At 40.4% G+C, this 115,343-nt stretch carries 116 protein-coding genes, 9 tRNA genes, 3 rRNA genes and 1 pseudogene (2 of these 129 running past the window's edge); 97 read left to right on the top strand and 32 right to left on the bottom strand.

Features of this window, described 5'->3' with window-relative positions; all coding sequences use genetic code 11:
* Positions 1-476, top strand: the 3' end of a protein-coding gene (locus I858_RS02415; protein ID WP_049695217.1) for a heavy metal translocating P-type ATPase. Its footprint begins 1,594 nt before the window's first position; the window shows 476 of its 2,070 coding nt (coding positions 1,595-2,070); its start codon lies off the left edge, out of view; its stop codon occupies positions 474-476.
* Between the two features lie 21 nt (positions 477-497).
* Positions 498-1,616 carry a GNAT family N-acetyltransferase gene (locus tag I858_RS02420; RefSeq protein ID WP_049695218.1) on the top strand — a complete coding sequence of 373 codons (1,119 nt, stop codon included), beginning with the start codon at positions 498-500 and terminating at the stop codon, positions 1,614-1,616.
* A 155-nt stretch (positions 1,617-1,771) separates the two neighbouring features.
* Here the strand turns inward: I858_RS02420 and I858_RS16880 are convergent, their stop codons facing one another.
* Positions 1,772-1,927 (bottom strand): lmo0937 family membrane protein, encoded by a 156-nt coding sequence (locus tag I858_RS16880; protein ID WP_157886464.1) that lies wholly within the window; start codon positions 1,925-1,927, stop codon positions 1,772-1,774.
* Between the two features lie 177 nt (positions 1,928-2,104).
* Between I858_RS16880 and mntR the strand changes: the two genes are divergently transcribed.
* From mntR to I858_RS02445, 5 genes are all read left to right on the top strand, one after another.
* Positions 2,105-2,527 carry a transcriptional regulator MntR gene (gene mntR / locus I858_RS02425; RefSeq protein ID WP_049695219.1) on the top strand — a complete coding sequence of 141 codons (423 nt, stop codon included), beginning with the start codon at positions 2,105-2,107 and terminating at the stop codon, positions 2,525-2,527.
* Between the two features lie 21 nt (positions 2,528-2,548).
* On the top strand, positions 2,549-3,409 hold the full coding sequence (locus tag I858_RS02430; RefSeq protein WP_049695220.1) for a CvfB family protein: 861 nt from the start codon (positions 2,549-2,551) through the stop codon (positions 3,407-3,409).
* A gap of 142 nt (positions 3,410-3,551) precedes the next feature.
* Positions 3,552-4,439 (top strand): DUF1002 domain-containing protein, encoded by an 888-nt coding sequence (locus I858_RS02435; RefSeq protein WP_049695221.1) that lies wholly within the window; start codon positions 3,552-3,554, stop codon positions 4,437-4,439.
* Positions 4,440-4,711: 272 nt separating this feature from the next.
* A complete protein-coding gene (locus tag I858_RS02440) occupies positions 4,712-4,993 on the top strand; it encodes a GNAT family N-acetyltransferase (RefSeq protein ID WP_049695222.1) in 282 nt (93 codons plus the stop codon).
* A 387-nt stretch (positions 4,994-5,380) separates the two neighbouring features.
* Positions 5,381-5,935 (top strand): DUF4064 domain-containing protein, encoded by a 555-nt coding sequence (locus I858_RS02445; RefSeq protein WP_049695223.1) that lies wholly within the window; start codon positions 5,381-5,383, stop codon positions 5,933-5,935.
* Positions 5,936-6,012: 77 nt separating this feature from the next.
* Here the strand turns inward: I858_RS02445 and I858_RS02450 are convergent, their stop codons facing one another.
* Positions 6,013-6,504 (bottom strand): GNAT family N-acetyltransferase, encoded by a 492-nt coding sequence (locus tag I858_RS02450; RefSeq protein WP_049695224.1) that lies wholly within the window; start codon positions 6,502-6,504, stop codon positions 6,013-6,015.
* Positions 6,505-6,599: 95 nt separating this feature from the next.
* Here I858_RS02450 and I858_RS02455 point away from each other — a divergent pair, with 95 nt between their 5' ends.
* Together I858_RS02455 and I858_RS02460 are read left to right on the top strand one after the other, a co-directional pair.
* Positions 6,600-7,052: a GNAT family N-acetyltransferase gene (locus I858_RS02455; protein ID WP_049695225.1), complete on the top strand. Its 453-nt coding sequence runs from the start codon at positions 6,600-6,602 to the stop codon at positions 7,050-7,052.
* An 86-nt stretch (positions 7,053-7,138) separates the two neighbouring features.
* Entirely contained in the window at positions 7,139-7,531 is a 393-nt protein-coding gene (locus tag I858_RS02460; protein WP_065524416.1) for a hypothetical protein, read from the top strand.
* Between the two features lie 40 nt (positions 7,532-7,571).
* Here the strand turns inward: I858_RS02460 and I858_RS02465 are convergent, their stop codons facing one another.
* A complete protein-coding gene (locus I858_RS02465) occupies positions 7,572-8,699 on the bottom strand; it encodes an MFS transporter (protein ID WP_049695020.1) in 1,128 nt (375 codons plus the stop codon).
* A gap of 104 nt (positions 8,700-8,803) precedes the next feature.
* Here I858_RS02465 and I858_RS02470 point away from each other — a divergent pair, with 104 nt between their 5' ends.
* The 5 genes from I858_RS02470 (at position 8,804) to I858_RS02490 (ending at position 13,080) form a co-directional block, all read left to right on the top strand.
* On the top strand, positions 8,804-9,697 hold the full coding sequence (locus tag I858_RS02470; protein ID WP_049695021.1) for a diacylglycerol/lipid kinase family protein: 894 nt from the start codon (positions 8,804-8,806) through the stop codon (positions 9,695-9,697).
* Between the two features lie 320 nt (positions 9,698-10,017).
* Positions 10,018-10,803 (top strand): AraC family transcriptional regulator, encoded by a 786-nt coding sequence (locus I858_RS02475; RefSeq protein WP_049695056.1) that lies wholly within the window; start codon positions 10,018-10,020, stop codon positions 10,801-10,803.
* Positions 10,804-10,977: 174 nt separating this feature from the next.
* Positions 10,978-11,760, top strand: coding sequence for a membrane protein insertase YidC (yidC, locus tag I858_RS02480; RefSeq protein WP_049695022.1), 783 nt, complete (start codon positions 10,978-10,980; stop codon positions 11,758-11,760).
* Between the two features lie 50 nt (positions 11,761-11,810).
* Entirely contained in the window at positions 11,811-12,056 is a 246-nt protein-coding gene (locus I858_RS02485) for a hypothetical protein (RefSeq protein ID WP_049695057.1), read from the top strand.
* A gap of 193 nt (positions 12,057-12,249) precedes the next feature.
* Complete coding sequence (locus I858_RS02490) at positions 12,250-13,080, top strand: M15 family metallopeptidase (RefSeq protein WP_049695023.1); 831 nt, start codon at positions 12,250-12,252, stop codon at positions 13,078-13,080.
* Positions 13,081-13,167: 87 nt separating this feature from the next.
* Here the strand turns inward: I858_RS02490 and cls are convergent, their stop codons facing one another.
* The 5 genes from cls to I858_RS02515 form a co-directional block, all read right to left on the bottom strand.
* A complete protein-coding gene (cls, locus tag I858_RS02495) occupies positions 13,168-14,622 on the bottom strand; it encodes a cardiolipin synthase (protein WP_049695024.1) in 1,455 nt (484 codons plus the stop codon).
* 148 nt (positions 14,623-14,770) lie between these two features.
* Positions 14,771-15,601: a squalene/phytoene synthase family protein gene (locus I858_RS02500; RefSeq protein ID WP_049695025.1), complete on the bottom strand. Its 831-nt coding sequence runs from the start codon at positions 15,599-15,601 to the stop codon at positions 14,771-14,773.
* A gap of 184 nt (positions 15,602-15,785) precedes the next feature.
* Positions 15,786-16,505: an HAD-IIB family hydrolase gene (locus tag I858_RS02505; RefSeq protein WP_049695026.1), complete on the bottom strand. Its 720-nt coding sequence runs from the start codon at positions 16,503-16,505 to the stop codon at positions 15,786-15,788.
* Positions 16,447-17,712 carry a glycosyltransferase gene (locus I858_RS02510; RefSeq protein ID WP_049695027.1) on the bottom strand — a complete coding sequence of 422 codons (1,266 nt, stop codon included), beginning with the start codon at positions 17,710-17,712 and terminating at the stop codon, positions 16,447-16,449. Before I858_RS02510 ends, I858_RS02505 begins: the two co-directional genes overlap by 59 nt.
* Positions 17,713-17,880: 168 nt before the next feature.
* A complete protein-coding gene (locus I858_RS02515; protein WP_049695028.1) occupies positions 17,881-18,726 on the bottom strand; it encodes an MBL fold metallo-hydrolase in 846 nt (281 codons plus the stop codon).
* A 168-nt stretch (positions 18,727-18,894) separates the two neighbouring features.
* Here I858_RS02515 and I858_RS02520 point away from each other — a divergent pair, with 168 nt between their 5' ends.
* From I858_RS02520 to I858_RS02530, 3 genes are all read left to right on the top strand, one after another.
* Complete coding sequence (locus I858_RS02520; RefSeq protein WP_049695029.1) at positions 18,895-20,010, top strand: NAD(P)/FAD-dependent oxidoreductase; 1,116 nt, start codon at positions 18,895-18,897, stop codon at positions 20,008-20,010.
* A 17-nt stretch (positions 20,011-20,027) separates the two neighbouring features.
* Positions 20,028-21,584 carry a GNAT family N-acetyltransferase gene (locus tag I858_RS02525; RefSeq protein WP_049695030.1) on the top strand — a complete coding sequence of 519 codons (1,557 nt, stop codon included), beginning with the start codon at positions 20,028-20,030 and terminating at the stop codon, positions 21,582-21,584.
* A gap of 341 nt (positions 21,585-21,925) precedes the next feature.
* A complete protein-coding gene (locus I858_RS02530) occupies positions 21,926-22,246 on the top strand; it encodes a DUF5658 family protein (protein ID WP_049695031.1) in 321 nt (106 codons plus the stop codon).
* 41 nt (positions 22,247-22,287) lie between these two features.
* Here the strand turns inward: I858_RS02530 and I858_RS02535 are convergent, their stop codons facing one another.
* From I858_RS02535 to I858_RS02550, 4 genes are all read right to left on the bottom strand, one after another.
* Positions 22,288-23,469 (bottom strand): MFS transporter, encoded by a 1,182-nt coding sequence (locus I858_RS02535; RefSeq protein WP_049695032.1) that lies wholly within the window; start codon positions 23,467-23,469, stop codon positions 22,288-22,290.
* A gap of 112 nt (positions 23,470-23,581) precedes the next feature.
* On the bottom strand, positions 23,582-25,969 hold the full coding sequence (locus I858_RS02540) for a heavy metal translocating P-type ATPase (RefSeq protein WP_049695033.1): 2,388 nt from the start codon (positions 25,967-25,969) through the stop codon (positions 23,582-23,584).
* A 77-nt stretch (positions 25,970-26,046) separates the two neighbouring features.
* Positions 26,047-26,268 carry a copper chaperone CopZ gene (gene copZ / locus I858_RS02545; RefSeq protein WP_049695034.1) on the bottom strand — a complete coding sequence of 74 codons (222 nt, stop codon included), beginning with the start codon at positions 26,266-26,268 and terminating at the stop codon, positions 26,047-26,049.
* 16 nt (positions 26,269-26,284) lie between these two features.
* On the bottom strand, positions 26,285-26,608 hold the full coding sequence (locus I858_RS02550) for a metal-sensing transcriptional repressor (protein ID WP_049695035.1): 324 nt from the start codon (positions 26,606-26,608) through the stop codon (positions 26,285-26,287).
* Between the two features lie 232 nt (positions 26,609-26,840).
* Here I858_RS02550 and I858_RS17155 point away from each other — a divergent pair, with 232 nt between their 5' ends.
* The gene (locus tag I858_RS17155; protein WP_204249436.1) at positions 26,841-26,981 is read left to right on the top strand and encodes an Lmo0850 family protein; all 141 of its coding nucleotides are present in this window, start codon (positions 26,841-26,843) and stop codon (positions 26,979-26,981) included.
* Positions 26,982-27,009: 28 nt separating this feature from the next.
* Here I858_RS17155 and I858_RS02555 read toward each other — a convergent pair whose 3' ends face one another.
* On the bottom strand, positions 27,010-28,191 hold the full coding sequence (locus I858_RS02555; protein ID WP_049695036.1) for an FtsW/RodA/SpoVE family cell cycle protein: 1,182 nt from the start codon (positions 28,189-28,191) through the stop codon (positions 27,010-27,012).
* A 151-nt stretch (positions 28,192-28,342) separates the two neighbouring features.
* On the opposite strand from I858_RS02555, the gene I858_RS02560 reads away from it, so the two are divergent.
* The 9 genes from I858_RS02560 to I858_RS02600 all read left to right on the top strand — a co-directional run bounded on the left by I858_RS02560 (position 28,343) and on the right by I858_RS02600 (position 37,105).
* Positions 28,343-29,122 carry a hypothetical protein gene (locus I858_RS02560; RefSeq protein ID WP_239457210.1) on the top strand — a complete coding sequence of 260 codons (780 nt, stop codon included), beginning with the start codon at positions 28,343-28,345 and terminating at the stop codon, positions 29,120-29,122.
* Positions 29,123-29,208: 86 nt separating this feature from the next.
* Positions 29,209-29,556: a DMT family transporter gene (locus tag I858_RS02565; RefSeq protein ID WP_049695038.1), complete on the top strand. Its 348-nt coding sequence runs from the start codon at positions 29,209-29,211 to the stop codon at positions 29,554-29,556.
* Complete coding sequence (locus I858_RS02570; RefSeq protein ID WP_049695058.1) at positions 29,556-29,873, top strand: DMT family transporter; 318 nt, start codon at positions 29,556-29,558, stop codon at positions 29,871-29,873. The genes I858_RS02565 and I858_RS02570 overlap by 1 nt, the downstream gene beginning before the upstream one ends.
* A 73-nt stretch (positions 29,874-29,946) precedes the next feature.
* The gene (locus I858_RS02575; protein ID WP_049695039.1) at positions 29,947-31,017 is read left to right on the top strand and encodes a D-alanine--D-alanine ligase; all 1,071 of its coding nucleotides are present in this window, start codon (positions 29,947-29,949) and stop codon (positions 31,015-31,017) included.
* 13 nt (positions 31,018-31,030) lie between these two features.
* Positions 31,031-32,392, top strand: coding sequence for a UDP-N-acetylmuramoyl-tripeptide--D-alanyl-D-alanine ligase (locus I858_RS02580; protein WP_049695040.1), 1,362 nt, complete (start codon positions 31,031-31,033; stop codon positions 32,390-32,392).
* 31 nt (positions 32,393-32,423) lie between these two features.
* Positions 32,424-33,122, top strand: a complete 699-nt coding sequence (locus I858_RS02585) for an alpha/beta hydrolase (RefSeq protein WP_049695041.1) — start codon at positions 32,424-32,426, stop codon at positions 33,120-33,122.
* A 334-nt stretch (positions 33,123-33,456) separates the two neighbouring features.
* Complete coding sequence (cshA, locus tag I858_RS02590; protein WP_157886466.1) at positions 33,457-34,980, top strand: degradosome RNA helicase CshA; 1,524 nt, start codon at positions 33,457-33,459, stop codon at positions 34,978-34,980.
* Between the two features lie 150 nt (positions 34,981-35,130).
* On the top strand, positions 35,131-35,610 hold the full coding sequence (locus I858_RS02595; protein ID WP_049695060.1) for a PH domain-containing protein: 480 nt from the start codon (positions 35,131-35,133) through the stop codon (positions 35,608-35,610).
* On the top strand, positions 35,603-37,105 hold the full coding sequence (locus tag I858_RS02600) for a PH domain-containing protein (RefSeq protein ID WP_049695061.1): 1,503 nt from the start codon (positions 35,603-35,605) through the stop codon (positions 37,103-37,105). The genes I858_RS02595 and I858_RS02600 overlap by 8 nt, the downstream gene beginning before the upstream one ends.
* Positions 37,106-37,164: 59 nt before the next feature.
* Here I858_RS02600 and I858_RS02605 read toward each other — a convergent pair whose 3' ends face one another.
* The gene (locus I858_RS02605; protein ID WP_049695042.1) at positions 37,165-37,773 is read right to left on the bottom strand and encodes a rhomboid family intramembrane serine protease; all 609 of its coding nucleotides are present in this window, start codon (positions 37,771-37,773) and stop codon (positions 37,165-37,167) included.
* A gap of 68 nt (positions 37,774-37,841) precedes the next feature.
* Here I858_RS02605 and acpS point away from each other — a divergent pair, with 68 nt between their 5' ends.
* From acpS to tsaD, 30 genes are all read left to right on the top strand, one after another.
* The gene (acpS, locus tag I858_RS02610) at positions 37,842-38,195 is read left to right on the top strand and encodes a holo-ACP synthase (protein WP_049695043.1); all 354 of its coding nucleotides are present in this window, start codon (positions 37,842-37,844) and stop codon (positions 38,193-38,195) included.
* Between the two features lie 15 nt (positions 38,196-38,210).
* Positions 38,211-39,368: an alanine racemase gene (gene alr, locus I858_RS02615; RefSeq protein ID WP_049695044.1), complete on the top strand. Its 1,158-nt coding sequence runs from the start codon at positions 38,211-38,213 to the stop codon at positions 39,366-39,368.
* Between the two features lie 43 nt (positions 39,369-39,411).
* Positions 39,412-39,696, top strand: coding sequence for a hypothetical protein (locus I858_RS02620; protein WP_049695045.1), 285 nt, complete (start codon positions 39,412-39,414; stop codon positions 39,694-39,696).
* A gap of 4 nt (positions 39,697-39,700) precedes the next feature.
* Positions 39,701-40,051, top strand: a complete 351-nt coding sequence (locus tag I858_RS02625) for a type II toxin-antitoxin system PemK/MazF family toxin (protein WP_008432415.1) — start codon at positions 39,701-39,703, stop codon at positions 40,049-40,051.
* A 162-nt stretch (positions 40,052-40,213) separates the two neighbouring features.
* Positions 40,214-41,044 (top strand): RsbT co-antagonist protein RsbRA, encoded by an 831-nt coding sequence (locus I858_RS02630; protein ID WP_049695046.1) that lies wholly within the window; start codon positions 40,214-40,216, stop codon positions 41,042-41,044.
* Complete coding sequence (locus I858_RS02635) at positions 41,041-41,403, top strand: STAS domain-containing protein (protein ID WP_006830185.1); 363 nt, start codon at positions 41,041-41,043, stop codon at positions 41,401-41,403. Before I858_RS02630 ends, I858_RS02635 begins: the two co-directional genes overlap by 4 nt.
* A 2-nt stretch (positions 41,404-41,405) precedes the next feature.
* Positions 41,406-41,807, top strand: a complete 402-nt coding sequence (locus I858_RS02640; RefSeq protein ID WP_049695047.1) for an anti-sigma regulatory factor — start codon at positions 41,406-41,408, stop codon at positions 41,805-41,807.
* Positions 41,808-41,819: 12 nt separating this feature from the next.
* Positions 41,820-42,821 carry a PP2C family protein-serine/threonine phosphatase gene (locus tag I858_RS02645; RefSeq protein ID WP_049695048.1) on the top strand — a complete coding sequence of 334 codons (1,002 nt, stop codon included), beginning with the start codon at positions 41,820-41,822 and terminating at the stop codon, positions 42,819-42,821.
* A gap of 95 nt (positions 42,822-42,916) precedes the next feature.
* A complete protein-coding gene (locus tag I858_RS02650; protein ID WP_049695049.1) occupies positions 42,917-43,246 on the top strand; it encodes an anti-sigma factor antagonist in 330 nt (109 codons plus the stop codon).
* A gap of 1 nt (position 43,247) precedes the next feature.
* On the top strand, positions 43,248-43,718 hold the full coding sequence (gene rsbW / locus I858_RS02655; protein ID WP_049695050.1) for an anti-sigma B factor RsbW: 471 nt from the start codon (positions 43,248-43,250) through the stop codon (positions 43,716-43,718).
* Positions 43,696-44,478, top strand: coding sequence for an RNA polymerase sigma factor SigB (gene sigB / locus I858_RS02660; protein WP_049695051.1), 783 nt, complete (start codon positions 43,696-43,698; stop codon positions 44,476-44,478). Before rsbW ends, sigB begins: the two co-directional genes overlap by 23 nt.
* Positions 44,478-45,077, top strand: coding sequence for a PP2C family serine/threonine-protein phosphatase (locus tag I858_RS02665; RefSeq protein WP_049695052.1), 600 nt, complete (start codon positions 44,478-44,480; stop codon positions 45,075-45,077). The genes sigB and I858_RS02665 overlap by 1 nt, the downstream gene beginning before the upstream one ends.
* Positions 45,078-45,165: 88 nt before the next feature.
* Positions 45,166-47,331 (top strand): Tex family protein, encoded by a 2,166-nt coding sequence (locus I858_RS02670; protein ID WP_049695053.1) that lies wholly within the window; start codon positions 45,166-45,168, stop codon positions 47,329-47,331.
* 18 nt (positions 47,332-47,349) lie between these two features.
* Positions 47,350-47,802 carry a SprT family protein gene (locus I858_RS02675; RefSeq protein ID WP_049695054.1) on the top strand — a complete coding sequence of 151 codons (453 nt, stop codon included), beginning with the start codon at positions 47,350-47,352 and terminating at the stop codon, positions 47,800-47,802.
* A gap of 161 nt (positions 47,803-47,963) precedes the next feature.
* Positions 47,964-48,038: transfer RNA gene (locus I858_RS02680), tRNA-Asn, on the top strand.
* A gap of 6 nt (positions 48,039-48,044) precedes the next feature.
* Positions 48,045-48,119, top strand: a tRNA-Glu gene (locus I858_RS02685).
* 137 nt (positions 48,120-48,256) lie between these two features.
* Positions 48,257-48,332, top strand: a tRNA-Met gene (locus tag I858_RS02690).
* Positions 48,333-48,335: 3 nt separating this feature from the next.
* Positions 48,336-48,411 (top strand) — tRNA-Asp (locus tag I858_RS02695).
* A gap of 5 nt (positions 48,412-48,416) precedes the next feature.
* Positions 48,417-48,491 (top strand) — tRNA-Gln (locus tag I858_RS02700).
* Positions 48,492-48,595: 104 nt separating this feature from the next.
* Positions 48,596-48,681: transfer RNA gene (locus I858_RS02705), tRNA-Leu, on the top strand.
* 14 nt (positions 48,682-48,695) lie between these two features.
* Positions 48,696-48,772, top strand: a tRNA-Arg gene (locus I858_RS02710).
* Positions 48,773-48,793: 21 nt separating this feature from the next.
* Positions 48,794-48,866, top strand: a tRNA-Gly gene (locus I858_RS02715).
* 221 nt (positions 48,867-49,087) lie between these two features.
* Positions 49,088-50,637, top strand: a 16S ribosomal RNA gene (locus I858_RS02720).
* 209 nt (positions 50,638-50,846) lie between these two features.
* Positions 50,847-53,776: ribosomal RNA gene (locus I858_RS02725) — 23S ribosomal RNA — on the top strand.
* Positions 53,777-53,857: 81 nt separating this feature from the next.
* Positions 53,858-53,973 (top strand): 5S ribosomal RNA (gene rrf, locus I858_RS02730).
* The 16S, 23S and 5S rRNA genes sit together here with 9 tRNA genes alongside, the layout of an rRNA operon.
* Positions 53,974-53,983: 10 nt before the next feature.
* Positions 53,984-54,056: transfer RNA gene (locus I858_RS02735), tRNA-Asp, on the top strand.
* 138 nt (positions 54,057-54,194) lie between these two features.
* Complete coding sequence (gene tsaE / locus I858_RS02740) at positions 54,195-54,647, top strand: tRNA (adenosine(37)-N6)-threonylcarbamoyltransferase complex ATPase subunit type 1 TsaE (protein ID WP_049694399.1); 453 nt, start codon at positions 54,195-54,197, stop codon at positions 54,645-54,647.
* Positions 54,644-55,339 (top strand): tRNA (adenosine(37)-N6)-threonylcarbamoyltransferase complex dimerization subunit type 1 TsaB, encoded by a 696-nt coding sequence (gene tsaB / locus I858_RS02745; RefSeq protein ID WP_049694400.1) that lies wholly within the window; start codon positions 54,644-54,646, stop codon positions 55,337-55,339. The genes tsaE and tsaB overlap by 4 nt, the downstream gene beginning before the upstream one ends.
* Positions 55,336-55,791, top strand: a complete 456-nt coding sequence (rimI, locus tag I858_RS02750; RefSeq protein ID WP_049694401.1) for a ribosomal protein S18-alanine N-acetyltransferase — start codon at positions 55,336-55,338, stop codon at positions 55,789-55,791. Before tsaB ends, rimI begins: the two co-directional genes overlap by 4 nt.
* Positions 55,784-56,803, top strand: a complete 1,020-nt coding sequence (gene tsaD, locus I858_RS02755; RefSeq protein WP_049694402.1) for a tRNA (adenosine(37)-N6)-threonylcarbamoyltransferase complex transferase subunit TsaD — start codon at positions 55,784-55,786, stop codon at positions 56,801-56,803. Before rimI ends, tsaD begins: the two co-directional genes overlap by 8 nt.
* 377 nt (positions 56,804-57,180) lie before the next feature.
* On the opposite strand, the gene I858_RS02760 is transcribed toward tsaD, so the two are convergent.
* Complete coding sequence (locus I858_RS02760; protein ID WP_049694403.1) at positions 57,181-59,115, bottom strand: ABC-F family ATP-binding cassette domain-containing protein; 1,935 nt, start codon at positions 59,113-59,115, stop codon at positions 57,181-57,183.
* A gap of 131 nt (positions 59,116-59,246) precedes the next feature.
* Here I858_RS02760 and I858_RS02765 point away from each other — a divergent pair, with 131 nt between their 5' ends.
* From I858_RS02765 to tatC, 3 genes are all read left to right on the top strand, one after another.
* Positions 59,247-59,879, top strand: coding sequence for a redox-sensing transcriptional repressor Rex (locus I858_RS02765; RefSeq protein WP_049694404.1), 633 nt, complete (start codon positions 59,247-59,249; stop codon positions 59,877-59,879).
* 90 nt (positions 59,880-59,969) lie between these two features.
* The gene (locus I858_RS02770; RefSeq protein WP_049694405.1) at positions 59,970-60,164 is read left to right on the top strand and encodes a twin-arginine translocase TatA/TatE family subunit; all 195 of its coding nucleotides are present in this window, start codon (positions 59,970-59,972) and stop codon (positions 60,162-60,164) included.
* A 12-nt stretch (positions 60,165-60,176) separates the two neighbouring features.
* Positions 60,177-60,947 (top strand): twin-arginine translocase subunit TatC, encoded by a 771-nt coding sequence (gene tatC, locus I858_RS02775; RefSeq protein WP_049694406.1) that lies wholly within the window; start codon positions 60,177-60,179, stop codon positions 60,945-60,947.
* A gap of 17 nt (positions 60,948-60,964) precedes the next feature.
* Here tatC and I858_RS02780 read toward each other — a convergent pair whose 3' ends face one another.
* On the bottom strand, positions 60,965-61,783 hold the full coding sequence (locus I858_RS02780; RefSeq protein ID WP_083553645.1) for a CPBP family intramembrane glutamic endopeptidase: 819 nt from the start codon (positions 61,781-61,783) through the stop codon (positions 60,965-60,967).
* A gap of 191 nt (positions 61,784-61,974) precedes the next feature.
* On the opposite strand from I858_RS02780, the gene groES reads away from it, so the two are divergent.
* The 5 genes from groES to I858_RS02805 all read left to right on the top strand — a co-directional run bounded on the left by groES (position 61,975) and on the right by I858_RS02805 (position 68,851).
* Entirely contained in the window at positions 61,975-62,259 is a 285-nt protein-coding gene (groES, locus tag I858_RS02785; protein WP_006831533.1) for a co-chaperone GroES, read from the top strand.
* A 31-nt stretch (positions 62,260-62,290) separates the two neighbouring features.
* Complete coding sequence (gene groL / locus I858_RS02790) at positions 62,291-63,925, top strand: chaperonin GroEL (protein ID WP_049694407.1); 1,635 nt, start codon at positions 62,291-62,293, stop codon at positions 63,923-63,925.
* Positions 63,926-64,155: 230 nt separating this feature from the next.
* Complete coding sequence (locus tag I858_RS02795; protein WP_049694408.1) at positions 64,156-66,183, top strand: glycosyltransferase family 4 protein; 2,028 nt, start codon at positions 64,156-64,158, stop codon at positions 66,181-66,183.
* Positions 66,173-67,474, top strand: a complete 1,302-nt coding sequence (locus I858_RS02800) for a glycosyltransferase (RefSeq protein ID WP_049694409.1) — start codon at positions 66,173-66,175, stop codon at positions 67,472-67,474. Before I858_RS02795 ends, I858_RS02800 begins: the two co-directional genes overlap by 11 nt.
* Before the next feature lie 30 nt (positions 67,475-67,504).
* The gene (locus I858_RS02805) at positions 67,505-68,851 is read left to right on the top strand and encodes a uracil-xanthine permease family protein (RefSeq protein ID WP_049694410.1); all 1,347 of its coding nucleotides are present in this window, start codon (positions 67,505-67,507) and stop codon (positions 68,849-68,851) included.
* 44 nt (positions 68,852-68,895) lie between these two features.
* On the opposite strand, the gene I858_RS02810 is transcribed toward I858_RS02805, so the two are convergent.
* Positions 68,896-70,242 carry an LLM class flavin-dependent oxidoreductase gene (locus I858_RS02810; RefSeq protein ID WP_049694411.1) on the bottom strand — a complete coding sequence of 449 codons (1,347 nt, stop codon included), beginning with the start codon at positions 70,240-70,242 and terminating at the stop codon, positions 68,896-68,898.
* Between the two features lie 323 nt (positions 70,243-70,565).
* Here I858_RS02810 and I858_RS02815 point away from each other — a divergent pair, with 323 nt between their 5' ends.
* Positions 70,566-71,465 (top strand): mechanosensitive ion channel family protein, encoded by a 900-nt coding sequence (locus I858_RS02815; protein WP_049694412.1) that lies wholly within the window; start codon positions 70,566-70,568, stop codon positions 71,463-71,465.
* Positions 71,466-71,776: 311 nt separating this feature from the next.
* Here I858_RS02815 and I858_RS02820 read toward each other — a convergent pair whose 3' ends face one another.
* On the bottom strand, positions 71,777-73,183 hold the full coding sequence (locus I858_RS02820; protein WP_049694413.1) for a DHA2 family efflux MFS transporter permease subunit: 1,407 nt from the start codon (positions 73,181-73,183) through the stop codon (positions 71,777-71,779).
* A 341-nt stretch (positions 73,184-73,524) separates the two neighbouring features.
* On the opposite strand from I858_RS02820, the gene I858_RS02825 reads away from it, so the two are divergent.
* The 4 genes and pseudogenes from I858_RS02825 to I858_RS02840 all read left to right on the top strand — a co-directional run bounded on the left by I858_RS02825 (position 73,525) and on the right by I858_RS02840 (position 78,086).
* Positions 73,525-74,286, top strand: coding sequence for an SDR family NAD(P)-dependent oxidoreductase (locus I858_RS02825; RefSeq protein ID WP_049694414.1), 762 nt, complete (start codon positions 73,525-73,527; stop codon positions 74,284-74,286).
* 272 nt (positions 74,287-74,558) lie between these two features.
* On the top strand, positions 74,559-75,044 hold the full coding sequence (locus I858_RS02830; RefSeq protein ID WP_157886467.1) for a GNAT family N-acetyltransferase: 486 nt from the start codon (positions 74,559-74,561) through the stop codon (positions 75,042-75,044).
* Between the two features lie 393 nt (positions 75,045-75,437).
* Positions 75,438-77,032: pseudogene (locus I858_RS02835) on the top strand (BCCT family transporter).
* 208 nt (positions 77,033-77,240) lie between these two features.
* Positions 77,241-78,086, top strand: coding sequence for a DegV family protein (locus I858_RS02840; protein WP_049694416.1), 846 nt, complete (start codon positions 77,241-77,243; stop codon positions 78,084-78,086).
* Positions 78,087-78,147: 61 nt separating this feature from the next.
* On the opposite strand, the gene I858_RS02845 is transcribed toward I858_RS02840, so the two are convergent.
* Complete coding sequence (locus I858_RS02845) at positions 78,148-78,495, bottom strand: DUF6568 family protein (protein WP_049694417.1); 348 nt, start codon at positions 78,493-78,495, stop codon at positions 78,148-78,150.
* A 296-nt stretch (positions 78,496-78,791) separates the two neighbouring features.
* Between I858_RS02845 and I858_RS02850 the strand changes: the two genes are divergently transcribed.
* The 3 genes from I858_RS02850 to I858_RS02860 all read left to right on the top strand — a co-directional run bounded on the left by I858_RS02850 (position 78,792) and on the right by I858_RS02860 (position 81,627).
* Complete coding sequence (locus I858_RS02850) at positions 78,792-79,736, top strand: sensor domain-containing diguanylate cyclase (RefSeq protein WP_338046070.1); 945 nt, start codon at positions 78,792-78,794, stop codon at positions 79,734-79,736.
* 292 nt (positions 79,737-80,028) lie between these two features.
* Positions 80,029-81,024 carry a tRNA dihydrouridine synthase gene (locus tag I858_RS02855; protein ID WP_049694418.1) on the top strand — a complete coding sequence of 332 codons (996 nt, stop codon included), beginning with the start codon at positions 80,029-80,031 and terminating at the stop codon, positions 81,022-81,024.
* A gap of 138 nt (positions 81,025-81,162) precedes the next feature.
* Positions 81,163-81,627, top strand: a complete 465-nt coding sequence (locus I858_RS02860; RefSeq protein WP_049694419.1) for a MarR family winged helix-turn-helix transcriptional regulator — start codon at positions 81,163-81,165, stop codon at positions 81,625-81,627.
* Positions 81,628-81,696: 69 nt separating this feature from the next.
* Here the strand turns inward: I858_RS02860 and I858_RS02865 are convergent, their stop codons facing one another.
* Complete coding sequence (locus I858_RS02865; protein WP_049694420.1) at positions 81,697-82,206, bottom strand: CarD family transcriptional regulator; 510 nt, start codon at positions 82,204-82,206, stop codon at positions 81,697-81,699.
* A 196-nt stretch (positions 82,207-82,402) separates the two neighbouring features.
* On the opposite strand from I858_RS02865, the gene I858_RS02870 reads away from it, so the two are divergent.
* The 3 genes from I858_RS02870 (at position 82,403) to I858_RS02880 (ending at position 83,992) form a co-directional block, all read left to right on the top strand.
* Complete coding sequence (locus I858_RS02870; RefSeq protein ID WP_049694421.1) at positions 82,403-82,615, top strand: hypothetical protein; 213 nt, start codon at positions 82,403-82,405, stop codon at positions 82,613-82,615.
* Between the two features lie 106 nt (positions 82,616-82,721).
* Positions 82,722-83,240, top strand: a complete 519-nt coding sequence (locus I858_RS02875; protein WP_049694422.1) for a YehS family protein — start codon at positions 82,722-82,724, stop codon at positions 83,238-83,240.
* Positions 83,241-83,404: 164 nt separating this feature from the next.
* Positions 83,405-83,992 carry a hypothetical protein gene (locus I858_RS02880; protein WP_049694423.1) on the top strand — a complete coding sequence of 196 codons (588 nt, stop codon included), beginning with the start codon at positions 83,405-83,407 and terminating at the stop codon, positions 83,990-83,992.
* Between the two features lie 80 nt (positions 83,993-84,072).
* Here I858_RS02880 and msrB read toward each other — a convergent pair whose 3' ends face one another.
* Positions 84,073-85,212, bottom strand: a complete 1,140-nt coding sequence (msrB, locus tag I858_RS02885) for a peptide-methionine (R)-S-oxide reductase MsrB (RefSeq protein WP_049694424.1) — start codon at positions 85,210-85,212, stop codon at positions 84,073-84,075.
* Positions 85,213-85,593: 381 nt separating this feature from the next.
* On the opposite strand from msrB, the gene I858_RS17470 reads away from it, so the two are divergent.
* Positions 85,594-85,725, top strand: coding sequence for a hypothetical protein (locus tag I858_RS17470; RefSeq protein ID WP_275425616.1), 132 nt, complete (start codon positions 85,594-85,596; stop codon positions 85,723-85,725).
* Between the two features lie 163 nt (positions 85,726-85,888).
* Here I858_RS17470 and I858_RS02890 read toward each other — a convergent pair whose 3' ends face one another.
* Positions 85,889-86,917, bottom strand: coding sequence for an NADP-dependent oxidoreductase (locus I858_RS02890; RefSeq protein ID WP_049694425.1), 1,029 nt, complete (start codon positions 86,915-86,917; stop codon positions 85,889-85,891).
* Between the two features lie 182 nt (positions 86,918-87,099).
* Here I858_RS02890 and I858_RS02895 point away from each other — a divergent pair, with 182 nt between their 5' ends.
* Positions 87,100-88,221, top strand: coding sequence for an NADH-dependent flavin oxidoreductase (locus I858_RS02895; protein ID WP_049694426.1), 1,122 nt, complete (start codon positions 87,100-87,102; stop codon positions 88,219-88,221).
* 56 nt (positions 88,222-88,277) lie between these two features.
* Here the strand turns inward: I858_RS02895 and I858_RS02900 are convergent, their stop codons facing one another.
* Positions 88,278-89,606, bottom strand: coding sequence for a TrkH family potassium uptake protein (locus tag I858_RS02900; RefSeq protein WP_049694427.1), 1,329 nt, complete (start codon positions 89,604-89,606; stop codon positions 88,278-88,280).
* A gap of 198 nt (positions 89,607-89,804) precedes the next feature.
* On the opposite strand from I858_RS02900, the gene nagE reads away from it, so the two are divergent.
* From nagE to I858_RS02930, 6 genes are all read left to right on the top strand, one after another.
* Positions 89,805-91,721 (top strand): N-acetylglucosamine-specific PTS transporter subunit IIBC, encoded by a 1,917-nt coding sequence (nagE, locus tag I858_RS02905; protein WP_049694428.1) that lies wholly within the window; start codon positions 89,805-89,807, stop codon positions 91,719-91,721.
* A 63-nt stretch (positions 91,722-91,784) separates the two neighbouring features.
* On the top strand, positions 91,785-92,954 hold the full coding sequence (gene nagA, locus I858_RS02910) for an N-acetylglucosamine-6-phosphate deacetylase (RefSeq protein ID WP_049694429.1): 1,170 nt from the start codon (positions 91,785-91,787) through the stop codon (positions 92,952-92,954).
* Positions 92,951-93,691, top strand: coding sequence for a glucosamine-6-phosphate deaminase (nagB, locus tag I858_RS02915; protein ID WP_049694430.1), 741 nt, complete (start codon positions 92,951-92,953; stop codon positions 93,689-93,691). Before nagA ends, nagB begins: the two co-directional genes overlap by 4 nt.
* A 5-nt stretch (positions 93,692-93,696) precedes the next feature.
* On the top strand, positions 93,697-94,419 hold the full coding sequence (locus I858_RS02920) for a GntR family transcriptional regulator (protein WP_049694431.1): 723 nt from the start codon (positions 93,697-93,699) through the stop codon (positions 94,417-94,419).
* Positions 94,420-94,438: 19 nt separating this feature from the next.
* Positions 94,439-94,717: an HPr family phosphocarrier protein gene (locus I858_RS02925; protein WP_049694432.1), complete on the top strand. Its 279-nt coding sequence runs from the start codon at positions 94,439-94,441 to the stop codon at positions 94,715-94,717.
* Positions 94,718-94,734: 17 nt separating this feature from the next.
* The gene (locus I858_RS02930; protein ID WP_049694433.1) at positions 94,735-95,469 is read left to right on the top strand and encodes an SIS domain-containing protein; all 735 of its coding nucleotides are present in this window, start codon (positions 94,735-94,737) and stop codon (positions 95,467-95,469) included.
* Between the two features lie 265 nt (positions 95,470-95,734).
* Here I858_RS02930 and I858_RS02935 read toward each other — a convergent pair whose 3' ends face one another.
* On the bottom strand, positions 95,735-96,337 hold the full coding sequence (locus I858_RS02935) for a YdhK family protein (RefSeq protein ID WP_049694434.1): 603 nt from the start codon (positions 96,335-96,337) through the stop codon (positions 95,735-95,737).
* A 149-nt stretch (positions 96,338-96,486) separates the two neighbouring features.
* On the opposite strand from I858_RS02935, the gene I858_RS02940 reads away from it, so the two are divergent.
* Both I858_RS02940 and I858_RS02945 read left to right on the top strand, forming a co-directional pair.
* The gene (locus I858_RS02940) at positions 96,487-97,875 is read left to right on the top strand and encodes a sensor histidine kinase (RefSeq protein WP_049694435.1); all 1,389 of its coding nucleotides are present in this window, start codon (positions 96,487-96,489) and stop codon (positions 97,873-97,875) included.
* Positions 97,868-98,536 (top strand): response regulator transcription factor, encoded by a 669-nt coding sequence (locus tag I858_RS02945; protein WP_204249462.1) that lies wholly within the window; start codon positions 97,868-97,870, stop codon positions 98,534-98,536. The genes I858_RS02940 and I858_RS02945 overlap by 8 nt, the downstream gene beginning before the upstream one ends.
* Before the next feature lie 32 nt (positions 98,537-98,568).
* Here I858_RS02945 and I858_RS02950 read toward each other — a convergent pair whose 3' ends face one another.
* The 3 genes from I858_RS02950 to I858_RS02960 all read right to left on the bottom strand — a co-directional run bounded on the left by I858_RS02950 (position 98,569) and on the right by I858_RS02960 (position 100,837).
* Positions 98,569-100,047: a phytoene desaturase family protein gene (locus tag I858_RS02950; RefSeq protein WP_049694436.1), complete on the bottom strand. Its 1,479-nt coding sequence runs from the start codon at positions 100,045-100,047 to the stop codon at positions 98,569-98,571.
* 107 nt (positions 100,048-100,154) lie between these two features.
* Positions 100,155-100,481 (bottom strand): four-helix bundle copper-binding protein, encoded by a 327-nt coding sequence (locus tag I858_RS02955; protein ID WP_049694437.1) that lies wholly within the window; start codon positions 100,479-100,481, stop codon positions 100,155-100,157.
* Positions 100,482-100,582: 101 nt separating this feature from the next.
* Positions 100,583-100,837, bottom strand: coding sequence for an SHOCT domain-containing protein (locus I858_RS02960; protein WP_049694438.1), 255 nt, complete (start codon positions 100,835-100,837; stop codon positions 100,583-100,585).
* Between the two features lie 288 nt (positions 100,838-101,125).
* Between I858_RS02960 and I858_RS02965 the strand changes: the two genes are divergently transcribed.
* From I858_RS02965 to I858_RS02975, 3 genes are all read left to right on the top strand, one after another.
* Positions 101,126-101,665, top strand: coding sequence for a GNAT family N-acetyltransferase (locus I858_RS02965; protein ID WP_049694439.1), 540 nt, complete (start codon positions 101,126-101,128; stop codon positions 101,663-101,665).
* A 182-nt stretch (positions 101,666-101,847) separates the two neighbouring features.
* Positions 101,848-102,132: a DUF5316 domain-containing protein gene (locus I858_RS02970; RefSeq protein ID WP_049694440.1), complete on the top strand. Its 285-nt coding sequence runs from the start codon at positions 101,848-101,850 to the stop codon at positions 102,130-102,132.
* 18 nt (positions 102,133-102,150) lie between these two features.
* A complete protein-coding gene (locus I858_RS02975) occupies positions 102,151-102,903 on the top strand; it encodes a class I SAM-dependent methyltransferase (protein ID WP_049694441.1) in 753 nt (250 codons plus the stop codon).
* 66 nt (positions 102,904-102,969) lie between these two features.
* On the opposite strand, the gene I858_RS02980 is transcribed toward I858_RS02975, so the two are convergent.
* Both I858_RS02980 and I858_RS02985 read right to left on the bottom strand, forming a co-directional pair.
* On the bottom strand, positions 102,970-103,326 hold the full coding sequence (locus I858_RS02980) for a DUF1801 domain-containing protein (RefSeq protein WP_049694442.1): 357 nt from the start codon (positions 103,324-103,326) through the stop codon (positions 102,970-102,972).
* Positions 103,327-103,339: 13 nt separating this feature from the next.
* Positions 103,340-103,858: a helix-turn-helix domain-containing protein gene (locus tag I858_RS02985; protein WP_049694443.1), complete on the bottom strand. Its 519-nt coding sequence runs from the start codon at positions 103,856-103,858 to the stop codon at positions 103,340-103,342.
* Between the two features lie 159 nt (positions 103,859-104,017).
* Here I858_RS02985 and I858_RS02990 point away from each other — a divergent pair, with 159 nt between their 5' ends.
* Both I858_RS02990 and I858_RS02995 read left to right on the top strand, forming a co-directional pair.
* On the top strand, positions 104,018-105,331 hold the full coding sequence (locus tag I858_RS02990) for an MFS transporter (RefSeq protein WP_049694444.1): 1,314 nt from the start codon (positions 104,018-104,020) through the stop codon (positions 105,329-105,331).
* Between the two features lie 24 nt (positions 105,332-105,355).
* Complete coding sequence (locus I858_RS02995; protein ID WP_049694445.1) at positions 105,356-106,339, top strand: ornithine cyclodeaminase family protein; 984 nt, start codon at positions 105,356-105,358, stop codon at positions 106,337-106,339.
* Positions 106,340-106,913: 574 nt separating this feature from the next.
* On the opposite strand, the gene I858_RS03000 is transcribed toward I858_RS02995, so the two are convergent.
* A complete protein-coding gene (locus I858_RS03000) occupies positions 106,914-107,474 on the bottom strand; it encodes a maltose acetyltransferase domain-containing protein (protein ID WP_049694446.1) in 561 nt (186 codons plus the stop codon).
* Between the two features lie 92 nt (positions 107,475-107,566).
* Between I858_RS03000 and I858_RS03005 the strand changes: the two genes are divergently transcribed.
* From I858_RS03005 to I858_RS17585, 3 genes are all read left to right on the top strand, one after another.
* A complete protein-coding gene (locus tag I858_RS03005; RefSeq protein ID WP_239457211.1) occupies positions 107,567-108,229 on the top strand; it encodes an alpha/beta fold hydrolase in 663 nt (220 codons plus the stop codon).
* Positions 108,230-108,403: 174 nt separating this feature from the next.
* The gene (locus tag I858_RS17580) at positions 108,404-108,880 is read left to right on the top strand and encodes an ROK family protein (RefSeq protein ID WP_338046071.1); all 477 of its coding nucleotides are present in this window, start codon (positions 108,404-108,406) and stop codon (positions 108,878-108,880) included.
* The gene (locus I858_RS17585) at positions 108,877-109,275 is read left to right on the top strand and encodes an ROK family protein (protein ID WP_338046087.1); all 399 of its coding nucleotides are present in this window, start codon (positions 108,877-108,879) and stop codon (positions 109,273-109,275) included. Before I858_RS17580 ends, I858_RS17585 begins: the two co-directional genes overlap by 4 nt.
* A 211-nt stretch (positions 109,276-109,486) precedes the next feature.
* Here the strand turns inward: I858_RS17585 and I858_RS03015 are convergent, their stop codons facing one another.
* Entirely contained in the window at positions 109,487-110,584 is a 1,098-nt protein-coding gene (locus tag I858_RS03015; RefSeq protein WP_049694449.1) for an ABC transporter ATP-binding protein, read from the bottom strand.
* Positions 110,585-110,691: 107 nt separating this feature from the next.
* The gene (locus tag I858_RS03020; protein WP_049694450.1) at positions 110,692-111,582 is read right to left on the bottom strand and encodes a PucR family transcriptional regulator; all 891 of its coding nucleotides are present in this window, start codon (positions 111,580-111,582) and stop codon (positions 110,692-110,694) included.
* A gap of 273 nt (positions 111,583-111,855) precedes the next feature.
* On the opposite strand from I858_RS03020, the gene I858_RS03025 reads away from it, so the two are divergent.
* From I858_RS03025 to I858_RS03035, 3 genes are all read left to right on the top strand, one after another.
* Positions 111,856-113,442 (top strand): glycoside hydrolase family 13 protein, encoded by a 1,587-nt coding sequence (locus I858_RS03025; RefSeq protein ID WP_049694451.1) that lies wholly within the window; start codon positions 111,856-111,858, stop codon positions 113,440-113,442.
* 24 nt (positions 113,443-113,466) lie between these two features.
* On the top strand, positions 113,467-114,339 hold the full coding sequence (locus I858_RS03030) for an ROK family protein (protein WP_049694452.1): 873 nt from the start codon (positions 113,467-113,469) through the stop codon (positions 114,337-114,339).
* A gap of 226 nt (positions 114,340-114,565) precedes the next feature.
* Positions 114,566-115,343, top strand: the 5' portion of a protein-coding gene (locus tag I858_RS03035; protein WP_049694453.1) for an ABC transporter substrate-binding protein. Its footprint extends 527 nt past the window's final position; 778 of the gene's 1,305 nt are visible here — the first part of the coding sequence; its start codon is at positions 114,566-114,568; the stop codon falls past the right edge of the window.

Below are 115,343 nucleotides of genomic sequence, written 5' to 3' on the forward strand. Positions count from 1 at the left end.
CGATTATGCTGACAGGAGATCATCCATCAACTGCAACAGCTATAGCTGAAGAAATTGGTATCACAGATGTTCGAGCTGGATTGATGCCACAAGACAAACTAACTGCTATTAAAGAATTGAAAAAACAATATGGCCACGTAGCAATGATTGGAGATGGGATTAACGATGCACCAGCTTTAGCTGCCTCAAGTATTGGGATTGCGATGGGCGGAGCAGGAACAGACGCGGCGCTCGAAACTGCGGATATTGCGCTAATGGCAGATGATTTGGAAAAACTTCCTTATACTATTCGACTTAGTCGGAAGACATTGCGTATAATAAAGGAAAATATTATCTTTGCACTCGGGCTCAAGATACTAGCTTTGCTTTTAATTATTCCGGGTTGGTTAACCTTGTGGATTGCGATTTTTGCAGACATGGGTGCTACATTGTTGGTGATTTTAAATGCGCTACGTCTAATGAAAGTTCAAAAGTAAGGTAGGTTTGGAGGTTTTTTAGTGAAATTAACAGAGTGGACGATGGAAGAGCAAGAACAGCTAATTCATTTTATGACAACAAACTCATGGCCTTTTCACGGTCACGAACACCCAGTTAGAGCTTTAATCAAGAAGACTATCGAAGAAGGTGGGTATAAATCAGACCAAGTCACAACTTTCTGGATTGAAAATGATGCAAAAGAACAAGTGGGCTTAGTGAAAATATTCGATTTGCGAGATGACATTCCACTGTTTGACTTACGAATTGCAGATCCTTATCGAAACAAAGGCTATGGCCCAAAAGCGCTGAAAATGGTTGCGGATTTTGTGTTTTCCTTGCCGGAGAAAAAAATTCGTCTAGAAGGCAATACACGACACGATAATTTTGCGATGCGCAAAGCGTTTGAACGGACGGGATTCGTGAAGGAAGCTCATTTACGGCAAGCGTGGTTTTCTCCACGAGAAAATCGCTATTACGATGCGGTGATTTATGGCATGACACGGGAAGACTGGCAGGCAGGAAGTTCAACACCGGTGTTATGGGATGATGCTATAGTAGAAGCAAAAGAATCACCTTTTAATCCGATATTACTCGATTTTCCTGAGCAATTTGAGTCTGAACGATTAGTAATTCGCGCACCTAGAAGAGAAGATGCAGAAGCAAGTTACGAAGCGGTCATGCGCTCATTAGAAGCTTTCCGACCTTGGTTGCCGTTCGCACAGCAAAAGCCAGACCTTGCCCAAACAGAAGCAGCACTAATTGAAGCGGCTGCAGATTTTAAGTTACGCAAAGATTTGCGTCTGCACTTCTTTTTGAAAGACACAGGTCAGTTTATTGGATCTACAGGGCTTCATCGCATCGACTGGGAAGTGCGCAAGTTTGAAATTGGCTACTGGGTAGATAGCCAATTTGAAGGCAAAGGATTTGTTTCAGAAGCTGTGGAGCGTATTACACGTTTTGCTTTTGACGAGCTAGGTGCTAACCGCGTTGAAATTCGCTGTGACCCAGACAATGTCCGAAGTCGCGCAGTAGCAAACCGATTAAATTTTGAGTTAGAAGGAATTTTACGGAACGATACCGTTTCGCGCGTAGACAATAAACTTCATGATACATGTGTATATGCTAAAATACGCCAATAACCGAATTTTGACTTGACCTAAAAAGCAGGAAAGGAAAATAATTTATTTTCCTTTCCTGCTTTTGCTATGTATAAACGAAAAAACAAAAAAGACTGCCACCAAAAGCCAGTTAACGTGGCTTTTGGTGGCAAGTCTTTTGTTTTAGGAAATTATGGCTATACGCCTTTACGACCTGTAACTAGATTGATAACTAAAATGATTGCAGCAATAATTAGAAGAACGTGTATTAGTCCACCTGCAACGTCCATTAAGAATCCGACAAGCCAAATAACAAGAATAACTGCAAGAATAATCCAAAGAATGCGTCCCATGCTTTTTCACCTAACCTTTCTATAATAACAATTTCGATTCTAATAATAAATTACCCTAGTAATACTCACGTTAAACCTTTCTGAAAAAACGGACTGTTCTGTGGTGGGGAGAGTCGAGTTGTTTCAGAAGTGGCGGTATAGTAAACTAAGTATAGCTACGTGAGGGAGGAAAGAATTTTGCCTACTCCAAGTATGGAAGACCACATTGAGATCATTTATTCTTTAATTGAGCAAAAAGGCTATGCGCGGGTATCCGATATCGCGGAAGCCTTATCTGTGTTGCCTTCTTCTGTCACTAAAATGGTGCAAAAGCTTGATAAAGACGGATACTTGATATATGAACGTTATAGAGGGCTTGTGTTGACGCCAAGAGGCCAAAAATTAGGGAAACGGCTATTGGAACGACATAGCTTGCTTGAGCAGTTTTTGCAGTTGATTGGTGTAGACGAAAAACAGATTTATGAAGATGTTGAAGGCATCGAACATCATTTGAGCTGGAATTCAATCGATCGCATTGCTGATTTGGTACAACTATTGGAAGAAAGCCCGGATTTTAAGGAAAAACTCAACCAACTGAAAACGATAGGAAAAGAAAGCTAAAGAAAACAGGAGGAACTATTTATGGCTTTACACCCAGGATTAAAGGCAGTGCTACAAGTAAAGGATCGTTCAACGTCCCAATGGATTTTATCAGATGGATCAGGGGATGAAGTCATGATGAACGCATCAGAAATTGAAGAAGGGCAAGAAATTGGAGAAGAAATTGAAGTGTTTCTGTACCGCAATCGACAAGGCGGCGTGTCAGCAACTCCAATGATTCCACATATTTTGCCAAGCGAATACGGCTGGGCGAAAGTTTTAAAAGTGTCACAACGTGAAGGAGCCGTTGTAGATATTGGTACAACACGCGAAGTCTATTTGTTACCTGCAGATCTTCCGCAAATTTTAGAACTGTGGCCAAAGCAAGGTGACCATATATTTATGACGCTTCGTACAGATCGTCACGGTGATTTATACGGCCGTTTGGCAACAGAAGAAAAAGTATTGGAAATGATGGAGCCGGCTCCAGAAACACTATTCAATCAAAACGTACAAGCACGCGCTTATCGGTTGTTGCCGGTAGGTACATTTATGTTGTCAGTACCCGAAATGTACCGAATTTTTATCCACGAAACGGAACGTCAAGAAGAACCACGTTTAGGTGAAGAAAAGACAGTACGTATTATTGGTGTAAAAGACGATGGTACATTGAATGGTTCTTTACTTCCGAGAAAGCAAGAACGCTTGCTAGATGATTCGGAACAAATCATGCGTTATTTAGAAGAGTCAGGTGGAAAAATGCCATTTACCGATAAATCTTCTCCAGATGAAATTTTAGAAATTTTTGGGATGAGCAAGGCTGCATTCAAACGTGCGATCGGAAAACTATATAAAAATCGTCAAATTGTTCAAGAAGAAGGATGGACTAAGTCAACAAAGTAAGGAACCTTTTCAACTACATTTCGTATTGATAGAAGTTGAACTTCTCTTGATCTAAGAGAAGTTTTCTAATTGACTTTTCCAACCGTGGAAAAAGCCGAAAAGTTCAATTTGTATGAATTCGAAGAAAGGGGCACCATAAAAAATGAAAAAATTATTAACTGTAATAGCTTTGTTGTTCGCTTTATCTACGATACTTCCGTCTTATAGCTCAGCAAATGTAGGCATTAACGAAAAATTTGGATTGCCAATAATTGTGTATGGAGGAAATCTATCAGCTGATGAAAAAGCATCGGTTGCTAAAAGCCTAGATGTTGCAGAAGAAGTAGATGTAGAAGAAATTGAAGTAACAGGCCAAGATTTGATTAAATACATCAAAGATGGGGATTCTCGCGCGAATATGTATTCATCTGCTAAAATCACACGCAAAGATGAAGGTGCTGGACTGGTCATTAAAATCGTTACACCTGAAAATATCACACAAGTAACGACTGATATGTACGCCAATGCCATGCTCACTGCGGGTATTGAAAATGCTACGGTAGAAGTTGCTGCACCAAAAGCAGTAACGGGTCACTCGGCACTTGTGGGAATCTACAAAGCATACGAAGTAAACGGCGAAACACTGGATCCAGAACGTACGGATGTAGCAAATGATGAATTATCTGTTGCGACTGAACTTGCGGATAGCGGCGTAGAAGATGCTAAAGTGAGTGAGTTGTTAACGGAGATTAAAAAACAAATTGCTGAACAAAATCCTGCTTCTCGTGAAGAAGTAGAAACAATCGTTCAAGACCAATTAGACAAGCTTCAAATCGAATTGAGTCCAGAAGACCGTCAGTTACTGGTGGATTTGATGGATCGTATTCGTCAATTGGATATCGATTTTTCAAAATGGTCAACGCAATTAGAAGACTTAAGCAAATCGCTTGAAGATAAAATCACTACAATTGTCAACGATGAAGGATTTTGGGAAAGTGTTAAAAAGTTTTTTAGAAACTTAGCGGATACCGTACGTGGGTGGTTTAATTAATGTCAAACAGGCAATCCTTTAAAATAAGGTTTGCCTGTTTTTGTCTAAGCTGAATGGCTTGAGCTAGAGAAAAGCCAGTGATAGTATAAAGTTATTATCTTGAAGGAGTTTACTGACTTCAAGAAAAGCCAATCTTGATGATGTAACAGGCATTAAATGTGTATGTCTACGCTCTGAACTATCAACAGACGAACGAGAAGCTAGAGGAGCAACTGGTATTACCGTAACGTAGCAAAAGTGGGCAATATCAATATAGAGGAGGAGAATAAAAGATGGATTTTAACTTAACTGAATTAGGTAGTGATGAATTTGCATACCGACTTGAAGAAGAAGGTGTGATGAAAGCTGAAATAACCTGGACGATGCTAGCCGACGTGATGATTATTGAACATACCTTTGTGGATGAAACAATGCGTGGGCAAGGAATGGCTAAAAAATTACTAGATCAAGCAGCAAATTATGCGCGTGATAATAATTATAAAATGGAACCTGTTTGTTCTTATGCTGTTACAGCATTTGATCGCTATAAAGAATATGACGACGTCAAAGTTTAAAAATGGGTATAAAAGTGATTAAGGTGCTAAAACTAGCACGCAATTAAACATACAAAAGCAATCCGCTATTTTTTACAGTGGATTGCTTTTGCTAAGTAGTAATTATGTAGTTTTCCATCGTTACCTCCGTTTTAGATAGTAGTTAAAAAGAAAACAAGAGCTGTTAAAATTGAAGCTCCACCAACACCATACATAAAATCTGATTGACTAAAAATTAGGTTTTTTTCCATTTTCTAGAACCCCTTTCAAATGTTTGTTATTAATAATCTACCCGGGTGACAAAGTTCTAAACAGGTTTTATTAATTTTGTTAAGGGAAAAGGAATAAGTAAGTAAATCCTTATTTGCACTTAGTACTCATAAGAAACTAAGAAAAGAGGTGGTAAGAGTGAACCAAGATACAGTGAATAGAGCAGGAGAAAAAGTACTCGGTATCATTGGAATTGTTTTTAATATTTTAGTAATGGCTTTAATTGGTGTTGTGATGGCAGGTTACTCGACTATGCCGGAAATGCAGCAGTTTATGGAAGATGAAATTTTGGCGGATCCGACCATAACAAATCCTGAAGACGTGCAAGTAATGCTAGACATGATGTCTTCAGGCTTTAACGTTATGGGATGGGTGATGATAGCATTATTAGGATTGAGTACGATCCTGGCGATTGTCGCAGTAGCCAATCTTCGTAAAAAAGGAAATGCATCCGCTGCTGGAGTTTTCTTTATCATTGGAGGATTGTTTGCAGGACTTTTGTCTTTAACTTCCATTCTTTTCTACATTGCAGCGATTATGTGCTTTGTTCGCAAACCAGGTAGACAAAATAACCAAAAATTACGTGATGATGATTTTAAGTATCAAGAAGATCAGTACCGCAGTAAAGAAGATTCATTGACTAGTGATCCAACAACACGCACTGAAAACGATACCCCTTATCGTCCGCTTTAAAAAATTTCATACCAAAAGACGCACATAGTTTTCAATATGTGCGTCTTTTAATTGAAATGGAAGAAAGAACACCTTTCCTATATGGCTGTCGTTTTAAACGTATAAACGTATTTAGCTGTCTGCAAAGGGTGTCCTTCAAATAATTCTTCAAACTCTTCTAACAGTTCAAAGCCATTTGCTTCGTAAAAATTGCGACCTTTTCTATTTTCACTTTCAACATAAACAAATAATTGATTGCCATTAGGTAAATAACTCAATCCTTGAGATAACAATTGTTTGCCATATCCTGATCGTTGAAATTCAGGCTTCATGTAGATAGCAATCAGCTCAGCATCACCATCTTCATCCACTTTAGTGAAATTTGCGAAGCCGACAGGCCGACCCTCATGTTCTGCAAGCAATATAATCGTCTTTTTTAAACGCATTTCCATCATTGGGATCGAATACGATTTATCTAAAAAACTTTCCTGTATGGTTAAGGGAATAATTCCAGCATAAGTATCATTCCAACTAACTTTAGCGATTTCTTGGACAGATGGAATATCTGCAGATGTACCAGTACGAATCATGTAATCACCTCTAAATTCTTTCTGCAATCATACCAAAAAAAAAGGGGAATAGCCACTAATGTAGAATAGGTAGAACGATAGGGAGGCTACAACATATGACCTGGAAAGTATATCGATTCGGCGAGCTTACAACGAAAAAACTATATGAAGTATTAAAATTACGTGTGGATGTATTTGTCGTAGAACAAAACTGTGCATATCCAGAAATAGACGGATTGGATTCACAATGTATTCATTTAGTATACAGTGAAAATGAGACAATATTAGCTTATGCACGTTTGGTTCCAGCAGGCACAAAATACGAGGTGCCTTCTATTGGAAGAGTTGTTGTTCGTGAAGAAGCTAGAGGCAGAGGCTTGGCATCACAGTTGCTAAAACGGTGTATCGCTTATATTTCAGAAGAATGGAAAGCAGACGCCATTAAATTGCAAGGGCAAGTATATTTAGAAGAATTTTATCAATCTTTTGGTTTCCAATCCATCTCTGATTATTATGATGAAGACGGGATTCCTCATGTAGACATGGAATGGATACGCGACTATCTGTAATAGAATTGACATATGATAAATGATTAATCCGACATATAACGGGTAAACAAAGAGTAATTATAATTAGATTAAGAGGAGTGTTGCACATGGCAAAAAGAAGAGGCTTATTAGTGGCAGGATTGGCTGCAGGAGCATACGCATACTTTAAAAATCCAGAAAATCGAGAAAAAGCTACAAAAGCTTTTAATAATGCGAAAGTGAAGGTGAACTCTTATATGGAATCTCAAAACTTAGATCAAGAAAAAAACCAAGATTCAGAAGCAAACGATGCAGTAGATAATACAGAAAAACGTGAAGAAAAAATGGTTGGAGAAGGCGGAGCTACAACGAGCATCCAATACTACAACGAACAACAACAAAAGAAAAAGGATCAAGAAGCTAGTGATACAAAACTATCGTCAAATGACGTTAGCGAAGAAAAAGCTGAAAATACGAGTTCTGTTTCTTCTGTAAACAAAGTCAACACAGATAATCTATAAGTAAAAAGGATGGTCTTTGACCATCCTTTTTACTACCAATTTATTTTTTGTGCGTTAGCGTATTAACTAACGCTGCAGTGAGTAGCAAACAAGCGCTAAAGACAAATCCTTGATCAGGGTTCAAGGCTAAGGCACCCGTAATACTTGAACCAACAACTACGCCAGCAGAGAAAAAAGCGTAAAAATAACCATAAGATCGTCCTCGAGACAAAGTGTCTGTAGAATCAATTAAAATAGAATTGATGGATGGGAACAATAACGCAAACCCAATTCCATAAATACACATGCTGAGATAAAGTAACGGTTCAGTTAAAACTGCACTTAAAAAGAACAGCGATGCACTCATAACAGCAAAACCTGCGATTAATGTATAAATAGGTTTTGCCATATCGAAAATGCGATTAACAGGCAATAAAAAGACCAGAATTGCCGAAACTCCGAACGTACTTAATAATAAACCACTAAGTTGCGAATCAAAACCAAGTTCTTCAACTTTTAAAGGAAGCATATAAGCAAGTACACCTTGAGAGAACATAAGAAAAAACGCACCTGAAAAAGAGCGTAACAAGCCTTTGTTTTTTAAAATATCAATTAAAGAAACAGTGTTTTTAGCCACTTGCTCTTTTGTAATAGTGGTTTGGCGCAATGCTATAAAAGCTGCAAAACCAACGATGAAAATCAATATGCCAGTTAAAAGCATTGTTTCAGAAACGCTATTGCGACTCGTATAGATAGCTCCATAAGCTGGACCAATAATGGCCGCCAAGCCAATAAAGGCACCCGATAGTGCGGACCCTCTACCTCGTTTTTCTATTTTTGTCCGATTAGCCAAATAAGTAAACGCGGCGGGAACGATGAGTCCAGCTGTCAGACCGTGAAGAAATCGAACAACTAGCAAACTATAGGGACCATCAATCAATGAATAAGAGAACAAAGCAGTACTTGTTGATAAAAGACCAATTACTAAAATTGCAAAAGGACCTTTTCGATCGGAGAAAATTCCTGAGATGATGTTTCCAAATGTATTAGATAACGAATACATGCCTACGGCTAATCCAGCAATAAAAGGACCAGCGCCTAATGATACAGCATATGTACTCATAATCGGGAGTTGGGCAAACAAATCGAAAAAAGAAAAAAAGATAATGATGTAAATGAAAATGCGCAAGACGCTTCCTACTTTCCTTAACAAATTGTAGTTTTCCAGGTTTGTTTACTCTGTGACAGGGGGAAAGACAGCTATAGTTAGATTATACCATCGGAGGTTTAGAGATGAAAAAAGCAATGTTTATATTAAATCCATCTGCTGGAAAAGAACAAGCAGCTGACTACCGAGAACAAGTAGAAAAAACGCTATCTTCTATGGGTTATGAAGTGGATACAAGAGAAACACAAAAACAAAAAGATGCCACTCATTTTGCAGAAGAAGCATGCGAAAAAGAATACGATTTTGTTGTAGCTATGGGTGGAGATGGCACAATTAATGAGGCGGTCTCTGGATTGGCTGAAAAAAAGCACCAGCCTCTATTCTCACTGATTCCACTAGGCACAGTCAACGATTTTGCTCGTGCGTTGGGAATTTCCTTAGATCCTCCAGAAGCAATTGAAGCATTAAAAACCGGTTATGAAAAGCGAGTAGATATAGCTAAGGTTGATAAACATTATTTCATGAATATATTGGCCATTGGTGATATTGCGGAGTCCACTTATGAAGTGGATTCCGAACAAAAAACTAAATTAGGAGCTTTAGCTTATTTTATTGAAGGTGTAAAAGCAATTGCTGCAGAGTCTGAAACTTATTTTGAAGTTGAACATGATCACGGTACGTGGTCTGGAGAAGCCAAGTTGATATTAGCCGCTTTAACCAATTCAGTTGGAGGATTTGAAAAACTAGCACCACAAGCTTTGACAGATGATGGATTGCTCCATCTTTACATTGTGAAAAATGCTGCTTTACCCGCTTTTTTGCGTATTGCGACTTCGGCAATTCGAGGGAAACTAGAAGAAGATCCAGCAGTAGAAGTCGTTCATACCACGAAAGTATCCATTAAAACAAGTGAACCTCTATCTAGTAACATTGATGGCGATGAGGGGTGTACAACACCATTCGTTATAGAAGTATTACCAAAACATATTCGTGCACTAATTCCACCGGAAAAAGCATAATTGCTTCTTTTTTCTATAAAAAGGTGTTTCTAATTGAATAACGAGAAAGACAAAGCAATCCATTTTCCATGACTTGCTTTGTCTTTCTGTTAATATTAAGTTTTATAAAATAAAAATGAAACTTTTATCAAACTAATCGCGTCTAATCTAGTATAATATTGTATTAAAGCACTACTGAAGTCTTAGGGAAATTGAAAACCTTATAGAGCAAATTACATAAAAAAAATACCGAAATAAGAGCTTTACTCTGTTATTCGAAGTTATTTCAGTATATAGTGGAAATAAAGTCGCAAAACTTGTAGAAGAAAGACGGGGAAATGATGAATATTATTACAGCACCTTCCATTCAAGAAACTATTTCTAAAATTTTTATGAATGAAACCGAGAATTTAAACCAAATTGATGGGTTAGACAGATTTTTTGAAGTTGAAACACAGTTAATGTACGAAATTCACCATCTTGAAAAAGAGCGTGCAAAAGAAACACTGAGAGAGTTAATTGACATGCTCTCACTTCGTTCAGAAAAAGACATTATACGATCTATTCGTAATTATTACATCATCCTGTCTTCAGTTATGGCACGTAAACTTTACGAAATGCGCGTACCACCTAAAAAAGCATTCGCGTTCAATTCTGCATGCGTAGAATTGGTCGATAAACATATGAGTGATTCAGAGTTTATGTTTGTAGCAGATGAATTGATTGAGTTTTTCGTCTCGATTATTTCTGAACGTAAGCAACCTTCTTTTGGCCATCAAACTGTAAACAAAGTGGTTATTTACATTAACGATGAAGTTGAACGTGATTTATCAGTTGAAGAAATCGCGAAGCATTTTAGTATTTCAACAAGTCATTTGTCACGAATTTTTAGAGAACATGCAGGAATTACACTTGTCGAATACTTAAACGTTCGTCGAGTAGAAGAGTCGCAATACTATCTTCGTCATTCCGATAAAGGGATTTCGGAAATTTCTAAACAATTCCATTTCTGCAATCAAAGCTATTTCACACGAATCTTTAAAAAATATACAGAAGTTACACCAAAACAATTTCGCGATAGCCAACACATTCCGTATTTCCGGTATACATTACCAAATGCTAAGTAAGAAGAAGAAATTCTTCTTTTTTTCTTTGGGTTTTTTAATAAGACGTTAGCCTACTAAAATGCCGTAATTTCGCCACAAAAATTAAAAATTCCAACAGTGTCTCTTCCATGGATTGAATTTTGTTCAGCTTATCGTTATACTTCAAAGTAGTTAAAAAAGGTGAAGGTGACTAATTTGAAAAAGAAAATTACATTATTGACGATGATGGTACTAGCAGCTATCCTCTTAAGTGGCTGTTCGGCTATAGAAAACCAAGAAGGGTTCTTTTATAACTTCTTTGTGAAGCCATTTGACTTCTCGCTGAATTATTTAGGCGACTTGTTTGGCGGTAGTTATGGTCTTGCTATTGTGGTCATCACTATTATTATTCGTTTGGTCTTAATGCCATTTATGCTGCGGACATATAAACGCCAGCAGGGAATGAAAGTCAAAATGGATGTGATGCGTCCTGAAATGGAAGACATCCAGAAACGTATAAAAGAAACAAAAGACAAAGAAGAACAAATGAAATTGCAACAGGAAATGATGGGACTTTATAAAAAGCATGAAGTAAATCCGTTGAATATGGGCTGTTTACCTGTCGTAATCCAAATGCCAATCATTATGGGTCTTTATTTTGCTATTCTGCACTCACCAGATGTTCAAGCGCATGAATTTTTATGGTTTAGTCTGGGTTCACCAGATGTTATTATGACGTTGATCGCCGGTGCCGTTTATTTCTTCCAAGCCAAAGTATCGCTATGGACAATGCCTGAACAACAACAAAAACAAATGAAACTGTTTGTTTACATTTCACCAATCATGATTATGTTTATTTCGTTTACATCAATGGCGGCTTTACCAGTTTACTGGACAGTCGGAGGGATTCTGTTAATTACCCAAACGTTTATTGGGCGTAAATTCTATTCAAATCATCCAGAAAAAGCACTCGAAGCTGTAGAAGAGAAAAAAGAATAATGGAGAGTGCCGGCAACCAATGCCGGCTTTCTTTTTGGGGAGATTTTAATATGAACTTGAAATTTATACAAGGAGTGGCAATTGCACTTCTGAGTATCACCGCATTGACATTTTTACTATTTGGCTATTTAGAAGTGGCTGTTTTGTTTATGACTTTACTATTCATGCTGACAAATAGCTTTCGCTATCGTCACATGAAAGAAAAAGGAATGCACCGTGAAGCTAAATGGATGCTCGGAATGTCTATTACGTTTGGCGTATTATTCTTTGTTGTTTTAGCAGTTATCCTAGTATGAAATTTAAAAGCGCAATCTCTTTACTGAGATCGTGCTTTTTTTGTATGCGCCTATTTGTCTTTTATACACATATTACTTCACGGTTCGTTAAGGTTATTAAATGCATAAATTCTAGAAGTAGAAATTGTTAACGGAGAATTTCAGTAATAAAAATGGTAGAATAAAAAGGAAATCAATAGAAGGAAGGCATTGTATGAAGTCAGTAGATCGCGCAAAACAAAAAAATAAAAAAATTTATATAAAATGGGTGGGGATTGGTCTGTCAGTAATAATAGCTGCTGTAGCCGCAATGTGGTTTTACATAAATAATTGGGACGTTGAAAAAAGTATGAAATCTTTAGCAGAAGCCATTACAACTGAAGAGTCAATAACAGAAATGCCAAAAGAAGATGCAGAAAAACCAACTGAAAAAAAACCAGTAGAAAAACCAGCAGAAAAACCAGTAGAAAAACCAGTGGAAAAATCGGCGGATGCTACTATTTATTCGGAAAGTGAACTGCCAAAAGAGCCTACTATTATCAAAGGTGTGCTATTGGCTAATAAACAACATCCACTGCCTGCGACTTATGCACCTGGTGAAATACCAGAAGCACGAGCAGCTTTTGAAACGATGAAAGCAGCAGCAGCTAAAGAAGGCATCCATTTAAATGCTTTTAGTACGTATCGTGATTTTGCACGGCAAAAGCAATTATACGAAAATTATGTAGCGAAAGATGGTCAGCAAGCAGCCGATCGATACAGTGCGCGTCCTGGATATTCCGAACATCAAACAGGGCTGACTTTTGATATTGGTGAAGCTGGAAAAGAACAGCATTGGGCATCTTCATCGTTTGGGGATACAGAAGGTGGCAAATGGCTCGCAGCCAACAGTCAAGAGTATGGATTTATTTTGCGTTATCCTAAAGAGAAAGAAAAGATTACCGGTTATATGCATGAATCCTGGCATTTTCGTTATGTTGGAAAAGATATTGCTCTAGAAATTTATAAAAAAGAGATAACACTTGAAGAATATTTGGGTATTTAATTATAAAAAAGCGCCTCCTAAAAAGGGAGACGCTTTTTTATATAGGTTTTGATTAATCAAAAGCAGCTTGTTAAACGATCAAATAGTTTATAAGATAGGTGCGATTAAACGAGCGAGCGATTCTTTTGTTTTAATCATACGTGTACGGTTTAAATACATTTCGTACGTTAACTCAGTTGAAAGTTTCATATCTTGATGGAAAAGTTCTGCAAGATCTGTAGACACCTTTTCATCGTAAATAAATGCATTTACTTCGAAATTCAACTTAAAACTTCTTACGTCAATATTGGCAGTGCCAACAGTAGAGGCTTTATTATCCGTTACAATCATTTTTGTATGTAAAAAGCCGTTATCGTAAATAAAGATACGTGCACCGGCTCTTAGCATTTGGCCCACATAAGAGTAAGTGGCCCAGTAAACAAGGGGATGATCGGGCTTATTTGGAATCATGATTCGCACATCGATGCCTGATAAAGCGGCGATGCGAATAGCATCGTAAAAGGTCGCATCTGGTATAAAGTAAGGGGTTTGAACATAAACGTAATCTTTTGCTAAGTTAATCATTTTCACGTATCCATCTTTAATTTGTTCCCAATCTTCATCAGGGCCGCTAGAAACGATTTGCATAGAGGTATTTCCTTTTGTGGTTCGGGTAGGGAAAAAAGTTTCTTTATACTCAATGTCTTGACTGACAGATGCTTGGTTCCAGTCTCGAATAAAACGTGTCTGTAATGGATTAAGTGCACTACCTTCAACACGCAAGTGAGTGTCGCGCCAGTAGCCAAACTTTCGACTTAACCCAATGTATTCATTGCCCACATTAAATCCACCGATATAGCCAACTTGTCCGTCAATTACAACGAGCTTGCGATGATTGCGGTAATTTAGACGTGGATTAATAATAGGTAAAATAGAAGGGAAAAAAGTTTCCACTTCTCCTCCAGCATCAATTAACTCTTTAAAATGCCGTTTTCTCAAACGTCGAGAACCCATATCGTCGTAAAGTAAACGGACCTTAACGCCTTCTTTTGCTTTTGCAGTTAATGCATTAACAATTTCTGTTCCTAATTCATCTAATCGGAAAATATAATATTGCACATGAATATGATCAGTGGCATTTTGAATGTCTTTAATCAGTGATGCAAATTTTTTCCTTCCATCATTAAAGATTTCGATACTGTTGTCTTCTGTTAGTAAAGCACCGTTATTCCGCAAGTGAAGATAGACCAAATCCGCATAGTTTTTTGTATTAGGATCTACAAATTCAAAATTCTCATCAAGTAGCTCGTTCATTTGATGAGCAATCAAGCTCTCAATCCCAATTTTTTTATTATCTTCCCATTTGAATAATGTCTTTTTTCGTAACTGTCTTCCTAAAAGTAAGTAAATAAAGAAACCAAAGATAGGAATAAAAAATAAGACCAATAGCCATGCCCATGTAGTAGGAGCATCTCGTCTTTCTAAAAATACGAGAGCGGCTGCAAGAAGAATGTTCAATATAAAAATCAACGCAGTAAAGATACTGAGAATGGTTACAGTCATTGGAAGTCTCCTAACTTGAAAATCGAATATATACAAATGATAAAACGTAACTCGTCACAAGTAATAGCGCACTGGAAAATTTTATACTAATTAATCATTGAATGATTTAAAAAATCCAGCCTTATTAAAAAGATAAGGCTGGAGATAGTTAACTTAATCGCTCTTCTTGTTTTAACTGTTCTACAATACCTTCTACTTCAACGCGACTCATTTTTTCTTTTCCGGATTTTAACGCTTTGAGCGTGCTGTGGGCTAATGCCAATGGAACTTTACAGAACATCAAGATGCGTTTGTTTTTAATTGGTTTTACATAAAGGTCAGCTTTTGCTAGATTAGCTTTTGCATAATTGAACATATCTTCACGCGTCCAACCGTCAGGAACAAATGTCACGCCACGCTCAAAATCTTCATCGTAATTTCTGAGCATATTAACGGCTTGCAAACCACGCCCGAAAGCTATCGCGTGTTCTGAATCTGTTTCTGTTCCATCAAACCAACGCCAAATGTCTGACAACATTGTGCCGACAAGACCAGCTACATAATAAGTGTATTCGTCTAAGTCTTCTTTAGTTTGAATTACCCAGTTTTTTTCTACCCATTTGGACATGCCACCAGCCATAATAGCAGTAGATTCCATGACTTTCTCTCTAATGTCTGCAGGGCAAACACTAATCCAATCAGCTAAACGCATCGTGACAGGTGGTAGGAAATCTCGATAAGGTGTGACCAACTCCAAATAGGTCAACTCATTAAAATCGGTTTCTAGCATGTGCTGAATGGTACTTAATAATTTGATTTTGGCTTGGTCTTCTAATTCCGGGTGATCTTCAATTTCATCGATAGCGCGCATGCATAAGTAAGCAGAGCCGACCGTCTTTTTTAAAGTAGGTTCTAAAAAGCTGATTGGGATGAAAAAGGTCCGGCTAGTTTCTTTTAGCATGACCAAGGATTCTTTTTGTAGATTCGAAACTTTGCTCATCTCAATTTCCTCCTGTTGTGATTTGACATTAATTAAAATATGTATGAAAAATCATTTAATTATAAATAGCTTCCTACTAAATATAAACCATCTAGATAAAAAAACAAACGATTACCTTGTAAGCCAATTATTTGAGCAAGAAATAACCCTTTTGAACAGGTGTTACTTGTTCAAAAGGGAAGAGTTATTCTTTATAAAAATGTTGCCAAGCTTCGTGAATGCCGGCAGCATATTCTTTTGTAGCACGATAAACAAATGAATGTTCAGCTTGTTCAAGAAGTTCAGCTTGTGCATTTCCCACGATAACGGATGGAAAACCCATTGTCAGCATTTCGATATCGTTTCCAGAATCACCAGCTACTAATAATTTGGCGTTATTTAATTGGTACTTGTCAAGAATGTATTGAAGCGCTTGTCCTTTGCCGCTTTCCATAGGCAGAATGTCGACATCGCGTCCTCCACTATAAATTAGTTTATGTGGAATCTCTGCTTTCTCGAGCGTTTCACGTAATGTTTCTACTACAGCGGCATCGGTAGCGTAATAAGAGCAGCGGTTTGTAACAGGAAGGTTTTGAGAAGTTAAACCTTGTAGACCATTAGCGATAACTTCTATGTGTTTAGGTACCCATGATTGCTCTAGCCGCTGCTTCCACTCTAAATCTTCTTGTAGTGAATGACCGCTATAAATTGCGGTTCCAACATCTGTAATAAGCACGTCAGGAACCGGTAAGTTTTCTTCTTTAATAAGAGACAAAGCAGATTTGTAATGTCTGCCTGTAATATAAATCAACGACACCTTGTATGTCTGCTCTTTATAAAAATCTAGTAACATCAACAAACTCTCTTTATTGCCGACGAGTGTTCCGTCTAAATCTGTTGCCAATAAGTGAGTTGCTTTTTGCATCGATAATCACCTCATATAATGAACTTATGCGAGAAGAAATCGCATCCCAGTCAAAGTCTTTTTTAGCAATTTTAACAGCTTGTCGACTCAAACGCTCTGCTAACAGCGTATTTGCTGATAAGACGTCCATTGCGATAGCTAAATCAACTTCGCTTTTCGTTTCGACAAGAAGTCCAGAGATGCCGTCTTGTACCACATTTTTTAATCCGCCGACATCTGAAGCGATGACAGGACTCCCGCAAGCTTGTGCTTCGGCGGCAACCATTCCGAACGATTCATAGAAGCTTGGTACAATCGTAGCTGTGGCTGCATTAAATAATAGTGCTAGCTCATCTTGCGTTTGTGGTCCTAAAAATTCGACGCGATCTTCAATGCCTTTAATCGCATCACGCAACTTTTGATCTTTTGGTAATTTTGTTTCCAGATCGATATTTTCAGCATCTCCGCCTGCAATAATCAAACGTGGTGTATGAGTACCATTATTTTTGTTTGTTAACAACTGAAAGGCTTCTAACAAAGTGAAAATACCTTTTGTTACTTCCAATCTTCCAGCAAAGACAAAGAGGGGATGGCCATAACCTAATTTTTTGCGTAAATGCGCTCGATTGCCACGTACTTTAAAGGCTTGGTCTACTCCGATGGGGATAACTTGGATGGGTGAAGGTGAGTCAACAAAAGACTTGATCAATTGTTTTTCGTTTTTAGTAGTAGCCAGTATTTGATTTGTGTCTTTCAAAATGACTCCTTCTGCACTAATCCGGCGCTGATCATGAACGCCTGTTGCGCGCTCTTTTGCCCAAGCAAGTGAATGTGCAGTATGAACATACGGCAGTCCAAATTCTTTTTTTAATTTTTTACCGATTAAACCCGATAGCCAATAGTGAGTATGAACAATATCATAAGAAGCTAGATTTACTGTCTCTTTCAATTCTTGATAAAAAGCAGGAAGCATGGAATACATATCGTCTTTAGAAACAAATCCTTTATGCCCAGCTTCGAGTCTAATGACCCTGCAAGCAACTCCTAATGTTTCGATTTGTGGTTCTGAAGAATCAGACCAGTGAGTGGCGATATCAATTTGCCAACCTTTATTTTCTAGCGCTAGAGCTAATTGCTTTACGTAGTTGTTTTGGCCACCAGCTTGCTGGCCACCGAGCTTCGCTAAAGGATCACCATGATCGGAAATAAATAATGCTTTCTTACTCATTAAAGCTCAACTCCTTTGATGTTACTTTTAGTTTAGAAGACATAGGTCATAACGACTGTTTACCCTTTTTTATCGATTTAGAAACCTTTTACATTCTCTAGCTTCTTTTTTAAAAAAATAAAGAAAAAACAAGACAACTATATTGTCCTGTTTTTATACTACTCAACTTTACTTTGTGTGAACGTATTTTCCGTGATTAGGTACAGCGGTTTGTTGGAAATTTTCTGCTAAGTCAACCAACCCTCTTGCAAGCGCAGCACCCGTCATTGGCTTGCCGTGACCAGTTGCTGCAATAGACGGTTCAAGGTCAGCAAGTTTGCAGATAGACTCCCAAGCTGCACGCCAATCGGTTGTTAAATAAACCGGCGGTCCGTGAATTTCTTTTTTCTGACGCAGAACTTTATAAAGTGAATCTTGCTTTACCGTTACAAAAGCATCCCCAGCAAGTAACAGTCGATCTTGTGATCGAAATAGCGAAATATGTCCTTCTGAATGACCCGGCGTGTGAATCCAATGCCATCCTGGCATGTGTGGAATGCTACCGTCTGATGGTAGTTCATGAATATGAGTAGAAATATCAATAGCTTTAACTGGGAAAACACTCGACATTTTAGCTACTAATCCACCTTCGACAGTATTGTCGGGGTGTGGGTAATCCGTTATGCCTTTTAAATAAGAAAATTCAAGCGGATGTGCATAAACAGGTACTTTACGTTCCGATAAGATATCAATCAAGCTTCCGACATGATCAAAATGACCATGTGTTAATATAACGGACTTTAGCTGATGTTCTGGTCCAAAACGTTTTTCAGCTGCTTTCAGAATTTTAGTTGCAGAATGCGGCATACCGGCATCGATTAAAATCCACTCATTGCTAACAGTGGGATTACCAATAAAAAAAACATTTGCGACTTGTGTGGTATAGCAATACACATCAGGAGCTATTTCACTTCCAAAACCACTCCGAATTGATGTCATAGGTAAAATGCTTTCAGTTGATGAACTCTTTTCCATAAGTCTGACTCCTCCTCTAAATAACTTCGGTTAACTTCTACTATATAACTTTACCCCAAAAATAAAATCTAAATCCAATCTTGTAAGGGAATTCGAGATATGCGTTTGAGTCTCTTCGTGCACTACATTAGAATGAAGATACAAGACTTGTGGAAACTAGGTGGATAAATGAAATCATTATTAATTATTGGTTCGGGAATTTTAGGAGCTTCTGCAGCTTATCATGCAGCAAAGACGGGAGCATCTGTGATCTTAGTAGACCGTGGAGATAAAGGGCAAGCAACGGGAGCGGCAGCAGGCATCGTTTGCCCGTGGATTTCGCAACGGAGAAATAAAGCATGGTATGGACTAGCGAAAAATGGTGCGAAATATTATCCGGAATTGATTTGTGAGCTTGAAGCTTTAGGAGAAACTGATACTGGTTATAAACAAGTAGGCATTGTCAGCATCCATGAAGACAGTAAATTGGACAAAATGGAACAAAAAGCATATGAGCGAAAAGTAGATGCACCCGAAATGGGAGATGTCAAAAGACTATCATCCGAAGAAACACGAAAGTTGTTTCCTTATGCGACAGAACAGTACGGTGCGCTTTGGGTGAGTGGCGCTGCCCGAGTAGATGGCAAAGCCATGCGAGATGCGCTAATTTCAGCGGCTGAAAAATTAGGAGCTAGGCGGATAACAGGCGATGCCCAATTAGTAATTGAAGGTTCTCACGTAGTTGGAGTGAGGGTAAATGAACGGGAAGTAGTTGCAGACCGCATTGTCTCGGCAGGAGGCGCGTGGGCAGCTGAGCTGTTCAAGCCACTGGGGCTAGATTTAGATATTGTGCCTCAAAAAGCACAAATTTTACAGTTGCAAGCGGAAGATCCAGCAACAAGCGATTGGCCGGTTGCGATGGTTCCATATGGTCAATACATCGTACCTTTTGCAAATGGTCGGATTGTTGCTGGAGCTACACATGAAAATGGGGCAGGGTTTGATGAAAAACTAACAGCAGCGGGAATTCATCACATTCTCGATAAAACATTAGAGGCCGCACCCGGGCTTGGCCAAACCGAATTAGTTCAAGCTGTAACAGGATTTCGCCCTGCGACGACAAGTGCGCTACCTTTTATTGGTCAAGTTCCTAATTATCCAAACCTATTTGCAGCAAATGGCTTGGGGGCTTCTGGCCTGACAGCGGGACCTTATTTAGGAAAACAACTAGCCAAATTAGCACTTGGGGAACCTGTGGATATTGATTTGAGTCTTTATCAAGTAGCAGATGCATTCAAGAGCTGAAGAAAGGCGGGAGAATTATGTATTGGTGTAAAATCGCCCGATCAGAAGAAGAGTTCGACGAAATTTCACGCTTAAACTATGAAACCTTTGTAGAAGAAATTCCGCAACACAAGGTAAATAGCAGTGGCATGCGGATTGATCCTTTTCATGAACAAAACACGTATTTGATTGTGTTGGCTGATACACAAGTAGTCGGAATGATTGCGTTGCGTTCTGAACGACCATTTTCTTTAGATCTCAAAATCGGATCGATTGAAGCGTTTTTACCGAATGCTGGAAAGGTTTGCGAGATTCGCTTGCTTGCTGTTCGAAAAGAACATCGCAATGGACGGGTCTTTTTCCTTTTAGCACGAGCCTTGTCTGATTACTGTCTCGAACAAGGTTTTGACTCTGCTGTGATTTCTGGAACAGTCCGCCAGTTAAAACTGTACAAACAACTTGGTTTTCAAGCATTTGCAGAACCAATGGGGACTGGAGAAGCTATATTTGTTCCAATGGTCACGACGCGTCGCCAGTACAATGACTCTGTTGCAGCTAGACTACAAGCAAAACGCCGCTTGTTTTTACCCGGTCCTGTTGCGCTGACGCCAGAATTGGCCAGTCCTTTTCAACAAGCTCCTATATCTCATAGGTCCGCTGCTTTTAACGAAATTCGTCAAGAAGTAGATGGTATGTTAGAAGAAATGACAGGAATGACACCTCTCCTGCTTTCTGGTAGCGGCACACTAGCAAACGAAGCCATGCTCGCACAAATTAAACGACTGCGTGCAAAAGGGCTTATTTTAGTAAATGGAGAGTTTGGCAAACGTTTAGTCGATCAAGCAAAGCGTTTAAACTTGGATTTTGAAGTAATAGAACAAGCATGGGGACAAGGCTTTAAAATCGAAAACATTTCGCTCTACCTAGAATCCGGCAAGTTTGGGTGGTTGCTTATGGTGCATGGTGAAACGTCAACAGGTCAATTAAATGATTTTCAAGAAATCGCCAATATTTGTAAACAGCAAAACACCAACCTATGTTTAGATTGCATCAGTAGTTTTGGTGCGGTGCCGTTGTCGTTAAAAGATGTTTGGCTTGCAACAGCAACAAGTGGCAAAGCATTGGGGACAATGAGTGGCATTGCGCTGGTGTTTGCTCGCCATCCATTAGAACCAGACGCTAGTTTACCAAGCTATTTGGACCTTGGACTTTACGCCACAAGCATTCCGTTTACGTTTCCTGCAAGTTTGTTGGAAAGCTTCCGCCGTGCATTGAAAGTGTATCCTGCAAGGTACGAGCAATTGGACGAGCGTGTAAAAAAACTACAAGAAGATACAAAAGATTGGGCAGTGATAGCACAAGGATATCCGACAGCACGCACGTTTAAAATCGCAGAGGAGATGCCGTTTTTAGTGGAAGATGCACATTTATCAGGATTTGAATTGCATTCGGTCAGTGGCTATTTGAAAGCTCGGGAGTTGTTTCAAGTGTCGTGCATTCAACCAGAGTTTGAAAAAGACTGGCAGCATTTTCTCGAATTTTATACTGGCTATCAACGTTATCATGCAAAAAAAACAGCTCATCACGCTAAGTGATGGGCTTTTGTGATGTTGCAATTTTTTTGTATACTTCTAAAATAAATATTTTATCCGGAACGATTAGCATTGGCGCTATTCATTCTTTTGCAAGCAATGCATGTTTTTCAACAAGTTCTTTACTGGCTGAATCCTCATGAAGTGAAATTTTTATAAAAGAAGAAGTTTAACTGGAAAGCATCTTTATGATGAATTCCAGTTTTTTTAGTGAAATGCATGGCTTTAGACTAGCGCAGCACCAAAATCTATGAACAAATACCTTATTTTTTTGTCTGAATATTTAGATTTAAGGGTACTCCATTACTAAGGACATAGATTTTGTTCAATAGGGAGGAACGAATATGACAGCAACTAAGGTTCACGTGCCATTAAAAAAGCACATTTGGGGCTTGATCATCTTGAATCTTATGGATGGCTTATTAACATATATGGGGCTGTCGTTTGGTGTAATAACTGAACGGAATCCATTGTTAGCGAGTCTTTCTCCGATTGCTCTATTAATGATGAAAATCCTGTTGTCTCTTTGTTTGTTTAGCTTTCTTTTTACTTCTTTAGTAAACGTTCAATCCCGTGTATGGCGCTGTACACTCATTTTGGTAAATGGACTTTACATGTCTATCTTAGTACTTCATTTTTATTGGCTAACTCTTTTCTTAACATAAAAAAACACCGCCAGAAGCGATGCTCATTTTAAGTATACCAATTACGCAGAAACGTTGGCTTTTTTTGGTGTAGCTAAAGTTTTGGTGGAAGCGCCAAATAGTACAATTAACAAGATGCTGGCTATTGCTAGAGCCGCAGATAAATAATAAATTCCGCCTGCTTGCATGGTGAGAAGCGACGTAAAGGCTAAAGGACCGATAATGCGCCCCAAGTTGTCCATCGAGTAAGTCAACCCAGCAGCTGTACCGTACTTGCCTCCCGATTCTTTTGATGTTAGCGACACCAATGCTGTACGAGAAAGGGCGTTTCCGGCAGTAAAGATGCTGAGGGCAACTCCTGCGAAGATCAAACTATTAGTAAAAGGGAGAATAACCAAGCCAAGAGCTGTAACAACTTGTGCTCCCATGATCCATTTTGTTTCAGCACCATCTTTTATGCGGCGTACGACACCACCTTGAATTGCTGCGTCAACAAGTCCGCTGGCAACAAACAAATAACCAAGTTGGAGCGGAGTAATGTTGATTTGATCGATTTGAAATAACTGGAAAGTCGATTCTAATCCTGCTAGTAAAACGGTCACCATAAAAGACATTAAAAACAAATAACGGATTCGGAATTGCCAAAGCGTACTTGATCCTTTTGGCAAAAGAGCTCGTTTTACGGCCTCGCCTTTTCGAATAGGTTCTTTTAGCACAAGACTTGCATAGCCCATTAGTAATAACACCAATAAAGCCGAAGCTGTAAACGGTAAAGATAGTGATACTGAACCGAGTAATCCACCGATTGCCGGACCAAAAATAAAGCCAAGACCAATCGACATGCCAAGAAAACCCATGTATTTATTGCGGTCTTCATTTGATGTAATGTCTGCTACATAACCCGTTACCGCTGTGTAAAGTGCACCAGAGAACAAGCCTCCTACAATACGCGAAACATACAACAGCATTAAATTATTGAGAAATAACGAGAATAAGAAAAAACTTAAACTAAAGCCAGCCAGCCCAATAAGAATGAGTTTTTTACGTCCCATGCTGTCAGAAAGTCTTCCCCATAGCGGTGCAGTAAAAAAAGAAGACAAGGCATAAATGGTGATCAAGCCACCTACATGAATTTCAGCATAGCCTTGCTGTACAATTACTTCCGGTAAAATTGGTATAATAATGCCAAATCCTAAGTAAACAAAAAACTGAACGGACATCAATAGCAGGATGGTTTTTTTCATAATGAAGAATACCTACTTTCTGAAAAGACGATGTCTTCATTTTACCCTTGTTGTTCTTTTAGAACAATACCAATAAAAAAGAGGCCCATTTCAGGTCCTCTTAAGAAAATGATTATTTATTTAATTTAACACGTTGTAGACGTAAGGCGTTCATAACAACTGAGACTGAACTAAATGCCATAGCCGCACCTGCAAGCCAAGGAGCTAACAAACCAGCTGCTGCAATCGGAATGCCGATTGTGTTATAAGCAAGCGCCCAGAATAAGTTCTGCTTAATGTTCCGAACCGTTAATCGACTCATTCGAACGGCGTCAACAACTCTCATCAAGTCTCCCTGCATTAACGTAATGTCTGCAGCTTCCATCGCAATCGCAGTTCCTGTCCCCATCGCCATGCCAACATCGGCACTGGCTAGGGCAGGGGCGTCATTCAAGCCGTCTCCAGCCATTGCAACATGTCTACCTTGAGCTTGAAGTTTGGTAATAACGTCAGCTTTTTCAGTGGGTAACACGCCAGCGAATATTTCTTCAATCCCGACTTGTTTAGCGATTGCCATCGCAGTTTGTTCTTGGTCACCTGTTAACATGACAACATGCAATCCCATATCCTTCATTTCGTGAATTGCTTGCTTAGCGGTTGTTTTCACCGTATCAGCAACAGCAACGAGTCCGCTATAGTGACCATCTACCGAAATAAACATAACGGTTTTTCCATCTTGTTCTAGAGCAACCGCTTGCGCCTCATCAATTACGAGATCGTCCATCAACCGACGGTTCCCCATGACAACTTGACGATTTGCTACAGTTGCACGAATACCATGTCCTGGAACGGCTTCAAAAAAGCTGACAGTCAAATTAGATTCACCATAATCAGAAATGGCTTGCGCGACAGGATGCTCGGATTGATTTTCGGCACTAGCCGCTATATTCTTCAATTCGTCTAAATCGACTCCGTCTGCCGGAACAAAGTCTGTAACGACAGGACGACCGTTGGTGATGGTGCCTGTTTTATCTAATACGATGGTATCGATATGTTTTGTATTCTCAAGAGATTCGGCTGTTTTAAACAACACGCCTTGTTCAGCAGCGCGTCCGGATCCTGCCATGATAGAAGTCGGTGTCGCAAGACCTAACGCACACGGACATGCGATAACGAGAACCGCGATGGTACTTTCAAGAGCAGTCGGGAAGTTTCCTGGAGACACTACGAAATACCAAATGATAAACGTTAACACTGCAATTCCTACAACAATTGGAACGAAGACACTGGAAATTTGATCGGCCAGTCGTTGGATCGGTGCTTTAGAGCCTTGTGCTTGCTCGACGACACGAATAATGTTCGATAAAATTGTATCTTTACCAACTTTATCTGCACGAATATGAAGCGAGCCATTAGAATTGACGGTCGCGGCAAACACTGCATCCCCAGCTTCTTTATCGACCGGTAAACTTTCACCTGTCAGCATGGATTCATCAACTGCTGAGTGTCCTGAAAGAACCGCAGCATCTACTGGAATCGAGGCTCCGGGTTTAATCAGCAAAATATCTCCGGTTTTGACTTCTGAAATCGGCAAGCTGATGAATTCATCGCCACGTTCAACGAGTGCATGTTGAGGTTGTAGTTTCATTAGTTTTTTTATGGCGTCAGAAGAGCGACCTTTGGCTCTTGCTTCAAATACTTTACCTAAAATAATTAAAGTGATTAACACTGCACTGGTTTCAAAATACAAGCCCATAGTGCTTTCTGTGCTCCAATTGGCAAGCACTAAGTAAACACTATAAAAATAAGCTGCCGAAGTTCCGAGTGCCACTAACACATCCATATTGGCGGATTTGTTTTTCAAAGCAAAATAGGCACCTTTATAAAAAGAAGCCCCAATAATAAATTGGACCGGTGTTGCTAACGCCCATTGAACAAGTGGATTCATTAAAATTTCTGGCACATACATCCAAGAAGTAAACGAAAAATGACTAAACATGGTCCATAAGAGCGGGAAGGAAAGTGCTGCAGAAATCCAGAATAGTCGTGTTTTCTTTTTGATTTCTTGTTGTTTGTGATCGGTTGCTGCTTCTCTTTCTTGTTCAAGTACAGCATCATAGCCGAGCGATTGAATACGTTTAACAAAATCTTCTGGTGTCACAGTTCCAGGGCTATACGACACGTGCCCTGTTTCCATTGCCAAATTAACATTGGCCAGCTGAACACCTTCCATTTTGTTTAATACTTTTTCAATACGTGCAGAGCAATTGGCACATGTCATGCCTTGGATAGAGAAGTCAATTTCTTCTTGTTGCACGCCATATCCTAATTGTTCGATTTTTTTCTGTACTTCAGTCATTGATGCTTGCTCATTATCAAATACGACATTAGCTTTTTCTGTAGCAAAGTTAACCGTCGCTTCTTGAACGCCCGGTAATTTTTGTAGTCCTTTTTCTACACGGTTGGCGCACGCTGCGCACGTCATGCCAGTAATCGCTACTTCAGTTTGTTGAGTACTCATCGTATTCCACCTCTTTTTAATGTAAATATACCTATAGGGGGTATGATTTTCTCGAAAAAATAACTGCGTTTCCGCAGCTATTCACTTAATGTGGCAACATCGTATCCTTGATCTTCAATCGCTTCAGCAATTTGACCTACTTCTACAGCAGAAGAATCGTATGCTACATCTACTGAATTATTTTCTAAAGAAACCTTTACTTTTTCGATTCCCGGTAGCGCCATAATGCTATCTTCTACGGATTTCACGCAATGTTGACATGACATGCCACTTACTTGCAAGTTAATTTGTTCTTTCATCAGAAATTCCTCCTTGTTATTTACGCATCATTTTTTGGATGGTAATAAGCAACTCATCTAGCACTTCATCTTCGCCTTTTTCGAGACGGTCTTTGACGCAACCTTTTAAATGGCCTTCTAACAAAACTTTTGTCACGCTGTTTAATGCAGACTGTGTTGCTGCTAATTGTGTAATGATGTCATCACAATAAACATCTTTCTCCACCATACCTTTGATACCGCGTATTTGACCTTCTACACGACTGAGCCGGTTGGTCAAATCTTTTTTAACGGAGAGAGGATGATGGCTTTTTCGAAAACTATTATCTGATATCAAAGTTTCTTCAATTAATTCACTCATCTGAAGATTCTCCCCTCTTATTCTTACTATAGTATACCTCTATAGGGTATGCGAATCAACTGATTTACAATATTGCCGTAATTGTCATCAAATTGATAAGTTTAAAATTACGAAATAATGGTATTATATACATAGACATAGAAAAGTCAATAATCTACTCCTTACTTATGAAACATGAAAAGTTAGCATACGTCGTTAATTAGTAGTTTAAAAAAACAAAGAGGTGATCTGGATGGCGAAAAACGTAGATGTTCGTAGCATTGTTTCAAATTTATCGAAACTTGGAATCCAAGCAAAAATCACAAAATCTCGCGTCGAATTAATAAAAGCAATTGCTTTGCCTCAACCGATTCAAACGCAATCTCAACAATAAAAACTCCGGCTAAAGTGAGCCGGAGTTTTTATTTTTTGTTTTTATCAAACATATAATTTTTATGATGGAACTTCATACTAAAAACAATTCCAAGTGCGAACATATTTCCAATTAACGAGCTACCACCGTAACTGATAAAAGGCAATGGAATTCCGGTGATCGGCAACAACTGGATGGTCATGCCGATGTTTTGAAACACATGAAACGTAATCATCGCAATGATACCTGCACATACATATGTACTAAACATATCTTTAAATTGCAAAGTGATTTTCGTTAAGTGATAGATCAGCATGAAAAACAAAATAATAACGGCGCTTGCCCCAATAAATCCAAAATCCTCTGAGATGACAGTAAAGATAAAGTCAGTATGATTTTCAGGAACATATACTTGTCTTCCTTGATAACCTTTGCCGAATACTTCTCCCGATCCAATGGCATTCATTGCAGCGATTAAATTATAACCGCCTGATGCTGCATAAGAGTATGGATCAAGCCACGTGTAAATCCGTTCGAACATATAAGGTTTTAGCCCAAATGTGTTAGAAAGAAAATCCTGTGCATTAATCGTCATCCACAATAATATAGCGCCAATAACCGCAACTCCACCAAAACTAGGTGCAATGATTTTCCAAGTGATCCCTGATACAACAACTACAGCTAATGTAATAGCGATAAAAACAAGGGCAGTCCCTAAATCGGGCTGTAGCAAGATGAAGCCAAGAGGAATCGCTAAATAAAGGGCGATTTTCCCGAGTAAATAAAAATCGGATTTAATTGACTTGAGCAAGTATTGTTCGTGATGTGAAGAAATCAGTTTTGCTAATGCTAATATATAGAAGGTTTTCATGAACTCAGCGGGCTGTATATTCACAAAAGGTGTGTGAAACCAAGCTTTTGCACCATTAACAGGTGCAGCTATCTGGCCAACGCCATCAGGTGAAACCATCAATAAAAGAAGTAGTAAAATACCGAATCCATATAAATAGTAAGCCATTTTTTTATATTGTTCAGGATCGAAATACATCAAAACGGCAATCATCATGATGGAAATGATATAAAATAAAGCTTGTCTTGGGACAAAATTTGTTAAATATTGTCCAGAAGTTTGAGCTGAGGAAATAGCGACTAAACTGACGATGAAAAATAGAAATAAGATGAAAGCTAGTGGCCAGTCGATTCGGTCCGTAAAGCTTTTGTTAGTTTGCATGTAAGTTCACCTGTGCTTTTTTATTATTATGAGTCGAAAACTATTATAACGTATATAACTATAATGTGCGCATGACAAAAGTAATGACGCATTTGGAGTATGGATGTTTCATGTTTCATCTTTTTAATCGTATAATAGAAAAGGGAATGGAGTGGGGAAATTGGAAAAAAAACCTCTGTACACAGATGCATACATACAGCATTTATATATTTATTTAAACGAATCTGATCAGTTTGCTTTGTTTAGTGGACTAACTTTTGCCCATTTCTTAGATGCGATGAAATTACCTAAAAACCTTTTGTTGTTAAAACACCCTTACGAAGATGCTTCTTTTAATATGCATACTCATATGGAATTTGCAACGCAAGAAGAGTTTGGTCAATTGCGCAAAGCACGTACCAATAAAAAAAGTGAATTTTGTTGGGTCGATTTTAGAAATGAAAAGCAGTTGAATTCGTTGACATCTCAAGAACAAGCTGAACTGCTGTTTATTGGTCATAAAAAAGCACCCGTTAAATCACCGTTTTTCTCAACGCTTCAAAACGAATTTGTTTATTTATCCAGCGAAGAAGAAGAAATCACAAAAATATATTTCCGTAACTTAGTGCGCTTAAATGAACTTGTTGGAAATTACTTTACATATTTAATTCGACGTGAAGAAAATGGACAAAATTTTTGGCGTCGTAAACCGAAAGACGCGATTCCCGAATTACCTGTTGATATTCTTCAGTCTTTAAAAAAGAATTACCGTGAAGGTGTGTTGATCTCACTTGCAGATCCTGAAAAAACAAAAAACACGATTGAATTGCATATTCGCCCAGTCGAAGAAATCGCTTTTCTAGATGAATTTTGGTCTGATATTGAAGAATATACAAAGCAAGGTGTGTCGCGTAAAATCATTTATGATCGCAAACAAAAAACATGGAAATGATACCTGCAAGCAGGTATCATTTTTTTCGGACCAACTGTTAACCTAATTAAAATTATCTCAAACACAAAATGAAAGTAGGGAGTCGCTTGGCTTGGATTTATCTTTTAGTTGCTGGAGTTACAGAAATTGTATGGGCAGTCGGATTAAAATTTGCTGATGGCTTTACGAACTTTTTTCCATCTCTTGTTACCATTATTTTTATCGGCGTCAGCTTTGTATTGTTTGCCACTGCTATAAAAACAATACCGATTGGCACAGCATACGCGGTGTTTACAGGGATTGGTGCTGCAGGAACAGCTGTAGTTGGGATCCTACTGTTTAGTGAAAATGCCAGTGTAGAAAAAATATTCTTTTTACTGTTGTTACTGGTTGGAATTATTGGCTTAAAAGTACTTGATGGAAAAGAAAGCCCTGATAAGGAAGTGGATTCATGATATCCTGGATCCTATTAATTATTGCTGGATTTTTTGAAGTAGCTTTTGTTACAACAATGAAGTTGTCGAAAGGTTTTAAAATAAAGCGATATACGATTTTAACAGTTGTAACGGGAGCACTCAGCTTTTATTTATTGTCTGTGGCGTTAACGACGATTGCGCTTGGTACAGGCTACGCAGTTTGGACCGGCATTGGCGCAGCGGGAAGTGTGTTAATAGGCATGTTTTTCTTTCGTGAAAGCAAACAACCAATGAAAATATTCTTTTTAACATGCATCATCGCGGGAGTAGTCGGTTTGAAAATTTTTGGTAGTTAACGAGAAAAAATTATTAGTCAGTGTAGGTTCATGATAAACTATGCAATATGGATAATGAAATGAGGTTTCTTAAATGAAAAAAAAGATTGGTTTATTATATGGAGGCAAGTCAGCGGAACACGAAGTTTCGCTGTCTACAGCCTTAGCAGTTACAAATGCAATAGATTTTGATGTATATGACGTTTTCCCTATTTATATCACACAAGACGGCGAATGGAGAAAAAATGCCCCTCTTGAAGGACCGGCTAAAACGGTTGAACAGCTTCAACTAACAAGTGAATCATCGAAACCAAATGATATTTCTAGTTTTCTTCCATCACAAAATAATAAAGCATTAGACGTCATCATTCCGTTACTTCACGGACCAAATGGAGAAGACGGTACTGTTCAAGGCTTACTTGAAGTACTGAACATTCCATACGTTGGAAATGGTGTATTAGCCTCTTCAGCTGGCATGGACAAAGTGGTGATGAAGCAATTGTTTGAGCAGGCAGGTTTAAAACAAACGCCTTATGTGTATTTTATAAGAAGAGAGTGGGATCAAAATCAGGATTTCTGGGTAGCGAAAGTAGAAGCAGAACTAGCGTGGCCGGTTTTTGTCAAGCCAGCGAATCTGGGTTCGAGTGTCGGGATCAGCAAAGCGGATAATCGCGAAGAACTTGTTGCAGCAGTAAAAGAAGCGTTGAAATTCGATCGTAAAATTGTTATTGAACAAGGCGTGGTTGCTCGTGAAATCGAAGTGGGTGTTTTAGGAAACGATAATCCAGCTTGTTCAGTAGCTGGTGAAATCAAACCATTAAAAGCTTTTTATGATTACCAAGCAAAATACAAAGATGGCGATACGGCAATGATTATTCCAGCGGAGTTAGACGAAGCAATTTATGCGAACTTAGAAGTAGACGCAAAAAAAGCCTTTAAAATTCTAGATTGTTCAGGGCTTGTCCGTGCAGATTTTTTTGTAACTGAAAACAATGAAATTCTAATTAATGAAGTCAATACATTACCAGGATTCACGCCTTACAGCATGTTTCCACTTCTTTGGGAAAATACAGGAGTGCCCTATCCGGAGCTAATCAAACGACTTATAACATTAGCGATTGAACGACATGAAGAAAAACAATTACTACAAGTTAAAATGGATTGAGTGGAGAAGCCAAATGAAAAAAAAGATTGAACAAGTAGCCAAATGGCTGGATATCAAAACTAACTTAAAAAGCTTTGACGTTACAGGAGTATCGATTAATACGAGAACTCTAAAGCCAGGTGATTTGTTTATTCCTTTTCGTGGAGAAAATGTAAACGGACATAAGTATGTCCGTTCAGCAATTGAGCTAGGTGCAGCAGCTTCACTTTGGCAGCATGACGAACCAGGGGCACCGGACGATTTGCCGCTGTTGTTTGTTGACGACTGTGAAGTGGCTCTACAAGAAATGGCTCGAGCTTATCGCGATGAGCTATCAACGATGGTGATTGGAATTACAGGTTCTAATGGGAAGACTTCAACGAAAGATTTAGTGGCAAGTGTTTTAAAGCCATATGTCAAAGTGCAAAAAACACAAGGCAATTTCAATAATGAACTTGGTTTACCGTTAACAATTTTATCCCTTGAAGAAGATACAAAAGTGGCTGTTTTGGAGATGGGAATGAGCGGGAAAGGGCAAATTGAGTTTTTATCTCAGCTAGCTCGACCTGATTATGCGATTATCACTAATATTGGAGAAGCTCATATGCAAGACCTTGGATCGCGTGAAGCAATTGCACAAGCTAAATTCGAAATTGTTGCAGGTCTTCAGCAACACGGTAAGCTCTTTTATGATGGAGATGAACCACTGTTACTGCCATTCATGGAATCTTTTCCGCAAGGAGTATCTTTTGGATTTGATGACAACAATGAGTTAACAGTAACGGATATTAAAGCGACTGAAACTGGCAGCAGTTTTATGGTAAGTGGCATCATCAATGCGGCATTTACCATTCCAGTATTGGGCGAACATCAAGTGAAAAACACATTAGCTGCTATTTTGGTTGCGCTCGAAGCAGGTTTATCAGAAGATCAAATACGTAAATCGTTAAAAGATGCTGCGTTAACGGATATGCGGATGCAAATGATTCAGGCTGATAATGGAGCCATCTTTATTAACGATGCTTATAATGCGGCGCCTTCATCAATGAAAGCAGCGATGACTTTTATTCGTGAAACAACGATGAAAGAAAAGAAATGGGTAGTGCTTGGAGATATGCTTGAACTCGGAGATGAAGAACAAAGTTACCATGAAGCACTTAGCAGTTGTATTACGGAAAGTTTAGCAGGCGTATGTTTATATGGACCTCGAATGAAATGGCTCTATGATAAGCTGCAAACAGATTATGCAGGTAAGTTGTTATGGAGCGAAGCAGATTACGGTCCGATTATTGATTTGCTAAAACGATATACAAACAAAGACTCGGTTATTTTAGTAAAAGGATCACGAGGAATGGCGTTAGAAAACATTATCGACCCTTTCGTTCGTCAGAACTAAAAACGCTGAATATTGAAGAGAGGGAAGTAATTTGAAGACTGGTGTGCTCTGTATTCATGGATTTACAGGAGGTCCATTCGAAGTAGAACCTCTTACTGACTTCTTAATTGAACAAACAGAATGGCTTGTTGAAATACCGGTACTTCCAGGACATGGTGAAAAACTAGCTTTAAAGAGTATAGTAGCTGAGAGCTGGATGATGGAAGCAGAACTGGCCTTAAAAAGATTAAAAAAGACAGCAGATCGTATTATCATTATTGGGTTTTCAATGGGCGGGTTGATTGCGATGTACTTAGCTATGCGCTATAAAATCGATCGCTTGGTTCTATTAAGTGCTGCTGCAAAATACATCAGTCCAGTGCAAATGTTTAAAGAAGTGCAAGAAGCAGTAAAAGATGCGCTGACAGGGAAAATAGCAAAAAATTCACTTTTTCATCTTTATAAATACAAGCTGACACATACTCCGATTAGTTCGGCTGTTGAATTTCTGCGTGTGGTAAAGATGGTTGAACCTTATTACGATAAAATTAAGGTTCCAGTTTGCATTGTACAAGGCGGTCAAGATGGCATCGTTCCAGCATCTGCTGCAGATTTCATTTATAATCAAATTGGTTCAAGTGATAAAGAAATGATCCATTCGAAAACAGGCAAGCATTTAATCTGTTATAGTGAAGATCGTTTCGTATGGTTTGAAGACGTTTTAAGGTTTATGAGAAAAGGTCTTGAGTAAACTGATTATTAGAACCTTTGTGTATTGATTGCCAAGAAAGAAAAAATATGCTATTCTTTTGAGAGCAATGGATACATTTTTGAAGCACTCTTCCCTGTGAAGAGTATTTTTTTGAGCAAAACGGTTTGTTCTATAGATAGGGCATCAAACACCCGCCGATCAGACCGCTCGGCAAAGCCCGAGCTTTTTCTGTTCACACATCCCCTCTGACTTAAAACTACAGAGTATGATTTTCGACGTGAAACTTCCTCATAAAGGCTCGACCTTGTCACGAATTCATCTAAAATGTACACCATTTGTAAATCAGATGAAGACAAAAGGAGATTGAAAAAATTTGGTAAAATTTTCAGAGTTAAATATTAGCGAAACAACTTTAAAGTCCGTAAAACGTATGGGGTTTGAAGAAGCAACACCAATTCAAGAAGGTACAATCCGTCTTGGAATGGAAGGCAAAGACATTATTGGACAAGCACAAACAGGTACAGGTAAAACAACTGCATTTGGTATTCCTTTGATTGAAAAAATCGACACTAAAGACGGTAATGTTCAAGGGTTAGTTATCGCACCAACACGCGAATTGGCAATCCAAGTTTCAGAAGAACTTTACAGATTGGGTCAAGATAAAAACGTACGCATTCTTTCAGTATACGGCGGCCAAGAAATTAGCCGACAAATCCGTGCACTTAAAAACCGTCCGCAAGTTATCGTTGGTACTCCAGGACGTCTATTAGACCATATCAACCGCCGTACACTTAAATTGGATAATGTGAATACGTTAATCCTTGATGAAGCAGACGAAATGTTGAACATGGGCTTTATCGAAGACATTCAAACAATTATGGCAAGTGTTCCTGATACGCGTCAAACATTGTTGTTCTCAGCAACTATGCCGGATGCAATCCGTCGCATTGCAGAGAAATTCATGAAAACTCCTGAAGTTGTTAAAATCAAATCAAAAGAAATGACTGTTGAAAATATTGAGCAATTCTACGTGAAATCTGTAGAGCGCGAGAAATTCGATTTCCTTTCACGTCTTTTGAATGTTCAACAACCAGAACTTGCAATTGTTTTCGGCCGTACAAAACGCCGTGTTGACGAATTAGCAAAAGCTTTGAATATCCGCGGCTATCTTGCTGAAGGAATTCATGGTGACTTGAGCCAAGCAAAACGTATGTCTGTTTTGAAACAATTTAAAGCTGGCAAAATCGATATCTTGGTAGCAACAGATGTAGCGGCTCGCGGACTTGACATCTCTGGTGTATCACACGTATACAACTTTGATATTCCGCAAGATCCTGAAAGCTATGTTCACCGTATCGGCCGTACAGGTCGTGCAGGTAAAAAAGGTGTCGCAGTCACGTTTGTTACACCACGTGAAATGGGCTACTTGAGCATCGTTGAACGCACTACAAAGAAAAAAATGGAAGCATTAGTTCCTCCAACTGCGAATGAAGCTGTACTTGGCCAAAAACGCGTTGCAATGGAACAATTGTTTGAAATGACAGAGAAAAACAATCTTGGCGATTATCGCGAATTCGCGACGCAAATGCTTGAAAAGCACGATGCGGTTGATTTGATTGCAGCAGCTCTTAAAACAATGACTAAAGAACCGGAAGATGTTCCAGTCTCTATTTCCGAAGAACGTCCTTTGCCATCACGCGGAGGCGGCGGTTATAAAGGCAAGAGCGGAAGCGGACGCAGTGGCGGAGGCGGCGGCTATAAAGGCAATCGTTCTTCAAGCTCAGCTCGTCCATCTTCAAGCCGTGGAGCAAGCTCAGGCGCAAGCCGTCGTCGTGAAGGCGGAAGCGGAACGGGTGGCGGACGTCCGGGACGTACGACTCGTCGTAGCGAATCTTAATACCGATTAATTTAAAAGGACGTATGCACAAACAGGAAACTGTTTTGCATACGTCCTTTTTTGCTGTCTAACTATCAGTTACAATAGAGTGAAACGTTCACAGCAATAAATCGTATAAAGAGGATTAGGTAGATGATTGGAGAGAAGCAAATGGATAACCAACCGCAAAAGCAAATTTCGCGAAAAGGGCTAACCGTCTGGCGTGTATATGGCAGTATGGAAACAGCAGTTGTGGTGTTGCTGATGATTGGCGCAGGTGTTTTAACATATTTTTTGGACTGGCCGCAATGGCTATACGCAGTTTACGGAGGCATTATCATTTTATTTGGTGTTTTGTTTATTTTTTGGTTTCCTAAAATACGCTGGCAGCGTTGGCGCTATGAAGTAAGAGACCAGGAAATCGAGTTGCAGCACGGTTTGTTTATTGTGACTCGGACATTGGTGCCAATGGTACGTGTTCAGCATGTTGATACAGAACAAGGACCTATTTTGCGTAAATACGATCTAGCAGAAATTTCAATTTCAACAGCTGCCACAACGCATACAATTCCAGCGTTGGTTACAGCAGAAGCTGATGAGTTGAGAGCAAGAATTTCTGTACTGGCAAGGGTGGCGGAAGATGATGTATGAGGAGCGTTACAAACTTCATCCCATTTCAGCTTTTTTAAACTTTATAAAAGGGTTAAAGGAATTGATTTTTCCTTTTATCATCATTTTTGGTGTTAATATATTCAGAGATGGTGGCATTCGGTCGATGTTTAATCAAGGCTGGCAAGGGTTTATTCCGTTGATGGTTGGTGGAGGAATTTTGATCTTTTTGTTAGTTACTGGAATTATTAAGTGGAAACGTTTTGTTTATTGGTTTGAAGATGGTGAATTGCGTATTGAGTACGGCTTGTTTGTGAAGAAAAAAAGGTATATTCCCTTTGAACGAATTCAAAGCCTTAACTACACAGAAGGTATTTTTCACCGGCCGCTTGGATTAGTCAAAGTCAAAGTGGAAACGGCCGGATCTGGAAAAATAGGTCAAGCAGAAGCTGAACTGACAGCTATCTCCCGTGAAGATGCAGATCGTATTGAAAATGAAATGGAAAAAGCAAAGCATCAACTTCCGGTAAAAGGAGCCCTGGTAATGGGTCCTGCAGAATATGTGGAACTTACTAAAAAAACAACAAAATCACTGTATCATATGTCTATAAAAGAATTGTTGATTCTTGCAACAACTTCTGGTGGAATTGGTGTGGTCATTTCAGCTGTGTTGATTTTTCTTTCTCAGTTTTCTGAGTTTATCCCATACGATGCAGTTTATGAAGAAGTTGTCTCGTTTTTACGTTTTGGACTATTAATAGTTGTTTTAACTATCTTTTTTGTGTTATTGATTGCCTGGATTATTTCAGTTGTTATGACCGTCTTCGCAAATTATCAATTTACTATTCAGTATGATGAAGATCATATCTATATAAGTAGAGGATTACTGGAGAAAAAGAAAGTTTCTATTCCATTAAAGCGTGTTCAAGGAATCAAAATCAGTCAAAATCCGGTGCGTCAGCTTTTCGGATATGCTACTGTTGTGGTTGAAAGTGCAGGCGGAACGGTTGGTGATAAAGACGAAAAAATTCGGTTGTTTCCTTTAGTGAAAAACAAACGAATGCTTCCGATGTTAACCGAGTTATTCCCAGAGTTTGTCTGGTCGCCAAAATTAGTAAAAGCACCAAAGCGCAGTGTACATTTCTTTTACCGCTTGAGTTTGGTGTGGTGGTCTCCTGTATTTGCTGCTGTCGGTTATTTCTTTTATCCCTACGGCTTGCTGGTATTGCTTATTATTCCGCTTGTTATCGGTATCGGGGTCTGGCAACATCGAACAGTTGGGTATGCGTTAGATGAAAAGCAATTAACGATGCAGTTTAGAGGATTAGGCAAGCATTGCTATTTCATGTTGAAAAAAAGAGTGCAAGTTGTTCAAATAACGCAGAGTTACTTTCAACGTCGCAAAGGCATTGCTTCTACCCATGCCACAATCAAGTCTGGCATGATGGGAGCGACAGCAACAACTCCTCATATGGAAAAAGAAGACGCCACTCGAATTTTGACTTGGTATGAACCGTCTGGAACAAAAAGACTATAAAGATGGCAACAGGCTTTTTCACACAAAAAAAGGCAGCTGGAGTAAAAATCCAGCTGTCTTTATTTTTTAGCTCGCCAACTCACAATTCGTTTTGGGTGGAAATAACTAAGTCCAATTAAGAACCCGGTAATCATTCCGGCGATATGTGCTGTAACATTAACATTCGGTGTTAGGAAAGTCATGACTATGCTAATAACGATAATTGGGAGTATAATTTGTTTGAGTTGAGGCAAAGCGCGCCCTCCATAATACACCAATGCACCAAATGCGCCAAAGACTCCAAAAATTGCACCACTGGCCCCGACGTGTGAATATTCGAGCGGTTGTAAAAAGTACGTAGCTGCTGAAGCGAAAAGTCCAGCTAATAAATAAATGGTGATGAACCTAACTTTTCCTGTTAAGCGTTCTAACTCAGGTCCGAATAAGAACAACGAAAACATATTAAACAGTAAATGCATCAATCCACCGTGTAGAAACATAGGTGTAAAAAAGCGCCACCAGTCTCCTTCTGCGATATAAAAGTTAGAACCGACACCATAAAAGAACAGCATGTCACCAATTCCTGGAAGCCAGGTTAGTACATGCACGAACAAGTTGAGCGCGATTAAAGTAGAAACTACTGGGTACATACGCAGATATTGCTTAAAGCTTTCTCTTCGAATAAACATTTTGTCACCTCTATTTCATACGTTCAATTATAACCGTTACTTGTTTGTGATTGAAAGGAGAAACATTTATGATTACAGGAATCGGGCTCGATATTGTCGAATTGTCACGAATTCGCCGATTAGATGAAAAATCGTCAAAATTTCGTATGCGTATATTGACACAGCGCGAGCAATCCGAATATAGCAAACTAACTAAATTGAGAAAAGTAGAATTTTTAGCAGGTCGTTTTACGGCAAAAGAAGCTTTCTCTAAAGCCCTGGGGACAGGAATTGGCGGTGCCTGTTCTTTTCAAGATATCGAAATTAGAAAAGATAGCAAAGGCAAGCCTTCTATTTTTTTAAAGCAAGTAGAAACGGGGCTAGTATCTATTACGCATTCGAAAGATTTTGCTGCGGCACAAGTTCTTATACAAACAACTTAATTGGGTGGTGTCAAAATGACAGAATTTTATCGGCCGACAAAAGCGGTCATTAGTTTAGACGCGATCAAAAAAAACTTAACAGCTTTTCAAGAAAAGAGCGGCCGATCTAGCGTAATTGCCGTAGTAAAAGCAGATGCTTATGGACACGGTATGTTAGCTGTTTCAAAAACCCTTATTGAAAATGGAGTTCAGCTACTTGCGGTAGCGACTCCGGATGAAGCATTGTATTTGCGCAATCAAGAAATTAGAGCAGAAATACTCGTACTTGGTGCAACGCCTGCAAGTTTTATTGCTGTAGCGCAAAGACGCAATATAATTGTTACTGCTATTTCTCTTGAGTGGTTATCAATGGCAGAAAAACAATTAGTAGAAGAGCTAGATTCATTAAAAATTCATTTGAAAATAGATACTGGAATGAGACGTATCGGTGTTCAAACTGATGAAGTAGAAGAGGCACTTGATTTTATTGCGGATCATGATTTTTCTTTTAAAGGAATTTTTACTCATTTTGCGACTGCAGATGAGCAAGATTCATCGTTATTTGATCAGCAAGTAAAAGCACTGAATAGCGTGCTTGATAAATTGGATGATTCTTCTGTAATGGTTCATGTATCGAATAGCGCAGCTGCTATTATGCATCCTGAACTAGCTTGTGATGCAGTGCGTGTCGGTATTTCCTTATACGGGATTGCACCATCTCCTTATGTAGAACAAGCGATGGACTTTAAATTGCATCCAGCGCTTAGTTTAGAAACAGAAATCATCCATGTCAAAAAAGTGAAAGCTGGAGAAACCTTAAGTTATGGTGCCACCTATCGCGTTGAACAAGACCAATGGGTTGCTACTTTACCAATTGGTTATGCAGATGGAATGTTGCGCGGACTTCAAGGGCAAGAAGTGTTAGTCGCAGGACAACGTGTTCCTATTATAGGACGCATTTGCATGGATCAATGCATGATTCGACTTTCCAAAAAATTACCGGTTGGAGAAAAAGTACAATTGATTGGTAAGCAGGGAAAACGGGAAATTTTTATCGATGAATGGGCACGTAAGCTAGAGACCATTCCTTATGAAATTCCGTGTATTTTAACAAAACGAGTTCCTCGTGTTTATTCGGGAGCCGTAGAGAATTCTGATTTGTCTTTTCACAAGCCTGATATAATGGTAAGATGATTATGACGAAGACAGAAGAACGGGATTTTCGGAGGTGTCGGCTGTGTACGGGAAGTCAAAGACTAAAGAAGTGGTTGTGAAAATGCCAAAGCAATTTATTTCGGAGTTGACAACTCATTCAAATGAGCATGTCCAAGAAAGTGGAGATTATATTTATGTTTCCACGAGCCGAGTGACTAAAAATCTGTATGACTCATATCATATTCGAGAAGCGATGATCAAAGGCTACGTGGAGATGTCTCAAATCAATCTATCGATTGCTTGTGAATGCTCTCACGCTGAGTACGAAGCGGAGCACATGACCGTCCGACTCGTAAGCGGAGGTTGAAAACTTGATTGTAAAACGCGGAGATGTTTTTTTTGCGGAATTGTCACCAGTCGTCGGGTCTGAGCAAGGCGGGACCCGTCCGGTTTTGGTGATTCAAAATGATATAGGAAATCGTTTTAGTCCCACGGTTATTATTGCTGCCATAACGGCACAAATTCAAAAAGCTAAATTGCCTACTCATGTTGAAATCAATGCCAAAAAATATGGCTTTGAGCGTGATTCAGTTATTTTGCTAGAACAATTACGAACCATAGACAAGTCTCGACTAACGGATAAAATTACACAACTTGATGACACATTGATGGAGAAAGTAGACGAAGCTTTAGAAATCAGCGTTGGTCTTGTGAAATTTTAAGCATACATACTCTTTTTAAAGGTGCCTTGAGAATTTTTCTCCAGGTACTTTTTTTAGAATTTCTTGATTCAATAAAAAAGATGTAAAAAAAGCTAGTTTCCGATACAATAAAGAGTAGTAGACAAAAAATGAAGTACATAGTGTAGGAGGTTTTTGAGCAAAATGAATAAGCAGATGGCTCAATATATACAAGGTAACTTAACAGAAATTATTTCTGAATGGCAAGAAAAGATGAAAAACGAAAAAGATGAACGTTCTTTTCAAACTATGTCTGAAGAGTTAATGAATCGAACGAGCGAAGAATTTGCGGAGTTGATGATTTCGAACTTACGAGAAAGTCATCAAGCGTATGAAACTCGGATAAATGACTTTGCTGAAAAAGTGGTTCGTCTTGGCTGGACAATTACATTTGTAATAAAGGCAATCAATCATTTTTCTGAAATTGTCTATGATAATATGACAAAAGAAAAAATAATTAATAACAGCAATTTAGCAGGTTATGTACGAGAATATAGCAATTGGATTACACCCATTCGTGAAAGCACTATTCAAGCGTATTCAAAAACTTGGGAACGCACAGTAAGCCTTCAAAAAATTGCATTGCAAGAGCTTTCAGCTTCGTTGATCCCGGTATTTGAAAAGATATCCGTCATGCCTTTAGTAGGAACAATTGACACAGAACGTGCAAAACAAATTATGGAGAATTTATTAGAAGGTGTGGTAAAACACCGTGCTGAAGTGGTTTTACTCGATATTACCGGAGTTCCTGTAGTGGACACGATGGTAGCTCATCATATTATTCAAGCTGCAGATGCTGTTCGTTTAGTAGGAGCAAAATGCATGCTTGTTGGAATTCGTCCTGAAATTGCACAGACAATTGTAACGCTTGGCATCAACTTGAACGACTTTACAACAACAAGCACTTTACAACGCGGGGTAGAACAAGCATTAGCTTGGACGAATCGAAAAATTGTGGAGGTTGAAGACGAATGAATTTTAGAATTCCGATTTTAAAGTTAAGAGACACATTGATTGTTTCGATTCAATGGGAACTTGATGATCAAACAGCTCTTCAATTTCAGGAAGATTTACTGGCAAAGTTGCATGAAACAAGCGCACGAGGTGTAGTAATTGATCTGACGTCAATTGATTTTATTGACTCATTTATTGCGAAAGTTTTAGGAGATGTCATCAGTATGTCAAGTCTGATGGGAGCTAGAGTAGTTATTACGGGTATCCAGCCAGCAGTTGCTATCACTTTGATCGAGTTGGGAATTCGACTTGAAGATGTTATGACAGCGCTAGATTTAGAAAATGGTCTGGATAAACTTCAATTGGAATTGGAGGCTTAACAATGAGCGACGAGTCCTCGGTGGAAATTTTAACAGAATGGGATATTGTTGCTGCACGACAACTCGGACGCAATGTGGCGAAAGAGCTTGGCTTTGGCACAGTAGACCAGGCACGTATTACAACGGCCATCAGCGAGCTTGCTCGCAATATTTATTTATATGCAGGAAAAGGACGAATTGAAATTCAGCAATTAACTCAAAATGGTCTTAAAGGCATTTTGATTATTGCAGCAGATGACGGTCCGGGAATCCCGGATATCCGTCAAGTGATGGAAGATGGGTTTACAACTTCTGGTGGACTCGGAGCAGGACTTCCAGGTGTCAAAAGATTAATGGACGATTTTAAGATTGATACAATTATAGGTGAAGGCACAGATATACGAGCTACAAAGTGGCTTCGTTAGGGGGGACACCCAATGGCTCAGAAAATTGAGAACCAATATAAAGAAATTCTAAATGAGTACATGAAAAAGCAGACCGAACAAAACTTGTATGTGGGTCAAAATTTTAGCCGACAGCTTATTTTAGAAAATATTGCACCTGAAGAAGTGATCAGCATGCATAAAGTGGCAATTCAAGAACTTTACAATGAATTGCCAGATGTTGTATGGCACTCTTTCGATTTTTTAATCGAAATGATGATTAACTACGGTTTAGCACTTCAAGAGCGCCAAAGTCTCTTAAAGCAACAGGAAGAATTAAAAGTGGAAATGGAGTTAGCGGCAAACGTTCAAGAAACTTTGCTGAAAACGAAATTACCAGTGTTAGAAGGTCTGGATATTGGCCTTCTTTCGATTCCTGCCAAAAAAATGAACGGAGATTATATTTACTTTGTTAGTGAACATGATGGCTCTGCTGGTATAGCGGTAGCAGATGTTATTGGCAAAGGTCTGCCAGCTGCTCTTTGCATGTCCATGATTAAATTTGGCATGGATAGTTTAAGCAGTTCGCAAGCGCTTCCGAAAGATGTGCTCAGTGTAATCAATCGAATTGTAGAAAAAACAATTGATGACTCTATGTTTGTTTCTATGTTTTACGGTAATTATAACGCAAAGCGTGCACGCTTAACTTATGGATCAGCAGGACATGAACCTGCTATTTTATATCGTGCAAAAGATCAAGAGTTTACCGAGTTATACGCTAAGGGCTTATTGCTTGGCGTTTCTCCGGCTGCAGTTTATGAAGAACATACGGTAGATCTTGATACAGGTGATTTAGTTATGATGATGACAGACGGAGTTACTGAAGGGCGAAACGAAGACGGTTTTATTGAACGTGAAGTTATTTTTGAGTTAATCGAACGAAAAAAAGAACAGCCTGCGCAAGTTATTGTGCAGTATGTGTACGATGAACTTGAACGAATGCAAAATGCACAGTTTCAAGACGATTTTACATTAGTGATTTATAAAAAAACGTAATGATAGGTTTACTAGCGCTCTCGTAGTGGTATTGATGCTTAGAATAGCTTTTCAAATGATAAACGAATTATAAAAAAACGGGGTGTCAAATTACAATGAATATTCATGTTGATTTAACAGAATCGAACAATATTCTTGATGGGTTTATAAGTGGAGAAATTGATGCGCATACTGCACCAGTCCTACGAGAAAAATTAGAACATTACCAGAATCATGAAAACTTAAAAGCAGAGTTGGATCTTTCCGACGTTAACTATATGGATAGTACAGGACTAGGCGTTTTTGTCGCTTTTTATAAAGCTGTTAATTCAAATGGCGGACACGTGAAATTAAAAGGACTCTCAGCTCGTTTAAAACGACTTTTTGATATTACTGGTTTAGGCGATATCATGGATATCGAATCAGCCGAAAAGGAGGGGAACTAATATGCGCCCTTTCGATTATGTAGAAATGCGTGTTCCTGCCAAATCACAATATGTCGGTGTTGCAAGACTTACAATTTCAGGTTTAGCTAGTCGAATTGGTTTTTCGTTTGATGCCATTGAAGATTTGAAAATTGCTTCGAGTGAAGCGGTAACAAATGCAGTTCAACATGCTTATGCAGAAGATGAACAAGGCGAAGTAGTTATTGGCTGTGCATTATACGAAGATAAAATTGAAATCATGGTAGCAGACCATGGCAAAAGTTTTAATTTTGAAGAAACTAAAGCTAAAGTCGGTCCGTATCACGACCAAGAAGAGGGTGCTTTTCTCCGTGAAGGAGGCCTCGGCTTGTATTTGATCGAAACACTAATGGATGAAGTTAAAGTTCATCATCAAGAAGGAGTAACGATCTTCATGACAAAGCATGTTGAGGGAGAGCAGGTGGAGAAGGATGTCGAAACAGTCTCATCCTAATCAGCCTACTAAAGAGCAGGTGCTCGATTGGATTGAAGCTTACCAAAAGACAGAAGATCAAGAAGCACAAACAAATTTGGTGCTAAATTACAAACGCCTTGTTGAGTCCATTGCGCGAAAGTATTCTAATGGTAAATCATATCACGAAGATATTGCGCAAGTGGGCATGCTAGGTCTCTTAGGAGCTATCAGACGTTACGACCCGTCATTTGGACGTAGCTTTGAAGCTTTTGCTGTTCCTACAATTATCGGAGAGATAAAACGTTTTTTACGCGATAAGACTTGGGCAATCCATGTTCCCCGTCGCATAAAAGAGTTAGGGCCTCGTATCAAAGCGACAGTTGAAGTGTTGACGAGAGAACTTCAACGTTCTCCACAAGTGTGGGAGATTGCCGAATACCTTGATGTTGAAGAAGACGATATATTGGAAGCTATGGAAATGGGTAAAAGCTATCAAGCACTTTCAATGGATCATTCTTTAGAGGCCGATTCAGATGGTGGTGCAATTACCTTGTTTGATGTTGTGGGTCAAGAAGATGATGGATACGAGAAAGCGGATCAACGGATGCTTGTAGCTGAAGCAATGAGTGTGCTTTCCGAACGTGAAAAGCAAATCATCCAATTCACTTACATCGAGCAGTTGAGCCAAAAAGAAGCTGGCGATAAGCTCGGTATTTCTCAAATGCACGTATCTCGCTTGCAAAGAAAAGCCATTAAAAAACTTCAAGAAGCCATTTTAGCTGCTGGCGGCGTTTCCTAGTGGAAAAAATCCAGCATGCTTTTATTAATGCCTTAATTTTTAACGAAGCCAAAAAAGGGAATTACGAATCTGGTGATAGCTACCATACTGTATTAACAGATGATTATTTCATTTGCTCCGTTGCTGATGGACTGGGAAGTGGGCCTGTGGCGCGTGAATCGTCGCAAGTCATCCCTCAAATACTAAGAGAGTTTCATCATGAAACAATTGATCAATTGATGTATCGTTTTAATGCGGGAATGCCTCAAAAACGTGGCGCTGCCGTAGCTATATTTAAAGTGGACTTTAATAAGAAGACACTAGAATATAGCTGTGTTGGGAATATTCGGTTTTACTTGTATCGCAAGGAAATAGATGAAATCATTTATCCGTTACCAGTAATGGGATACTTATCAGGGCGTCCACAGAAGCTGCGCACTCAGCTGTATACATATGTGGAAAATGATTTGTTTTTAATTCATTCTGATGGAGTGGAATTGAGAAATCCGAAGACCATGATGCGAAAAACAGCAGTTCCTGAACAATTATACCGCGCTATTTTGGAAGCTATCCAAACAGGTGACGATGCTACATTTATAACAGGAAGCCTTCTCAAATGAGTTGGCTTCTTTTTTATGATCCAGAACAACTTGGGCTGTGTTTTTCTGGATGTGTTAAAATGAGAGGGAATTGAAAGGGAGTGTCTAGATGGAAATGCAGCAAATTCATACATTGATCGCAAAAGAGACAGATGTGCGAAACAACCAAGTCGCACAAGTTATTGCCTTAATTGAAGACGGGAACACGGTACCTTTTATTGCGCGTTATCGAAAAGAAGCAACAGGTTCTTTGGATGAAGTTCAGATTAAAGCAATTGATGATCGATATACATACATTCAAAATTTAGAGCAACGTAAAATAGAAGTCATCCGGTCTATTACTGAGCAAGAAAAATTGACAGAAGAACTGGAAAAAGCCATTGTGAGTGCGACTGTTTTGCAACGTGTGGAAGATTTATACCGCCCTTATAAACAAAAACGACGCACAAAGGCAACAATTGCAAAGGAAAAAGGATTGCAATCACTGGCTGAGTGGATCATGAAACCGAACGATGAAAAATTGATAGACAAAGCAGAAGCGTTCGTTAGTGAAGAAACAGGAGTCGCAACAGCAGAAGAAGCAATTCAAGGAGCGCAAGATATTGTAGCAGAGGAGTTTGCAGACGATCCAGACATTCGTGAGAAAATTCGCTACATGACACGAAAAAGCGGAACCATCGCAACAGTAGCTAAAAAAAATCACGAAGATGAGAAACAAGTTTTCCAAATGTATTATGAATACGAAGAAGCAATCCAAAAAATTGTGCCCCACCGAATTTTAGCGATTAATCGTGGTGAAAAAGAAGATGTATTGAAAGTTTCAATTCATCCACCGGTCGATCGCATCGTCGCGTTGATGAAAAATAATTGGATAAAGCAAATCCATTCAACAGCGGACTTGCTAACTACAGCAATTGAAGATAGTTACAAGCGGCTCATTCAGCCATCTGTAGAACGAGAAATTCGTGCAGAGCTAAGTGAAAAAGGGGAAGCACAAGCAATTCATATCTTCTCGGAAAACTTACGTAATCTTTTGCTCCAGCCACCGATGAAAAACAAAATGGTGTTAGGTGTAGACCCTGCTTACCGGACGGGTTGCAAACTGGCGGTTATTGATGAAACCGGCAAGTTGTTAGAAGTAGCGGTTATTTATCCGCATCCACCAAAATCAGATCAAGTTGGATCAAAGAAAATAATGGAGAGGCTAACCGCGAAATACCCAATTGAAATCATGGCGATTGGAAACGGGACGGCTTCTCGTGAAACCGAACAATTTGTGGCAGACTTTTTATCAGAAACTGCAGCTGATATTTCGTATGTTATTGTTAACGAGGCAGGGGCTAGTGTATACTCGGCTTCAGATATCGCACGAGCAGAGTTTCCAGATTTAAAAGTTGAAGAGCGCAGTGCAGCTTCTATCGCTCGTCGTCTGCAAGATCCATTGTCAGAGCTTGTGAAAATCGATCCCAAAGCTGTTGGCGTAGGTCAATACCAACACGACGTGTCTCAAAAGAAATTAGCAGACCAATTGACGTTTGTTGTAGAAACTGCTGTTAACCAAGTAGGTGTTAACGTCAACTCTGCTTCTTCTTCTTTATTGCACTATGTGGCAGGACTAAGTAAAACAGTCGCAGACAATGTGATTAAAGTAAGAGATGAAAACGGTCGCTTTACTTCACGTGCGCAATTAAAAAAAATTCCGCGTCTTGGAGCGAAGACATACGAACAGGCAATTGGATTTTTACGTATCCCAGAAGGGAAAAACCCATTAGATGCAACAGGTATTCACCCTGAGAGTTATGATGTTGCAGAAAAATTATTGAAATTAGTAGGAGAAGATAAAAAATCTGTCGGGAAAACAGGGATTTCCGAAAAACTCGAAGCACTTGAGCTTGCAGAGTTAAGTGAGCAATGGGGAGTCGGAGAAATTACGTTGAAAGATATTTTAGAAGCGTTGAAAAAACCATTCCGTGATCCACGCGATGAATTCCCACAGCCATTATTAAAAAATGATATATTGAAAATGGAAGATTTACTTCCAGGTATGGAAGTGCAAGGAACTGTTCGCAATGTGGTAGACTTTGGCGCATTTATTGATGTCGGTGTAAAACAAGATGGTTTAGTGCATATCTCGAAATTGAAAAAAGGGTTTGTTAAACATCCATTAGAAGTAGTAGCGGTTGGAGATATTGTTACTGCCTGGGTAGAGAAAGTAGAGAAAGACAAAGGACGCATTGCTTTGACAATGCTGCCACCAAAAGAGCAAACTCTTTAACAGCACAGGAGAGTTATCATGACCAATGAAGAACTAACAGAACTGGTAAAAGAAATTTCGCGAACAAGTTTTGGTAAACCGTTTCAGCATAAAGGAGTTTTTAATTCGAGATTACGAACAACGGGAGGCAGATATCTATTACGCTCTCACAACATTGAAATTAATCCAAAGTCTTACGAGAAGTTTGGGTATGCAGAACTCGAAGGTATTATTAAGCACGAGCTATGCCATTACCATCTTCATATAGAAGGAAAAGGTTACAAACATCATGATCAAGATTTCAAAGCGTTGCTAAAAGAAACAGAGTCGCCACGTTTTTGTTCTCTGATAGCTGACAACACAAAGCAAAAGTCTAAGAAGGTATATGTGTACCAATGCGTCGCTTGTAAAACGAATTATAAACGCAAGATTCGAATGAATACAGAGCGGTATAGATGTGGGCATTGCTCCGGAAAGCTAGCAGCACAATAATATTTCTTAGGAAAAAAGAGTCCGTCTATTTACAGACGGACTCTTTTTTTAACTCATGTTGTAGAATAAAAGAACAAAAATAAATATAAATGAAAAAGGTATTGACGATTCTTTCAGAGCTCTCTATAATAGAAAAGGTCGACAAGTTATTTGTCTGTCATTCCGAAGTAGCTCAGTGGTAGAGCACCGCACTGTTAATGCGATGGTCGTAGGTTCGAGTCCTACCTTCGGAGCCATTTCATGGCCCCTTGGTCAAGCGGTTAAGACACCGCCCTTTCACGGCGGTAACACGGGTTCGAATCCCGTAGGGGTCACCATCTTTTAAAAAACAATTAATCTGAAAAGTTATAGTTCGATAATAACTGTGTTACACTACTACAGAAGTTAATAACTATAAGAGAACTAAATGTCGTGAAAAATGTTCTTTAAAAGATAAATGATTTCATATTATTGTCGCGGGGTGGAGCAGTTCGGTAGCTCGTTGGGCTCATAACCCAAAGGTCGCAGGTTCAAATCCTGCCCCGCAACCAAATGGTCCCGTGGTGTAGCGGTTAACATGCCTGCCTGTCACGCAGGAGATCGCCGGTTCGATCCCGGTCGGGACCGCCATTTATTGGGGTATAGCCAAGCGGTAAGGCAACGGGTTTTGATCCCGTCATGCCCTGGTTCGAATCCAGGTACCCCAGCCAATGTTATATAACCGAAACGACGATGAATTAGCAATTCTACTTTCTCATTGACATTGAAATGCGAATGAAGTATAATAGAATTTGTCCCTAAAAATAATTCAATTGCGGTCGTGGCGGAATGGCAGACGCGCTAGGTTGAGGGCCTAGTGGGAGAAATCCCGTGGAAGTTCGACTCTTCTCGGCCGCACCATACATCTCTCGAATGCGCCCGTAGCTCAATTGGATAGAGTACTTGACTACGAATCAAGCGGTTAGAGGTTCGAGTCCTCTCGGGCGCACCATATTTTCTTCTTTATAATAATGCGGGTGTAGTTTAGTGGTAAAACCTCAGCCTTCCAAGCTGATGATGGGGGTTCGATTCCCCCACCCGCTCCAATTTTTTAAACTGAACCTTGAAAACTGAACAGCAAAACGTCAACGAAAGACGTCACGAGCACCTCGGTGCGAGAACGGCTTTTGCGCAGGTTGCCTTTGGCAATCAAAGCAAAGTTGTTTTTCATCTCGGTGGGCGTGACGAAAATTTACTGATCAGCATTTTGTAGATCAAGCCATCTTCGGATGGTGCCAGCAACAACTAGAGCAGTCAAATGTTCTCTATAATGGAGAGTTTGATCCTGGCTCAGGACGAACGCTGGCGGCGTGCCTAATACATGCAAGTCGAGCGGAACCATTGGAGCTTGCTCCTTTGGTTTAGCGGCGGACGGGTGAGTAACACGTGGGCAACCTGCCCTGCAGATCGGGATAACTCCGGGAAACCGGTGCTAATACCGAATAGTTTGCGGCCTCTCCTGAGGCTGCACGGAAAGACGGTCTCGGCTGTCACTGCAGGATGGGCCCGCGGCGCATTAGCTAGTTGGTGGGGTAATGGCCTACCAAGGCAACGATGCGTAGCCGACCTGAGAGGGTGATCGGCCACACTGGGACTGAGACACGGCCCAGACTCCTACGGGAGGCAGCAGTAGGGAATCTTCCGCAATGGACGAAAGTCTGACGGAGCAACGCCGCGTGAGTGACGAAGGTTTTCGGATCGTAAAACTCTGTTGTGAGGGAAGAACAAGTGCCAAGTAACTACTGGCACCTTGACGGTACCTCACCAGAAAGCCACGGCTAACTACGTGCCAGCAGCCGCGGTAATACGTAGGTGGCAAGCGTTGTCCGGAATTATTGGGCGTAAAGCGCGCGCAGGCGGTTCTTTAAGTCTGATGTGAAAGCCCACGGCTCAACCGTGGAGGGTCATTGGAAACTGGAGAACTTGAGTACAGAAGAGGAAAGTGGAATTCCATGTGTAGCGGTGAAATGCGTAGAGATGTGGAGGAACACCAGTGGCGAAGGCGACTTTCTGGTCTGTAACTGACGCTGAGGCGCGAAAGCGTGGGGAGCAAACAGGATTAGATACCCTGGTAGTCCACGCCGTAAACGATGAGTGCTAAGTGTTAGGGGGTTTCCGCCCCTTAGTGCTGCAGCTAACGCATTAAGCACTCCGCCTGGGGAGTACGGCCGCAAGGCTGAAACTCAAAGGAATTGACGGGGGCCCGCACAAGCGGTGGAGCATGTGGTTTAATTCGAAGCAACGCGAAGAACCTTACCAGGTCTTGACATCCCACTGCCCGGTGTAGAGATACACTTTTCCCTTCGGGGACAGTGGTGACAGGTGGTGCATGGTTGTCGTCAGCTCGTGTCGTGAGATGTTGGGTTAAGTCCCGCAACGAGCGCAACCCTTGATCTTAGTTGCCAGCATTCAGTTGGGCACTCTAAGGTGACTGCCGGTGACAAACCGGAGGAAGGTGGGGATGACGTCAAATCATCATGCCCCTTATGACCTGGGCTACACACGTGCTACAATGGACGGTACAAAGGGTTGCCAACCCGCGAGGGGGAGCTAATCCCAGAAAACCGTTCTCAGTTCGGATTGTAGGCTGCAACTCGCCTGCATGAAGCCGGAATCGCTAGTAATCGTGGATCAGCATGCCACGGTGAATACGTTCCCGGGCCTTGTACACACCGCCCGTCACACCACGAGAGTTTGTAACACCCGAAGTCGGTGAGGTAACCCTTGTGGAGCCAGCCGCCGAAGGTGGGACGGATGATTGGGGTGAAGTCGTAACAAGGTAGCCGTATCGGAAGGTGCGGCTGGATCACCTCCTTTCTAAGGATAAATTCGGAACCGGGCGCCTTAGGCGCTCCGGGGTTGACGTTTTGCGTTCAGTTTTGAAGGTTCATCTTCAGGCGGCAACGCCTTTTTTTGTGACTTTCAGACTTGTTCTTTGAAAACTGGATAAAACGACATTGAAACAAATGAAACATGGATTCAAAGTACGCGTGGCACATGTTGCCACAACTTTTTAATTAACCAGTGGTTAAGTTAGAAAGGGCGCACGGTGGATGCCTTGGCACTAGGAGCCGAAGAAGGACGGCACTAACACCGATATGCTTCGGGGAGCTGTAAGTGAGCGATGATCCGGAGATTTCCGAATGGGGGAACCCCCTGTCTTTAATGGGACAGGATCCATGTGTGAATCTATAGCACATGAGAAGGCAGACCCAGGGAACTGAAACATCTAAGTACCTGGAGGAAGAGAAAGCAAATGCGATTCCCTGAGTAGCGGCGAGCGAAACGGGATCAGCCCAAACCAAGAGGCTTGCCTCTTGGGGTTGTAGGACACTCTATACGGAGTTACAAAAGGAAGGATTAGGCAAAGCGACCTGGAACGGTCCGCCACAGCGGGTAACAGCCCCGTAGCCGAAAACCCTTCCCCTCCAGAGTGGATCCTGAGTACGGCGGAACACGTGAAATTCCGTCGGAATCTGGGAGGACCATCTCCCAAGGCTAAATACTTCCTAGTGACCGATAGTGAACCAGTACCGTGAGGGAAAGGTGAAAAGCACCCCGGAAGGGGAGTGAAATAGATCCTGAAACCGTGTGCCTACAAGTAGTCAAAGCCCGTTAATGGGTGATGGCGTGCCTTTTGTAGAATGAACCGGCGAGTTACGATTACATGCAAGGTTAAGCTGAGAAGGCGGAGCCGCAGCGAAAGCGAGTCTGAATAGGGCGATAGAGTATGTAGTTGTAGACCCGAAACCAGGTGATCTACCCATGTCCAGGGTGAAGGTAAGGTAACACTTACTGGAGGCCCGAACCCACGCACGTTGAAAAGTGCGGGGATGAGGTGTGGGTAGCGGAGAAATTCCAATCGAACCTGGAGATAGCTGGTTCTCTCCGAAATAGCTTTAGGGCTAGCCTCAAGATAGAGAATCCTGGAGGTAGAGCACTGTTTGGACTAGGGGCCCATCCCGGGTTACCGAATTCAGACAAACTCCGAATGCCAGTGATTTATGCTTGGGAGTCAGACTGCGAGTGATAAGATCCGTAGTCAAGAGGGAAACAGCCCAGACCACCAGCTAAGGTCCCCAAATATCCGTTAAGTGGAAAAGGATGTGGCGTTGCTTAGACAACCAGGATGTTGGCTTAGAAGCAGCCATCATTTAAAGAGTGCGTAATAGCTCACTGGTCGAGTGACACTGCGCCGAAAATGTACCGGGGCTAAACGGATTACCGAAGCTGTGGATGGATCTCTTCGGAGATCCGTGGTAGGAGAGCGTTCTAAGGGCGTTGAAGTCAGACCGGAAGGACTGGTGGAGCGCTTAGAAGTGAGAATGCCGGTATGAGTAACGAAAGACGGGTGAGAATCCCGTCCACCGAATGCCTAAGGTTTCCTGAGGAAGGCTCGTCCGCTCAGGGTTAGTCGGGACCTAAGTCGAGGCCGATAGGCGTAGACGATGGACAACAGGTTGATATTCCTGTACCACCTCCCCGCCGTTTGAGCAATGGGGGACGCAGAAGGATAAGGAGAGCGTGCCGTTGGTTGTGCACGTCCAAGCAGTGAGGCGTGGAATGAGGCAAATCCCATTCCTGATACGTTGAGCTGTGATGGCAAGAGGTTTACCTCAGAGTCCCTGATTTCACACTGCCAAGAAAAGCCTCTAGCGAGGCGGGAGGTGCCCGTACCGCAAACCGACACAGGTAGGCGAGAAGAGAATTCTAAGGTGAGCGAGTGAACTCTCGTTAAGGAACTCGGCAAAATGACCCCGTAACTTCGGGAGAAGGGGTGCTCTGGTAGGGTGAATAGCCCGAGAGAGCCGCAGTGAATAGGCCCAGGCGACTGTTTAGCAAAAACACAGGTCTCTGCAAAACCGTAAGGTGACGTATAGGGGCTGACGCCTGCCCGGTGCTGGAAGGTTAAGAGGAGTGCTTAGCGCAAGCGAAGGTGCGAATTGAAGCCCCAGTAAACGGCGGCCGTAACTATAACGGTCCTAAGGTAGCGAAATTCCTTGTCGGGTAAGTTCCGACCCGCACGAAAGGCGTAACGATCTGGGCACTGTCTCAACGAGAGACTCGGTGAAATTATAGTACCTGTGAAGATGCAGGTTACCCGCGACAGGACGGAAAGACCCCGTGGAGCTTTACTGTAGCCTGATATTGAATTTTGGTGCAACTTGTACAGAATAGGTAGGAGCCTTAGATTCCGGAGCGCCAGCTTCGACGGAGGCGTCAGTGGGATACTACCCTGGTTGTATTGAAATTCTAACCCACAAGCCTGATCGGCTTGGGAGACAGTGTCAGGCGGGCAGTTTGACTGGGGCGGTCGCCTCCTAAAGAGTAACGGAGGCGCCCAAAGGTTCCCTCAGAATGGTTGGAAATCATTCGCAGAGTGTAAAGGCAGAAGGGAGCTTGACTGCGAGACGTACATGTCGAGCAGGGTCGAAAGACGGGCTTAGTGATCCGGTGGTTCCGCATGGAAGGGCCATCGCTCAACGGATAAAAGCTACCCCGGGGATAACAGGCTTATCTCCCCAAGAGTCCACATCGACGGGGAGGTTTGGCACCTCGATGTCGGCTCATCGCATCCTGGGGCTGTAGTCGGTCCCAAGGGTTGGGCTGTTCGCCCATTAAAGCGGTACGCGAGCTGGGTTCAGAACGTCGTGAGACAGTTCGGTCCCTATCCGTCGCGGGCGCAGGAAATTTGAGAGGAGCTGTCCTTAGTACGAGAGGACCGGGATGGACACACCGCTGGTGTACCAGTTGTTCTGCCAAGGGCATCGCTGGGTAGCTATGTGTGGCCGGGATAAGTGCTGAAAGCATCTAAGCACGAAGCCCCCCTCAAGATGAGATTTCCCATTGCGCAAGCAAGTAAGATCCCTCAAAGACGATGAGGTAGATAGGTTCGAGGTGGAAGCGTGGCGACACGTGCAGCTGACGAATACTAATCGATCGAGGACTTAACCAACAAACTGTACGCGAATCATGCACGATTTGTTTCACCTGTCGTTTATCCAGTTTTGAGTGAACAAGCACTCAATTAAAATAGTCCAGTGATGATGGCAAAGAGGCCACACCCGTTCCCATCTCGAACACGGCAGTTAAGCTCTTTTGCGCTGATGGTAGTTGGGGGTTTCCCCCTGTGAGAGTAAGACGTCGCTGGTCTTTTTTTTTTGGTCCCGTGGTGTAGCGGTTAACATGCCTGCCTGTCACGCAGGAGATCGCCGGTTCGATCCCGGTCGGGACCGTAATTTTGATGATGAACACAGCGATCATGCTGTGTTTATTTTTTTTATTCGAAAACCCATAAAGAAAAACAATATATTTTGATTTACTTCAACTATTTCGCTAAACTATGTAAAGACTCAATAGAGGTGACCTAATAAATGACGTATACAAAAATGCTGAACTCGCCTGAAGAAACCGAAAATTTTGCAATCTGTCTTGCGAAATTATTAAAATCCGGAGATTTGCTAACACTTGAAGGAGACTTGGGTGCTGGAAAAACAACTTTTACAAAAGGTCTTGCGAAAGGTCTCGGTATTCAACGCATGGTAAACAGTCCGACGTTTACACTCTTAAAACAATATTCGGGTCGTTTAGAATTAAACCATTTTGATGTGTACCGTCTTGAAAACAGTGACGAAGACATTGGATTTGAAGAATTCTTCACTAGTGATGCCGTAACAGTTGTAGAGTGGGCAAGATTCATTGAAGAATACTTACCAAAAGAACGCTTAGAAATTACCATCAATCGACAATCTGACCAGGAACGAAAAATGAGCCTGACTCCGATTGGCAGACGGTATGAAAATCTTTGCAGGGAGCTAAACTTATGATCTATCTTGGAATTGATACCTCTAATTCTCCTTTGTCTCTCGCATTAGTTGAGAACGAAAGAGTTTTAATAGAAGAAACATCTAATTTAAAAATCAATCACTCGTTAACGGTAATGCCTGCGATTGAAGAGATGATGAAAAAGGCAACAATCGCACCTTCCGACTTGACACATATTGCAGTAGCTGAAGGTCCAGGTTCATACACAGGTGTTCGTATTGGATTAACCATCGCAAAAACATTGGCTTGGTCACTAAAAGTACCGCTTCATCTTGTTTCTAGTTTAAAAGTACTGGCAGCAAATGGTGAAGGTTTTGAAGGCATAATTTGCCCCGTAATAGATGCTCGTAGAGGCACTGCCTTTATAGGTTTGTATGAAGGTGTGGGGTTAGAGACAATAATCGCTGATCAGCATAGCGATGTAAAAGAGTTTTTACTCAAAGTTAAAAAACTCCATCGTCCTGTGCTGTTTACAGGTGTAGATGCAGTTGTTCATAAAGCAGTTATTGAAGAAGTATTGGGTGAACAAGCACAGTGGAGTGGGATTCAACATCAGTTGCCACGTGCGTCTAATTTGATTTTACTGGCTCAACAATCGGAAGAAAGTGCTGTTCATCATGCTGTACCGCAATATCGCCGAATCACAGAAGCAGAAGCAACTTATAACAAAGCGCAAGAAGGTAAACGTGTATGAACCGTTCTATAAGATATCGGAAAATGACAATTGATGATGTTGAACGCGTATATGAAATTGAACGTTTATCGTTTACATTGCCATGGACAAAAGAAGCTTTTTACTATGAAATGAATGATAATGAACATGCACATTATGTGATTGCTGAAACAGATGAGGAAATTGTTGGGTATTGTGGAATGTGGCTTGTTCTCGATGAAGCACATGTCACCAATATCGCCATCCATCCAGACTACCGGGGGAAAAAAATGGGTGGAGGTTTAATGCAAGCGGCAATTGATGCAGCAAAAGAAAACGGTGCTGTTCTCATGACACTTGAAGCACGAGTAAGTAATACAGTGGCACAAAATCTTTATCGAAAGCTAGGCTTTAAAAATGGTGGCATTCGTAAGCGGTATTATACGGATAATTACGAAGATGCTATAGTTATGTGGGTGAACTTTGATGAATAACGATACGTATATATTAGGAATTGAGACAAGCTGTGATGAAACAGCGGCTTCTATCGTAAAAAATGGAACCGAAATCATTTCAAATGTAGTAGCTTCTCAAATTGAAAGCCATAAACGATTTGGTGGTGTTGTACCTGAAATTGCATCTCGTCATCACGTGGAACAAATTACGTTGGTGATCGAAGAGGCATTACAATTAGCCAATATGAAGCCACATCAATTAAATGCAGTAGCGGTAACAGAAGGCCCAGGATTGGTCGGAGCATTGTTAATTGGTGTCAATGCAGCAAAAGCATTTGCGTTTGCACATCAATTGCCACTTGTAGGTGTTCATCATATTGCGGGACATATTTATGCCAATCGCTTAGAACAGGAAATGGAGTTTCCGCTTTTAGCCTTGGTGATTTCAGGGGGTCACACAGAATTGATCTATATGAAAGCGCACGGTGATTTCACGGTGATTGGGGAAACGCGCGACGATGCAGCGGGAGAGGCTTATGATAAAGTCGCACGTACGTTAGAATTGCCGTATCCAGGAGGGCCACATATTGACCGATTGGCGCATGCGAGTGATGATGCTATCAAGTTCCCTCGAGTTTGGTTGGAAGAAGGATCTTACGATTTTAGTTTTAGTGGATTAAAATCTTCTGTGCTTAACTATATGCACAATGCTGTGCAGCGCGGCGAGACAGTAGTGCCTGAACACGTTGCAGCTGGCTTTCAAAACAGTGTGGTTGAGGTAGTAACAGGAAAAACCGTTCGGGCAGCGAGCGAATACAACGTTCGTCAAGTAATTGCGGCAGGCGGCGTTGCAGCGAATAAAGGACTTAGAACGTCATTAAAAGCTGCATTTCAAGAAAAAGAAATACCTTTCTACATTCCCTCATTGCCGCTGTGCACAGATAATGCCGCAATGATCGCAGCAGCTGGAACCATCATGTACGAAAAAGGTCTTTTTGGTACTCTAGCGATGAATGGTCGACCTGGTATGCAGTTAACATCATGGATTTAATAAAAACGAGTAATTTCATCATTTCAGAAAGACTGAAATGGTTGAAACTACTCGTTTTTTTATCGTAACATTCAGACTTTGCCAAAATGGAGATCATCGTTCTGTCAATAGAGAACATTTGTACTTATGCACAATTTGTTAGTAACTTGTTCATAACTAGAGGATAAAATGAGGTTTTTCTATATATTGTGTAAGGAAGAGTGGAAAAACATGTGGATAACATTTCTTCTTTTTGTGGATAATGTGCAAAAGCCTGTTGACAGTTGATAAGACAACCCCGAAGATGTGGAGAAATCTGTGGAAATAAAAAGTTGGTTAATCGCTATTGACCTATATATAGTAATCAAAAAACCAGCTAATCAATTAGCTGGTTTGGGTTAAATTTGTTCGAGTTTTTCTTGGATTTCGAGCCATTGTGTCATCACTAGTTCGTGAGTCGATTTTAGCTCTTCGAGTTCGTTTTGAAGAGGCAATACAAGCTCGTGATCTTGGAATATTTCAGGTTGGCATAATTGTTCTTCGATTTCTGCGATTTGCATATCCAATTTCTCCATAGATTGCTCTACTTCTTCAGATTGACGAAGCAACTGGCGTTCGAGTTTTTTTGCTTCCTTATCAATTTGTGAAGTGGATGTCGATGCAGTAGCTTTAACTTCGGTCACTTGACCCATTTCATCTAATGCTTTGAGTTCAGCAATTTCTAGTTTTTTCTCTACGTAGTAATCATAATCACCCAAATACTCCGAAGTGCCGTCTTGTGTGAGTTCAACCACTTTAGTAGCAATGCGGTTCATGAAATAGCGATCATGCGACACGAAAAGCAAAGTGCCGGGATAATCCAACAAGGCATTTTCCAATACTTCTTTACTATCGAGGTCCAAATGGTTGGTCGGTTCATCAAGTAACAGGACATTGGCTTTTTGCATCATCAATTTTGCTAAAGCCACACGCGCTTTTTCACCACCTGATAACGTAGATACTGGCTTTAACACATCGTCGCCAGTAAATAAAAAGCGTCCCAAGATGCCACGGATGTCTTTTTCATTGATCAATGGGTAATCGTCCCATAACTCGTTTAACACGAGTTTGTTGCCTTTCAAATTGGCTTGTTCTTGATCATAGTAACCAAACTGAATACCTGTTCCGTAGTGAACGTCGCCTTCAAGTGGCTGCAGTTCTTTGATGATGGTTTTCAATAAAGTCGATTTGCCAACACCGTTCGGTCCAACGAGTGCTAAGCTGTCTTGGCGGTATAGTTTCAAGGAAATGTCTTTCGAGACAGGTTCTGCACTATAGCCAATCGCTAATGATTGAACGTTTAACACATCGTTGCCACTTTGTTTAGCAATCGTAAAGCCAAAACTCGCGGATTTTTCGTTGCCATCGGGGACTTCCATCCAATCGGTTTTTTGCAAAGTCTTTCTTCGGCTCTGTGCCATTTTGGTGGTCGAAGCACGCGCTAAGTTGCGTTGCACATAATCTTCGAGTTTGGCTTTTTCACCTTGTTGTTTTTCAAATTGCTTTTGATCGAGTTCGTATTGTTTGGCTTTTTCATCTAAATACCGGCTGTAATTGCCGTTGTACTTTTTTACGCGGTGGCGAGACACTTCGTATACCATGGTCACGACTTGGTCGAGGAAATAACGATCATGAGAAACAATGAGTAACGCACCGGGGTAGTTCTTCAAAAAGGTTTCCAACCAGCTTAAAGTTTCAATGTCTAAATGGTTGGTCGGCTCATCGAGAATTAACAGCTCCGGCTTGCTAAGTAAATGCTTTGCTAGCATCAGCCGTGTTTTCTGACCACCTGATAACGACGTTACTTTTTTGTCGTAGTCTTCCGGAAAAAATTTCATGCCGTGAAGAATGGCGCGTGTATCGGATTCGTACTGATAACCACCGGCATCTTTAAAGTCATGTTGTAGAGAATCGTATTCTTTCATCACTTTGTCGTTTTCTTCTGAGTTGTTGTAAACAGCTGGATTGGCCATTTGTGCTTCTAAATGACGAAGCTTTGCTTCTTGTTCACGAAATTGATGAAAAATTGTCATCATTTCATCCCAAATGGTCGCGTCAGATTCCAAGTTGCTTTGTTGCTCTAAATAACCGATTGTCAAATCCTTCGGCATGCTAATGTCGCCGCTGTTGTAAGATATCTCTCCTGCTATGATTTTCAATAATGTCGATTTTCCTGAACCGTTGCGGCCTACTAATGCTACGCGGTCGCGGTGTTGCACTTCCAATTTGACGCCTGAGAGAATCTCTTCTGCACCAAATGATTTATAGACTTGGTTTACTTGTAAAACAATCATGTAGGTCACCTCTATTCTCTTTAAGTGTAGCCGATAGAGCGGTTGTTCGCAATTACACAAGTCTTTACATATCAAGCCTCCTACTGTAAGATGAAAGCGATTTGACAACACCTCAGGAGGATGCAAAAGGTATGTTACACGAGACATCTAAAATTCCCCAAGCTACGACCAAAAGGCTGCCACTCTATTATCGCTTTCTTCAAAATTTCGAGAATGCCGGACAAAAACGCATTTCCTCGCAAGAATTAAGCGAAGCGATGAAAATTGATTCTGCTACCATCCGACGTGATTTTTCTCATTTAGGAGCTCTTGGAAAAAAGGGTTATGGCTATGATGTTCAAGAATTGTTGTTGTTTTTTCGAAAAACATTAGACCAAGATGAAGCGACCAATGTTGCGTTGATTGGTGTCGGGGGTTTAGGAAGCGCATTTTTAAAGTATAATTTTCATCGTAACCACAACACCAAAATTATCGTTGCATTTGATTCGAACAGTCCGGAAAAAGGCGAAAAGATTAACGATATTGATACGTATCATCCTGATAAAATTGAAGAAAAAATTAATGAATACGGGATCGAGTTGGTTATTTTGACGGTACCATCACGCTCTGCACAAGAAGTAACAGATCGTTTAGCAAAAACTGATATTAAAGGGATCTTAAATTTCACACCGGTACGAATATCGGTGCCTGACCATATTCGTGTTCAGACCATCGATTTGTCAGTTGAGTTGCAAACCTTGATCTACCAAATCAAGCAACAATGACTTAAAAACTTCACATTTTCAAGGCCTTTGGAAATAGCCAAACCTATTTAAATGATGTAAAATAGAGCCATAATACAGGAGGTGCAACGTATGCCAGGTCCAATGAGTATCATCATTATCGGGGTTGTTGCTTTACTTGTTTTCGGTCCAAAAAAATTACCGGAACTTGGAAAAGCGTTTGGTTCGTCTTTGCGTGAGTTCAAGAACGCTACAAAAGGACTTGTAGACGATGACGACGATAAAGTAGAGTTGAAAAAGAAAGAAGAGCACAAAGAAATACGATAGGATGTTTGTCTAATGCCAGAACAAGATATGACATTAATTGAACATATAGGAGAACTTAGAAAACGACTGACCATTCTAGTCGTTTTCTTTGTATTAGCACTTATTATTAGCTTTTTCCTTGCGCAACCGCTGATTCAGTATTTGCAGTATACAGAAGAAGCTAAAAATCTTACCTTGAATGCGTTTAAAATTACAGATCCGTTAAAGATTTTTATGCAAGTGACAATGATTTTAGCATTAATCATGACATCACCCCTCATCATGTACCAGTTTTGGGCGTTTATCAGTCCAGGTCTTCTCGATAAAGAGCGGAGAGCGACATTAAGTTACATTCCGTTTTCGGTATTGTTATTTTTAGGGGGCATTGCATTTGCGTATTTGATCTTGTTTCCATACGTCATCGGATTTATGTTAACCATTTCCGATAATATGGACATACAAGAAACCATAGGCATAAATGAGTACTTCCAATTCTTGTTCCAAATCACGTTGCCATTCGGCTTGATATTCCAACTGCCGGTCGTCATGTTGTTTTTAACGAGACTCGGAATTATCACACCGATGCTGATGACAAAATACCGCAAGTATGCTTATCTGGGATTAGTGATCATCGCAGCGTTTATCACGCCGCCTGATATTGTCTCGCATATGATTGTGACATTGCCGCTAATCATACTGTACGAATTTAGTGTACTTATTGCCAAAGTGGGGTATCGAAAATTTTTAAAAGCCGAGCAACAACAAGCTATTGAAGAACAACAAGAAAGCCTTCCACCGAATTGATTCGGAGAAGGCTTTTTTTACTGTAAATTTTCCATTTGTTTTTGGAATTCCATGATCTTGTCCATATTGAGTTGAATAAGCATGACATAACTGTTCAAACAAATATGGGCAATGATAGGGGTGATGATGCTTTTCGTTTTTTGGTATAAAAACGCTAAGATAAAGCCGGTCGTGAAATACAACAACAAATGCGTAAAATCAAAATGAATCAATGCAAACACTAAGGCACTGACGGCAGTTGCGAAAAAGAAGTTGGTCGTTTGATTTAAAGAGCCAAATAACACACGGCGGAAAACCAATTCTTCTAAAATCGGACCAAAAAGCACGATAGAAACGATTGCAAGTGGTACTGCTTTGGCAATAGTAACTAACGAAGCAGTATTCTCAGAACCGGGATCAATGCCAAGAAAGTTCATTTCGATTAAAGCAGCAAGCGATTGCCCAATAAGCAATAACAAGAAACCAAGAAAGCCCCAAACAACGGCCATGACTGGAGACGATTTCTTGCCTTTCCAAATATCAAAAAAGCGCTTGTCTCGAAAAACAACGATAAGTGTTAAGATAAAGCCAATTCCCATGGTCAGAAAAATGAGCCAGCCAGACGTAGCAGCACTGGCAGCTTCACGGTCCAAACCTTGTCCTTGGAAGTAATCAAAAGTAGGTGCGATAAACAAAATCGGTGAAAGCTGAGCGATGATGAAAATTAGCAGTACGAAAAGCGGTGTTTTTTTGCCTTTGTACTTAGGTCGCTTGCTGTTGTTTTTTTCAGTCCTTGGTTTGGCGGTAGAGTCTTTTTCAAAAAATGTGTCTAGTAATTTCTTACGTTTAGTGGGCATATTGTAATTCCTTTCACTTTTAAACTCCTTCTATTGTAGAGCTTTGAGAAGCTAACCGCAAAGAAATCAAAATCATAGTAGTTCTTACTTGCAAAAGACTGAAGATTTTATTAAACTTGGTTATGGGTTAGCACTCAAAGGTTGAGAGTGCTAATCGAGAATATATAGATAATTTGAGGAGGGTGTTTCATTTGTTAAGACCACTAGGAGATCGTGTAATTATTGAGCTCATCGAAGCGGAAGAGAAAACGTCAAGCGGTATCGTTTTACCGGGATCAGCACAAGAAAAACCGCAGGAGGGCCATGTGATCGCTGTAGGAAATGGACTTATTCGTGAAAACGGACAGCGCACAGAATTGGACGTACAAGCTGGCGATCGCGTTATCTTCTCGAAATACGCAGGCTCTGAATTGAAATACGAAGGCAAAGAATATTTGATTTTACGTGAAAACGACATATTAGCAGTATTAGGCTAAAATAAATCAATGACACAGGAGGAAGCTAAACATGGCAAAAGAGATTAAGTTCAGCGAAGATGCACGCAGTTTAATGCTGAGAGGCGTAGATAAATTAGCAGACACAGTAAAAGTAACGCTTGGACCAAAAGGGCGTAACGTCGTGCTTGAAAAAAAATTCGGTTCGCCGTTAATTACGAATGACGGTGTGACGATCGCAAAAGAAATCGAACTTGAAAACGCTTTTGAAAACATGGGTGCGAAACTTGTTGCAGAAGTGGCTTCTAAAACAAACGACATCGCGGGTGACGGAACAACAACAGCAACCGTTCTTGCACAAGCTATGATTCGTGAAGGCTTGAAAAACGTAACAGCTGGCGCAAACCCAGTGGGCATTCGTCAAGGAATTGAACTCGCTGTTGAAAGTGCACTAGGCGAGTTAAAAGCGATTTCAAAACCAATCGAAGGCAAAGAATCCATTGCACAAGTAGCGGCGATTTCGTCTGGTGATGAAGAAGTCGGCAAACTAATTGCAGAGGCAATGGAGCGCGTGGGCAACGACGGCGTGATCACGCTAGAGGAATCACGCGGCTTTACAACAGAACTTGACGTAGTAGAAGGGATGCAGTTTGATCGCGGCTACCAATCGCCATACATGGTAACCGATTCAGATAAAATGGAAGCGGTGCTCGACAATCCATTTATTTTAGTAACCGACAAGAAAATCGGCAACATTCAAGAAATTTTGCCAATTCTTGAGCAAGTGGTTCAGCAAAGCAAACCGTTACTGATCGTTGCGGAAGACGTAGAAGGCGAAGCGTTAGCAACATTAGTGGTTAACAAATTGCGTGGTACATTCAACGCAGTAGCTGTAAAGGCACCAGGCTTCGGTGATCGTCGCAAAGCAATGCTTGAGGATATTGCAGCATTGACTGGCGCAGAAGTGATTACAGAAGATCTAGGGCTTGAATTGAAAACAACCAACATTGCGCAACTAGGTCGCGCATCGAAAGTGGTTGTGACAAAAGAAAACACAACCATTGTAGAAGGCTCTGGAAACCAAGAAAACATTGTTGCGCGTGTTGCACAAATTCGCAACCAGTTGGAAGAATCAACTTCTGAATTCGACAAAGAGAAATTGCAAGAGCGTTTAGCGAAAATGGCTGGCGGCGTGGCAGTCATCAAAGTTGGAGCTGCGACTGAAACCGAATTGAAAGAACGCAAACTTCGTATTGAAGATGCGTTAAACTCAACGCGTGCAGCTGTAGAAGAAGGAATTGTTGCTGGCGGTGGTACAGCATTGATCAACGTTTACAACAAAGTAGCGGAACTTCTTGAAACTAAAGAAGGCGACGTGGCAACGGGCATTAACATTGTTCTTCGTGCACTTGAAGAACCGGTTCGTCAAATTGTAACAAACGCAGGTCTTGAAGGATCAATCATTGTTCACCGTCTGAAGACAGAAGAAGTCGGCATCGGCTTTAACGCTGCAAACGGCGAATGGGTCAACATGGTAGACGCAGGCATTGTCGATCCAACAAAAGTGACGCGTTCTGCACTTCAAAACGCAGCATCTGTTGCAGCGATGTTCTTAACAACTGAAGCAGTTGTTGCAGACTTGCCAGAACCACAAGCACCAATGGGCGGCGGCATGCCTGACATGGGTGGCATGGGCGGCATGATGTAATAACGCTTAAAATGTTGTTTTAACAACATGACAAGTGTTTTACATTAAACTGTTCTTGTTTCATTAAAGAAGATTACTCGAAAGGTCTTTCATTAAGTTAGTAAACTTAATGAAAGACCTTTTTTTGTTTTCTAAATCACGACCGGAATCATGAAACTTGACATCTAGCTTGTTAATTATAAGTATAGGTAATAAGAGACTGACTTATTAAAGACATTGGAGGGTAAAAAATGAATGAGTTTATTGAATTTAGAAATAATGTTTATGATAACGACAGTAATTACATTTATCCTCTTCAATTTTTAGATAATTACATAAATAGGAGTAAGACTCTAAACTCCAAAGAACGAGTCGTAATAGAGCAAATTCGAACGATCAAGCGAATCGAGCAGAAAAAGAAACTAGGCGAAAAAGAAATACATGAATTGTACTCATTTTTGGGAGAGGATTCATACACAGACCGATTTATCGTGGATACTGTTTTAAAGTTATTCAATGACGAAGTCAAGCAGCTCATCATAAAAAAAACAAAAGACTTACTCTCACAACAACAGCATGACAGTCAAAAGCTCTATCATGTTTTAGACATTTGTATTGAATGTGATATCGATGGGTTAAGTGACGATGATCTCGTAGGTATGCTTCAGAAATACGAACTAGATTTAGATATGGTTTCTATCTTACTGGACTATCTGGAGCACTTTAAAAGACAAGGATTTAAAGAATATTTATATAACTTATTGACCTTAGCTTATCCTGATAATCTAAAAGTTCAAGTGTGGAGTGTATTGGAAAGTTTGTATTCAATAGAAACCATTGATCAATCAATTGTGAAGAAGAATATCATAAATGATAAAAACAAAGTGTTTTATGATAGTTATCATAACTTTCTCCATACAGATTACAAATTTGAAAAACAAGGTATTTCAATTTTGCAATCTATGTTTTACGGAGATTTTGAAGATAGCGGAAAAGGAAATAATGGAGGGTTAGCGGTATTATTAAAAGGTTTGGGTGAAGAGATATCAAAAGATAGCAGCGTCTCTTATGTATTTACGATTACGATCACTCAAGAATTAACGAAGCCCTTTATCAGTTTTTATGGAGATGAACATGTATTTATTCGGTTGCCAATCTATTTAGACCCTTCCGTATCCGACAAGTTTATTAAAAGAGAATTATTTATCAAAAGATTTATAGGTAATTTTTTAAAACAGTCAAAAATTAAGCCAGATGTTTTTCATATCAGGTTTTTGGATAACGCTTCTAAATCAGTTGCTCATCTATGTAAAGAGTTGAATAGAAAACTTGTCTTTACACTAACACCAGATCCACACAGAAATATGTTTGATGGAGCTGGTCATTTAAAAGAACTTAGTTTTAAAGAACTTATTGAAAAGCTAAACAAGATAAAAATAGGAGACGAATTAATAGACATAAGCGATGGCATAGTTGGTATCGGGAATGCTGATGTGAAAAAAGAACTTGAGATATATTTTCCTCAATTCAAAGAAGAGCACGTAAATAGAAAAATAAAAATGATAGGGGAAGGAATACAATTAGATCAATCAATTGATGCAGAAGACACAACTCGCTTTATCGAATGGAGTGAAACAAATACCAATTTTTTTGAAAAACCTGTAATCTTAAACGTAGGAAGGCTATCTGTTTTAAAAGGACAAATGGAACTTTTAAAAGCGTGGTCAAACTCCAAGCTTTCTGAGACTCACAATCTTCTAATAATAGGAGGAGATCTAGAAAGACCTACTAAAGAAGAAGAAGCGGTTATTGATTTTTTTGAAGATTACGTACAAAGATTCCCTCAATTCAAAGACAGGTTCATACATAGAGGTGCCATGTCGAATGTAGATATAAAAATGCTCGAAAAGAATATTATGAAGAGAGACTTTGACTATCCTCATATATATCTTTGTTCAAGTGTAAAAGAAGAGTTTGGCATCGCTATTTTAGAAGCGATGTCTATTGGATTTCTAACCTTAGGTCCTATAAAAGGTGGAGTTAAAAGCTATATGAAAAATAGGGAAAATGGATTTTTAATCGACACCAGTAATTGGGAAACGATTGCACAAGAAACAGAAAACTATATTTTTGATTCCCAAATAGATAAAGAAGAATTTAAAAAAATTCAAGCTGCAGGACAAAAAACTATAGATGAAAATTTTTCCATTAACAAAATTGCAACTGAATTTGTATCTTTTTATCTATCTGTAAAAGGAGAAGAAAACAATGAAGTATAAAAAGATATTTTTTATAAGTCCCCCTTTTTATTCACATTTTAACCCTTTGTTGGTGCTAGCAAAAAGTTTTCAAAAATATGGTGCAGAAGTGACATTTGGTTGCAGTATAGAGTTTAAAGAAAAAATCTTGGAAGAAAACTTAGCATTTTATGAAATCGATATAAGTTCAAACAAAAACACAGGAAAAGCTGAAAACACAATACAACCAGATACTGAGAGAATCAGATTAGAAGAATTCTTTGAATCGACAAAAAAAGGTGCGGTAGAAACCCTTATCACTCAATCTCGCCATAGAAAGGCTGATATGCTTTACAATCCAGACGAGCTTATCGATAAAATAAAGTTAATAGATGATTCATTAGCTGCGGATCTTTATGTGGTCGATATCTTATCTTATTCGGTTACGCTTAGCTTGTATGCTTTAAGTCTGCCTTTTATCACATTTTGTCCTCCTCATCCGAATACGATTCCAAAAAAAGGAGACTATTTTAATGTACCTAGAAACTGGCCCGAGGCTATAACGATTAAAGAAGAAGAGTTGAGGAGATTGGAGCAGGTTTCAACTCAAACACAAAGAGAATTTACTGAAGTTTTTAACCATATTATCACTAGAAATAAGTCTCTTAAAAAAATTAATAATGCCTTTAGTTTGGTCTCTGATATCGCTGTTATTTACAATTATTTTGATTTTAACAACAGTGACAAACAGGAAGAACAACCAAAGAAACTATTTATAGGAAATTCATTCAAAGCAGCTACGTTAGATGGAAAATGGCTAGAAAAAATAGAGACAAAAGAAAAGATCATCATGATAACTTTAGGAACTTTTTTATCGAATAGAAAAGATGTACTGGAAAAGCTGATTCTCGGAGTCAGAGAAATTTACCCGAGTGCTTTATTGATCATTTCTGCAGGGAGTCATGTGGAAGAATTAAAAAAATACAGCTCACCTAATACAATAATAGAGGGTTTTATCCCTCAAATCGCTCTTATGCCGTATGTAGACACAGTTGTCTTTCATGGGGGATGCAACACGTTAACAGAAGCTATCTACTATGGAAAAAAGATGATCATATTACCATTTTCTAGTGATCAGTTTAATATAGCCTATGATATTGAAAAGAATAGATTAGGAAGCGTCTTGGATCCAAACAACTTTAGCAAACAAGAACTAGCGAACGCATTTAATGATACAGAAGAAATTTCTAAAGAGAGTTTACAGTATTGGAAAAGCATATCAAGAAAAAGAGGAGCAGATTATGCAGCAAAACAAATAGTGGAGATAGACTAGAACATAAATGGAATTGAAAAGAGGTGTTTTATGAAAACAACAGTTGACGATAAAGGTAAATCTCCGAATACAAACAAATACGATGTAGATGGTAGACCTCCATTAAAAGAAGCAATACCTTTAGGACTGCAGCATATTTTTGCAATGTTCTTAGGAAATATTGCCGTTCCTATCATCATCGCAGGTGTGGTTGGTATTACAGGAGCTGATTTAACGATATTGGTTCAAAGTGCAATGATCATGGCAGGAGTAGCAACCATTATCCAATGTTATCCAATATGGAAGGTAGGAGCAGGACTTCCAATAGTAATGGGGACAAGTTTTGGGTTTCTCCCTACCAATATAGCAATAGCGAGCTCCTATGGCATATCCGGATTGTTAGGTGCCAGTCTGATCGGCGGTTTATTCGGCGGCACTTTAGGGTTTTTTATCAAAAAATTAAAACGGTTTTTTCCGAAAATTGTAACAGGTACAGTCGTTCTTACGATCGGTTTGTCACTTTTACCTACAGGTATTACATCTATGGCTGGAGGAAGTGGATCTGAGAATTTTGGGTCAGCTAAAAACTGGATGGTGGCTTTACTGGTACTGGTCATTGTGATCTTCCTAAATAGATATGCAAAAGGAATGGCTAAAACTTCTTCCATTTTAATCGGAATTATTGTTGGATATATCGTTGCTTTGCCACTCGGGATGGTTGAATTTTCTGCAATAAAAGAAGCGGCTTGGTTTTCAGTTCCAACACCTTTCTATTTCCCCATGGAATTTTACTGGGGAGCTATATTGCCTATGTTAATTATGTTTATTGTTACGTCTGTTGAAACAGTCGGAGATGTGACAGCCATTACGACTGGAGGAGCAAACAGAGAGCCTACATCTGATGAACTTTCGGGCTCAGTAATAGCGAATGGATTTACATCTTCTTTAGCCGCAGTTTTTAATTCGTTGCCGAATACGTCTTTTAGTCAAAATGTAGGAATGATCGCATTCACAAAAATAATGAGCACATATGTTGTAGCTCTGGGCGCTGTATTTTTAATAGTGGCTGGTCTTATTCCTAAGATTGGAGCACTTATCTCTACCATGCCACCAGCCGTTATTGGAGGTGCCACAGTCATTATTTTTTCTCAAATTACACTAACCGGTATAGACATTTTGACATCAGAGCCTTTAAATGAAAGAGCAAAAATTATCATCGGGTTATCTTTAGTATTTGGACTCGGATTAAGTCAAGTGCCTGATGCTATGAACGCATTTCCAGACATTATTCAACTATTATTTGGACAATCCGGAATCACAATCGCTTGTTTTGTTGCGATTTTGTTAAACTTAGTCATTCCAGAGGATTCAATAGAAAAAGACGCAGAGATAGAATAAAAGAAACCTCTCAAAAATTCATTGAATTTTTGAGAGGTTTCTTTTCATGCTTTTACACCTATCCGGTTGTCTTTGAGTTTTGTATCAAGAACGTTTTCCGTATAAGGCAATTCTAAGTTATCTCGAAGTGTCTTCCCTTCGTATTCCGTTCGGAAAATCCCACGTGCTTGAAGAATCGGCACCACTTGATCGACAAAGGCTTCGAGTTCGCTTGGCAAATTGGCAATGAGCATAAAACCGTCTGCTGCTTGTTGGTCGTACCACGATTCGATTAAATCGGCGATGTATTCGGGCGTCCCCATAAAAACCGTGCGCGGTGTGGCTTCTCTTAATGCTACTTGACGCAAGCTTAAGTTTTCCTCACGTGCTTCAGCCTTGATGCGATCTGTATCGCTTTGGAAACTGTTTTTGCCGATAGGGCCGAGTTCTGGAAACGGTTCGTCTAATGGGTACTGAGAAAAATCATGGTGTTCAAACAACCGTCCTAAAAAAGCGAGTGCTTGTTCAATTGTTACTAAACTCGCCAGTTCTTGGTATTTTCGTTCGGCTGCTTCGTTTGTGTCGCCAATAATTGGACTGATGCCTTGTAAGACCAGCACGTCATCGGGCTGACGACCATTCAAACAGGCTTGCTCTTTGACGTTTCTATAATACTGCTTGGCTTGTTCGACTCTAGGCATAGTGGCAAATACCACATCAGCTTGTTGTGCAGAAAAGGCAATGCCGTCTTTAGAGGAACCGGCTTGGAAAATGACGGGCTGACCTTGCGGCGAACGGCCAATATTCAACGGCCCTTGTACAGAAAAAAACTCGCCTTGATGATTCAAGGCATGCAATTTGGTCGGGTCAAAAAATTGACTCGACGCTTTATTGCGAATAAACGCATCGTCTTCCCAAGAATTCCATAACCCTTTCATAACTGTCATAAATTCAGCAGCCATCCGGTAACGCTCAGCGTGATTTGGATGATCGCTTACTCCTTTACTGAAATTTAGCGCGGTCTTTTCCAGTCCAGACGTTACTGCATTCCACCCGGCTCGTCCTCCGCTTAACAGATCAAGTGAAGCAAACTGTCGTGCTGCTGAAAAAGGTTCACTATACGTAGTCGACAATGTGCTAACGAGTCCGATGTTCGACGTGACCACCGCGAGTGCAGAAAGAATCGTTAGCGGTTCAAAGCGATTTAAGTAATGCGGATTTGACTTTTCGTTGATGTATAAGGCATCTGCAATAAAAACAAAATCAAACTTTCCGCGTTCTGAAGTTTGCGCTTGCTGTTTATAAAAGTCAAAACTGACACTTGCATCCGACGGCATAGTCGGATGACGCCAATCGGAAATCTTCTCACCGACACCGTGAATCATCGTTCCTATTTTTAACTGCTTTCTCATATGGATTATCCTCTCATCGGTCATATCACTCACAACCATTCATTATCTTTGATTATCGTATGTGGCGCACTTGGTGTCAAGACAGGTGTCGTATAATGTGTTGCATTTTACAATGTTCAAAAAGTAAGTTAACCATTCAAATCATTAAAGTAAAGATAAGTAGAAAAAAAGAATTTTAGACATGTTAAAATGAACCATATGTCTGTGCATGGAGTGTCAGCATGCATATACAAAATAAGGAATTACACGATTTTTTTAACTAAAAATGGCTTCTCCAAATTAAGGTATACTACTAGTACGAATTGACCGAGGAGTGTGAAAAGATGCCTGATTTTCTAAAAGATTATTTTACCGATTTATCCGAAGGATTGTTCTCAACGTTGAATACACCAGATGCTTATTTCAATAAAATCGCGTTAACCACAATTGCGATTGTCATAGCTGCACTTTTGTATCTAGCGCTTAAAAAACTCATTACACGAAATGAAGCAGATTTTAAAAAGCGACTCAAGTCTCAGAAAGTCTTAAAGAGTAGCATTATGGTACTGGCAATTCTTTTTGTGCTGTTTATTTGGATTCAAGCCATCAATGCATTGATTTTGATTGCACTGCTGATCGGCGTGTTTTTAGCATTTATGGTGCGAGGACTGACAACCAATATTACGGCTTATTTTGTCATTAAGTATTGGAAGTATTTTGAGATTTCCAATCGCATAGAAATCAATGGGATCATTGGAGATGTCATTGACATCACACCGATAAACGTCAAGTTGCTAGAAGTACGTGGTGGCTTATCCTCGGATGCCAACACAGGAAGAGTGATCAAATTACCGAATAGTATTATTTTTGATGAATCTCTTGAAATTGTTGGAGGTAAAAATTCATTTGTTTGGCATGAACTCCAATACGTTTTATCTTTTGATAGCGATTGGCAAGCAGCTGAAAAGCTAATAACTGAAGCAGGCGAAACGTATTTTGAAGAACAAGTGCTACATCAATTGAAAAAGAACATACGTCATTTATCAGAAGAACAAGAAGCTTTGCGTCCGGTATTTTCAGTAGATACAAATGATGCGGGAATTGTCTTAACGTTGCGTTATCTTGTTGATTATCAACACGCAACACGTGTGAAAACGGAATTGCAGCGCAAGGTTTTACCGCAACTAACCGATCACGCCAATATCGAGTTTGCGATTTTGGAAGTAAAAGTGTTTCGTGGATAGTTTTGAGTAGAAGCAACAATACTAACTATCAAACCAAATAAAATCATTGAAAGAATATATATATGTTGAACTAATAAACCGATAGTAGTCGATATTCCGCAAAACAGCTCGCTTGCTCCCCAAGGCGTCTTCGCTATTTTGCTCCATCTCTTTAGAGACACTTCCCAGCAAAGGCTTGTCCATAGCGCCGAAGCGGCATATTTGTTGGATTCTTTAATTCAATCTATATCGCATATTTCATGTAAAACTAAAAAATTCTCCGACACAAGTTTGTGTCGGAGAATTTTTAATTAGAGTAACTGATTCATGGATTAGTGGATCGGTTTCTTGTCCCGAATAGCGAAAGACAATAAGAATCCAAATGCTGCAACACTTCCTGCTACGATGAAAGCAACGTTCACCCCGTGAATGGCACCAGCTACAGAACCACCGCTTGCAGCAGTGATCGTAATTGTCACAAGTACAGCTGTTCCAATCGCGCCTGAAATTTGGCGGAAAGTATTATTCATCGCTGTACCGTGAGAAATCAATCGATTAGGCAGTTGGTTCAAGCCAAGCGTTGTAGATGGCATCATCACCATTGCGATACCAAGCATTCGAATAGCGTTCAATGTCGCTAAATACGTAAACGTTGTGTCTTGCGAAAGATTAGCAAAGAAAAAAGTCGTCACTGTCAAAATGGCAAAACCTATACGCAAGAGCCATCTTGCTCCGTATTTATCAAACAACGCGCCTGTCACAGGATTCATAACGCCCATAACGATGGCTCCTGGCAACAACATCAGTCCAGAATGCAAGGCATTAAAACCGAGGAGATTTTGCATGAAAAGTGGCAAAATAACAGTTGTTGCAATCATCGATGCAAATACAATCATCCCAAGTGCTGTAGCAAGTGAGAAAATGCTGTACTTAAATACACGGAATTCAAGAATAGGTTCTTCGAGTTTTAACTGTCTAGTAATAAACAAGTACAGTGTAACCGCACCGATTACGAGTGAAATGAGTACGTTCGGGCTAAGCCAACCGACATTCCCTGCCACACTAAAGCCGTAAAGAAGTCCACCAAAACCAAATGTTGAAAGAACAATCGATAAATAATCCATTTTTGGATTGGTTTGTTCAGTTACGTTTTTTAGTAAAAAGTACGCTGCGACGATAATAACAATCGCAATCGGTAACACGACATAAAACACACTGCGCCACGGATAGTGGTCAACTAAGTAACCTGATAAACTAGGTCCGATTGCAGGTGCAAAGGCAATAATCAAACCAAACATGCCCATTGCTTTGCCGCGTTGGGAAACGGGGAAGATTAAAAACAAAATGGTTTGCAAAAGCGGCATCATAATTCCGGCACCTGCACCTTGCAACATGCGTCCTATTAACAAAAAAGTAAAGTCGGGCGAAACAGCTGCGATGAGCGTACCCATCGCAAATGTGCCCATCGCGGTTAAAAACAAACTCCGCGTGGTAAATTTACCGATTAAGAACGCGGTGATGGGAATCATAATCCCGTTGACAAGCATGAAAATAGACTGCAACCATTGAACCGTGCTTTCACTTATTTTGAGGTCTTTCATAATCGGAGGCAATGCTGTAGCGAGAAGTGTTTGGTTCAAAATGGTAATAAAAGCACCTGATAACAACACAGCTAAAAGGGGAATGTGCTTTTTTAAATCGAATGATTGAGACTTATCTAGAGTTTGTGAATGGACCATTAATGAATGAACACCTCTTTAGTAGATTGACAAATTTGTATACACAGAATTATGGAAGTCAAATTTAACGTATCTTTTATACTAAACCTTATTTCTGTATGCCTCAATTTTTCTGTTTGAAAAATAGACAGGTTCATCGTTTACTACGTATTTTATCTAATTTTGTTTAATAAATATGTAGAAATTTAATAGATTTTTCGTTTTCTTCATTTGAGTCATCTATTGACTTCACTAGTCATCATTTTCAACTTTTTTATCTTTTGTCTAATTCAAAGTGAAAAGAGGGAAAAGCTGAGACTATGCAGAAGAGTTAACGTGTAAAGATAAAAGGAGGAATGGATATGGGAACTTTAATGAAAGATAAAGTGGGCATTGTAACGGCCGCAGCAAGTGGACTCGGAAGAGCGAGTGCACTTGCATTTGCCGCAGAAGGTGCAAAAGTGGTCGTCTCTGATATTAATGAAGAAGGCGGTAAAGAAACAGTGCGACAAGTCGTAGAAGCAGGTGGCGACGCAATTTTCTTGCGATGCAATGTTGCAGATGAGCAAGAAGTAATCGATCTTGTGAAGCAAACGGTCGAACATTATGGACGCTTAGATTGGGCACATAACAATGCTGGAATTGGGGCGCCGTCTTTGCCGATTGCAGAAACGAAAACCGCTGACTGGGAGCGGTGTATACAAATTACGCAAACAAGTTTGTACTTTTCACTAAAACACCAAATTCCAGCAATGCTTGATTCAGGTGGAGGGAATATTGTCAATACCGCTTCTACATCAGGCTTGATCGGGTCAGAAAACTTAGCGACGTATAGTGCTGCAAAGTGGGCGGTCAATGGACTAACAAAATCGGTAGCGCTAGAATATGCGAAAAAAGGAATTCGCGTCAATTCAATTTGTCCAGGCATGACGTTAACTCCTGCTGTAGAGGCGTGGGCAAAAGAAGTACCTGAACAAGCAAAATACGTAGAAAATGATATTCCACTTGGGCGGATGGCACTCCCAGATGAACAAGCACAAGCGGCATTATGGCTTTGTTCAGATAAATCTTCATACATTACCGGCGTAAATTTAGCTGTAGACGGTGGTCAAACGGCAAAATAACTACTAGCTATAACGGCGAGTGTGCGCACGTTTTTTGCAAAATCCAATCCTAACTGGGATTGGATTTTTTACTTTGATCGATGTTTCAAATTTTTACGGATTTCGTAGAAAACATCTCTATGAGAATTAACTTTGCTGTGATGACTTGGTATCATAATGATGAGACATGTCCGAAAAACTATATAGATGACTGCACCGCATGAAATTATGATCTTTCTCGTTTTGTTTTTGAGTAAAACTACTTATTCTAGAAAAGAAAGAAGAGAATGAAAATGACAAAAACATTAAATAATAAGCCATTTATTCGACATGCGAAGCCTGAAGACGGAGAACGTATTGTTACGTTTTATAATAAAGTAGGTGGAGAGACGGACTATTTATCTTTTGGATTAAATGAATACCCACAATCCGCAGCAGATTTGACGAAAGTCATCGAGCAAACAAGCGAAACCAGTAGCAACTGTATATTTATCGTATTGGAAAAAGATAAAGTGATCGGAGTTGGAACCATCGACTCTAGTCCAAAACGCAGATACCGTCATGTGGGTACACTTGGAATTGTGATAAGCCAGTTGCATACTGGAAAAGGAGTGGGACGTGTGTTAATGACTATGTTAATCAATTGTGCCAAAGAAAATAAACGAATAGAAAAAATTTCACTTGTCACGCGAGCTGACAATAAGCGTGCAATCGTCCTTTATGAAAATGTAGGATTTATACAAGAAGGACTTTTTGGCCGTGATGCCTTTGACGGGTAAAGGTATTCCGATAGCTTGTCAATGGCACTTTTTGTGTGATTTATGTAAAGGTTCTGACATGGCTTATGTCAGAGCCTTTTTTGTTTCCTGCAATTGTATGAATAATTTACCATTAAAAGGGTGATCGCTAACTCTAACTCCTCAGTTAAAAAGCAAAGGGATAAAAGAGTTGGTAAATTGTGTGTAACTCGTATACAATTACATACTTATTGCTAAAAAGCTTTCAAGTATCAAAATCTTGCTATTTTTTAGAGGGAAAAATTGCTATGAAAATACTTTTTTTGGATAGCGAAAATGACATGAGTTGTTGAAAGAATGCTTAAACTTTTTAAATAAACGAAAAAAAGCAATATAAGAAAATTTGTTTAGGCTTAAGAAAAAGGAGGCTTCATTTTGAAAAAGTATGGATCTAGAACAGATTGGCCCGTGCTGCTCATCAGCGGTGGCTTGTTGGTTGCTTTTGTTATTGCATCATTTATTAACGTAGACCTTGTCGGAAGGATGGTCGATCAATCTTTTGCATTTGCTGTAACGTATTTCGGTGGATTTTGGCAAGTCTTATTTTTAGGAACATTTTTTATTGCACTTTTCTTAGCATTTTCAAAGTATGGCAACATTCGGTTAGGTGGGATTGAAAAACCTGAAATTGCTTATTTTAAATGGATTGCTATGATTATGACCACTTTGTTAGCAGGCGGTGGTGTATTTTGGGCAGCTGCTGAACCCATGTATCATTTTCTGGAAGTTTCTCCTAATTTTGCAGGGGAGGTGTAGAATCAGCTACTCAAAGTGCTGTTATTCCTGCATTTGCACAAGCTTACTTGCACTGGGGTTTTCTTGCGTGGTCAATACTCGGAACGCTTGGGACTATCGTGTTAATGTATGCACATTATCAAAAAGGGATGCCGTTAAAACCCCGTGCTTTGTTGTATCCATTGATGGGTGAAAAAATTATGGGCAAAAGTCTACTGGGTACTGTTATCGATGCTTCTGCAGTTATTGCTGTAGCAGCGGGTACAATCGGACCTATCGGTTTTCTTGGCTTACAAGCCGCTTACGGATTAGAAGTATTGTTTGGCATACCAAACAACTTGTTTACGCAAGTGGTCATTATTGTTGGTGTTGTTGCAATTGCTACGATATCAGCGATTTCCGGTTTGCGCAAAGGAATTCAATTTCTTAGCAATTTGAATATCTTGATAACCTTAATTTTAATGATTACCATTTTGATAGTAGGACCAGGTGGGTTTATTTTGAACACCTTTCTCGCAGCAACAGGGATTCATCTTCAAGAATTTTTAGAGATGAGCACATTTAGAGGAGATTCCGCTTGGTTGGGATCTTGGACTATCTTTTTCTGGGGCTGGTTCCTTGGCTATGGCCCAATGATGGCGATCTTTATTTCGACCATTACACGTGGCCGCACGATTCGTGAATTGGTTTTGGCCGTCTCTATTACAGCACCAATCGTTACAGCTTTTTGGTTTACGGTTGTTGGTGGAACCGGTATGTTTTACGAACTCGCTGAGCCTGGCATTATTTCAGACGCATTAAACACATCTGGCATGCCAGCAGCGATGATGGCCATTACGCAACAACTGCCACTAAATGTAGTTATTGCACCTCTTTTTGTACTAGTTACGATTTTGTTTGTGGTGACAACAGCTGACTCAATGGCATACACCATTTCAGTTGCAATAACAGGCGATGGTCAACCGCCAAAAGCTATGCGTATTTTCTGGGCGTTTATTATGGGAACGGTAGCGATTGTTTTATTGATGATTAGTGAAGGTGGTATTGATGCCATTCAATCATTTATCGTTGTTACAGCAATTCCTGTTTCGCTACTCTTATTCACAACATTTTGGTCGGCTCCAAAAGTAGCGAAACTGATGTACAACGATCAGTTTCGCCGAGGTACTAGCATGAAGAGACCTGAAGTGGCACGAGTGAAAATACCAAACAGTTCATCAAAAGAAAAACAATAAAAGTATGATAAAAATAGTCAGTTATTCCCATGAGGATGCTGACTATTTTTTTGTATAAAAAGCAGATTATGTTCAATTTATGACGACTTGTGTAAAAAAGCTTCTTCATATGACGATTGTCACTAGTGTGTAATTTAGCGGTCGTGTAAGTTATCGTTAGCAGAGATGAGTTAGATATGAAATTTGCACATAGAGGAGAATTTTTTTAATGAAAAAAATAGCTTGGATCACGGATACAGCCGCACAACTTGATGATGCTTTTATTCAAAAATACGATGTATATGTTTTGCCTCTAAGTGTTGTTTTTTCAGCCGGTTCTTATAGAGAATCGGTTGATTTAACAAAAGACGAATTTTACGAAAAATTAAAACTAGCGAAAGTGTCACCAAAAACCTCTCAGCCGGCAATTGGCGAAATGCTGGCTTTGTATGAAAAACTTGAAAAAACAGGCTATGATTTTGCAATTGCTGTCCATTTATCAAGTGGTCTTTCAGGCACATTTGAAACGGCACAAGCAGCTTCTCGAATGACTGAGTTTCCAGTTTATCCGATTGATTCGCAAATTGGTTCGTTTCCAATGGTCAAAATGATTGAAGTAGGAAACAATTTGCTCGAAAAAGACGAGACGATAGAAGAAGTTATCGCAATCATTACAGAAATGACACGTGCATCCAAGCTATCTTTTATTCCGTCTAGTTTAAACCAATTACATAAAAGCGGACGTGTTTCAGGAACGCAAGCGTTTATTAGTAATTTGCTAAACATCAAATTGGTTATTAGTTTTATCGATGGAAAACCGGTAATGACCGAAAAAGTACGAACAAATAAACGCGCAAAAGATCACGTGTTGTCTTTATTGCGTGCGGATATGATGAACGGAACCGTGCCAGAAGTGGCTGTGATTAATTGCAATAACATCCCAGACTCAGAGGTATGGCAAAATGAGTTGATGAAAGAATTTCCAAACTTAAAGGTACAAATAGTGGCTTTAAGTGTCTGTGTAGCAGTACATGCAGGCGATGGAACAACTGGCTTGAGTTGGGTTCGTTATTAAATTTGTAGATGAAAAGACCGCCACTCCTCTATAGGAATGACGGTCTTTTCATCTACGTTGCTTAGTTGTTCATAAAAGCTTTAATTTCTTCTTCATCCATAGATGAGTCGCATTTCACATTTACAGTGTCGCCTTTTGTGTAAATAAAACCAGGTACTGTTGGAATATCATATTCTTTGCGTAACGCGGAAATGCCATCCATATCATCTGACTCTACACTGTTCACGTAGTAGATATGCGTATTTGTTTCTTCAGAAACGTCTTTTAGTTTTTTGACAAAAGTTTGACAAAAAGGACATACCGCTTTACCAACATAAAGTACGGCTTCTGTATCCCCTTTGATCAATTCTTGTGCTTTGGCGGAATCAATTTTTTCAAATCCTGCTATGTTTTCTTCATAAGTAGTCATATATATTCAAGCTCCCTTCTCTAATAGTTCTATTGTACAGGAGTAGAGAGATAGACGAAAAAAATATGCTTGAGTATAGCGCTTCAATAAAGAGGGCGATTGCTTAATAGTTTTTATTATCACGGAACAGTTTATTTATTAAACACCTTTTAAGTAGATATGTTAAGCTTTAAGGAGGATAGTTTAAACTTACATTTTCCATACAAAGATGAAAATAGGTTCAAGTCTTTTTTAGTGTAACCGACAGTTGAGAGTTCAATAAAAGTAAAATAGGATACTAATTGAGGTGCTTAATAATGACAACATTTCAAGAATTAGAGATGTATAAGAATTTTGATGAGTTGGCCAATGACGTACTGGATCTTGCCAAAGAAATTTTACCTGACCAATTGCTTTTTTTGAGTTCTATCAGCGATACCCAGCAACTTATTTTGAAACTTTCAAACAACAATACAAGTATTGTTGTAACGGAAGGAATGGTTTTTAACTTAGAAGAAACTTTGTGCAATCGCATTGATTTTGAAAAAAAACAACCGTTGATTTATGAAGATACGATGTCAGAAAGCAGTTTAGCAAATTTTAAAGATACGCTCGAAAATGCCAATGTTAAATCTTACTTAGGGATTCCAATCTCTTTTGTGAATGGAGATAAGTTTGGTACCTTATGTGCTGTAAATGATGAAGTCACTCGTTTTGATGAGAAGAGCGTTCAGTTGCTTCAGAGAATCGTCAGAATGTTTTCTTATTATTTGGATTTAGAGCGTTTTGCTTATAAAGATTCGTTAACAGATTTATACAATCGGCGCTATCTTTCTACTTTTTTTGAAGACAACCACCATACGGAAGGAGTCATCTTCTTTCTTGATTTGGATGGCTTTAAAAAGGTAAATGATCTGTATGGCCACGATGAAGGAGACATAGTATTAAAAGAAGTCGCTAGAAGACTTAAGGCCTTTGCAAGTGAGCATGAGGATGCGTTTGTGGTCAGATTAGGCGGAGACGAATTCATTATCCATTTTCCGTACATGTCCAGTAAAGAGAAATTAGCAGAACAAGCGAGACGCCTACTTGACAGCTTAAGCACGTGGGATGCTAAATATCGACTTTCTGCTAGTGTGGGTATCGTAACGTATCCAAAAAACTGCACAATTGATGTAAAGACATTACTCAAACATGCAGATAGTGCCTTATATCAAGCCAAAACAGCAGGCAGAAACACGTATAAGTTTTTTGAATCGTAATACTTTTTATGTGCCAGCTCCTTCGTCGGAGTTGGCCTTTTTGTGTAGAGCAATCGAGCTGTTTTAACGGATTACTGATTTTATTACTGAAAAACGAAAAAACATGTAAAGTATTGAGAGTCAGGTTTAAAACAGGTCTCTTTCCATGAATGCACGAATCATGTAAACTGGATAAGGTTAAGAAAAAACGAGATGTCCTTACTGATATTGATGATTGCTAGTATAAATTTAATAAGAATATCGGATGACAGGCAGACCTTGCATCCCTTAATGAAAGGATTGGAACTTGAATATGACAGAGAATTTTTGGCGTGATTTGCCACGACCTTTTTTTGTATTGGCGCCGATGGAAGATGTCACAAATGTTGTGTTTCGCCATGTGGTAGCAGAAGCGGCAAAACCAGATGTGTTTTTTACTGAGTTTACGAATACGGAAAGTTATTGTCATCCGGAGGGAATCTTCAGTGTGCGAGGGCGTTTGACTTTTACTGAAGACGAACAACCCATGGTGGCTCATATATGGGGCAATAAACCTGAGCATTTCCGAGAAATGAGTATCGGAATGGCGAAGCAAGGCTTTAAAGGAGTCGACATCAACATGGGATGTCCTGTGCCGAATGTTGCGGCCAAAGGAAAAGGTAGTGGCTTGATCTGTTATCCCGATAACGCAGCGGATATTATCCAAGCTGCCAAAGCAGGCGGCTTGCCTGTCAGCGTCAAAACAAGAATCGGGTATACCGACGTGGACGAGTGGAAAGGCTGGCTGACTCATCTATTTGAGCAGGATATTGCCAATTTATCGATTCACTTGCGGACCAAAAAAGAAATGAGTGCAGTGCCTGCACATTGGGAACTGATTCCAGAAATCAAGAAACTGCGTGATGAAATCGCACCAGATACGCTTTTAACGATTAATGGAGACATTCCTGATCGCCAAACCGGCCAGGAACTTGCTGATAAATATGGCATTGATGGCGTAATGATTGGGAGAGGTGTTTTTCACAACCCTTTTGCTTTTGAAAAAGAACCGACAGAACATAGCCCAAAAGAATTGTTTGACTTGTTGAGGCTGCACCTAGACCTCCACGACCAGTATTCAACAGAAAGTCAGCCAATTGCTTTTAAACCATTGCGGCGGTTTTTTAAGATTTACATTCGGGGCGTACGAGGCGTTGGTGAATTGAGAAATCAACTGATGTATACCGAAACAACAGACCAAGTGCGTAGGTTGCTCAATGAATTTGAGACATTGAATGAGGCGGATAGTTTACTTGAAACAAATAAATAATTCTAGATGAGGAATTTCTTCTGAAAAGCCGTCTCCTAATTTGTTGGATAGGAGATGGCTTTTAAAATAGTGACTATAAATCATTAATATTTATACATTTTTTCTAATTGACTTCACTTAGCCGAATCGTTATATTAAATGGCGAAGCAGATGATAGGAGTGAACCGCTTGACCCCGAACGTGGAGTTGCAAAATTTAAATTTGATTGATTTATTAAGCGAGCGCCATATGTCAATACGAAGAATTTCAGAGCAGGCTTGGAATGAGGAAAGTGAAATCCGTATCTCGAATTCTGAGTGGACCATCATGGCTCATATTTATAAACAGCAGCCCACCATTGCATCTGTGACGAAGAACGTAGATATTTCCCGTCAAGCCATCCATAAATTTATTAAAAATTTGGCTGCGAAAGACTTAGTAGAAATACAGAATGTACAAAACAATAAAAAAGAAAAATGCATTCGGCTAACCACTTTAGGGGAAACATGTTATGAGAAAAACGAAGTATTAAAAAGTCAGCTAGAACGTAAAATTGCTGAAAAAATTGGTGCAGCTCAGTTAAAAACTCTTAAGGCTATTTTAGAAGCCGATTGGCAAATTTAATTTGCCATTAAAAAACGTCCGGCTTTCCCAAGTACTTGAGAAAGCCGGACGTTTTTTATGAATGGAAAATTACTTAACTTCTTGAGGGAGGTCTTCTGTGACCAACTCGTTTATCATTTTATTGATGTCTTCAAAGCTTATATCCATTGCATGAGCCAGTTCTTTAAAAAGTATAATTTGTGTGTTGTTCAGTAATTTATAGTCGTGAGCATAAAAAGACTCTTTTTGAATTTGTGTATCAAATTTTTTGCGCATCAACGCATTAATGACACCTGCAATTTGCATCCGATCTCCTGAATGAATTTTGTTAGGCTGCGTCTTTGGGTTTTGAGGAGTCTGTGATTCAACTTCTGGCTTTTTAAAAACATCGATAATTTCGAGAGCTTGTTCTTTTTGAAGAAGCTTTAGCATAACGACCTTGTCATTTCCAACAGGTGTACTAATTGTAACTAAAGTATTCTCCAAAGGATGCAGTTTATAATATTTCTTTGTGACTCCTGAAACAGTCTCGTCACAAATATCGTTAATTCTGCATAGTCCGTGGGTGGAATAAATGATATGATCTCCAATAGCGAACATCTTTTTCCTCCTCTAATGTAACTCATCTAACACTACTATAACACATCTGCCGTAAATTGTAAACTTAGTTGACGATTGGAAGAAAGAGTTAGGCTTAGGTAAATAAGAAGATCAACATAATAGATTAACGCGTCGTGAAAATGGGAATACAACATACAGGAAGTTTTTTTAGTTGTCAAAGCGGAGGTAGGACTAGATGAGAAGTATGGAAGAAGCAAAGCGGTTGATCATTGCCGAAAAACTCAAACATTACAATGAGCGTTTAGCAGATATGCAGCGAGATTTAGATTTTTTCTATGAAGAGTCGATGGATGATAAGGAATCTTTGGAAATTATCCAGGATATTCAAGATAAAGTAAGACGTTTACAAGTAGTAAAGAATAGAGAAAGCCAAGAGACAGTCAGTTGAGACTGTCTTTTTTGCTGTCTTTTGGGATCACTGAAGGACTTGAGAATATGTGCTATCATAAAGAATGGATTAAACGACTTATAGCAAAATAGCAGGAGGAAAAAAGATGGATAACAATGATTTATTGATTAGACTGCGTTATGCACTGGATATAAAAAATACAGACATGGTTGAAATTTTCAAATTAGGTGGCATTGAACTGAGCAAGGATGAAGTGCTAAAAGTACTAACGAAGACGCCTGAAAGTGAAGAAGAAGACGACAGCATTTGGATAGATCACGAAGACAACGACGATTACATCAAAGCAGAAGATGAGCTTTTTGAAGCTTTTTTAAATGGTTTTATCATTTTTAAAAGAGGTCGTCAAGATCCAAAATCGGATCAAGCTAATTTGCCAGAACCTGTGAACGAACGCTCGAACAATTTATTGCTAAAAAAAGTAAAAATTGCTTTGCAGCTTACTAGTGAAGACATGTTAGAAATCTGGGATTTAGCAGGAGTTACTGTTACAAAAGGTGAACTTGGCGCATTGCTTCGTAAAATAGGTCACAAAAACTACAAAGAATGTGGCGATCGCTATGCACGAAACTTCTTAAAAGGTCTCGCCATCAAATACAGAAACTAAAAAAAATTCTCTCTATTGGTGAACTGCAGCAGCATTGTTAAGCTTTACTAACAATGTTGGCGCAGTTTTTTTATGATTAGTTATAGATAAAAAGTACTATCGCTTTCCCGTGTAAATGATTATGATAGAGAAGAGATTATGCGGATAGCAAAGGGGACAGCAGAATGAATTGGTTGCCGATGAGAAAAAATAAAGTTGCGGCTTTTTGGGACTGGTTTGTAACAAACAAAGCCGTGTATCATAAATTAGATGATAAAAATAGCGATAAGCGGTTAAACCAATTGCAAAAGAAACTGCAGAAAGTAAATCAGCATTTGACTTTTGAATTGAGTGACCTTAGCGAAGACGCTAAACGCGAGTTGGTTATCAGTGCAGATGGAATGATCGAGGCGTTTGACGATGTGATTGAGTTGGTTGAGCAAGCTCCGGAGCTTGACGCTTTTAAAGTGATTGCTTTTCGTCAACAACAAACCGAAGAAGTTTCGATTGATTATGGGGATATTGAACTTTCGTGGCATGATATGTTCTATACAGTTGAAAAACAAGAAAGCCGTGACGATTTTAACTTAACTCTTTATGTTAAAGGATTTACGAAAGAAAACGAAGACGAATTTGTTTCGGCTTCATTTATTTTATTGGATACGGTTATTGGTGAATACAATGCTGGTATGTGTATTGGGGAAATTGAATTTGCGAGCTATGAAAGACAACCTAATCTCTTACCGATAAAAGAGCTGCAAAGCCTTTTTTAAAGAGGATATTCTAACCTGATGATAGTCAAAACCCCGAACGCCACGTTACATGTGGCGTTCGGGTTTTGAGTAATTATAAATTAATTTACTTTGTCTAATAAGAAGCCATAGCCTTCTGCTTCCATTTCTGCTTCAGGAACAAACAGCAAAGCAGCGCCGTTCATGCAGTAGCGCAATCCGCCTTTATCTTTAGGACCGTCATTAAAGACATGTCCAATGTGATTGTCTCCTGCGCGACTTCTAATTTCTGTTCGTTTCATGAAGAACAAACCGTCATCATGCTCTGTCACAACTTTTGAATCAATCGGTTTCGTAAAACTCGGCCAGCCTGTTGTAGAGTCGTATTTATCAGCAGACGAGAAAAGAGGTTCTCCTGTTGTAATGTCAACATAAATACCAGGCTCGTAGAAACCGTCGTATTCACTAGAGAAAGAAGGTTCAGTGCCGTCTTCTTGGGTTACTTCGTATTGAATATCGGTTAAAGTTGCTTTTAATTCTTCGTCGCTTGGTTTTGGATAAAGCGCTGGGTCAATCAATGACTGAGCATCTTCTCCTAGTTGTTGATTTTCAAGCGTATCAAACTCAACATGACAATAGCCATCTGGATTTTTTTCAAGGTAATCTTGATGAACTTCTTCAGCTAAATAATAGTGATCCAATAGTTCAACTTCTGTAACAATGGGCTCATCGTAGCGATCTGTTTGTGCAGCAACCACTTTATCAATGACTGCTCGATCAGCTTCGTTTTCATAATAAATGCCTGTACGGTATTGCTCGCCGCGGTCGTTGCCTTGTTGATTTAATAATGTCGGGTCAATGATCATAAAGTAATGATTCAGTACTTCTTTTAATTCAACACGTTCTGGGTCGTAGCGAACGTGCACGGTTTCTGCATGTCCCGTATTTTCACGCGTAACTTCCTCGTATGTCGGATTTTCCGTATTGCCATTAGCATAGCCGGACGTTACATCGTAAACGCCGTAAACTCGGGCCATGTAAGCTTCAACACCCCAGAAACAGCCTCCAGCTAAATAGATATCCTGCAACTTGTCTGTATCAAATTCTAAATCTATGTTCGGATTGTCCGGATATTTTGAAGTGCTTGTATCAGAAGCGTTTCCAGAATCTGCGCTTGTGGAATTGGATGCACTCGAAGTAGAACAACCTGAAAGTACTAGTAACAGTAAAATCACAAAGCCTGCAAATGAAAGTATTTTCATAGTAAAGCTCCTACCTTTCTTGGTGGAGTGACGTGTAAGCGCTTTTCCACTTTTATTATCCTTAGTTTAATGGAAAGTTTGGGAAAGCGAAACTGAAGCGATTCAGATATAACTGTTAAATGACAAGCGTTGTCACAAAATAGATTTATTCCGTATGAGATGCATAGCTGCTACATGCCAAACAGCGTCACTCAATAAAAACGAGTGAATCGCAAATGTTTCAAACCAAATGAAATCATCATCCTCCCGAACATTTCATGTATAACGAATCGCGTGAATGTATTGCGTTTATTGGCATTGTCATTCGACTTGTCTTGAAGTCGAAACTATTTCCACTGTGCTGCGTATAACTTAAAAAGAGCAGAGAGGCAGGCGTGGCAGATGGAAATCAAAACGAAAGAGAAAGAAAAGAAGGATCGCTGGTGGATTTTTGATGTAATTCTTGAGAGTCTCGAGATTTTATTTTATATTCCACGTTTAGTTGTGCGTATCGTGCTGGAAGTGTTTCGATAGGAGAGGAAGGATTAAACGGTTTGGACAGTATTTCTTGAAATTGGACAGTATGTGTCTCAATTTGGACAGTATTTTATACGATTCCGACAGTATTCTAGCTCATCTCGACAGTATCGCCAATAAATGGAAAAAGCCGCCTAGACTAGGCGGCTTTTTCATCGTTTTATAGCTTCGCAAACTCAGGATCAGCGACTTTGACCAATTGCTTGCCGAGATTGGTGCCTTTAAATAGACCGAAGAACGCATCCGGTGTATTTTCAAAGCCTTCGACAATCGTTTCATCGTATTTCAATTTGCCTTCTTGTAGCCATTGCGTCAGTGCCACAACACCAGTTGGTAACTGTTGTGAGTAATCGCCAAGTGTGAAGCCTTTCATCATTGCGCTTGTTTTGATAAATTGACCTTGAATGCGCGGTCCAACATCGCCATCTACAGAATTGTAAGAAGAAATTGCGCCGCACACGGTAACACGTGCGTGTTTGTTTAACTCATTCATGACAGCGTCAGAAATGTCGCCACCGACATTATCAAAGTAAATATCAACTCCATCTGGAAGCGCGGCCACTAAATCTTCTTTAAAGCTGTCTTTTTTATAATTAACGGCTGCGTCAAAACCAAGTTCGTTGATCAAGTAATCGATTTTTTCATCAGAGCCTGCGATGCCGACAGCGCGTGCACCTTTGATTTTCGCCAATTGGCCAACGATGAAACCGACTGCACCCGCTGCGCCAGAAACAACAACCGTTTCACCAGCTTGGGGTTTGGCAATATCAAGTAACCCGAAATAAGCAGTCAATCCAGTTAATCCAAGAACACTCAAATGTGCTGTGATAGATGCTGCAGTTGGATCGATTTTTTGAAGCTTTTCGGCATTCGCCACATTGTACTCTGACCAGTTAAGGTTGTTGCTGACAATGTCCCCTGTTTCAAATAAATCCGAGTGCGATTCAACAACTTCAGCCAAGACGCCTCCGGTTAATGCTTGGTTTAATTGGAATGGGGGAATGTATGACTTTATGTCTCTCATTCGACCGCGCATATACGGATCAACTGATAAGTAAAGAGTCTTTAATAGGACTTCGTTTTCGCCCGGTGTTGGAATTTCTTTCTCAACAAATCGAAAGTCGTCGTTTGTCGGCATGCCTTCAGGACGATTGACTAAATGAATTTCTTTATATTTTTGAACGGTCATGGAAAATTCCTCCTAATGTATGTAGATTCGATGAAAAGCGTACCATTCGGAATGGAGGTGGTCAAAAATAATGTACCAAAAAAAGGAGCGAGCGCGTATTCTTGATTCCTTAAAATTCGTATGCTATTTTGAAATACCGATAGCTTTCGGAGAAGATGAGCACGAAGAAAAGAGGAAGTTCCATGAAATCACTATATAAAGAGTTATTCAATGAAATTACTTTGCCAAACGGCGTGGTATTAAATGATCGTTTGGGTGTAGCACCAATGACAACTTATTCGGGAAATAAAGACGGAACTGTTTCAGACGAAGAATTAACGTATTACCATCGTCGTGCAGGTCTAGGTAGTTTATACATCACAGCGTGCATCGCCGTTTCAGAAAATGGCATTGCGTTTCCAAACCAATTTATCGGATTTGACGATAGCGTACTTCCGCGCTTAAAACAACTAGCAAAAGAAATGAAAACAAAAGGCAGCAAAGCGATTTTGCAAATGCAACATGGTGGTCGTCAAGGACAGCCTGAGTTGATCAAAGCCAATGAAACCGTAGCGCCAAGTGCTGTAGGAGAAGCGGGCAAGCCAACGCCGCGCGAATTGACGGAAGAAGAAATCTACGCAATTATCGAAGATTTCGGGGCAACAACTAAAAGAGCAATCGAAGCAGGCTTTGACGGTGTTGAAATTCATGGTGCCAATACGTACTTGCTCCAACAATTCGTGTCGAAGGTTACCAATCAACGTGAAGATCAATGGGGTGGCAGTCTAGTAAATCGCATGAGATTCCCACTGGCTGTACTGAAAAAAGTTCAAGACACGGTTGCTAAATATGCAGATGAGCAATTTATCATCGGCTACCGTCTATCACCAGAAGAAAACAATGAAAAATCGACGGGCTATACAATAGAAGAAACGAAGATATTAGTCGAAGAATTGGTTCAACGTGGCATCCATTATATTCACGTATCGCTGATTGAGTTCAAGAAAACACCAAAAGGCGCTGAACAAGGCGATAGCATCGTTCGCATCTTAGCGGATCAAATCAATGGACGTACGGCATTCGTCGCAGTCGGGAGTATTAAAACACCAGAAGATGCGGTAACGGCTTTGGAAGAAGGTGCAGATATTGTGGTCATCGGACGTCAAGCGCTGATTGATCCTGAGTGGACGGATAAAGTAAGACAAGGAAAAGAACAAGACATCCATCCAGCAATTACCCAACACATGGTCGGTAAATTAGATATTCCGCAAAATATGTGGAACTTGATTACTTCGTACGGAATGATCAAAATTGCAGAAAAGTGATTGCCACAAAATAGAAAAGCGCAGCTCTGAGTATTTCAGAGCTGCGTTTTTTGAATTCATCCTGTAAACACCGGATCATATGGATAACGATAATTTTCTTTTCGTGGCTTCATCAATATAAAGAAAAGCGTCAATGGACCGATACGGCCAGTGAACATTACTAAGCTTAACAAAACTTCACCCAAACTGCTCAAGTCTGCCGTGATGCCCATGGACAAGCCAACTGTTCCAAAAGCGGATACCACTTCAAATGCGAGCGGTAAGAACGGGATTTTTTCTGTAACCGTCAACAAAAACAAGAAAAAAACAACCAGTAAAACGCTAATCGTTGTAATAGCTAGTGACCGTATCACCGTCTCAAGTCGAATCGAACGTCCGAAGATTTCAGGTTCGCGACGTGATTTCAAAAATGAAACAGTCGCTAAAATGACGACAATAAACGTAGTGAGTTTAATACCCGATGCAGTTGAAGCACTACCGCCTCCGATAAACATCAACAACATTGTAAACAATAAAGTCGGATCTTCTAGTTGACTATAATCCAATACATTAAATCCAGCAGTTCTTGGAGTAACCGCACTAAAATAGGAACTGAACACTTTTTCATGCAAAGGCATCGTGCCAAGTGTGCCTGTATTGTTATACTCTAATAGGAAAATTATCAGCATCGCTACCGTGTTTAAGATTACCGTGCCGCCAACCATTAGCTTTGTATGCAGCGACCAACGATGAAACGATTTTTTCTGTGAAATGTCTATAACAACCGTAAAGCCAATTCCGCCGATAATAAACAAAGAAGAGATTAGTAGCGTGACAATGGGATCACCTGAAAAGCCGATCATGTTATCAGGAAATAAAGAAAAGCCGGCATTGTTAAAAGCCGATATGACATGAAAAACACTGTTATGAAGCGCATCTTTAAAGCCAAACGCGGGTGTCCAATAAATCGTCAACAAGACAGTTGCGACAGCTTCTACTGTCAATGCAAAAGTTAAAATCAACTTAACAAGTTTAACGACACCGCCAATGGAGTTTTGAGTGAGTGATTCTTGTAAGTAGATGCGATTTTGAAGTCCGACTTTTTTACGAAACAAAATAAGAATGGCCACTGCGAAAGTCATCAATCCGATGCCTCCACATTGAATAAGCACCAAAAGAACCAATTCGCCAAAGCCGGTGAGCACAGTTCCAGGATCAAACACACTGAGTCCTGTCACGGTGGTCGCAGATGTAGCGGTAAACAAAGCATTCGTCCAAGAAATTGACTGTGTGGTTGCAAATGGCAACTTTAAAAGCAACGTACCAATCAAGATTAAAAACAAAAAACTGCCCGATATTAGTAAAGGGGGAGAAACAGAAATCCGCTTTCTTTTCCAGGAATGCATGGAGACACTTCCTTATCTTATCGAAGTAAAATATGAGCTTACTTTATGCTTGTTTCAAGAAACTGTCAATAGTATAGAAGAAGAGCAAAAGGAAGAAAACGCTTACTTTATTTTTAGAATATCTTAAATTGGTATAGACAACTATACAGATTGTGTTTATAGTGAAAATTAAGAATACACAAAAGGGGTGGAAATTTTATGTTCAGTTTTCTGCAAAAAATAGGAAAATCGTTAATGTTCCCGATTGCTACGTTACCAGCAGCCGCGTTATTGCTGCGTTTTGGACAAGATGATTTGCTTGGCATTCCGTTTATGTCAGCTGCCGGTGCCGGAATTATCGATAACTTGGCAATCATCTTTGCGATTGGTATTGCCATGGGCCTTGCTCATGATGGCAATGGAGGAGCCGCGTTAGCTGGTGCTGTCGCTTACCTCGTATTAACTTCCTCAATCGTCACAATTAACGAATCGATTAATATGGGCGTGTTCGCCGGTATTTTATCGGGTATTGTCGGTGGTCTTTTATACAATAAATTTTACAATGTAAAATTCCCACAATGGCTTGCGTTTTTCGGCGGACGGCGATTTGTACCAATTATCACTGCCGCAACGATGACTATTTTAGCCGGGTTACTTGGTTATGCTTGGCCGCCAATTCAAGAAGGAATTGACAGTGCGGGTGAGTGGATTTTAAATGCAGGCATGTTCGGTGTTGGTGCTTACGGTTTCTTGAACCGCTTATTGTTACCAACTGGTTTGCATCACGTCATCAATACCGTGGTCTGGTTTGACTTTGGTACCTTTACAGATGCTTCGGGAGAAGTCGTGCGCGGAGAAATTAACCGCTTCTTAAAAGGCGATCCAACAGCAGGACCGTTCTTGTCTGGTTTCTTCCCAATTATGATGTTTGGTCTACCTGCAGCGTGTCTTGCAATGTATGCAACTGCTAAAAAACATCGAAAAGCGGTTGTAGGTGGAATGCTTTTCAGTATCGCGTTTACTTCATTCTTAACAGGAATTACAGAACCAATTGAATTCTCGTTTATGTTCTTGTCTCCTATATTATACGTTGTGCATGCATTGTTAACCGGTGGTTCAATGATGGTTGCTTACGCGTTGGATATCCATCACGGTTTCGGTTTTTCTGCCGGAGCAATCGACTTTGTATTGAATTATGGGTTAGCGAAAAATCCATTGATGCTTCTCGTCATGGGACTCGTGGTTGGCGTCATTTACTTTGTCATTTTCTACTTCTTGATCATCAAGCTAGATTTGAAAACACCGGGTCGTGAAGACGAAGACGAAGATGGCGCAGAAAATGCAAGTTCAAGCAATGCAGCGGTTGATGTGAGAGCTTATCATATAATCGAAGGACTAGGCGGCGTTGAAAATATTGTCGCAGTCGATTATTGTACGACACGTTTACGCATGACCGTTAAAGATACTGATTTAGTAAATGAAAAAGATCTGAAACGTCATGGTGCTATGGGTGTCATGAAAATCAATAAAACAAATGTTCAAGTAGTAATCGGCACAGCTGTTGAATTTCTAGGTGATGCCATGAAACCTCGCGTAGCAAATGGAAATCCAGTACCATCTGATAGTTCGAAAGATGCTAGTGTGGAAAACGAAACAACTGAAGAACCTGCAATGAAACGAGTCATTGCTAAAGATTTTGAAATGCCAATTAAAGGTGACATCATCCCGTTATCGGAAGTACCAGATGATGTATTTGCAAAAGGCATGATGGGTCAAGGGTTTGCGATTATGCCAACGGGTAGCGTACTCCACTCACCAGTTGATGGTCGTGTCGTTAGTGTATTCCCAACAAAGCACGCAATCGGTATTGAAACAGATACAGGAATCGAGTTGCTAATTCATGTTGGATTGGATACGGTTAAATTAAAAGGTCAAGGTTTTGAAACATTAGTAGAACAAGGACAATTAGTGCAGCGTGGAGATGCTTTGCTGAAGCTCGATTTGGAATTCTTAAAAGCCAATGCGCCTTCAGTTGCGACACCTGTAATTTTCACGAACTTGACAGAACAAACTGTGACGATGATGAAAGAAGGCTTCCAAGAACAAGGAACAGCTTCTATTCTAAAAGTCGAATAATAGTAAACGAAAAACCAGGGACATCCATGTGATCTTCCTGGTTTTTCATAAGGAGTGATCTGGATGAAGAAAAGTGTATTGATTTCAGGCATCACGATTGCAGATGCGGTAGAGGAAAGTTTCGTAGGAGACATTTTGCTAGAAGATGGAAAAATAAGTCGTGTAGCTGAAAAAATAAATGTACAGGCAGATAGCTACGTGGATGCAACCGATAAAAACTGGACAGCATTTCCTGGGTTTATCGACATCCACATTCATGGAGCCGCAGGATTTGATGTAATGGATGCAACGCCTGAAGCATTGAGTGGATTAGCAGCAGCCTTACCAAAAGAAGGGACAACCAGTTTTCTAGCAACAACTATGACGCAAACTGAAAATGCCATTTCAGCTGCTTTGCAAAATATTCAAGAATTTGAAGCACAAGAAGGACAAGCTCAAATGCTAGGTGTACACTTAGAAGGGCCTTTTATTTCAAGTAAACGTGCGGGAGCTCAACCAATTGAGCATATTATTGAACCTTCTATAGCGTTATTTCAAAAATGGCAAAAGCTAAGTGGTGACCACATTCGTGTAGTAACCATTGCTCCCGAAGCAACACATGGTTCGAGATTTATTAAAGAACTAGCAGAAGAAGGAATCATTGCATCAATTGGACACTCGGATGCTACATTTGAAGAAGTACAGACAGCTGTTACTTGTGGAGCAACACATGTGACGCATCTATACAACCAAATGAGTCCGCTTCATCATCGCAATCCAGGAGTAGTGGGCGCAGCTTTACTAGAAGATGCCTTATCGGTAGAAGTCATTGCAGACTTTATTCACAGTCATCCATCTGCTGTTAAACTAGCTTTTCGTCAAAAAGGAGCAGATCGGCTTATTTTGATTACAGATGCGATGCGTGCGAAAGGGTTACCACCTGGAGTTTACGATTTGGGTGGACAAGATGTGCAAGTTACAGAAAAAGATGCACGACTTGCGGATGGTACATTAGCGGGAAGTATTTTAACGATGGAAAAAGCAGTCCAAAATATCCAGTCGATTTTAAATTGCAACTTGAAAGAACTAGTCGCAATCACTTCTGCCAATGCGGCAACTGCACTTGGACTTTCAACAAAAGCAAAATTGAAAGCTGGCATGGATGCGGATGTCGCAATTGTTGACGATGACTTTACTGTCCAAATGACGATTTGCAAAGGAACAATAGCATACAATAAGGAGTGTCAAAAATGAAGGTAGTACGTGTAGAAACTTATGAAGAAATGAGCAGCAAAGCAGCACAAATCGTAGAACAACAAATTCAAAAAAACAATCGTTCGGTGCTGGGACTTGCAACTGGATCGACACCTGTTGGTCTTTATGAAAACCTAATTCAAGGGGTAAAAGAGCGCGGTATGTCTTATCGCGACATTCATACAGTCAACTTAGACGAGTACTTGGGTTTATCAGGAACTGATCCACAAAGCTATCGCTATTTTATGAATGAAAAACTGTTTCAACATATTGATATTGACTTGGCAAACACACATATTCCCAATGGTAAAGCGACTTCTGTAGAAGAAGAATGTCAACGCTACGAAGCAATGGTCAATGAAATTGGACCTGTTGATTTGCAAATTCTTGGTATGGGGATGAATGGTCACATTGGCTTTAATGAACCTGGAACGCCTGAGAATAGTGTGACACATTCCATAGAGCTAGAGCCGTCAACACGAAGCAGCAATGCACGCTTTTTCGATAGTCTTGATGAAGTACCAACACATGCCATTACGATGGGAATTGCATCTATTTTAAAAAGTAAGCAAATTCTCGTATTGGCTTCAGGAGAAAGCAAAGCACAAGCAGTAAAAGTGTTGTTAGAAGGAAACGTAAGTGAAGAATTTCCAGCTTCATTTCTATGGAATCACCAGGATGTGACAATAATTGTAGATAAGGATGCTTATAGCTTGGTAACGGAAAAAGAGGAGTGATTGCGGTGTTAGATAAACAATCGCCAATTCCAATTTATATACAAATAGAAGAGCAGCTGAAACAACAAATTCAGCAAGGCGATTTTTCAATTGGTATGGCGATTCCCTCTGAACGTGAACTGACTGAGCGTTTTGGTGTTAGTCGAATGACTGTACGCCAGTCGATCACCAATTTGGTCAACGAAGGTTTGTTGTACCGAGAAAAAGGACGCGGCACATTTGTGGCGTCACCTAAAGTAGAACAGCCGCTAAATGGACTGACCAGCTTTACAGAAGATATGTTGGCGCGCGGAATGGTCCCAAGCAATAAAGTCATTACGTTTGAAATTCGAGATCCGGACGCTGATATTGTCGCTGACTTGCATTTAGTAGAAGGCGAAAAAGTATATTTTATTGAACGGATTCGCTTTGCAGATGACAAAACAATGGCGATTGAACGAACATACTTGCCAGTCGCTCGATTTCCCGCCTTGCAAAGCGACTTGCTTAAAGGTTCGCTATACGCACTGATTGAAAATAATCAACAACTGAAAATTAGCCATGCGACCCAACGGATGGAAGCAGGGCTAGTGAAAAAAGAAGATGCCGAGCTACTACAAATCAGCGTACCCGCCGCAATTTTAATGATTGAACGCATCAGCTATTTAGCTGGGGATTTGCCGTTCGAGTTAGTTCGTAGCACCTACCGAGCAGATCGTTATAAATTTACAACAGATATTCAGAGGTAACTCAAAAGGAGAAAAAGACATGATTGAAAAAAGCTATACAATTACAAGTGAAGAAGGACTCCATGCGCGTCCAGCATCAAAATTAGTAGGTGCAGTTTCGCCGTTTTCAGCAGATGTAAAAATGCTCTATAAAGACAGAGAAGTAAATTTGAAATCCATCATGGGTGTTATGTCACTGGGTGTCTCTAAAGGTAAAACAATCAAAGTTACTGCTGATGGCAGCGATGAAGAATCGTTAATGGCAAAAGTTGATGAATTGATTATCGCTGAAGGACTTGGAGAAGCAGTATCTAGTTAATATGGAGTTGAGCAATAATGTTGAGTAGTTATTTTAAACAAATTCAAGAGCGTCTGGAAATTGTGGAACAAAATGAAACGCAGGCTATGCTGACAGCTGCTAAAAAAGTAGCAGCAGCTATTCAAGCTGGGGGCATTATTCAATTGTTCGGCTGTGGACATTCGCATATTTTAGCGGAAGAAGTGTTTTACCGAGCCGGAGGGTTGGTACCCATCAAGCCAATTCTCGTGGAACCTTTAATGTTGCATGAAGGCGCCGTTCAATCGTCTCTATTAGAACGGCAAAATGATTACGCTACAGAGTTCTTGAAAGATCAAGAATTCCAAGCGAACGATGTAGTGTTTGTCGTTTCTACTTCTGGCCGCAACCCCGTACCGGTAGACGTTGCGCTTGCTGCCCGGGAAAAAGGTGCGTTTGTTATCGGTATCACGTCACCTACGTATGCCGACAGTCAGACTTCACGTCATCGCACAGGGCAATACTTGTTTAATGCCGTGGACTTAGTGATCGATAACCACTCAGTTATTGGAGATGCTGTTTTGGCATACGAAGGAGTCGATGTTCGATTTGGTCCGACATCCACTGTTGTAGGCACGACCATTTTAAACGGCATTTTTGCAGAAGCTATTAAAGAAATGGCCGATGCTCATTTTGCACCACCCATTTTCTTAAGCGGCAATATCGACGGAGCCGACGAACACAACAAAAAACTGATCGACACATACAGCGAGCGAATTTCGCTGCTATCTTGAAGATCTGAGCGCACGGCAGGAGTTTTCTGCCGTGCTTTTTTTTGTGTAGTTGTGGTTTTGGGGCCGAACGTGCATAAATTTTGGGGAGCGTGCGTATTTGGGGCCGAACGTGCATAAGTTTTGGGGAGCGTGCGTATTTGGGGCTGAACGTGCATAAGTTTTGGGGAGCGAGCATATTTCCAGCCGAACGTGCACAAATCAACATCAGAACCTAATCAAGCATATAAAAAAAGCCCCGGCACAAAAACACAGGGACGTTCTTCATTTATTCAGCTGATAACTCGCTTTCTGTTACCCATTTATGGTTTTCGACTTTGTCGCCGCTTTCAGTATCAATGAAATCTACCATGTATACGGTCGTTTCTTCTGCAGCGTCGATAGTTGCTGATGCGCCGTCCATACCTTCCATATGATCCGCTGCGATAACAGCTTCGTCACCCACTGCTAAAGGCGTATCGCCTGCATCTTCCAATTCCTCATGAATCACCCATTTGTGATTTTCAACAGGCTCACCACCTGTTGTCGGTGTGAAACTCAAGGCGTATGCAGTGGTATCGTAAGCTCCAACAATAGTAGCTTCAGCGCCATCCATACCTGACATGTGTTCAGCACTCATCACCGCTTGACTGCCTACTTCAAATGTTGGATTGTCAGCTTCCATTAAATCTTCAGGTACTTCGCCAGAACTTGAATGATTCATGTCTCCGTGACCTGCATCAGCGTCTTTTTCCTCATCCATGTCTTCAGTCATCTCAACTTGGTTGTCTGGGTCTGCTGGGTTGGTGTCTTCTTCTGTATCTCCACAAGCGGTTAAAGTAATCGCAGTTAAAGTCGCCATCGTTACAAGTAAAAACTTATTTTTAATCATCTGTATCCCTCTTTCGTTAGTTGAAGTAAGTGTACTTTACCCACAATTTGTGCAATTGCTGTGCAGAATCTGCACCAAAACTCAAAACTTTTCCTGTACAATGAAAAAAATGAAGAAAAGAAAAAGGCTGTGTCTCAGCGGAGGTTCTTATGTTCAATAAATTATCACTAAAAATAGGCTTGTTGTTTTTTGCTTTTATAATCGTGATTCAAGCGTTTCTGTTTACAACGCTTTATTTTACTTTGGTTGATGAACGAGTGGATGAAGTGATGGAGAATCTATTAGCAAGAGGAGAAACACATAGTGAAGTACTCGCAGATAGTTTTGAAAAAATTACATTAGCGCATGTAGGCATGATGGAAGCGGCGACTGACTTTAGTGTTGTGATTACAGGGGCAACTGGCGATATATTGATCAATTCAGATGCCTTAGAACCGGAAATGTTAGCGGTGCTCGAGCATACGGAGTTTGACTATACGCCACTAGAAGGAAAAATCATTGAAGAAGATTGGAAAGATAAAAAATATATTGCAACAGACAGTCCCATTACAATTGACGGGAAACATGCAGGTCATGTGTTTATGTTTTCGCCGACAGACAACATTGACCGAATTGTCTCTCATTTAAAAAATCAATTTCTATTAGTGGCACTTATTGCAATGGTGTTAACGATCATTACGATTTTACTGTTATCACGGTTGATTACTTTGCCATTAATTCGGATGAAAGAAGCAACCGAGCAATTGAGTCAAGGCAATAACCAAGTTGATTTAACAAGTGACCGCAACGATGAACTTGGTGAATTGGCAAATGCGATTACTAAGTTATCGACAGAGCTGGACCGTTTGAAAAATGCACGCAATGACTTCCTATCAAGTATTTCCCATGAATTGCGTACGCCGTTAACGTATATTAAGGGCTACGCAGATATTCTAGAGCGGAGAGATACAACAGAGCGAGAACGCGAAGAATACATGAACATCATTCGAGAAGAAACCACACATTTGACGACTTTGATTGAAAATTTGTTTGATTTGGCAAAGCTTGACCGTCATCAATTTACGATTGAACAACGAGATGTGTCTATTGCAGAGCTATTGAAGTCAGTAACTGTTTTAGTAAAACCGGCATTTGATGAAAAACAAATTTACTTGTCAGTAAGTTGTAGCGAAGATGTAACCGCATTTATTGATGCAGAACGTATGCAACAAGTGTTATTGAATGTTCTCGACAATGCGCGTAAACATTCTTATCCAAGAGATTGCGTAACCATTAGATGCAGTGAAGAGCAGGAAAGAGTTGTCATTCGGATAAAAGACGAAGGGCAAGGAATTTCAGAAGAAGAACTGCCATTTGTTTTTGACCGGCTTTACCGTGTGGAAAAATCGAGATCTCGCGAGCGTGGCGGTTCTGGACTGGGTCTTGCAATTGCTAAAGAAATTATCGAATCACACGGCGGACAGATTTATATGGACAGTGAAGTTGAAAAAGGAACAACCGTGACGATTCGATTGAAAAGAGGTGGAGACCATTCATAAAGTACTGCTAGTAGATGATGAAAAACGAATGTTGGATTTGGTCGCGCTTTATTTGCGTCCCCATGCTTATGCATGCACAAAAGCGAGCAGTGGGAAACAAGCTTTGGATTTATTGGATAAAGAAGTTTTTGATTTAGTGCTATTGGACATTATGATGCCCGACATGGACGGTTGGGAAGTGTGCCGGAACATTCGAAAATTTTCTAACGTGCCCATCATTATGTTAACCGCACGCGAACAACAAGAAGATGTTGTGAAAGGATTGCGTCTTGGTGCAGACGACTATATGACCAAGCCTTTTGGTGAAGAAGAATTGCTGGCACGAATGGAAGCTTTGTTACGACGGAGTGCGCCGGTCAAACGACTGGAGTTTGGAGGCTTGACGTGGGACGAAGATAGTTTTGAGTTGAGTTACCAACAAGAGTCGATTCGACTAACACCTAAAGAATTTTCGATGCTTGGATTATTGATGAAAAATCCCAACAAGGTATTTGAACGCGATCGATTACTGGAATTGATATGGGGATTTGACTCGGAAACAGAAGGACGCACGGTTGACTCTCATGTCCGCAATATTCGCGAAAAAGTTCGACAAGCTGGCTTTCCTGTTGATGATCATTTCCTAACAGTATGGGGGGTCGGCTATAAATGGGACCAATAAAAACCACTGCAGCGAACATGCAGTGGTTTTCTTTAAATCAATCGTTTGCCAGAAACTGAGCGTGCTGCATGAATGCCACTAGCAGCAGCTCCAATAGTGCCGCCACCTGGAAAAATATGATCGCCACAGACGTAAAGATTTGGTAAGCCAGAATGATGTGAAATGGCATTAAATAATGCAGCATCTAACGTTTGTGGAAAACCACCAACCAAGCCATTGGGACGACCTGCAAAACGTTCCCATGCTTTAGGTGCACCGCTTTCCATATGAACAACGGCTTCACGAAATCCAGGAATCAGCTGCTGAATCGCTTGCAGCATGCGCTCTGTTAACAATTCTCGCGTTTTTTCGTACTTTTCTTGGTCATCCCATTCTTCGCGTCGTGAATGAGTGGAAATGGTTACGGTTTGAAAGCCTTCAGGAGCACGTAATTCGTCACCTAGAAGAGAAGAAGACATAAAGAAATGACCACCTTCTGCAAGTCCGTCACCTGTTGAAATTTGCCGAAATGCAGGTAGTGGTTCGGCTAATTGAGTCGAATCTACTGCTAAATATAGCGTTAACGTAGCCCACGTTTCTCCCGCAATGCCATCGCGTAAAGACACTTTTAGTTTAGAAACAAGTTCAGGTGCCAATATTTTCGTCAATTGTTGGATGGGTACATTTAAAATAACATCCGTCGCTTCGTATGTATTGCCACGATGGTCGGTCGCAATCCAGCTATCACCTTGCTGTTCTAGTTTTTTGAGTGTGCGTCTTTTTTTCAACACGCCGCCATTTTCTAGTAAACTATCACCCATCAATTCAGAAAAACGATACAAGCCACCAGGTACGTAATAAGCGCCTTCGTGATAAATATCAAGAGCTACCGCTGCCAATAAATACGCAACGTCTTCGCTTCCCGTTTGCATACTATCGATCAGCAACCCGTCAATCATATGCCGGAACTCGTGCAAGTCGCTAAGGCCATGCTTTTTTAAACGTTGTCCTAAAGTTTGGTTGAAAAAAGGCAAAAGTTTAATGTGTTTTGGTCGCATGGATGTTGCAAGAAAGGCCCATTCGCTTGCATTTTCGGGAGGAAGAGAAGGAAGTGGATCCATTAAAGTGCGAACAATCGCTGCTGTTTTGTAAATTTCTTGATAAAAGGCTTCGATCTCATTTTTATGCTGTGGAAAGTGAGCAATGATGGCATCCACGTGTTGCTTACGATCTTTATGAAACACGAATGTTGCTTTTGGGTGAACCATTTCCATAACGCGCTCAAGCGGTTTAATGGGCATTGGCCTGTCTAGAAAACGAAAAACGCGGTCATGAATGCCTCCTGGTTCGAGCCCCATTCCAAGTGTCGCACCAACTGGAAACAAATACTTGTGACGTTTGAATTTACTAGCGCACCCTCCTAGTTCAGAAGAAGCTTCAAGCAAGGTTACTGACCAACCCGCTTTTGCGAGAAGTGAACCCGCAGTCATGCCACCAATACCGGCACCTACTACTAATACATGTCGTGTCATTCGAACTCACTCCTTTAAATTCATTATGCCGAAAAGCAGTTGTTTCTGCCAATACAAAAGCCCGACCGCGGAGAAACTTCCGGCAGTCGGGCTTTTGGTAAAGAAGATTAAGCTACGTTGCGGCAAGCTTCTGCACATTTCGCACAAGCTTCTGCACACTTTTTGCAATGTTCGTGGTCGTGTTTTGAACATTCCGCTGCACAAGCATCACAAATTGTCGCACATACTTGCGCCAATTCTGCAACGAATGGAGAGTTGCGTGTAATGGCGTGTTCAAGATACGCACAAATGTCTGCACATTCGCGGTCGAGTCGAATACATGGCGCCATCATTTTCACGTCATCTTCTTGCAGACAAGCGTCAAAACAATAGTTGCACGCTGCTGCGCAATCGTGCAAGGCTTTAATCAGTTCTGCATGTTGTTCATGTGTCATCAATAAAACCTCCAGTTTCAGAATTTATCGTTCTTGTCTTCTGATTCCCTAGTCAATTGACAAATAAACAGAAATTGCGAAACTCCATAAAAACTGCACAATTAGTTTTTAAGAGATTCTTTCAAGGTTTTTAACTGTTCATCATATTGCTCTTTGCTAATTTCGCCTTTGACATAGCGTTGACGCAAGTTTTCAACTGCTTGGTTAGATTCACTTGGCTCTGTGCTCGCTGCATTTTTGCGTGCTTTAATCAAAGTAATCCATAAAGCAATTCCGATTGCGACTAATATGACGACAAATCCAACAGCGATTGTGACGCCTAGCGCTTGGTTGCCTGGTGTGAAAAACTCTTCCATGGTGTTCAACTCCTTATCATGCCTATTTTTTCAAGCGTTGTTGAATCTTTTTTTGCTAATTCTGTCTTTGACATCTTGTTGCTCTCGCTATTTTTTGTGTTTTTTATGTTCTATTCCGTTTCGGCTAGTGTAAATCACCAGTCCAATAAACGCAATCACTAGAAAAACCAGAAACAGTGTGGCCCATAAGTATAACGGAATTCCAGTATCCACGATTTCACGCTCCTTCTTGGAATAGAGTCATGCTTTTATGCTATGCTGGTTTACAAATAAAAAGGAGGAAATGGAATGTTTATACATAAAATTGATGAAGATGTGTCACTTAAGCTTCAAGAAATGCGAGACGCCGAACGCATTTTTGAACTGACAGACACCTCTAGAGACTACTTGAGAGAATGGTTACCTTGGCTTGATTTTACTACTAAATTGCAAGATACTAAAGACTTTATTCAATCCGGTAGTAGTAATTTTGTTGAAGGCAAAAGTTTAGGGGCCGTCATTATTTACAAAGGGGAAATCGTCGGCATTGGCGGCTTCAACAATATCAATCATGCCAATAAAACCGCTTATATTGGCTACTGGCTCGGACAAGAATATCAAGGCAACGGCATCATGACGCGTGTCGCTAAAGCATTAACTGACTATGCACTGACCGAACTCAAGCTCAACAAAGTCGAAATTCGCGTAGCTGCTGAAAACCATAAGAGCCGCAGCATTCCGGAACGACTGGGCTATACACAAGAAGGTACCATTCGCCAAGCCGAATGGTTATACGATCGGTACGTGGACCACGTCGTATATGGCATGCTTGCTGACGAATGGATGTAAAAACGTGTTGCTTTAATCGGAATTTTGATAAAGCAGAAAATACAAAAGCTTACGTAACAATGCGTTTCAACGTGCACTGAAAAGACAAATCTTTTTGTTCGACTACCTCTATTGCACAACATTTGATAAAATTAATAAGCAGGGAAATTTATTCATAGATTGTATCTAAAGGAGAGAACCTAATGAAGTTTTTTTTAACTGGAACAGTAATTGCGTTGATCGGTGTGTTGGTTGCGTATTTGGTGAATGATTGGTCGTTGGTGTACATCATTAGCGGCATCGTTGCTGGCGTTTTCTTGATATGGGGCGTCTTGGCGTTGGGAACTGGAAAAAACAAATCGACAAGAACAACAAGTTCTGAAAAACGTCGAGAAAAACAACAGCGCGTAACGAAAATGAAAAACGCAGTAATGGTGGCTGTGCCAAATATCATTGCAGTTATCGTTAACTTAGTCATGATTTCATAATGCAGACGGGGTGAAGCGGTGTTAGGGTATTACAGCAGTTTGTCAGCGGAAGTTTACGATCTCGATAAGCCAATTGGCAGTTCGTTTGGAGACATTGAGTATTACTTAGAGCGGCTCGCTTCATGTAAAGGCCGCATACTAGAACCGGCAGTTGGTACAGGGCGCATGCTTGTGCCGTTGTTGGAAAATGGATTTCAGGTGGATGGTTTTGACGTGTCTGAAGAAATGCTGCAAGTGTGTCGTGCCAATTGCAAAGAACGAGGATTATCGCCGGAGTTGTTCAATGCAAAAATGGAGTCGTTTTCAATTGATGCAAAGTATGCGGCAATTGTTATACCGACAGGGACGTTCTTATTGCTCTATGAACGTGAAAAATCGCTGCAAGCTTTGCAGAATTTTTACAGCCATTTAGAAACAAGGGGCAGGTTGATTGTCGATCTACATGTGCCATCGGGCATTGAACTCGAGAAAACTTCCACACGTACGTGGCAAGCTACTAATGGCGACACGTTGACAGTAGAAAGTAAGAAAGTCGAAGTAGACTGGATTCAACAACATTTCGTCTCGCAAGGACGCTATGAACGCTGGCATGAGGGCCGGTTGGTTGAGACGGAGCTCGAACGCTATCCTATGCGTTGGTACGGGGTTGAGGAATTCACAGCGATTCTCGAAGCGATTGGTTTTACTGACGTTACAATTACAACAGATTATCAGTTTGGCAACTACCCCAAAAATGCAGACGCTATCATCACTTTTGAAGCGATAAAGTAAAAAAACCGAGGCAGAAGTTCTGTCTCGGTTTTTTTATGGTTAAGCCCAATGATTTTTGCGCTTTTGTCATCTCCTATTTAACTCCACCGCATCCCAAATCAGCAGCTTCAACTCATCAACTCGAATTTCATCAGTTCGATTTAGTCGCACATGACGCATTTTATGGCCATCACCTTCGAGCAAGTTGGATTCGTCACGCAGTTCTGCGCCTCGGTAGAAGCCAAAGTTAACATGGCCTTTAGCCGTTTGCATATAGCAGACGAGGCCTTCTTTGGCGTAACTCGGATTGGACCATTTAAAGCCTTCGTCCATTTCCGGATACGCTTCAAACACCAGGTTGCGAAGCTTTGAGACAATTTCTTGCTCTGGATTTTCTAAACCTTCGATAAATTCATCTACTTGCGGATCTTTGACTGGATGCATAGATAGACTCTCCTTAATTCGTTTTGGATGATACCAGTAAAAATCGTACATCGTGTTGGGTTAAGTTAAACCAATAATGTTTTTTGCGTGCATCAAACATGATGGATTGTTGTTCGATAAGTTCTTGGCGTTCGCCGTCCACTTCAACAGTTAACACGCCATCCAATACAAATAGAAACTCATAGCCACTATGGGCAAATGGATTGCCTTCTGATTCAGCTGGCTTCATGGTCACGAGCATCGGAACGATATTCGCTTTTTTTATGCCGTGTGATAAATCCTGGTAATGAAATCCTTCAAGACGTGTCTCCCAGCCGGTTTGTTCGATTTCACTTGCAAAAAAAAGACTGGGATCGACATTGAGGGCATCTGCTATTTTGCGAAGAGATTCTAGTGTCACGCTCGATTTTCCACGTTCGACTTGTGATAAAAAGCTAATGGAAACAGCGGTTTGTTCAGCTAGCTCTTTCAAGGTCAATTTTCGCTCTTTGCGAAGCTTTTTTAATGTTACCCCAATTGTTCCATGTGACATGTAGAAACCTCGCTTTACTAAATGTTCTGTTCTCATCATAACGTACATCGAATGAAAATAAAATTTATACAAGGCATTGACAGAATATTGCTAACTGACTAAACTGTTGAAAAGGGATAATTAAAGTGTCACTTCAATTTATTTCAAGGGGGAAATAAGATGGATAAAAAACAAACACGCAAAGTATTGACCGCAAGTCTTGTCGGAAGTTCGATAGAATGGTTTGATTATTTTCTATACGGCACAATGGCGGCATTGGTGTTTAACCAAATATTCTTTGTCAATGAAGATCCAACAGTCGGACTAATGCTCGCTTATGCGTCATTCGCATTATCATTTTTTATTCGTCCATTTGGTGGTATTATTTTCAGCCATATCGGTGACCGCATTGGCCGCAAAAAGACATTGGTTATCACATTAAGTATGATGGGCTTTGCGACGTTTGCGATGGGCTTATTGCCGACTTATCAAGCAATTGGCGTGGCAGCACCAATTTTGTTAATCACGCTACGGTTGATCCAAGGACTTGGCATTGGCGGCGAATGGGGCGGAGCATTGTTGCTAGCAACCGAATATGCACCACCTGAACGTCGCGGATTTTTTGGGAGTATCCCGCAAATGGGCGTGACTATCGGAATGATGATGGGAACATTGGCGTTGTATATTATGACCTTATTGCCAGAAGCGGCGTTCTTGAGCTGGGGCTGGCGCGTACCGTTCATTTTGAGTGCATTTCTTGTCGTCTTTGGTCTTTGGATTCGGAAAGGAATTGATGAGACTCCTGAATTTAAAGCGGTTCAAGCATCTGGAGAAATTCCGAAATTACCGATTGTTGATACATTAAAATACTACTGGCGTGAAGTATTAATCGCCATTGGCGCAAAAGTGGTGGAAACTGCACCGTTTTACATTTTTGGTACATTCGTCGTTTCTTATGCAACAACAAATCTTGAGTTTTCAAGAACCGCTACGTTATCGGCTGTGATGATTGCAACGATCATCACAACGATTTTGATCCCAGTCATGGGAGCCTTGTCTGACCGTGTAGGACGCAAGAGGATGTATGTGGCAGGAGCTGTAGCAATGGGCTTGTTTGCTTTCCCTTATTTCTGGCTGTTGCAGCAAGGCTCTGTGGTTTTATTGATTGTCGCAACAATTATTGGACTTGGTGTCATTTGGGCACCCATCACAGCAGTTCTTGGAACGATGTTCTCAGAAATTTTCGATGCGAAAGTTCGATACACAGGTGTGACATTAGGCTATCAAATTGGTGCAGCATTAGCAGGCGGAACGGCGCCTTTAGTGGCAACCTTCTTGCTAGTGACGTTTGATAACTCTTACGTACCTGTTGCGTTGTATATCATGTTGACTTCAGTGATTTCATTGCTATCGATTTGGGCAGTAAAAGACTTGAGCGGTACCAAAAATCAAGCAAAAGCAGCAGCATTAGTGGTAGAGGAAAACCGCGCTTAAGCGCCAATTTTTAGGAGGGGTTTCATGCTTGTCATCAACGAACAACAGATTCAGCAACAATACGCAATGAGCGATGCAATCCGAGACGTTACGGAAATGCTGCGTGCTAAAGAACAAGGTCAAATCAACAATCCGCATCGAACCGTTCTTGGTTTTCCAGAACGCCAGGCATCCGCACTTTATATGCCAAGCGCGGACATGGTTAGTAAAATCGCTGGGGTAAAAGTGGTCACGATTTTCCCGGAAAATCCAGCGCAAAACAAGCCAACGACGCAAGGGGTCATTTTGTTATCAGACGGTGATAATGGTGAGCATGTAGCAATGATGACGGCTTCGTATTTAACGCGTTTGCGTACAGGTGCGCTGAGCGGGATTGCAACAGATCTGTTGGCACGAAAAGAAAGTCGCGTACTTACAGTTATCGGTACAGGCGGCATGGCATTCGAGCAAGTGCTTGGCGTATTAGCAGTGAGACCCATCGAAAAAATTATTTTGGTCAACCGAACACCGGAAAAAGCAGAGCGCTTTGGTGAACAGCTTATTGCGTTTGGTATTGAAGTTCCGTACATTGTTGAAACCCTTGTTTCTTCAGCAGTTCAGCAAGCGGATATCATTTGTTGCGCAACGCGTTCAACCACTCCTGTGTTTGACGGAAATGATTTAAAACCAGGCACGCATATTAATGGAGTCGGTTCGTATTTACCAAGCATGTGCGAAGTCGATGAAACAACGATCTTACGTGCGGATAAAATTGTCGCAGATGACTTGCCGGGCGTTAAAGATGAAGCAGGCGAACTTCTTCACACTGTCGAAACAGGCGCATGGTCATTTGATCAACTTCATGCAGAACTTGGCCAAGTAGTGGTTGGAAAAACTGCAGGACGTGAAGCAGAATCAGAAATCACGTTTTTTAAATGCGTAGGTGCTGCATATTTTGATTTAGCTGTTGCCAAAGGTGTCTATAGTAAAATCAAAGCTAATGGCACAGGTATGGAAGTTGAATTGTAAATGAAAGAGATTCCACAAGCGGCAAGCTGTCGCTTGTGGGTTTTTTTGTGTGGATGTTGTAATGAGGGCTTTACATCAAGACTTCCGCATTTTACACGCATCTCACAAAACAACTCGCTGCTTTTTACTTTATTTATCTAAAGATAGAATAGAAAGGAAAAAAGCAATGTGCTTTAGCGCATTGCTTCAGCTTGTAGACAAAGTCTTATTAAACTGAATAGTGACGTATAGTCTCCAACTGGGCTGGCCACTTCGCTTTCCGGTGGGCTCAGCTTCAGCCTCCTCGTCACTGACGTTCCTGCGGGGTCTTCAGCTTTCGCTGTCCCACAGGAGTCTTCGTGGACCAGCCCAGTTGGAGGGTTCCGCTTCAATCAAAGTGAGATTATTTAGTCCATTTCACAATAAAAATACATGATCAAGCCTTTTCATATGCTCCTGCATCGCTACGCTAGCTTCGTCGCAAAGCCACTGCCCAAAGCGTCCGCTTGGTGTGGAGAATCCTAGATACATACAAAAAAACGAATAATCATTCTTTTGTCTACAGTCTGAGGCAATGTGCTTTAGCGCATTGCTTTTATTCTTCTACTTGCTGGAACACTTTTGCAGGATTGCCGCCGACAATTGAATTGGCGGGAACATCTTTTGTAACAACGGCACCAGCTGCAATGACGGCATTGTCGCCGATAGTGGTTCCTGGTGTAATAACAGCCCGCCCGCCAATCCAGACGTTGTTGCCAATCGTCACCGGCTTCCCAAATTCTTTGCCAGAATTACGAGAAGCAGCATCGAGTGGGTGAGTGGCTGTGTAGATATGAACACCTGGGGCAATCATGCAATTGTCACCAATCCGAATTTCGCAAACGTCTAAAAATACGCAATCGAAATTGGCATAAAAATTATGTCCAACGTGTATGTTAAAGCCGTAATCGCAACGGAAATTGGGTTCGACATGGATAAGCTCACCTGTTGAGCCGAATAATTTTTTCAGCAAATCGTTGCGATCTTGACCATCCATTTCGGTTGTATCGTTAAAGATGCGGCTGAGACGGCGAGCATTCATGCGATTTTGACGCAGTCCCGAATCTTGTGGGTCGTACATTTCACCAGCGAGCATCTTATCTTTTTCAATTGTCATTTGGTAACCTCCCAAAAGAATGATGGTAATTCGATTGTATCATAGCTTATTAGAAAAAAAGTTCGTAAACTTATGGAATATTCTTTATACTGATGAAGACTGGAGTGGAAATTATGAAAGCAATCAACAACAAAGTCGCAGGTTACAAAGGGATTGAAGTGCCTTATACCGTAATGCTGACGGAAGATTATACAAAAAAGCTAGTTATCTTTTTACCGGGAGCTGGCTATACAACAAAAAGCCCGCTTTTTCATTTTGCAGAAGAAATTTTCTTGAATGAAAACTATGATGTGTTGCGAGTGAATTACCAATACACAGACAAAGCATATGATGAATTCACCATGAAAGAATTAACAGAAGCCATTACTCACGATGTGCGATTGGTTATCAGTGAAGTGCTCAAAGGAAGAAATTATCAACAATTTTACTTTGTCGGTAAATCACTTGGCACCATTGCGATGGGAGCTGAAATGTTGCGCCCGGAATTCAGCGAAGCCAAAGCCGTATGGGTTACACCGCTGCTAAACCAAGAACAAGTACTGAACACAATGGTCAACAGCAAAAATCAGGCTCAATGTTACATCGGCGACAAAGATCGTTATTACTCACCAGGCGCATTTGAGTTGTTAAAAACGAACCCGAATTTAAAGTCGACACTACTGCCAGACATTAACCACCGATTGGATTGCGAAACCGATCCACTCAAATCCATCGATGCATTAAAACAAATAATCGCTGGAATCAAAAACTTTTAATGCAGAGCTGCCCTTTGGGTGGCTTTTTTTAGTAAAAGTGTTTTCGGTGCAGTAGAGAAAGAAGAGCAAGTACTTTATTTGATTCGTAAAGAAGGCAAGAACGCCATTGCAATTGATATACTAATGTCAAAGATAAACTTTGCCCAAATCTGAAGATAATCGTAAGGAGGCGCCATGGAAAAAGTATTAGGAATCGATATTGGAGGCACAGAAATCCGCTTTGGTATTGTCAACACAAACGGACACATTTTATACGAAGAAAAAATTCCAGCGCGCGATCCGCTATATCCATATCTTGAAGAAAACGTATTGCGTATTTTAGCAACGCAGCAAGAAGTTCAAGCAATTGGCGTCGGAACACATGGCTTTGTTGATCCGAAGCAAGGAAAAGTTATTTATTCTGCCAGACCTTTATCTGGTTGGAGCAACACACCTGTAAAAGAATGGCTTGAAAAAGCAACTGGAAAACAGGTAGAAGTTGAAAACGATGCAAATGTCGTAGCTCTTGCAGAAGCGAAATTTGGCGCAGCACAAAGACTCAATCGAGTAGTCGTGTTAACACTTGGAACGGGTCTTGGGGGTGGCGTATTATGGGACGGCAAGTTGTTAAGTGGGGGCCGCACGGCGGAGCAGCAGAGTTGGGGCATATGAACCTTTATCCAAACGGTATAAAATGCATTTGCGGACGTTTAGGATGCAGCGGAATGTATGTTTCGGGAACTGCATTGCAACGCCGAATCAAAGACGCGGGACTAATCATTACGCCACTTGAGCTTTTTGGAAATGCCAGCACAGATCCGCGTGCACGAAAAATTGTTGAAGAATTCACTGCAGATTTGGCGCTTGTCATCAGCAACTTGCAAGCCATATTCGACATGGAAATGCTGATTATCGGCGGCGGCGTTTCAGAAGCCGCAGACTTGTGGATGGATTCGCTCCAACAAAAGCTTGGCACGGTTTTACTAAACCCTTTAGCTGTTGAAGTTGCTCGTTTTAAAAACGATGCTGGCATTTTAGGCGCTGCGTTATTGGTGCTTGAAGAGTGATTAAATACCAGAATGAGAGTATGGATAAACCGCTCTTGTTCTGGTATTTTTGTTGGTATGTAAAGTATGACTAAAGGTTTTACATGGAGTTTTAACGCGCCTACATGAACAAAAAGTCTTCTATAAGGATTAACATTCACAAACCAACAATCAAAAAAGCCACCGAGAAAGACTCGGTAGCAACAGTTATCCTTCTAAAATAAACAATCACTTAGTGAATGCGCAGTTCAGATTCGCTATCGAAGAAATGAGCTTTATTCATATCAAACGCCATGTCGACCGTCGACTCTGCTTCAACGTTAAAGCGTGCATCCACGCGTGCGACGAAATCTTGATCGTTGACTTTGGAATAGAGGATGATTTCTGCGCCCATCAATTCAGCTACGTCGATATAAGCTTGAATTTTCGTGTGTGGCGAATGTTCTAAGAAAAGAGGCTCGTCATGAATATCTTCTGGACGTATGCCAAGAACAAGTTCTTTATTGTCATAGCCTCCATCTTTAAGTACGACCAATTTGTTGTCAGGAATAAGAACTTGAATGTCGCCCATGACAAAATGGCTGCCCATTAATTTACCGCGGAGGAAGTTCATAGACGGAGAGCCAATAAATCCACCGACGAACATGTTGTCGGGTAAATCGTAAACTTCTTTTGGCGTGCCGACTTGCTGTATAAAGCCATCTTTCATAACCACTAAACGTGTCGCCATCGTCATTGCTTCAGTTTGATCGTGTGTAACGTAAACCGTTGTTGTCTGCAAGCGACGATGCAATTTCTGGATTTCAGCGCGCATTTGCACACGTAATTTTGCATCAAGATTCGATAACGGCTCATCCATTAAAAAGACTTTGGCGTCACGTACGATAGCGCGACCCAAAGCGACTCGCTGACGTTGCCCACCGGAAAGCGCTTTTGGTTTACGGTTTAAATAATCATCCAAGCCTAAAATTTTGGAAGCATTGGCAACACGCGCTTTGATTTCATCTTTTTTCATTTTGCGTAATTTTAAGCTAAAAGCCATATTCTCATAGACAGTCATATGCGGATAGAGCGCATAGTTTTGGAAAACCATTGCGATGTCACGGTCTTTTGGCGACACATCATTAACTCGTCTGTCACCAATGAATAAATCGCCTTCTGTAATATCTTCTAGTCCAGCGATCATGCGAAGTGTCGTGGATTTTCCACAACCAGAAGGACCGACCAATACCAAAAATTCTTTGTCGCGAATTTCTAAGTTGAAATCTTGTACGGATACTACACCTTTTTCGTACTCTTTTTTGATATTCACTAAGGTTAAGCCTGTCATATGGTTTCCTCCAATAATCTCTTTGTCATTGGTAACAGCTTAACTGACCCGCGATTTAGAAGAAATATCAACATTGCCTAAAAAAGCAAATCAGTTTTTGTGCATATTTACTTTTGGGTTGAAATCGCTAAGTAAACTGCCATAGCGTCATGAAATTTTCGTACGTCGATGCCAGTGTTTTCAAAAAATCGATCGAAACGATACTGCAAGCTATTGCGGTGCATATGCAAAGCCTTGGCAGTTTCTGAAATATTTAAGTTATTGCGGACAAATACTTCGATCATTTTTATAGTTTCCTGGTCTTCTTGGTAAACTTGTAAAACCGATTGTTTGATTTCTTCACGAAGCGATGCAGATGTTTGGTTTATCATCAAATACGGAATGGCCTCGGTATAGTTTAAAACGGTTTTATTCGAATAAAGACTGACGACTTTTGCACCATCAATCATTGCTCGGTAATGAGCAAGAACACCGTCTAGACTCGTACGAAACGGTCCAACAAAAAAGTATATATTAATATACAAATCGCTCATCAAGATATTGATAATTTCTTCGTAAAAAAGAGGACCATCTTCTTTTGTTATGTATTCAACCAAAATACCTTGATGGTCGCTTTCCCAAAGAATCGGCACTTGCTGCGCATAAAAATCATTCACTGCTTGTTTGAAGGCAATCGGACTGATTTGTTTTTCTTGAATGGAAAAATGAACAAAACGAAATGGTAAAGTTAATGGAAAATCTATTTCCTCCACTTTTATAGAAGAATCGAGTACAGCTAACCATTTCTTTTCTTCGTCTGTGAGCATGGGAAAAGTCGGGTTATAAGGTGTCAAAAATGTAGCGAGAAGCGACAAGTCTCGCGATGGAAGTTCAGATTCATGAATGCCTACAATCGTACCATTTGTTGCTGAAAACCATTTATACGCTAGATCTGAAGTTGGCATGCCGTGTTCGAGCACTTGAAGCGAAGGGTAGATTTCTTTTAATTGCTTAATCATCGGATACCTCTTTTCACAGTGATTGACTCAATTATACAATAAAGTCTTTCGTGTACTAAAGGTTACCAAAGTTCAATGGATCTTGGAAATTCAAGTTGTACCCTTGGCGACGTCCTGTTGCGCCAGTTGCACGACCCACATTCTGTGGATTCAAAGCATCCGCCTAGAACGATTTCTTCGTTTATCCATAATTTCTTTGATTTAGTTGGCAATTCGGTAGATTCATGTATGATGTTAGAATAGTATTCACTTTATAAGAAAAGAGGCGGCTTTATGACTGAATGGTGGAAAAAATCGACTGTGTATCAAATTTATCCGCGGAGTTTTATGGACTCGAATGGAGATGGCATAGGCGATATTCCGGGCATTATCCAAAAACTCGATTACTTGCATGACCTTGGTGTAGATATTCTCTGGCTGTCACCGGTATATGATTCACCAAACGACGATAACGGTTATGACATCCGCGATTATTACAAAATCATGAACGAGTTCGGAACGATGGCAGACTTTGATGAGTTACTGGAAAGAGTACATGAGCGAGGCATGAAATTGGTTATGGATCTTGTTGTCAATCATACGTCTGATGAGCACACTTGGTTTAAAGACCATCCCGATTTTTACATATGGCGCGATCAGCCAACCAATTGGCGCTCGTTTTTTAGTGGCTCTACATGGGACTTTCAAAAAGAACGCAACCAATACTATTTACACTTGTTTTCTAAAAAGCAACCAGATTTAAACTGGGAAAATCCCCAGTTGCGTGAAGCAGTTTACGAAATGATGCGTTGGTGGCTAGATAAAGGCGTAGACGGCTTCCGAATGGACGTCATCAATATGATTTCAAAAGTTCCAAATATACAAGACGCACCGGACGGCGATGGCAGCAGTCAATTCATGAACGGTCCAAATGTTCACACTTATCTAAAAGAAATGAATAAACGAGTGCTGTCCAAATACAATATTGTTACAGTCGGTGAAACGCCAGGTACTTCGCCAAAAGAAGCGCGTGACTATATCGCTAGTCAAAATCAAGAACTCAATATGATTTTTACGTTCGAGCATATGGATCTCGATCAAGCGTCTGGAGGGAAATGGGATTTAAAGCCTTTAGAACTGATAGACTTGAAAGAAAATCTAGAAAAGTGGCAGCACGGACTTCACGAAGAAGGTTGGAATAGCCTGTACTGGAACAACCACGATCAGCCGCGCATTGTGTCGCGTTTTGGCGATGATCAAAATTGGCGCGTGGAATCTGCTAAAATGCTCGCGACTTGTTTACATTTCATGCAAGGCACGCCTTATATTTATCAAGGCGAAGAACTAGGGATGACCAATGTTCGTTTTGATCTGATTGAAGCGTATAAAGATATTGAAACGATCAACATGTATCAAGAAAAACAGAAAGCAGGCATTTCGCATGACGACATCATGAAGAAGATTTACGCAAAAGGACGCGATAATGCACGAACGCCAATGCAATGGTCAAATGAGCTAAATGCTGGCTTTACGACAGGTGTGCCTTGGATACAAGTAAATCCAAATTATACAAACATCAATGCTCTAGAGCATCAAGATCCAGATTCAATTTATCAGTACTACAAAAAGTTAATCGCATTTCGTAAAAAAATGGATATCGTCACACATGGCGATTTTACGTTGATGCACCGGGAAGACGAGGAGTTGTTCGTCTATACGCGTAGATGGAATGACGAAACTTTGACCGTTTATTGCAATTTTTCAAATCAAACCAAATCTGTTGAACGACCAAAAGGCGCAAAGCTAATCGGCAATTATGCAGATCATAATGACGAACTCGCACTCAAGCCATATGAAGCGGTCGTTTATTACCAACACTAAAAACGAAAATCATAAGGAGGAACCATGGAAAAAGTACTAGGAGTTGACATTGGCGGAACAAAAATCCGTTTAGGCATCATTGATGCTAGCGGACAGATTTTATACGAAGAAAAAATTCCAACAATCATTCCGCTGTATCCGTATCTTGAAGAAAACATCTTGCGTATTTTAGCGGAGCAACCAGAAGTTCATGCAATCGGCATAGGAACACATGGTTTTGTCGATCCAAAGCAAGGAAAAGTGATCTATGCTGCAGAAACCTTGCCTGGGTGGAGCAATACACCGGTCAAAGAATGGTTAGAAAAAGCAACAGGCAAACAGGTCGAAGTCGAAAATGATGCAAATGTTGTAGCACTTGCAGAAGCGAAGTTTGGAGCAGCACAAGGACTTAATCGCGTTGTTGTGTTAACACTCGGTACGGGTCTTGGCGGCGGTGTGTTATGGGATGGCAAGCTATTAAGTGGCGGTCCTCACGGAGGAGCAGCAGAACTTGGCCACATGATTCTTTATCCAAATGGAGTCACATGTGCGTGCGGACGATCTGGTTGTAGCGAAATGTACGTGTCTGGAACAGCACTCGAACGTCGAATTGACGAAGCAGGACTTCAAATCACACCACCTGAACTTTTCCGAAATGCGAATACTGATCTCGTTGCAAAGCGAGTTGTTGATGGATTTACGACAGACTTAGCCCTGGTCATTAGTAGCTTACAAGCCGCTTTCGATATGGAAATGGTCATTATCGGAGGCGGTGTGTCAGAAGCCGCATACTTATGGATGGATGAGTTACAGCAAAAGCTCAAAACGGTTTTATTAAACCCACTGAAAGTCGAAGTGGCACGTTTTGAAAACGATGCAGGAATTTTAGGTGCTGCGTTATTAGTGCTTGAAAATTAACTAAACAACTGGAAACGGAGCGGACAATGCGTCTGCTTTTTTCTTTTTTCGATAACTAGGAGCTGAAGAAAAATTCTAATTATTTTAAAAAGACATCTTGTGCAAACGTTTTCATAATGTTATGATCTAAATAATTAATTATTGGGAACACGCTCCAGTCCGTTTCCATTTTTTATTTATACTTTTGTGCAAACGTTTGCACAACATTTTAAAGGGGGAATTACTGATGAAGGAATTAAAGTTCAGCAAAGGGCTTATAACGTCATTGATGTTATCAGCGGCAGTTTTAGCAGGATGTAGTAGCGATGGAGAAAAAGAAGGGTCAAGCGCAGAAGGCGAAAAAGTAACAGTCGATATTTTCCAATTCAAAGTGGAATTTAAAGACCAGTTTGAAGACGTGGTTGAACTTTATGAAAAAGAAAACCCGAACGTTAATATTGAAATTACTACTGTCGGTGGTGGAGAAGATTACGGCGCAGCACTTCGTTCACGGTTTGCATCTGGCAACGAACCGGCGATTTTTAACATTGGTGGCCCTCAAGATGTAGCGGACTGGAAAGACAATTTATCGGACTTAACGGATACAGCGGCTGCAGAAGCGGCGCTTGAAGGCACGCTTGACGGGGTAACCGTTGAATCGGAAGTACTTGGCTTGCCTTATAACCAAGAAGGTTATGGCTTTATCTACAATACGCGTCTATTTGAAGAAGCGGGAATTGATCCAGCATCGATTACTGATTTCGTATCACTTGAAAAAGCAGTCAAAACATTAGACTCGAAAAAAGACGAGCTGGGTCTTGAATCTGTTTTCGCTTTCCCAGGAAAAGAAACGTGGGTAACAGGACTTCATTTGTCTAACACATTCTTAGCACCTGAATTTGATAATAATGTATTAACAGCATTTGACGCAGAAACTGTCGAATTCAAATACGCAGAAGGCTTTAAGAAAATTGTAGACTTACAAAATGAATACTCAAAACAACCAACAGTTAGCCTTGATTACT

Origin of the sequence: Planococcus versutus, assembly GCF_001186155.3 — a bacterium.
In the GTDB taxonomy this organism is placed as follows: Bacteria; Bacillota; Bacilli; order Bacillales_A; family Planococcaceae; genus Planococcus; species Planococcus versutus.

Excerpts from the sequence above, each read along its gene's own strand:
- I858_RS02650 (WP_049695049.1), top strand. The coding sequence starts at position 42,917 with ATGAATATTCATGTTGATTTAACAGAATCGAACAATATTCTTGATGGG.
- I858_RS02470 (WP_049695021.1), top strand. The coding sequence starts at position 8,804 with ATGAAAAAAGCAATGTTTATATTAAATCCATCTGCTGGAAAAGAACAA.
- I858_RS17155 (WP_204249436.1), top strand. The coding sequence starts at position 26,841 with ATGGCGAAAAACGTAGATGTTCGTAGCATTGTTTCAAATTTATCGAAA.
- I858_RS02520 (WP_049695029.1), top strand. The coding sequence starts at position 18,895 with ATGAAATCATTATTAATTATTGGTTCGGGAATTTTAGGAGCTTCTGCA.
- tatC (WP_049694406.1), top strand. The coding sequence starts at position 60,177 with ATGCCAGAACAAGATATGACATTAATTGAACATATAGGAGAACTTAGA.
- I858_RS02440 (WP_049695222.1), top strand. The coding sequence starts at position 4,712 with ATGGATTTTAACTTAACTGAATTAGGTAGTGATGAATTTGCATACCGA.
- nagB (WP_049694430.1), top strand. The coding sequence starts at position 92,951 with ATGAAGGTAGTACGTGTAGAAACTTATGAAGAAATGAGCAGCAAAGCA.
- I858_RS02995 (WP_049694445.1), top strand. The coding sequence starts at position 105,356 with ATGCTTGTCATCAACGAACAACAGATTCAGCAACAATACGCAATGAGC.
- I858_RS02475 (WP_049695056.1), top strand. The coding sequence starts at position 10,018 with ATGAATATTATTACAGCACCTTCCATTCAAGAAACTATTTCTAAAATT.
- I858_RS02540 (WP_049695033.1), bottom strand. The coding sequence starts at position 25,969 with ATGAGTACTCAACAAACTGAAGTAGCGATTACTGGCATGACGTGCGCA.
- I858_RS02860 (WP_049694419.1), top strand. The coding sequence starts at position 81,163 with ATGGCGAAGCAGATGATAGGAGTGAACCGCTTGACCCCGAACGTGGAG.
- I858_RS02970 (WP_049694440.1), top strand. The coding sequence starts at position 101,848 with ATGAAGTTTTTTTTAACTGGAACAGTAATTGCGTTGATCGGTGTGTTG.
- I858_RS02940 (WP_049694435.1), top strand. The coding sequence starts at position 96,487 with ATGTTCAATAAATTATCACTAAAAATAGGCTTGTTGTTTTTTGCTTTT.
- I858_RS02640 (WP_049695047.1), top strand. The coding sequence starts at position 41,406 with ATGAGCGACGAGTCCTCGGTGGAAATTTTAACAGAATGGGATATTGTT.
- I858_RS02510 (WP_049695027.1), bottom strand. The coding sequence starts at position 17,712 with ATGAGTAAGAAAGCATTATTTATTTCCGATCATGGTGATCCTTTAGCG.
- I858_RS02505 (WP_049695026.1), bottom strand. The coding sequence starts at position 16,505 with ATGCAAAAAGCAACTCACTTATTGGCAACAGATTTAGACGGAACACTC.
- I858_RS02600 (WP_049695061.1), top strand. The coding sequence starts at position 35,603 with ATGTATGAGGAGCGTTACAAACTTCATCCCATTTCAGCTTTTTTAAAC.
- I858_RS02890 (WP_049694425.1), bottom strand. The coding sequence starts at position 86,917 with ATGACCGTTCAAAAATATAAAGAAATTCATTTAGTCAATCGTCCTGAA.
- I858_RS02850 (WP_338046070.1), top strand. The coding sequence starts at position 78,792 with ATGACAACATTTCAAGAATTAGAGATGTATAAGAATTTTGATGAGTTG.
- I858_RS02985 (WP_049694443.1), bottom strand. The coding sequence starts at position 103,858 with ATGTCACATGGAACAATTGGGGTAACATTAAAAAAGCTTCGCAAAGAG.
- groL (WP_049694407.1), top strand. The coding sequence starts at position 62,291 with ATGGCAAAAGAGATTAAGTTCAGCGAAGATGCACGCAGTTTAATGCTG.
- nagE (WP_049694428.1), top strand. The coding sequence starts at position 89,805 with ATGTTCAGTTTTCTGCAAAAAATAGGAAAATCGTTAATGTTCCCGATT.
- I858_RS02795 (WP_049694408.1), top strand. The coding sequence starts at position 64,156 with ATGAATGAGTTTATTGAATTTAGAAATAATGTTTATGATAACGACAGT.
- copZ (WP_049695034.1), bottom strand. The coding sequence starts at position 26,268 with ATGAAAGAACAAATTAACTTGCAAGTAAGTGGCATGTCATGTCAACAT.
- I858_RS02980 (WP_049694442.1), bottom strand. The coding sequence starts at position 103,326 with ATGCATCCAGTCAAAGATCCGCAAGTAGATGAATTTATCGAAGGTTTA.
- I858_RS02630 (WP_049695046.1), top strand. The coding sequence starts at position 40,214 with ATGAATAAGCAGATGGCTCAATATATACAAGGTAACTTAACAGAAATT.
- I858_RS02455 (WP_049695225.1), top strand. The coding sequence starts at position 6,600 with ATGACCTGGAAAGTATATCGATTCGGCGAGCTTACAACGAAAAAACTA.
- I858_RS02435 (WP_049695221.1), top strand. The coding sequence starts at position 3,552 with ATGAAAAAATTATTAACTGTAATAGCTTTGTTGTTCGCTTTATCTACG.
- I858_RS02765 (WP_049694404.1), top strand. The coding sequence starts at position 59,247 with ATGTTACACGAGACATCTAAAATTCCCCAAGCTACGACCAAAAGGCTG.
- nagA (WP_049694429.1), top strand. The coding sequence starts at position 91,785 with ATGAAGAAAAGTGTATTGATTTCAGGCATCACGATTGCAGATGCGGTA.
- I858_RS02830 (WP_157886467.1), top strand. The coding sequence starts at position 74,559 with ATGACAAAAACATTAAATAATAAGCCATTTATTCGACATGCGAAGCCT.
- I858_RS02675 (WP_049695054.1), top strand. The coding sequence starts at position 47,350 with ATGACCAATGAAGAACTAACAGAACTGGTAAAAGAAATTTCGCGAACA.
- I858_RS02770 (WP_049694405.1), top strand. The coding sequence starts at position 59,970 with ATGCCAGGTCCAATGAGTATCATCATTATCGGGGTTGTTGCTTTACTT.
- rimI (WP_049694401.1), top strand. The coding sequence starts at position 55,336 with ATGAACCGTTCTATAAGATATCGGAAAATGACAATTGATGATGTTGAA.
- I858_RS03005 (WP_239457211.1), top strand. The coding sequence starts at position 107,567 with ATGAAGACTGGAGTGGAAATTATGAAAGCAATCAACAACAAAGTCGCA.
- I858_RS02500 (WP_049695025.1), bottom strand. The coding sequence starts at position 15,601 with ATGAGCAAAGTTTCGAATCTACAAAAAGAATCCTTGGTCATGCTAAAA.
- I858_RS02670 (WP_049695053.1), top strand. The coding sequence starts at position 45,166 with ATGGAAATGCAGCAAATTCATACATTGATCGCAAAAGAGACAGATGTG.
- I858_RS02605 (WP_049695042.1), bottom strand. The coding sequence starts at position 37,773 with ATGTTTATTCGAAGAGAAAGCTTTAAGCAATATCTGCGTATGTACCCA.
- I858_RS02960 (WP_049694438.1), bottom strand. The coding sequence starts at position 100,837 with ATGGAAGAGTTTTTCACACCAGGCAACCAAGCGCTAGGCGTCACAATC.
- I858_RS02555 (WP_049695036.1), bottom strand. The coding sequence starts at position 28,191 with ATGCAAACTAACAAAAGCTTTACGGACCGAATCGACTGGCCACTAGCT.
- I858_RS02895 (WP_049694426.1), top strand. The coding sequence starts at position 87,100 with ATGAAATCACTATATAAAGAGTTATTCAATGAAATTACTTTGCCAAAC.
- I858_RS02535 (WP_049695032.1), bottom strand. The coding sequence starts at position 23,469 with ATGAAAAAAACCATCCTGCTATTGATGTCCGTTCAGTTTTTTGTTTAC.
- I858_RS03025 (WP_049694451.1), top strand. The coding sequence starts at position 111,856 with ATGACTGAATGGTGGAAAAAATCGACTGTGTATCAAATTTATCCGCGG.
- I858_RS02865 (WP_049694420.1), bottom strand. The coding sequence starts at position 82,206 with ATGTTCGCTATTGGAGATCATATCATTTATTCCACCCACGGACTATGC.
- tsaD (WP_049694402.1), top strand. The coding sequence starts at position 55,784 with ATGAATAACGATACGTATATATTAGGAATTGAGACAAGCTGTGATGAA.
- I858_RS02925 (WP_049694432.1), top strand. The coding sequence starts at position 94,439 with ATGATTGAAAAAAGCTATACAATTACAAGTGAAGAAGGACTCCATGCG.
- I858_RS17470 (WP_275425616.1), top strand. The coding sequence starts at position 85,594 with ATGGAAATCAAAACGAAAGAGAAAGAAAAGAAGGATCGCTGGTGGATT.
- I858_RS17580 (WP_338046071.1), top strand. The coding sequence starts at position 108,404 with ATGGAAAAAGTATTAGGAATCGATATTGGAGGCACAGAAATCCGCTTT.
- I858_RS02575 (WP_049695039.1), top strand. The coding sequence starts at position 29,947 with ATGAAAAAAAAGATTGGTTTATTATATGGAGGCAAGTCAGCGGAACAC.
- I858_RS02530 (WP_049695031.1), top strand. The coding sequence starts at position 21,926 with ATGACAGCAACTAAGGTTCACGTGCCATTAAAAAAGCACATTTGGGGC.
- I858_RS02515 (WP_049695028.1), bottom strand. The coding sequence starts at position 18,726 with ATGGAAAAGAGTTCATCAACTGAAAGCATTTTACCTATGACATCAATT.
- I858_RS02825 (WP_049694414.1), top strand. The coding sequence starts at position 73,525 with ATGGGAACTTTAATGAAAGATAAAGTGGGCATTGTAACGGCCGCAGCA.
- I858_RS02815 (WP_049694412.1), top strand. The coding sequence starts at position 70,566 with ATGCCTGATTTTCTAAAAGATTATTTTACCGATTTATCCGAAGGATTG.
- sigB (WP_049695051.1), top strand. The coding sequence starts at position 43,696 with ATGTCGAAACAGTCTCATCCTAATCAGCCTACTAAAGAGCAGGTGCTC.
- I858_RS02930 (WP_049694433.1), top strand. The coding sequence starts at position 94,735 with ATGTTGAGTAGTTATTTTAAACAAATTCAAGAGCGTCTGGAAATTGTG.
- msrB (WP_049694424.1), bottom strand. The coding sequence starts at position 85,212 with ATGAAAATACTTTCATTTGCAGGCTTTGTGATTTTACTGTTACTAGTA.
- I858_RS02450 (WP_049695224.1), bottom strand. The coding sequence starts at position 6,504 with ATGATTCGTACTGGTACATCTGCAGATATTCCATCTGTCCAAGAAATC.
- I858_RS02635 (WP_006830185.1), top strand. The coding sequence starts at position 41,041 with ATGAATTTTAGAATTCCGATTTTAAAGTTAAGAGACACATTGATTGTT.
- I858_RS03000 (WP_049694446.1), bottom strand. The coding sequence starts at position 107,474 with ATGACAATTGAAAAAGATAAGATGCTCGCTGGTGAAATGTACGACCCA.
- rsbW (WP_049695050.1), top strand. The coding sequence starts at position 43,248 with ATGCGCCCTTTCGATTATGTAGAAATGCGTGTTCCTGCCAAATCACAA.
- I858_RS02580 (WP_049695040.1), top strand. The coding sequence starts at position 31,031 with ATGAAAAAAAAGATTGAACAAGTAGCCAAATGGCTGGATATCAAAACT.
- I858_RS17585 (WP_338046087.1), top strand. The coding sequence starts at position 108,877 with ATGAACCTTTATCCAAACGGTATAAAATGCATTTGCGGACGTTTAGGA.
- I858_RS02845 (WP_049694417.1), bottom strand. The coding sequence starts at position 78,495 with ATGACTACTTATGAAGAAAACATAGCAGGATTTGAAAAAATTGATTCC.
- I858_RS02950 (WP_049694436.1), bottom strand. The coding sequence starts at position 100,047 with ATGACACGACATGTATTAGTAGTAGGTGCCGGTATTGGTGGCATGACT.
- I858_RS02870 (WP_049694421.1), top strand. The coding sequence starts at position 82,403 with ATGAGAAGTATGGAAGAAGCAAAGCGGTTGATCATTGCCGAAAAACTC.
- tsaB (WP_049694400.1), top strand. The coding sequence starts at position 54,644 with ATGATCTATCTTGGAATTGATACCTCTAATTCTCCTTTGTCTCTCGCA.
- I858_RS03020 (WP_049694450.1), bottom strand. The coding sequence starts at position 111,582 with ATGATTAAGCAATTAAAAGAAATCTACCCTTCGCTTCAAGTGCTCGAA.
- I858_RS02490 (WP_049695023.1), top strand. The coding sequence starts at position 12,250 with ATGAAGTCAGTAGATCGCGCAAAACAAAAAAATAAAAAAATTTATATA.
- cls (WP_049695024.1), bottom strand. The coding sequence starts at position 14,622 with ATGACTGTAACCATTCTCAGTATCTTTACTGCGTTGATTTTTATATTG.
- I858_RS02645 (WP_049695048.1), top strand. The coding sequence starts at position 41,820 with ATGGCTCAGAAAATTGAGAACCAATATAAAGAAATTCTAAATGAGTAC.
- I858_RS16880 (WP_157886464.1), bottom strand. The coding sequence starts at position 1,927 with ATGGGACGCATTCTTTGGATTATTCTTGCAGTTATTCTTGTTATTTGG.
- I858_RS02840 (WP_049694416.1), top strand. The coding sequence starts at position 77,241 with ATGAAAAAAATAGCTTGGATCACGGATACAGCCGCACAACTTGATGAT.
- acpS (WP_049695043.1), top strand. The coding sequence starts at position 37,842 with ATGATTACAGGAATCGGGCTCGATATTGTCGAATTGTCACGAATTCGC.
- I858_RS02800 (WP_049694409.1), top strand. The coding sequence starts at position 66,173 with ATGAAGTATAAAAAGATATTTTTTATAAGTCCCCCTTTTTATTCACAT.
- I858_RS02760 (WP_049694403.1), bottom strand. The coding sequence starts at position 59,115 with ATGATTGTTTTACAAGTAAACCAAGTCTATAAATCATTTGGTGCAGAA.
- I858_RS02990 (WP_049694444.1), top strand. The coding sequence starts at position 104,018 with ATGGATAAAAAACAAACACGCAAAGTATTGACCGCAAGTCTTGTCGGA.
- tsaE (WP_049694399.1), top strand. The coding sequence starts at position 54,195 with ATGACGTATACAAAAATGCTGAACTCGCCTGAAGAAACCGAAAATTTT.
- I858_RS02595 (WP_049695060.1), top strand. The coding sequence starts at position 35,131 with ATGGATAACCAACCGCAAAAGCAAATTTCGCGAAAAGGGCTAACCGTC.
- I858_RS03015 (WP_049694449.1), bottom strand. The coding sequence starts at position 110,584 with ATGACAGGCTTAACCTTAGTGAATATCAAAAAAGAGTACGAAAAAGGT.
- I858_RS02805 (WP_049694410.1), top strand. The coding sequence starts at position 67,505 with ATGAAAACAACAGTTGACGATAAAGGTAAATCTCCGAATACAAACAAA.
- I858_RS02550 (WP_049695035.1), bottom strand. The coding sequence starts at position 26,608 with ATGAGTGAATTAATTGAAGAAACTTTGATATCAGATAATAGTTTTCGA.
- I858_RS02935 (WP_049694434.1), bottom strand. The coding sequence starts at position 96,337 with ATGATTAAAAATAAGTTTTTACTTGTAACGATGGCGACTTTAACTGCG.
- I858_RS02855 (WP_049694418.1), top strand. The coding sequence starts at position 80,029 with ATGACAGAGAATTTTTGGCGTGATTTGCCACGACCTTTTTTTGTATTG.
- I858_RS02460 (WP_065524416.1), top strand. The coding sequence starts at position 7,139 with ATGGCAAAAAGAAGAGGCTTATTAGTGGCAGGATTGGCTGCAGGAGCA.
- I858_RS02900 (WP_049694427.1), bottom strand. The coding sequence starts at position 89,606 with ATGCATTCCTGGAAAAGAAAGCGGATTTCTGTTTCTCCCCCTTTACTA.
- I858_RS02880 (WP_049694423.1), top strand. The coding sequence starts at position 83,405 with ATGAATTGGTTGCCGATGAGAAAAAATAAAGTTGCGGCTTTTTGGGAC.
- I858_RS02820 (WP_049694413.1), bottom strand. The coding sequence starts at position 73,183 with ATGGTCCATTCACAAACTCTAGATAAGTCTCAATCATTCGATTTAAAA.
- I858_RS02955 (WP_049694437.1), bottom strand. The coding sequence starts at position 100,481 with ATGACACATGAACAACATGCAGAACTGATTAAAGCCTTGCACGATTGC.
- I858_RS02810 (WP_049694411.1), bottom strand. The coding sequence starts at position 70,242 with ATGAGAAAGCAGTTAAAAATAGGAACGATGATTCACGGTGTCGGTGAG.
- I858_RS02485 (WP_049695057.1), top strand. The coding sequence starts at position 11,811 with ATGAACTTGAAATTTATACAAGGAGTGGCAATTGCACTTCTGAGTATC.
- alr (WP_049695044.1), top strand. The coding sequence starts at position 38,211 with ATGACAGAATTTTATCGGCCGACAAAAGCGGTCATTAGTTTAGACGCG.
- I858_RS02965 (WP_049694439.1), top strand. The coding sequence starts at position 101,126 with ATGTTTATACATAAAATTGATGAAGATGTGTCACTTAAGCTTCAAGAA.
- I858_RS02430 (WP_049695220.1), top strand. The coding sequence starts at position 2,549 with ATGGCTTTACACCCAGGATTAAAGGCAGTGCTACAAGTAAAGGATCGT.
- I858_RS02525 (WP_049695030.1), top strand. The coding sequence starts at position 20,028 with ATGTATTGGTGTAAAATCGCCCGATCAGAAGAAGAGTTCGACGAAATT.
- I858_RS03030 (WP_049694452.1), top strand. The coding sequence starts at position 113,467 with ATGGAAAAAGTACTAGGAGTTGACATTGGCGGAACAAAAATCCGTTTA.
- I858_RS02875 (WP_049694422.1), top strand. The coding sequence starts at position 82,722 with ATGGATAACAATGATTTATTGATTAGACTGCGTTATGCACTGGATATA.
- I858_RS02780 (WP_083553645.1), bottom strand. The coding sequence starts at position 61,783 with ATGCCCACTAAACGTAAGAAATTACTAGACACATTTTTTGAAAAAGAC.